Origin of the sequence: Streptomyces sp. SID13666, assembly GCF_010548325.1 — a bacterium.
Taxonomy (GTDB): Bacteria; Actinomycetota; Actinomycetes; order Streptomycetales; family Streptomycetaceae; genus Actinacidiphila; species Actinacidiphila fildesensis.
This window is the reverse complement of record NZ_JAAGLX010000036.1, coordinates 1-86,663: the sequence shown is the minus strand read 5'-3', so window position 1 is coordinate 86,663 and position 86,663 is coordinate 1. Positions and strand designations below refer to the sequence as shown.

Here is an 86,663-nt window from a genome sequence, read left to right as displayed (position 1 = left end):
GGGCTCACCTAGGCAACAGCCCTGCTCAGGCTGCCAGTTTGTAGAGGCTGAGGAACCCTTCCGTTTCCCGCCGTGACCATGTGACCTGCGACTTCTCGCCCGTTTGATGCAATTCCCGGGGGTTGATGTAGATCATGGTCGTGTTGATCCATTTATGGCCAAGCAGCTCTTGGATGGCCACAACATCCACGCCCTGCCGGTAGAGCTCCGAGGCAGCGAAGTGCCGCAGAGTGTGCGGCGTCAGGTTGCCCATCTGGGACGGGAGGTGCTGCGCGACCATCTTCTTCAGATGCAGGCGGAGCGTGTCGGTATCCACCGGCAAACTCGAGCCATCAGCGGCCCGCCGCTCCGAGGGGAACAGCCGGGATCCTGGCTCGTCCACGCGGTCGTCGTACTGCCAGCGGGGACCATCAACCCACCACTCGAGCAGCTGACGGCTCCCGTTGATCAGCGGGACCAGCCGCTCCTTCTTCTTGCCGCGCCTCCCCTTGCCCCGCAGAAGGATCTTTCCGAACTGGCCGAGCTCCCAGTGGATGTCGTTGACGTTCGCCAAGCACAGCTCCGAGACCCGGGGGCCTATCAGGCTCGCCAGCCGCATTGCGGTGTAACTCCGCAGGATAGGCAAGGGCTTGCGTGCCTGCGGCACCTCGTCGCGCCAGGCCGAGAACAGATGGTCGATCTCCCCGGGCGGCGGCGGAATCCGCAGCCGGGACAGGGCTGATCCGCGGGGCCGGTTGATCTCATCCAGCGGCGATTCGACGACGTGGCCGGTCGCGGCGTGGATGGCGGGCTTGTGCCGTAGTTCGAGGAACTCGAAGAAGGTGCTGAGCGAGTGAGCCTTGCGGACCTTCGTGCCATGCGCCAGGTCTCGTTGATGCTGGCCGAAGAACCGGTCCAGATCGCGAGGTTCCATCTCCCACAGCGGGCGGCCGAACCATGAGCGCACTTCGACGATCACGTCAACATCGCCGGCGACCGTCCCGTCGCCGGTGCCGGCCGAAGCGCGAGCGAGGACGAACTCCGACAGCAGGTCCTGCTCGAAGTCCGCGACTTCCTCCGGCGTCGTCAAGCGAAGCTCCGGGCGAAGATCTCGTACGACCGCCAGGGACACGAGACCTCCGGCTCGACTATTTGATCACTTAGTCGAACTAGACGATAACATCTCGGGAATCATGAGATCTCATCAGGCTGCGAACGCTGCTGGATGGGGTGGATAGACCTCCAGGTCAGGCACACGCTGCGGCAGGAGCACGCTCCGCTGGGCCTAGGGAACTCTCGGGAGGAGAGTCACACGGCCCCGTCGGGTACTCCGACGCCAGGAAACGAATGCCCAGCATCGCCTCCATCCCTGCCTCGATCCGACGCTGTAGGTCGACCTCCAGCGCCACCGTCGAACTTCGCAGCTCGACGTCCCGGCCATCGGCATCCAGCCGGAACAGCATCAGGTCGGTCACCCGCGCCCCCTCCCGTGATCAGTACAAGGGGAGCAATCGAAACGGGTACCGAGGTATTCCAGGGCGGGTAGCCACCTGCAACAGGGTGATGCGTCCGCCTGCGTAGCCATCCCCCACGGTGACGGGTCTCCGTCGTCGCCGGAGGTGCTGTCCCGCCCACCCGATGATCGAGGCGCCGAGGAGCAGCCGTCCGACACACCCGGCGGGAGAGGGACGGCGGCAGGCTCCGCCAGTGCGTCTGGGCGGAGCCCGAGGACGGAGTCGAATGCGCGAGTGTTGCCAGCCCCTGTGCGAGAGATGTGCCGGGCCACCACTGGTCCTGCAAACCGCCGGGTTGATGGAAACCCCTGAATCGGAGATCCCATCAGGGTGAAATCGACCGGCGTGGTGGTCACTTGGTGATCCCCAGAGGATCTACCACCCGCTGGCCGGACTGTCGCGGGAACAGCGCACCCGCCACCGGAACGGGCACCGTTGTGGACAAGAAGCAGGGTCACTGAATGTCTGCCTCCCACAGACCTCCTGCGGATGGTCATCCCGGGGTTCCGCAGCTGTGCGGGGCTCTAGTCCACGAAAAGGCTGACTGACCTGCTGCAATATACTTCCGCCGGCTGTGTCGGCGTGTGTCTAGTCCTGGAAACACGCGCAGGTCAGCGGCTTGCCTGCCGATCCCGACGGGCGAACAATGCCAGCCTCCTTGGCCAGACAAGAGCCGCGTTCTGGGTCATACAGACCATGATCCGAAACCATCGAGGCGCTCCTTCAGGCGGTGGGCATCAAGTAGCGTGGTGGCTGCAACTTCCCGCCGTTCCAGACCACTTGACCGGCGAAGCGCGCTGACCAGCAGGAACATCAGCGCCTAGGCACACGCCCGTTCGGCGTGCGATCACGCGTATCCCAAGGTCAGAGCCCCGATTCGTGGACTAGAGCGCCCACTCAACTGCGGAACCCCGGTCATCAGCTCCCAGCGCATCGCTCCGGAGAAAGCCGCTCCAGTCTCAACCTCGCCCCCCGCAGTGAGGGCCTTGTTCAGCTCACCGTACAAGTACCGCAGAGAATCGGGAACGCCTCCGAGACCGGTCGGAGCTTGTTGCCCACCAGCAACTGCCTGCCGCTCCCTGCTGTGCCGCCGAGCCGGAGGCGGGCTCGTAGACCCGGGCGCGGACTCGATCAGCAGCAAGCTCGACAGGCCACCGGAGAAGACGCGTGCTCATGCACAGCCACCCGGTCATGGCGGGAGAATTCGGCGGCGATATGGACCGCACGCGGGAACCCAGCCGATCGCCTCGGCAGCCGCGGAGCCAAACCTCTCCCTGACCAGCGCCTCGAACTCGTAACGCGCGGAGCAGAGCAGTTCACGTCAGCTCGCGTCCTGGCCGGAGCGCCCAGGTATCCACCTCGGTGTAGTAACGATCGAAGTACTGAAGCCACGCTGCTATGTTCTCGGTCCGCCGGCGCGCTAGACCCTCACTTGCACCCGATCTTTCCGCGATCGCCTTCTGCAGCTCTGTGCTGCTCAAGTTGTGGCCTGCCTGCAGCCTCTGGAGTTCAGGGATCTCACCCAGGCGCGAGCGGACGGCCGCATGAAAGTCGCTCTCGTCCAGCCCAGCTGGGATGTCGAGCAAAGCTAGATCCTCGATGATCCCCGCCTCGACGGCGGCTGCGAAAGAACCCCGGCCGTTATATAGCGCGTAGAGGTTCTCTGGTCGTCGGGTGTTGGGGTACCAGAGCGCTGCCGCCTTGCTTTCAACATCGGGCACCGATGAGGCCGCGCCCGTCTCCTCTAGCAGGTTTGCCTGCCGGCGCACGATGGCAGCAAGCTCCAGGCTAGCGCTCCTTGCGATCGACTCGACGTGGCCGAGCACCCGTTGGACCTCAGGGTGGGCCGTGGCTACCTTGATGAGCAGCTCTATGTTGGCGCCCGGAACCCGCCCGGTGGCCTTGCCAGTCAGGTTCGCCGAGCCGATGAGGCAGTAGTCGTCAGCTGCATAGATCTTTGCGTGCAGGGTCGGACAGAGCATCACGCGGACGCGCTTGTCCCTCTCGGCAACTTCCATGATCTCCGGGTCCGAGACCCCGGCGGCAACTTCCGCCGGGGTCCACCGGGTCACGCAGCGAATAGTCTCCACAGAGGCGGGAATTGCGTCGACGGCAGCTTCGAAAATCGGCTTCTTTATGAACGGCGCGATGAGGATCACGCTGTTTGATGCGTGCTTCAGGAGGGCCGAGATCTGCTGCCAGACGTGGTCGTGCTCTGTCACTCGTCGTTCTCGCCGTCGATGAAGTCGCGCGCATAGCGGCCCCAGTCCTGCCGAGCGTCGGCGATCTTCTCACGCTGCCGGTCGTTGGGGATCTCGTCCTCCATACGGGCCCAAGAGAACAACAGCAGTTTGAACGTGTCCGATGCCCGCTCGAGGCGGTGCCGGAGGTCGTCCACTGTGGCGTCCTCGGGGACCTCTTCGAGAACCGTCATCAGGTGGGTGTGCAACGGGTGCTTCTCATTGAAGATCACCTGCAGCATGCCAGCCATGAGATCGATGCTGAAGAAGGCGTGCGAATCCTGGTAGCTGGACAGCCAGCGCACGCGCCAGTCGTTCTCCAGGGACTCTGCCACAAGTGACTGCGCCGTGTCATCGTCGAGGTGGTGGCGTTGGGTGAGGGCATCGACCTGCTCCTGCCGCCGGTCCTCGGTGGAAGTGCCCGCAGCGAGATTGTCGGTCTTGCCGGTGTGTCCGTCCTCGCTCCGGCGCTTGACCGCGTCGGTGGCTTTGGAGGTGACGTCATTGTCGTGCCGCTTGCGGCTCTTCCGGTTGCCGACGGTCTGCTGTTTGAGCTTGCGCCGCATGGCGGGCAGCAGCTTGGTCTCGAAGTAGAGGGCAAGATCGATGAGGCCAGTCCGAGGGTCTCCGAGCTCAGCGAGGCGGTCCTTGAAAGCCTTAGGCGTCTCGTCTTCCTCCGCCTCGGCCCTCCAGTCGAAGTGGGCGAGCGAAGAGAAGATTGTTGCCGTTTGCTTGTTGTTCGTTACACCGAACACTGCGTCGAGGGCTGGGGGGAAATCAATCTCGACTCCCCACCAGCGCTCCACCGGGTCGTAGCCGATGGCCCATGAGGAGTCCAGGTCTAGCTCGCGGCCCTGACGAATCAGTGAAATGCCGATGTTGTGGCGGGCGTGCTTGCCCCAGGCTTGAGAACCGGCGTCTACGTTGGGGTTGGCGTCCTCCGGCCACGGATGGCCCTCCACGTCCGCACGGCGGGCCTCAGGCCGGGCAATCGAGGCGGTGACCTTGATCTTGTGCTCTGTGCCGTCGACGACGATGGGGAAGTACGCGACTCCGGGTTCGTCCTCCGAGCCCATGCTGAACGGTTCGAACATAGGCTCGCCCCTGAACGGCGGCGGCGTGCTCGCCGACCCCATGAGGTACAGCGGGTCGTTGGCGGCCGCATTGTAGGTGCCTGCGATCACCGCTCCGTCGCGGACCGGTGCCATCCGAATGTCGACCGTGCCGGCGTTGAGGTAGTGCCGATAGACGCGGCCGATGTTGTCGGCTGTGTTGCGCAGGGTGGCGGCGGCACCGTGCCAGTTGACCCGGTCGAGGTCGGTCCACAGCACGAGGGTGCCGGTGTTGCCGAGGCCATCGCTGAGGTCGCGCCAGTAGTCTGGCAACGGCGTATGGATCGGCTCCGGCACATCGTCACGGCCTACCTCGATCTCGGCGAGATCGAGGTAGGTGTACAAGGCGTTGCCCGGTCCGTTGGTCCAAGACCACACCTCGACCTTAGTGCACTGGGACATGCTGGAGTTGGGCAGACCCATCCCGAAGCGCCCTATGCGCTTCCGATCATCTCCGCGGCCATCGCCGAACTTCAGGGCCCTGCGCAGGGCATCCGCGTTCATACCGTCGCCATTGTCGAGAACGGCGATCTTTTCGACTCGATGGGTTGTCCGGGAGACACCTGGTACCGGGCACTCGCAGGCGAAGACCTCCACCAAGGTCGCGTGGGCGTCGATACTGTTGTCGATCAACTCGGCCAGGGCGTAAGCCGTGTTCTTGTAACCGCTGTCACGCATCGCTTTCACAGTCAGCGAAGGGCTGACGATTCGGTAATTGCTGCCGCCACTGGTCATGCGGTCTCCCATACGTCTTCCCAATTGATGAACGCGTCGGCGACATCCCCGAAGCCGGGGAGCTCAGGGTCGACGACGGTGACGATTTCGCAGGTTGCGGTTCCGCCGGCTCGCGGGCCGCGGATTACTCGGCCAACCATCTGGCTGTAGAGCACCAGCGATCTGGTCGGGCGCGCGATGACGGCGGCGCTGGCGGCTGGGGCATCGAAACCTGTGGTCAGGACGCCGTAGTTGCATAGCACCATCGGACGACGGCCAGCGCTTTTGAACCGATTGATAACTTGTGCACGGTGGCGGGGCGATGACTCGCCGGTGACGAATTCGGCATCGAGGTTGACCGCCGACAAGATCGCGGCGATCAGGCGGCAGTGTTCGACGGACGCCGCAAACACCAGAATCCTCCGGTGACGTTGCTCCAGAAGCTCCATGATCGTCTGGACGACCTTCAGATTCCACTGCTCGTCGCGAGCGAGCTCGGCCACGATGCTCGCTGGGATATCGAATGAGCTGGCCAGAATTCGCTGATCACGCGCAGACAGGTGCAAGCCCGCCTCCGAGGCCACCGTCCTCATCGTGGGCCGCGACAGATAGCCCTGTTCGATTAGGGCCGTCACCGGGTTGCTGTAGCCATCGATCTTCAACATCACCTTCTGGCGCGAGAAGAAGTCCGAGAGGCGCTCGTCCTCGGCAATGTCCGCCCATGTGCGCCCTGGGGTGGCAGTAAGGCCGAGGAGACTGGCGTCGGGGCGGATGGTCAGCGCGTCCACGACCTGCTGGAAGGTGGGCGCGATGATCTGGTGCGCCTCATCGAATACTGTCAGGGTGCTGCGCGCGGCGAGAGTCTCGAGGAAGCCCGGCTTGCTCTTCGCAGCCGAAACCGCTTTTTCCAGGCCGAGGATGACGATCCCGTCGGTCACTCCGTCGAGAACCGTGGGTGCGTCCGCCCACATGCGGACCACCGGCACGGGCCGGTCGCCCAGCTTCGACCAGGCTCGCTCGAACTCTGCAGCGGCCTGCTCCAGCAGTTCCTGCCCATGGGCGAGCCACACTACGAGGGTTGGTTTACGGTCCCGGAGGTGGTCACAGATGAGGCTCATCCCGGTGCGGGTCTTGCCCACCCCAGTGGGCAGATGGAGAACGACGCGGCGCGGGCCGTTGTAGAGGAGCTCGCGTACACGCGAGGCCGCGTCGCGCTGATGCGGAAACAGGGGGTACTCGGGCTCGCACTCTCGTCGGAAAGCTGGCGGCGTCACCGGTACGCGGTCGATGGTGAACCCGAGGAATTCCAGCAGCTCGCGGCGCTGATCGGCCGTCCACTTCAAGGCGCGCAGGTGGGCTAGTGGTTCCGCGCTCGGCGGGTCGAGGCCGAGCCGATGCGCGAGCTCCTTCTGCTTGGCTTTTGGAAGCAGGGCAAGCAGTTCCTTGCGTTCGGCGGTGTCAGCAGTAAGCCGCTCGGCGTCGATGGCCACAGCTGCGACGGCCCGAAGCCGTTCATCCGTGGTCGCACCGCCGTCGATCAAGTCCAGAAGAGCACACAGCTCCTTGCCGAGCTTCTCGCGGATATACGGCATCGGGGCGCTGTCCAGTACTGCCTGGAACGGGATGCCCGGAGACCATGTCGTCACGGGCACATTGCCCGGCCGGTAGTAGCCCCTGAGCGGCGTGGCAGCACTACTCGACGATCCATCAGCATGACTTTCCCCCAACGCAATTCAGCAGAAGGCCAAGCGAAGGGCATCCTTCGGCGACGGCTTGCGCTCACCCTAAACCCGCCTGCTGACAAGCGTGTTCCGATCTCGCATTTCCGCAGGCCAACGCCCTGCCGGTTGAGGTCCTGCGCTGGTTCCCTCTGACATCTGGATGCCAATGCCGTTGCCTTTGCTGCTGCCTCGCGGTTGACCTGGTGTGCTGATCTCCCGTCTGGAGCGGCTGGGGTTGGGAGCGCTGACCCAGTGGCGCCTGTCTGAGCTGGTGGACCGGGTGGTGGGTGAGACAGGGCGCTTGGTGAAGCGTCGGCGCTTGTTGTTCGCCGTTCAAGGTGTACTCGTGCTGGCGATGTGCTTGTTCCCGCAGGACGACTACTTGGAGGTCTTGCGTCTGGTGAAGACCGGTGATTCGGGGCCGCGGTCCTGGTCGGGAAGAACAAGTCCTCTCTTGCCTGGGCCCGTCAGCGGCTCGGGTGGCCTGTGATGCGGGAGTTGTTCCGGTCCGTCGCCCGGCCGCTGGGCACCGGCCGGCGGGCTGTTCCGGGGCCTGTGGGTTCTGGCCCTGCCGCCCAGTCCTGAGGTCGCAGGCGCCGGACGGCGTGCGGCAGGAGATCTGCGCGCACCTGATCGTGCACCGAGCCGCCCGGGATCTGCTGGACGAGGCTGCCCCGTCTGCATCGCAGCACCGTCGAGCGAACCTCGTTCAACCGAGCTCTGCACCCGTTCGCCGCACGGTCATCTCACCAAGCGGCTTTCCCCCCTCCGCCCCGCAGACATGACCGGCGCCTCGGGCTTGCCGAGATCGGCCGCAGCCTGCTGCCCGTCAGGGGTGCCGTGGCTGCCCCCGCAAGATCCGCTCATGAATCACTGGCTACGGCAGCAAAGCCCCTGGCGAACCCGCTAGCCACTACCGCCCGCCGATCGTCGTCACCCTGAACCACCGATGGCGTGATCACTAACGCAACGGCATACGGCATTGGTCTGGACGCCGATGGCGGGTGGGGTGGTTCGGCGAGGGCGTCGACAGTCTGCTTAATCGAATGTATATTCTATATATCATGGGTGTCTGTCACGAATGTTGGCACGCGGGCGGGGGAGCCGCGGCCTAGGTGACCAGACTGCTCCTGGGGGTTTCGGACGACCTGTGCTCACGGCTCGCCAGGAGTTCATGGAACTCCTTTACGATGCCTCGGGTGAGCGTTGCGTGGATGGCTCAAGCGCTCTCGCCACCGCCATCGCCGCAGGTCAAGGAGGCTATTGGCGGGCAGCCCTTAGAGGGCGATGCCCGCGGTCGACTGTAGTGCCTTGGATCACTGTTGGCGGGTCATTTGCGGCGAGTCGGTCCCAGTGGTCGCAAGCGTTCACTAGGATCTCGGTACACTCCTGGTGGATGTGGGAATCCTGCTGCGAGGAGTCGCCAGGAGAGGCATCGGGAGCGTAGTGCAGCCAAGGGGGGTAAGTATTATGGCCCAAGATCCGGAGGGCACGGATGTGGTCTACCTCGACTACAACGCCACTGCGCCGCTGCGACCTGAAGCCCTCGAAGCCAGTCTCGCCGCGCTGCGCAGCGTGGGTAACGCATCCAGCATGCACGGTCCGGGACGGGACGCAGCCGTCAGAGTCGATGGTGCCCGCCGTCGGCTCGCTGAGCTGCTCAGTTGCTCCCCTGGCGAGATCATTTTCACGTCCGGCGCCACGGAGGCAAACAACCTGGCCTTGGGCGCCGCCCGCGCCCGCGGCGGTGCCTTGGTAACCACCGCAGTCGAGCATCCTGCGGTGCTGGAAACCGCTCGTGCCCTCACCTCAGGACGCCCCGATGGCCTCGTCGTCTTGCCGGTCGACCAACACGGCGCCGTCGACCTTCACCTGCTTCGAGCGGTGCTGTGCGAACGCGAGGTGGCTCTCGTCTCGGTGATGATGGCAAACAATGAGACCGGGGTGCTGATCGACCTCGCGCCAATCGTCGAGGCGGCCCATGCCGTCGGAGCCCTGGTCCACACGGACGCTACACAGTATGTCGGTCGACTTCCTCTTGACCTGGGGGAGCTCGATGTGGATCTGCTGTCCTTGTCCGCCCATAAGTTTGGCGGCCCGCAAGGTGTCGGTGCCCTCTTTGTTCGCCGGGGTGCTGATGTGCCGTACCAGCCACTCCTCCTCGGCGGGGGGCACGAACGTGGTTGGCGTGCCGGCACGCTGAACGTGGCCGGCATCGCTGGACTTGGGGCAGCCGCAGAAGCCGCACGAATCCACTTGGAGCAGGAGGCCTTGCGCATCGCGGAGCTGAGGGATGCTTTGGAGGTGGCGCTGATCAAGAGCATGCCAGGCTGCTGGATCAACGGTGCACGATCTCCCCGGCTCCCCGGCGTCACCAGCGTCACCATTCCAGGCGTTCCTGCGGACGCGGTCCTCGCCGCCATGCCTCGCGTCGCGGCATCCGACGGCAGTGCCTGCTCATCCGGGGCACCGAGTCCGAGCCACGTGCTCCTCGCAATGGGACTCAGTCGATATGACGCTGACTCAACGCTGCGGTTCTCCCTCGGCTACGGGACGACCGCACCCGACGTCGAGCAGGGAGTTGCGGCTACTGATGCCGCCGTGCGGCAGGTCCGATCTGCCATGGCCGCCACGGATGGTCCCTGAGCCGCGTTATCCGTATGACGCCTTCCAACTTGACTAATCACCTGATTCCACGAAAGGCCCTGCGCATGTCAGACGGTCGCCTTGCCGAAGCCGTCGAGCTTTCCTTCGGCCGCCATGAAACTTTCGCCCCGCGCTTCGGCTGGCTGCACAAGGCATACATGCAGGTGAAGGAAGACAGTCGAATTTTCCATCGGGAGGACGCCCCCGTCCGCCTGGGGGTCGGCAAGAACATGGTCTATTCCATGCGGCATTGGTCGAAGGCGTTCAAACTCACCCAGGAACACCGTGACGACGACCAGGCCGAGCGCGCCCTCATTGCATCACCGACCTGGCGTGCCCGGTGGTTGCTGGACGAGGAGGGGGCCGACCCCTACCTCGAGGACACCGGCAGCCTGTGGCTGCTGCACTGGTGGTTGCTCTCATCCGAGCCTGGATCGAAGTGCTGGGTGCCGAGCTGGTACATCATGTTCAACCTTGCACCGCGCTCCAAGGTCACCGCCGCAGATATGAACAGCGTGATCACGCGACTGGTCCACGAGAACTTCGAGGAAAAGTACTGGCCGGCACCGGAGTCCATCATCCGCGACGTGGACTGCCTGATTAAAATGTATGCCCTCGACCAGGAATTCAATCCCCTTTCGCCAGGCAGCTTCGAGGACCTGCTGATGTCCCCCTTCCGTGAACTCGGCCTGCTGGAAGGTCAGGGCAAGGGCCGGGAGCGCACATGGCGATTCACCGGCGGGTCCCGCTCCAACCTGCCGGCAGCCGTCCTCGCCTATGCCTGCCTGGACTACGCTTCCCGATCCTCCGTAAACGCTGGCTCCATCTCAACGGCTCGGCTGGCCGAGGACCTCGGCTCCCCGGGCCGCGCCTTCCGAATGCGCGAGCCGGAACTGACCAAGGCCCTCAGCTCCTTGGTCGCAGACCACCCGGACCTGCAGGTCGTTGAGGCGCTGGGTCAACGCAGCCTGGTGTTCACCCGGGCACCGCAACAACTGGCATGGGAAATCCTCGACGCTCACTACGGCCACCTCCGCGACAGCGAGGGTTTTCCCACCCCCGAGAACTGGATCGCGAAGTATCCCGGACTCGACAGCAGCGCCCCCAAGCACACAGGCAAGAAGCTGCTCCAGCAGGCCGCGGCGTTTGAGATGATCGAGGAGAACGTCTAACCATGGCGACCAAGACCGCCCGAAGCAACGGTCAGGGCATCGATGACGCCCAGTTCCCAGTCGGCATCGCGCTGGTGGGATCCGAAATGCGGTCCACCAACCTCGAGCGCGACGTCCGTGAACCGCACCTGAACAATCCCTATATCGGAGTGCGAGCCCTCGACCTGCTCGAGCGTGTCACCAACGCGGCAGCAGACCTGCGCCGTACTCGCGCCTGGACATTCACCGGACCCTACGGATCAGGCAAGTCGACACTGTCGAACCTCTTCGACGCATTCCTCGGCCATGACAAGGCCCGCAGGGCGGAAGCCGAAGCCGCGGTCGCGGCCACCAGCCCCGGTCAGGCAGCCAGGCTGGCCCGTGTCCGCGACGAACTCGCACCGGAGGGATTCCTCGGTGCCGTTGCCACGGCTGACCGCGAACCCCTGGCTACGACCATCATCAGGGCCCTGCAGACCGCCGCGGAACGTAAGTGGAAGAAGCGGATTCCCAAGGCCGTTGCCCAAGCATTCGCTGCTTGCACGGACCCCACGATCCCGAGCACACAGAGCCTTATTGAGGCCGTCACGGTGCTTTGCAGCGTGCAGCCCGTCCTGCTGATCATCGACGAATTCGGCAAGAACCTCGAGTACATCGCTGCCGACGGGGCCGGAAGTGACGTCTTCCTGCTCCAGATGCTCGCAGAGAAGAGCGCCGGCCCCTCGGGCCTGCCGCTGTTTATGTTCACGCTGCAACACCTGGCCTTCACCGACTATGCCGCGCGCTCCAGCAGCATCCAGACCCAGGAATGGGCCAAGGTCCAGGGCCGCTTCGAAGACGTCACCTTCGCCCCGAACCTCGGCGACGCGGTTCACCTGATGCGTCGGCGCCTCGACCACGCCGGCGTCGCCGAAGCCGGCCAGCGGCTCATCGAGGTGCAGGCCAAGGCCGCAATGCACGCATGGACCGACCACGCGCTGAACGCCCTTGTGGACATCTCCACCGAGATGTTCGCCGACCTGTACCCGCTGCACCCCCTGACCGCCATCGCGGCACCTGAGCTCGCCTCCCAGATCGGGCAGAACGACCGCAGCCTGACCGGGTTCCTCGCCAGCGACGAACCCAACACGGTCCGGCGAACCCTCGACACCTCCTCAAAGCAGGCACCCGAGCACGCATCCACCATCCGTCTGCCGCAGCTGTACGACTACTTCTTCTCTTCAGGCCGCACCACGATCATCGCCTCGGCGAACGCCAGCCGATGGCTCGAGGTCGATCACCGGCTTAACGAAGCCCGCGGCCTGTCGGCCGAGGACCAGGCGGTGCTTAAGTCGATCGGCATCCTCAACCTCATCGACGCGGACGGCGTTCTGCGCGCCACGCCCGCAATGATCCAGTTCGCACTCAACGACCCCGCTGACGCCCCTGACCCCGAACGCTACGCCGCCCTGCAAGAGCAGCTCGACAGGCTGGTGGCCGACGGCTTTGTCGTCCACCGTGCCTACAGCAATGAGTACCGGGTCTGGCGTGGCACAGATTTTGACATTGACGCCGGGATCCGGGTCGCTGCCAAATTGATCACCCCTGCGGTCGTCGTCGAGTACTTCAGCGAGCACCTTGGATCGGTGCTCCCCGCTGCTGTTGTTGCCGGCGGTCACAGCCAGCGCACGGGCATGCTGCGCTATTTCTCCAGCGCGGTCAGTTACAAGAGCACGGCCCTGAAGGGGCCGACAGTCGTCCAAGACGCCGCAGATGGCCTTATCGTCTTCCACCTTGGGCCGCTGAGCGACCGCCCTATGATCGACTCCCCGCTTCCTGCCCTGATCGGCACGACCAAGAACCCAGAAGCGGTTCTGCAGGCGGGCATCGACCTTGTGGCGCTCGAGGAACTACTGGACGACGAAGCCCTGGACTATGTGGCCCGGCGTGAGGTCGAGGAGCGCGCCGCCTACATTTCCAAGAATATCGGCACCTTGTTGGACGAGGCGTTCAACCCCCTCAGTCCGCAGTCCACCTGGCACCTGTGGAGCAAGGGCACCGAGACCACCGGCGATCCCGGCGAGCCGATCGACGCCCGCAGCTACGCCAATCTGGCTTCGCAGGCATGTGACCGCGTCTTCCCTCATTCGCCGCGGATCCGCAACGAGATGGTCGGACGCCATCAGCTCACCAGCATTGGGTCGCGAGCGCGCCGCGAGGTGCTCACCGGCATGTTGCAACGCTCCGGCACCCATCTCCTCGGCTACGACCAGACGAAGTACACGCCCGAGCGGGCGATGTACCACGGCGTCGTGGAGTATCTAGGCCTCCATCGCGCAGCGGACGAGGCCCGTGCCGATGCCACCAGCGCGAGCATCCATACCCATGGAATCTCCCGCCCTGACCCCAAGACGCATCCCGATGTCATCAAAACCTGGGAAGCCCTCGAAGAGGCGCTATCCAACGCAACGCAGCCCACTCCCATCGTGGACATCTACGAGCGGCTGATGGCCCCCCCCTACGGCATTAAGGCTGGGGTCGTGCCCATCCTCGTGGTCACCGCCCTCATCCTGCATGCCCAGGACGTCGCGTTGTTCGAGGAGGGCAACTATTGCCAGCGCCTGACACCGGAGATCATCGAACGGCTCAACGTCCCCTACCCGGAACGTTTCACCGTCAAGGCTGCACCCGCAGGTCGCGGCCAGCGACGCCTGATCGTCGAAGGTCTCACCCGGTCGCTGCACGTTGACAGCCCCCGCTCCGGCACCGCCCGTAACCCGGCCCTGCTCGGAGTGACACGGGCTATCGTCGAACGTGTCATGGTCTTGGAGCCCTACGCACAAAGGACACGGAGCCTGAGCGCTGAAGCACTCGCCATTCGTGAGGTGCTCAGCCGCGCCACTGACCCGGACGACCTGGTCTTCGCGGCCCTGCCGACAGCGCTCGGTTTCGAGGCGATCCTGCCGAACAGCTCCAAGAATGAGACGCTTGCCAAGGACTACGTAACCCGTCTGACCGCGGCACTCGATGAACTCTCCAGCGCCGGAGCCGCGCTGCGTCAGCACATCGTTGCAACCATCGGCAACGCCTTCCGGCTGCCGCCCGAACTGCCCACCCTGCGGGCCGGGCTGAGAGAACGACTTCGCGGCTTCGCCGATTCTTCGCTCGAGCTCAACCTGCAAGGATTCGTTTCCCGCGTCCTAAACGAGAACCTGCCGGATGAAGACTGGCTCGACCCGATCATCATCCGGCTCGCCAACAAAGCCCTCGGGGACTGGACCGACCGAGACGTCGACTCGTTTCCTCGGCAAGTTCAGGAGCTGGCCCGAGCGCTCGACCGCGTCAGCCATCTCTATGAGGTCCGCTCGCTACCGCAGATCGACCGGCAGAAGACTGAGCCGCAGCAACTCGACACTCACCTTCTGACCCTCACCACACCCCAGGGGAATGAAGAACGCACCCTCATCCACGTGCCCAAGCAGTCTCGCCAGGCGGCGGACGACCTCGTTGTCAGTGTCATCAGGCAGGCTGAGGAAGCACTAGGGCCCGACGGCGCCCGCATTCTGCTGGCTGCGCTAGCTGAACGCATCGCCGCGCGGGACGCCACCACCGACCAGACCAAGGAGTCACTGTGACTGACACCAAGAGCGCCGGTGGGAAGACGCGCCACGTCCTCGGCATCTCCGGAGGCAAGGACTCCTCTGCCCTCGCCATCCACATGCGTGACCGCGTACCGGACATGGAGTACTTCTTCTGCGATACCGGTGCGGAGCTCCCAGAAACCTACGAGTACCTCAACCGCCTCGAAGCTGCCCTCGGCAAGCCGATCGAGCGCCTCAACGCGACCCGCGATTTCGACCACTGGCTTGAGGTCTACCAGGGCACGCTGCCCAGCCCCCAGATGCGCTGGTGCACCAAGAACTTGAAGATCAAGCCACTCGAGGAGTGGGTCGGCGACGACGAGGTCATCTCCTACGTGGCGATCCGTGCGGACGAAAACCGGCTCGGTTACGTCAGCACCAAGCCGAACATCACGGCCGTCTTTCCGTTCCGCGAAGACGGCATCGACCGTGACGGAGTGGGCCGGATTCTCGATGAGGCAGGTATCGGACTGCCTGATTATTATGAGTGGCGCACGCGCTCTGGCTGCTCCTTCTGCTTCTTTCAGCGCAAGCACGAATGGGTTGGCCTGCATGACCGGCACCCGGAGCTGTTCGAGCAGGCCATAGCGTACGAGGAGAAGGTCAACTACCGGAACACGGCCATGCAGGAGCGGCAGTACACCTGGTCCCAGGGCGAATCGCTGCGCGAGCTGATTGAGCGTCGGGACGAGATCGAAGCCAAGCATGAGGCAGCTCTGGCGCGCGCAGCCAAGCGTGTCAAGCCGAACCGGCCGCTCCTCGAAATTCTGTCCGACGCCCACGACGAAGACGACGACGAAGCCGGCTGTGCTGTGTGCCATCTCTGACAGGTGACAGCGAGTCGTCTCCGTTCGGAGGAACATTGATCCAACCCCGGGCGGTCTCTCAATCAGTTCGTCCACGGGAGTGCGCGGGAGGCCGGTCCGGGGCGGCGAGCGAACGGAGATATCTTTTAGGTGTCCCGCTCGCTCGGCCTGGGTCGCTTCTCACGCCGTCTACATCCGGAGGCTGACAAGTATGGTCGCATCCCGCGTTCCGTACCTGCTCGGCCACGCCGAGATCGCGGCGCTCTTCGACGTCAAGCGTCAAACTTCGCAGCTTTGGCGCAGTGACGGCACACTCGCAGAGCCTGATCTCCTGGCTTCCGGGAACCCGTACTGGCTGTTGTCCACTGTCATGGTGCTTGATGGACAGTCTGGGCGATCTGTGACGGCGCACCGTTTGCATGCCTACCGGGAGAGTCTCCCAGCAGGATATGAGCCGGAGGACAGAGACCATCTTCCGGTCATCCTTGGAATCAAGGAAGTCGCCCAAGTCATGCATGTCGATGGGCAGGCGGTATCGCGATGGCGAAATCGGAAGGCCATTGCCGAGCCTGATCTCCTGCTGTCCAGGTCGCCGCTTTGGCTGCTAGAGACTATCGTCAACGACGCCGCGCGACGCGGGCGAGATATTAGCCTCCAGGACGTAGAGCGGATCCGCAGTGGTGCACGTGCGCCGCAGAGACCGCGTGGCCGAAGGGCCAGCACTTCTCATCCCCCACCGAGGCCCATGGTCGAAGCATTGCCGGCGGCACGGACCTTCGAACCAGCCGAAGCTTCGGAGGCTGAGAAATTCATCTCTGATCTCCTGGCCCGTGGGTTGGCCGTTATAGTCCGCCCGAAAAGACCGCGCTAGGGCCTGTCTTCAGTCATGACCAGGCTGGGTTTCGGCTCTGGACTGGTTGTTGGTCCCGTGGGACGTCGGTGTGACACGTGCGTAACTTACCGATGAGGAGCGGAAGTTCGTTGAGAGCCCTTCCTGTCGATTGGCAGGTCCGGCCCGTATTCGGGCTGGCTGCGTGCGCAGTGGGCGTCTGTGCGGCGTCAGGTCATGCACCACCCGGAATCGCAGCCCGCGTCACCTTCTTCGACAGACGCCCGCTCGCCTTCACCGGCGGGTATCGCATCGGAAAGCGGACGCCCATACCGTGTGAGGAACGCCGGGTCCCGCCCAATTGCCGCACGGCGCATGTTGAGAGTCTTCTCTAGTTGGACGGATCGAACGAAGAGTTCCGGTTCGTTACGCCTCTGCTGCCTCCAGGCTTCGACGGTGCGAAACGGGCAGAAGAAACAGGCGCTCTTGGGCGGAACGGGCAGCCCAGCTGCCGCGATGATGTGCTCGCAGTCGCTCCTGCGTAGACCGAGGTCGAGCAGCGGGTACTCGATCTCCTCGTGTGGTTCGCTTCTGCGTCGGTTGGCACGGTGGATCTCGTCTACCGATATGCCAATGCCGACGGTTGCCGGATTCTTAGCGGTGGCGCCATGTTCGCGGAGCCACCGCCCGATTACCTTGATTTTGAAATCGCCAGTGCAGGATCGCCTGCCAGGGGCGCCGTTCGCCATACGCACGGGAATGGGGATAGAGCGGGTATCTGGTCGGTTAAGCCGCTGCCAAAGGGTCTCCGTGGCACCATCCCGCCGACGGCGGTGCAATTGCTGGATGTCGAGGCCCGCGCCTGCGGCGTAGGGCATCGCTACGTCGCGGATGTATGCCAAGGTCCCAGGGTGCTCGCTGTCATCCCCTACATTGGCAAAGAGGAAGGTCGAGTAGTCGATACGTCCCTGGGCGGCGAGGACGAGCAGGGCTGTCGACTGCACCCCTCCGCCAAAGGAGATCGCCCTTATTCCCGATCCCGCGGCGGTGACTCGATCGCCGTCATTCTGTCCGCCTGCACTTGCACGTAGCACGTCTACTCCTGAGGTGGCTGTGGGTACCCAGCATGAGAGACTCTATTGATCGACGAGCCCTTGAGTCAAGTGTCTCTCTCATGGTGGGCGGACTTCCCTTCCTCCGGTTGCGGCCCTGTTGGCCGCCCGCGCACCCGGCCTGACGCAGTCGCCGGCGACAAGGCCTACTCGTTCCGAGCCAACTGAGTCCGCCTGCGCAAGGGCAACATCAAGGCCGTCATCCCGGAGAAGGGCGATCAGGCGCCAACCGCAAGAAGACAAGAAGAAGGGCCGCCGGGGCAGGCGGCCCTTCTCGCACGACGCAAAGCTCTACAAATCGCAATCCCGTGGAACGCTGCACTAACGAGATCGAGGGGTGGCGCGGACTCGCCACCCCGCTACAACAAGACGCTCAAGAGCTACCTGGCAGGACTGCACCTACGCGGGGCAGGGATTTGGCTCCCCAGCCTCCACCCACCGCATGGTCACAACTCAAGAGGCGGCTTGGGGTGAGCCCTACAGGAGGCCGACGAGCGACAACGAGCTCACGATGGTGGGATCAGTCAGGGCGTGGCCGTGCTCAAGGCTCTTGAGTACGGCTCCGTCGCGGGAGACCTTGTCAACATGGAAGGTTGACCAGCTTCGGCACATCGGGCAGGGGCGACCGATCAGGAACGGGCGCAGCAGATGCAGCCGATGTTCTCGGTCGATCAGGTAGAGACTGTCGGTCTCCAAATCATTGCCGTCGTGATGCATCGTCTCAGTGGGGACCACAGGGTGATCGCCCATCAGGCTCCGGAAGTCCACGTCGGCCCGCTTCTGGAGCGTGTCCCAGCGCACATCAGTGACATGCGCCAATCGCAGGTCGGCGAGGAACCTAGTGCGGTCCAGGAGCAAGGACAGGTCAGCGAAGACGTCGTCGAGCACGTCTGGAAGGTCGACATCATCGGGTCGGCGCTGGTGAGCTTGATCATTACGGCGGTCTGAAACCCGCTTGCGGACAGCAGCGGCTTTCGGGTCGGCAAAAAGGGAGCCGAACTCGTGGAGAGGGTGCTCTGCAGGCAGGCCCTTCCGCTTGCGCGCGCTCACGATCTCTTCAAGAACTACTACCCATTCCCCGAATCCTGGTCCCCCGCGCCCGCCTGCCAGCTTCCCCTGGATGGCGCGCACTGAACTGAGCTCGATGCCCTCGGCACGCGCCATGGCAGCCACTAGCAGCGCGCTATAGCACAACAAGATCTCGGCCGTGTCCAGCACCGCCTGGTATGCCTCCCTCAGTTGGCCTGCGCTCATCCTTGCCTCCGTCTCGCGCCAGCGCAGCGCGATCGGGTACGGGAAGCGGGTGCGGACCGTGTAGCCGAACTCGTCCAGGCGGGCTGCCGCCTCCGCACGCAGGCGTAGGGTCTGGCCAGAGGCGATTAGCAGTTCACGAGCTTGGACGCCATTGCGAGTCTGAAGCACGGACTGGAGAAGTTCTGTTGCTTCGTCTCTCCATTCGCTCATGCGATCCCGAGTGACGGTGAGATCGTCCATGGCGACAGCCAGTGCTTCATCAAGCGGCGGCAACTTCAGCTGCTCCAGCTCGCTCCATCGAACGCGCAGTGCGCCTTTGAGGAACCCGCTTGCCACAAGCTGAAGTTCTGATGATCGCAGATACGCCAGAATCCATCGTAGATGTGTCGGCGTCAGCGGCCCCTGGGGACGCAATGCGAGCACACGGTCGCCTGCTACAGCGGGTAGATCGGCAGCCGTGACCGGTGCGACTCTCGAACCCCCGCTGACTGAAATTACGGCGCATAGCACCACATCGCCGACTTCGAGGAGGGGCTGCTCGGCCGGGACGATCGCCCGATCGTCCGCCGAGTCCGGTGGCGCGATCACGCCTTCGCGCAAAATGTCGCGCGGCGACAGGACGCGGACCCCTCCGGGTTGGTCAACGAGGGGTTCGCGCCTGAAACTGGTGAGGCCGGGCACACGAGTGAATATCGAGCCTAGGAGCGTGCCGACCACATCATCGCCGCTCAACGCAGCGGCATGCTCATTGACTTGCACGACGCGCCTCCCCCACTGATCGCAGTGCTCTGCCCGGACTAGCCTAGGGCAGCGGAGCCGCCCGAAGCACGATCTTTCTCATGGGCCTTGCCGTCAACTGCCCTGCCGCCTCTCTCATCCGGCTGACACGATCCCATCTGCCCTTGGATCCTGGACAGTCCGCGCAGCTGGGCGTGGAGAAGGCGATCCAGGACATTTAGAATGCCGAGGATCGCGACCACGCCAGCGGCGCGGCCAAGACGTTCGCCCACCCCTATGACGCGAAGCTCCGACAGGCCGTCAAGAAGATCGCCGACGACTAGGAGCAATTGCTGGCGTTCTACGACTTCGCTACCGAGCACTGGGTCCACCTGCGGACCACGGACCCGATCGAGTACCCGTTCGCCACCGTGCGCCTGTGCACGAAGGTGGCCTGAGGTGCCGGCCCCGCACCGCTGTCCTGGCGATGGTCTTCAAGTTCGTCGAGTCCGGCCAGGAGCGGTGGCAGACCGTCAACGCACCCCACCTAGTCGCCCGCGTCGGCACCCTGCGAATGCGGCCAACTCGTCGAGCGACCGAGCTCAACGCAGTCTCAGCCACCTCAACTGATTCAGAGAATTTGACAATCACTCACTAATCTCCGGTACACCGCGCAACCTCAGATCGGCGAAGCCATCCGACGGCGCCGGAATCGGCACTCGGCCCGGAAAGCGGTGGATGACCGCAAGGGCTTGTGCGGGATCCTGTTTGTCCTCGTAGGGAAACGCCATCTTAGCGATGGCCCTCCTCGAGAAAGGAGTTCCCGGGCGACGCCTCCATTACTCCGACCGTGACATCGGCCACCAACCCCTCGGCTCCAATCAGCCCTGCGCGCCAGCTTCCTGGCTTACTCTTGGGGTGCAGCAGAGACGGTGCGCCGCTGTATTGGGCAGGGGCCACACGGATGGAGCATGCCGACGAGCGCGGCAACTTGCGTCTAGTTACGCTGCAGGAATGAGATCCAGGCGCTCCAAGTGGGCAGACAAGATTGTTACTCTTCTAGCTACGATATCCCTAGCAGCCAACGCGAACAACTATCCCTCAGAGAAGTACTGGAAGAGCGGGTGGGCGTCATCGGGGTGGGTCGTTCCAGTGCTTCTTATTATTGCTGGTATATTTGGAGTTATACAGCCAATTTCAGCTTTCAGTTCGCGATCTACCGTTCAGGGACGCATTTACCTGCAACGGCAAGTACTGACAAAGCTGGGACGCCTAATCCAAATTGGAACGTCCGGGGTGCAACCTCCGCTCGACATCTCTGATATAGCTCTTCACATTTGGGAGAAAAAGAGGTCGCTTCGACATCCCATTGGAGGGAGACTGGAGCGTATTGCGAGCTACCGCCTTGGGGCAAGCGCGATACTGAGAGACTTCCGACCAACCAAGGGAGTGGGCGTCGTTGGGTTGTGCTGGAAGAATAACGCCCCGATCTCCATGGACGCTACGCAACTAAAGCAAGAGCCGCATTTTACGCAGCAGTCTCAACAAAATGCGGATCTAGTCATGGGGTTTAAAAGCTATCAGGAGTTTTGTAAATTCTCTCATAGAACTGCGCTATTTGCGAGCCCCATTCGCAACGCAAGATTCAAATTCATTGGATGCGTAAGCGCAGACGCAAGTCGAGGACATGTCGATCTGGATAATTCGGATCTACCCAGAAATCTTAACGAGATCGCGGATTCATTGAGCGACCAATGCTTCCGAGACCTCTAGGGAATCTAGTGGACCCAATCATTGAAGTCACGCGCGCATCGTACGAAGGCAGCGCGAGCGGGTACGCAGATTCGACCTGGGATTACGAAAGTTACCCAGGACTCTACGCGGAGGCCTTCGAATTCTCAGAATCCGTGCGCCTCAAGGGCCCTATCATGGACTTGGGCTGCGGCGCTGGACGAGACGCGACATTTTTCAATTCTCGCGGTCACAGGGTAATGGCTGCAGATATCAGTGAAGCGATGTTGCATGAAGCTCGCCGTAGGATCACATCAGTCGAAAGAAGTCAAATAGAATTCACGTGTCTGGACCTTAGGCAACTTCCCTTCAAGGGAGGCAGCTTTAACGGCGTATGGGCTAGCGGTAGCCTCCTACACATTTCGCGAGACGACATGCTGCCAACTCTGAGACAGATCGTCAGAGTTCTCAAGCGAGACGGAATTGCCACTCTGAGCATGAAGCGCGGCACCACAGAAGGTTGGGAACGGCTGGGCGCCGTGTCGGGATCGCGTTGGTTTACGTACGTTGAGCCAGAGGATTTTTCCGGCCTGATGCGTCAAGCTGGGTTCAAATCCGTAGTCTGCCAGTCCTCAGGTCGAGGTGCCTGGTTCCTCGCCACGGGAACATCTCCGAAGGAAGAAGACTGCGGACCTTAGACTGGATCAGCTGAGAATTTTCCCGTCCAATCATCGGGACTCGGGCCGGGGAGGACCTGACGGATACCCCCGCGAGGGTCAGCAACATCGCCATAGTGCCGCGGAACTAGATGGATATGCAAGTGATCGATGGTGCGCCCAGCCGCTCTACCTTCATTAATGCCAATCGTGTAACCGTCGGGACGGTGTGTTGAATTCAGTTCCACCTGGCTCTCAACTAGCAGAGCGTGTGCGTCTAGAACTTCTCGAGGAGTTAGGTCGAAGTAGGAGACGACATGACGCTTTGGTACAACTTCAACGTGCCCATCCACCGCAGGGTAATTGTCATACCTGACATAGCAGGTGTCATTCTCTCGCTGAATTGTATTCACAGAGGTATCGTCACGCATACAGAAGAGACAATTGGGCTCACGTGCTACCGTCCTTGGCGCTCGGTGTTCCGATCTCGAGGTCCAAGAGATCAAGTTGGCGAGTCGCACCGCCCAGACAAGGCTCTTTGCAGGTGTACCGTCGATGCGCGCCACGAGATTTACCCTTCATAGGGTGGGGTCATGCAAGCCTCTAGTGGAAGATGCAACTGGGCCCGGCCTTCCGAGCCGTATAGATACTCCCCACTCCGCACCCTAGCCACTCCCCAATGAGCGACTCTGTCGGGGATCTTGAGATTCCCAGGCGGGAGCGCATGGTCGCCGGGCAGGCTCGGCTTGGTTCCGTAGATGAGGTGAGCCGGTGTCTCTCCATCCCTGTTCTGGTGAGCAAGTTCCGTTCTCGACAGCGCGGGTGGCGCGGGCGAATAATCCCCGTGGTACGACCGCGATATGGGTGCGGGACCGGCTGGACGGCTTGTGGCACGACGAGGACTTCGACGCCTGGTATCCACGGGACGGGCCGCCTGGCCTGTCACCGGCCCAGCTCGCCACGGTGAGCGTGCTGCAGTTCCTGCTGAACCTCTCCGACCGGCAGGCGGCCGAGGCGGTGCGGTGCCGGATCGACTTCAAATATGCCCGGTGCGTGAACTGACCGAGCTGGAGCTGGCGTTGGAGCCGGTCCGCGCCGCCTTGGAGGAGTGCGCCCGCACCGCCCCGGAGATCCTCGAGGGCCTGGCGACCGAGGCCTGGGCACTGCGCTAGGACGGCAGGTCCGCCTGGTCAGCCAGCCCAGTCATCCAGCCGCCCGGCTCAAGCAGGCAGGCACCGACGCCACCGACCTCCTCGGACGTGTCCGCAGCCACCGCCCGGGCACAGCACCCGGACCCAACGGCAAGACCCGCAGTGGCAGCGGCTCTACGCCGCACGCTCCGGCATCGAGGGCACCATGAACGAGCTCGTCAACGACCACCAGATGCGCCGCTGCCGCTACCACGGCGTCGCCAAGGCCCATGTCCAGCATGCCCTGACCGCGATCGCCGTCAACATCGAACGCCTCAGCACCCAGGAACCGGCAGACTCTACCTACCGCCCCCGCTCACCGACGGCGTTCCAGCAGTACCTCGACGAGAACGAATTGCCCCGCCCCCGCTGGCGGCGCAAAGGACAATGATCACGAAATCTCAAGAGCCCCGACAGAGTCGCTCAATGCTGTCCTGGGGCACGGAAGGCGCACTCAGCTGCGAGGCGGGTCACGCTGAGCAACGGGGGGAGAGGGAAGAATCCGTGCTGGTGGTCGGTACGCGGAGTCGACGTCTGGCTTACGGTCCGAGGTCGTTGAACGTGTAATAGGACTACACGGGGCGAGTACGCCCCGGTGCTGTGGGTCCGCGCGGAACTGCGCGGCTTCGGCCACGCCGTCAACCGCAAGCGGATCGTCCGGTCGATGCGCAAGCACAACATTGCCAGCTGCGTTCGCGCAGGTCTGCGCCCAGTACGGCCTCCGCAGGAGCATGGCCGGGCCCGGCGCGAGCTATGACTGTCCATGCTCTGGCCGAAAGCTTGTGGCAGGGGCAGTTCGAACAGCAGAACCACAAGCGGGCTAAGCCCTCAGTGGCAGCAGGATCCACCCACGCTCCGGAGGTCACCTCACCAGACGCCACAGGCAAGGGCTTGGCCCGCTGGAAGATCGTGTTGAACGCCTCCGAGAGCCGCCTCTCGCAGCCTGCCGGCGACCTAAATCGCTGAGTTGCAACGTTAGTTGGACGGGCCCGCTTTGCCGGTAGTGGTGTTGTGGTCGCCGTGGGTTGCCGATATACATGTACAACGCATGATGGGATAGATGTGACTTAAGTGCACGGCGCGGTGCTTGAAGCGCCGGTGTGCACTGGACTGTTCGGGGGTGGGTGCATGAAGTTCGACATGGGGTCTACGACACTGTCGGGTCTCGGGAAGAGCACGGAGGGTTCCAGCACTGATCTGGGCACGCTGATCAAGCAGTTGATCGCGGCTGCGGATCCGCTGGAGGGGAAGTTCAACGGGGCCGGCAAGGCTGCGTTCGACTCCTTCAAGGTGCGCGCGGACGAGATCACGAATGCTCTGAACGGATCGCTGCAATCGATCCTGGGTGGTCAGGCGGGCATGGACCTGGCGTTCGGAACCGGTGATCAGGAGCAGGAGGACAACGCCCAGAAGGGCATGTCCGGAGCCAACTTCGACGCTGCCCGGTTCTCCGGCCGCTAGACCTGGCCGAAACAAGCGGACAGAAGAACGGGGAATTCGCCATGGGGAACCAGGACCGGAACAGCTATGACACCGGAGCCTCGACAGAGGTGCAGGGCGGCTTGCAAGGGATCATCGGCCAGTTGGAGCGCGTACTCCACGACCGGGATGCCGCAGTGAAGAGCGCGATGGCGGACTTCACCGCTGACGGGGTGTCGGACGAGTACCACGGCAAGGAAATCCGCTGGAACCGTGCCGCGAACGAGGTGCGCGACATCATCCGCCTCGTACGCAGCACGCTGGAGCAGAACGACGGCACGGCGCAGTCGACGCTGACCAAGGCCAAGTCGGCGGTTGACAACATCGGCTGACGCCAGAGGCCCGGCAGAACCGCTGGGCTTTTGTCGAGGCGTTGACGATCGCGCCGGTGCGGGGATCAAGAAGCGGGGGCTTTCGTGACAAGTTGGGACATCAGTACGTCCGGTGTGCAAGGCGTCCTGAACAAGGCGAAGACGGCGGCCGAGGGGTTGTCGAAGGCCGGCACGGAACTGGGGACGATCCTGCCGAGTGCCGCGAAAGCGGCGGGCACCATTTCGGGCCCCGTCTGCGGCGAAGCGCCGTCCGGGCCGGTCGCGGCAGCCCTGGGAGAGTTCCTGCAGGCACGGCAGCAGGACGTGGTCTACGTGGCGGTGCGGACCGCCAACTCGCTGAACGGGGCCGCTCTGGCGACCAATGCCTACAACCAGGGCAATCTCCAGATGGCGACGGACGCGCAGCATGCCGCGATCGCCGAGCCCACGCCCGAAATGCTCAACCCGGACAGGACGCAGGGCGGCCATTCGTGAGTGACGACGAGCTCATCAACCCGGCGGGCATACCCCGGTTCACCGGGAACCTGGAGACGCTGGAGACCGACTCGGCGGCCCTGATCACACAGGCCGGACACTTCCGGTCCTCCGGTGCGTCGGTCAACTCCGAGTTCCAGGGGCTCTCCGCCTTCTACAAGGCGCCCGAAGCGGATCAGCTGTTCGCCACGACGATTCCGGTCGCCACCAAGTCCGACGCCTTCGCCGACGACTTGGAGAAGGTCAGCGCCGCGCTGAGCGCTTACGGCGGCGAGGTCCGGCCGATCGTGGCGCGCCTGCAGAGCCTCAGGAACGAGGCCTGGTCCTTCGTGCAGAGCATCGAGGACGACGGCGACTGGCGCGAGGACAAGAAGAAGGTCCAGCACAACAACGACCTGTGGCACGACGTCAACGCCACCCTGGAAGCGTTCTGGGCGGCGGAACGATCCTGCTACGGCAAGATCACCGCTCTGGTAGGTGGTGCCCCGCTCATCCCCGACGACGGCACCCACAAGCAGAACATGTACGGCTACACGGCGGACGACCTCGACCACGCCGAGGAAACGCCCTGGGGATCGACCACCGACCGGGAATACACCGGATTGGCGTGGTTGGGGCATCAGGCCAAGAGTTACGTCTGGGACGGGTTCATCGTCGACGGCGTATGGGGCACCATCAAGGGCCTGGGCACACTCGTGGGCACGGACGGCTGGGACTCGGCGGGCAAGGCATGGACGGGGCTGGCGAAACTCGCCACCGGCCTGGCCATCGTCATCACCCCCTTCGTTGGCACTTTCTACATGGCGGTCCCCGAGGACAAGCTGCCCGGCTGGTTCCGTGACTCACGCACGGCGCTGACGGAGACCGGCAAGGCGCTGATCGCCTATGACGAGTGGGGCAAGAACCCGGCCCGCGCGGCGGGCGCCGTCACCTTCAACGTCATCACCGCGATCTTCACCGAGGGAGCGGGCAGCGCGACGAAATCGGGAGCCGTTGCCAAGACGCTGTCCGTGCTGGGCAAGACCGGCAGGGCGCTCGACCCGATGACCTATGTCATCGCGGGTGGGAAGTTCGCGGTGGTCAAGGTCGGAGACCTGTTGTCCGGCCTGAAGAACTTGCGGACCGGCGTCCTGTTCGATACTGCCGCCGCAGGCTACCGACTGCCTGACCTGGACGACGCCCTCACGCCCCCGCCCGCGGGCCTCCCCGAGAACACCGTCCGGCTTATCAACCACGAGGGCAAGACGGTCTACCTCGACGCCGACAAAGGCACACTCTTCAACGAGTCCGGCGAGGTCATGCAACGCGCGGAGGATGTCAAGGTCGAGCCTTCCGCCGCAGAACGGGCCGCGGAGCAGAACCCGCTGCCACACCGTGAACCCGCATTGGTAGGCGCGCATACCGGGGACACCTCCGTCGTAGCCGGTGCCGGCGCGATCGATGTGACAGCACGAGTCGGTGGCGACAGACTGCCCGGAGCGGCAGCGCGCCACCTGCCCGGCGGCGGCACGGGAAGCGCACCCCATGGTGGTGTAGGCGACAACCTGTCGGGCGGACGCAGCGATGACCTCCGCGGGAGCCCATCTGCGAGCCATGGCCATCCGGGCGGCGGCGCCACCGATTCACTGCCGGGCCGCCCGCACGGTCCTAGCACTGGTGGCCCGGGGGATCTAGGCCGTGCCGGCGACGAAGCGGTCGGCGACGCGGGCCATGTCGGCGATGATGCGACCCCGCCCGCGAGCCAGGCGGACGAGGGCGTCGGGACCGGTGACCACGGCAACGGTGAGCATCGGGAGCTGACTCCAGCAGAGCTTAAGCGGATCCAGGATGAGCACATACGAAAAGCCAACGACCCCGATCGGACGTGGTTCGAGAAGTACTACGACATCCGGGGCCACCGCTTGGACGCGACCGCAAAGGAGAGCGGCGCGACGCTTCCCATTCTGAAGAAGCTCCCCGACGGCAGTTGGATCGCCAAGTACGATATGCCGCACGGACCTTCCGAGATCAAATACGGGTCGAAGCCGCTCGGGCCGGACACGTTCCCTGGCGGGAAGAATATGCGGGACCTCGATACCGCAGCGGAGAACCGCAAATTGTCGGTGGATCTCACCAACGCGACCAAGGCATTCGATGAGCACCCGTCCGCGGCAACGGAGCGGGACCTCACGGCCGCGCAGGAGGCCTACACCAAGAAGCTCGGTGATCTGCCCAACAACAGCAAGTTCTCCGAGACGCTCGGCGAGCAGGCTGCCGCGTTGCATGTGATTCCACACCAGTTCCCGAAGGCCACGTTGATCAAGCTCCCCAAGGCGCCCAACGGTGCCAACATGTTCGACCTGGTATACAAGAACGGCGACAACGGGGAGCGCCTCATCGTCGAGGCAAAGGCGCCGTCGGGGGAACTCGACTGGCGCGATGGCCGCGCTGACCCCGTGGACCCGGCGAATCCGCACATCGGCGATGATGGCGGAGCCCAGGGCATGCGGGTCAAGCAGGGGACAAAGCCTTACATACGCACGATCCTGGCCGAGATGACGGCACGCGGAGGGCGGGATGCCGAGATCGCGGCGGAGCTCCGCACCGCGCTGAAGGACGGAAAGCTGAAGTTCGTTCTGGTGAAGGCAAAGAGCCCCAATGGTTCCGCCTATGGTGGTGCCACGCTGGAATATTTCAAGATCTAGTTAGAGGGTGACAAGTGGTCACGCGCATTCCCCGCCACGGCTTCCGCACGGACAATGTGGCCGAAGCCATGGCACCCATCATCAAGGGCACCCATCAAGTGCTGGCCGAGATCGAGACGTCGGAGGAGTACCGCTACGACGCGCTGAGCGACACCCTGATCACGGCGAAGTGGTACTGCGTGACGGATCCCGCTGCGCAGAAGTTCCAGACCTGGGAGGCGTGGGTCACGGCCATGCAGGTCGGTTCCGCGCTGTTCGCGTCGGGCACGGCGGCCGAGGGCCCTGTGCCGTGCCGTATCGGGATCGACGGCGAGGTGAAGAACTTGCCCGCGACCGGACCGCAGGACTACCTGCACGCGGGAAACTGGCTCACTGCCTTCTACTTGGCAGCGATCTGCCGTGAGAACGACCGTGTCGACCAGTTGGCCCGGGTACCCATCTCGTTCCTCCGCGCGTCCGGCGCGGAGTTCGACGAGTACATCTATGCGTGGGTGGAAACGCTGCAGAACGCCTGGTTCGGCCGGCGGGAAACCTGGGACACCCTGGTCACCGCGGTCAACGGCACCGACCCCGAGGCCACACACATCGCCGGCAAAGAGTTGATGCTGAAGATCCTGTATCCACCGCTCGAGATCTTCCATCGCTACCAGCGCCAGGAGGCCGAGCAGTTCAACGCGGCGCTAGCTGACGCTCTCACATGGCACAAGGAGTACTGGACCGCGAACGAGGCACGCTCCCTGAGCGGCGAAGGATTGGTCGCCCTCGGCCCGCTCGCGATCGCGTGTATGGCCCGCGACGCTGACATTCCCATCGAGGTCGAATCCGAGTACCTGCCCAAGCAGCTGCTGGAATTCGGCTGGGCCGGCGAGATCGACACCTGAGCCTCTCCCCGTCGCCTCCCCGAGGAGCAGGAGACACAGGCAGCCGCACGCTGGCTGCACGTGCGAGATATCACCATTTGGGTGACGGGAGAACGGATGGGCGTGAAAATGCCTCATCTCGGCAGCCCGGGACTTGACGATGAGGCATACGTGGATGAAGTTTCGGTCCGAGGTGCTCGCCTCAGCGAGCGAACCGCGCCTGGCTCGGCGAGTTTCCGACGTGACGTATGCACCGAGTGGGGCCAGGAGAGGTAACACGTAGCTGTGTCAGCGCAGGATTATGACAGTCAGTTGCTGGAGTCGGTGTCGGTGCGGCGGCGGCGGCTTCGGGATGCCTTGTTGTTCGGGGGACAGCGGCAGCGGCGGTCGGTTGATGAGCGGCTGGGGAAGGTGGCTGTTGGGATCGTGATGGTGGCGGTGCTCTGTGCGGGGTGTGTGGGGTGGTCTTTCGTCTCTCATCGCCTGCTGGGCAAGAGCCCCTATGGGTCCTCTGTACAGCCCTCTTCGCAGCCTTCAGCACCTGCTGTGACGTCCCCCGTAACTCCGTTGGCCCGATGATAGGTTCGAACGCGTGATATCTCCGGTGGCATTGAGCCGTACGGCGCTGAGCCGGGTCACTCTGGTCGGTGAACGGCGGCGGGTCGATCTCGTGCTGCCGTCCCAGGAGCCGATCGGGCTGCTGCTGAACGAGGTTCTGCGGCTGCTCGACGACAAGGCGGCCGATCGGCCCATGGTGCGTCATCTCGTGACGGCAGACGGCTCCGCACTGGCGCATGACAGCACGCTGGAGTCGGCCGGGGTGCCCGACGGGGCGGTGTTGCGGCTGGTGCGGGTGGAGGATGCACCGTCGGCGCCTGTAGTGCATGACGTCACCGACGAGGCCGCCGATGATCTGGACGTCCGTGCGTGGCGATGGGCTCCTCCGGCGCGCCGGGCCGTTGCCGGGGCGAGCACGGTGGTGTGGGCGCTGGCAGCCGGAATTCTGGCGCGGCAGGAACTGTCGCTCACTGCCGTCGGGAACACCCTGCTGGTCGTCGCCGCACTCGTGGCACTCGCCGGCGCTCTGCTCTGGCGAGCGGCCAAGCGCGGGCTCGCCACCACGCTGACCGCCACGGCCGGAGCACTGGGAACACTTGGCGCGTGGACCCTGGCCGATGCGCACGCCTGGTCGGGCGAGGTGCGGTTGAGCGGGGTGGCGGTGGCCGTCGTGATGGCGCTCGTACTCCTCGGCGCCTTCTCGCCCCTCGGGCGGAGCGGAATGGTCGGCGCGGGCGCCGTCGCCGGCTGGGCCGTCTGCTGGGAGCTGGCCGTGCATCTGCAGACGGACTCCGGCGGTGCGGTGGGGCAGGCCCGCGCCGGGGGACTGCTGGCGATTGTTTCGGTAGTGGCATTGGGGGTACTGCCGCGTCTCGCGTTGATGGCCTCGGGTCTGTCAGGTCTCGACGACCGCCGCTCCGCAGGGACTTCGGTGAGCCGGTATCAGGTGACGACCGCGCTGGCGGTCACCCACCGCGGGCTCGCTCTCGCCACCGGCGTAGTGGCGGTGTCCGGGACCGCGGCCGGGATTCTGGTGCTGCGGACTCCTACGGTGTGGACCGTGCCCCTCGCGGCGGTCGTCGCCGTGGTGCTGGCCCTGAGGGCGCGGGCGTACCCGCTGATCGTCGAAGTGGTGGCGCTGCTGGTGGCCGCCTCGGTGGTGGCCGCGCGGCTGGCCTGGGTGTGGCTGGATCGATCCGGCACGGTCGGACCGCTGGCCCTGACGGCGTCGCTGGCCCTGGTCCCGCTGGCGGTGTTGGCGGTCCAGCCGGCCGAGCACGTTCGGGTGCGGCTGCGGCGCTTCGGGGACGCTCTGGAGTCCGTCGGGGTGATCGCGTTGTTCCCGCTGGTGGTGGGGATGTTCGGTGTGTACGGGCATCTGCTCGGCACTTTCGCGTGAAGGTGCAGGCACGGGACATGTCTCAGGGTGACTGGCAGCGTGACGTGTTGCGGGAGTTGCGGCAGTCGTCACCCGAACCCCCGGCAAATCCGGTGGCACCGGCTACGACTTCGGCGGCGACGCCGCATGCGGAGCCACCTCCGACATCGAGTGGCAGCCGCGCCGCCCTCCCACCGAGCGCCCTCCCGCCGAGCGCTCCGCCGAACCCCACGCGGCCCGATCCCCTGGCGGTACGCCCGGTCCGGAGCCCGCGGCTGCCCATGGCCACGCCTGAGTCCGTTCCCACCGTCGATCCCCGGCTGGCCCTCGCCATGGGGCCCCCGCTCCACGGGGATTCGATAGCCCGGCGAACGGGACGTTCCCTGCGCAAGCTCACCGCGTCGGCCGCGCGGGAGGTGACCGAGGAATCACGGGTCGCCCAGGAGCTGCAACAGCCCGTGACCACGGGACGGGTGATCGCTGTGACCTCGATCCGGGGCGGGGCGGAAAGACGACGGTGGCCGCGCTGCTGGCCCGGACGTTCAACCACTACCGGCACGATCCGGTGCTCGCGCTGGAGGCCGACGCCGTGCTCGGCACCCTGCCGGTACGGCTTGGCGCGCAGTCGGTGCGGTGGTCCTGCGGGGAACTGGCGCATCTGCTCACGCCCTCGATGCAGCTGACCGACATCACCGGCTATCTGGTGCCGCTGACGGACGGCGGCTGGCTGCTCCCCGCGAGCCAGGGAGGAGTGGGAGCACCGCTGGATGTACGGACGTACCGTACGGTTTCGCTCGCGCTCCGGCGGTACTTCGCGGTGACGGTGGTGGACTGCGAGACCTTGCCGGGCGAGGTGGCACGCACCGCGATGGACACCGCCCACGCCCGCGTCGTGGTCGCCCCGATGACCGCGGAGGGCGTCAACGGAACTCGTGTCGTACTCGATTGGCTGGCCCGGCTACCGGATTCGGCGCTCGCCACCACCGTGGTCGCCCTGACCGCGAACTCGCCCGATCCCGTGCTTGACCCGAAGGCAGCAGCCGCGCATCTGCGGGAGACAGGAGTCACTGTGGTGTCGCTTCCCTATGACCGGCATCTGGCCGGTGGGGGACCGATCCGGACCGCTCTGCTCGGTGACGCCACCCGGCGAGCCGCCACCCTCATGGCGGCTGAGGCCATGGAACGGGCGGTACGAGCGCGATGACCGTTCAGCTGATCCACCGGCCGGCGCGCTCCACCCGGCCACTCGATCCCGTGACCCCCCGGACGATCGAGCCGCCGCCGAATCTGCCCGAGGGCAAGATGGGTACGGCCGCGACCGCGCTGCTGCCGATGGCCGGCGTGATGAGTTCGGTCGTGATGATGACCGTCATCCGCAACAGCCAGTTCGCGGGCCTGGGCGCCATCGTCCTGGTCGTCGCCCTGGTGGGTGCGGTCGCGCTCTTCATGTCGCAGCGGGGCAAGGCGCAGCGAACCCGTCGCACGCAGCGCGAGCGGTATCTGGAGTATCTGGAGGAGCTGCGCGACGAGCTCGGCACGGCGGAACGGGAACAGCGCCGGTCGGCCAGACTGCTCAGCCCGCCGCCGCTGGCGCTGTACGACCTGGTGAATGACCCGGCGCGGCTGTGGGAACGACGTCGTACGGATGCGGACTTCCTCCGGATTCGCCTGGGCACCGGTGAGGTGCTGGTGCAGGAGCTCGCCATCGGGGAGAGCTCCGCCGGAGGCGTCCTGACTCCGCCCGATCCGTTCATGCTCAATGAAGCCCGTGCCCTGGTCACACGGTTCGGGACGGCGGCGGACTTCCCGCTGACGCTGCCGCTGGACCGCGCAGGGAACGTCAGCGTCGTAGGGGACCGTGAAGGTGTTCTGCGGGTTGCGCGGGCCATGTTGATCGCCACCGCGGTCACCCATGCCCCCGACGATGTGGCCTTCGCGTTCGGGATACCCGGCGAGCGGCTGGCGGAGTGGGAGTGGGTCAAGTGGCTGCCCCACGTGTTGGACGCGCAGGAGCTCGACGGGCCGGTCGCCGCACGGCGGATCGCGCCGAGCCTGCCGCAGCTGGCCCGGCTGCTCGGCTCCGACCTTCGGCAGCGGGCATCCTTCGCGGCGGAAGTGCGCCGCGGCCTGTCCGACAGGAACGCGCTGCAGCTCGCCGACCGGCTGCTGGTGATCAGCGACGAGTACGGCGGGACCGCCGTCGAACTGCCCCGCCCGGACACGGCCGTTTCCCTGGCGGACATGGGTATTACGGTGCTGCACCTCTTGGAGCAGCAGGTGCACGAACCGGATCAGGTGTCCGTCCGCATCACCGTCGACGGTGATCAGCTCGTGATCGAAGATCTGCGCGCCTCGCAGGACACGGTCGCCTACGGAGCGTCGGACGCCGTGAGCGCCCCCGGGTGCGAAGGGATCGCACGGTTGCTGGCCCCGTTGCGGCTGTCGGCCGAATCGCTGGCGGAGGGGACTCCTGTCTCCGGTGCGGTGGACTTCGCCGGCCTGCTGGGCGTCACGGATCCGGCAGATCTCGATCTTGGGCGATTGTGGGCACCGCGCGGAGAGCGGGCCTTCCTGCGTGTACCGATCGGAGTGGACGACCGCCACCAGCCGGTGCTGCTCGACCTGAAGGAGTCCTCCGAGCTCGGTATGGGACCGCACGGGCTGTGTGTGGGTGCCACCGGATCCGGGAAGAGCGAACTGCTGCGTACGCTCGTACTCGCCCTGGTCGCCTCCCATCCGCCGGAGGATCTGGCGATGGTGCTGGTCGACTACAAGGGCGGTGCGACGTTCGCCCCGTTCGCGGAGCTGCCGCACGTCGCCGGGGTGATCACGAACCTGGAGAACCAGGCCGGGCTCGTCGAGCGGGTACACACCAGCCTCGCGGGCGAGGTCAAGCGCCGTCAGCAGGTCCTCAAGGAAGCCGGGAACGTCGCAGACATCGGCCACTACGCCGCGCTGCGCGCCAAGCGTCCGGACCTGGAGCCGCTCCCTCATCTGTTCGTCGTCATCGATGAATTCGGTGAACTCCTCACAGCGAAGCCCGACTTCATCGACCTCTTTCTCTCGATCGGCCGTATCGGCCGCTCCATTGGCGTGCACTTGCTGCTGTCCAGCCAGCGCATCGAAGCCGGCAAGCTCAAGGGGCTGGAGACCTATCTGTCCTACCGGCTGGGTCTGCGCACCTTCTCCGCCGACGAATCGCGCACCGTACTGGACACCACGGACGCCTTCCACCTGCCGCCCCTGCCGGGCTTCGGCTTCCTGAAGGTCGACACCTCGACGTACGAGCGTTTCAAGGCCGGATTCGTCTCCGGTGCCTTCCGCGGGGCGGCTCCGGACCAGTCGGCCGACGAAACGCCGATGGTCTGGCCCTACCCCGCCTTCAATGCGCTTTCCACGGCAGCGGATACCGGCACGGAAGCGGTGGACGGCGCCGACGCCGGGCCCACGATGCGGGAGCGGGAGACCGGACCGACCGTCATGTCGGTGATCGTCGACCAACTCCGCGGCGCCGCACCGCCCGTACGCCGGGTCTGGCTGCCCCCGCTGCCCGACCTGCTCACCCTCGACGGCGCGGCGGGACCGGTCCAGGTCTCCGAACGCGGACTGCAGCTCGCTCGGCGCCCCGGCCCGATGCGGGTCCCGCTCGGCCTGCTCGACGACCCCGCCCGGCAGTGGCAGGGGCCATGGACCCTCGACCTCACGGTCGCCGGTGGGCACACGGCAGTCATCGGCGGACCCCAGTCCGGCAAGACAACGCTGCTGCGCACCCTCGCGCTGTCCCTGGCCATGACCCACACCCCCTACGAGGTCGCCCTCTACGGACTGGACCTGGCCGGCGGGGGACTGGGCGCGCTGGCGGGACTGCCGCATGTCGGCGGTATCGCGGGGCGGGCCGATCATGAGCGTGCCGTGCGGACCGTCGCCGAGGTCCGCGCCACGCTCGCCGCCCGCGAGGAGCTCTTCCGTGAACACGGCATTGACTCCATCGACCAGCTCCGGAGTCTGCGCGGCCGAGGCCGGCTGCCGGAGCTCGGATCGACCGACATTGTGCTGATCGTCGATGGGTTCGGCGCCTTGCGTGACGAGTTCGCCGCCCTCGACGACGCTGTCGCCGATCTGCTGAAACGAGGCGGCGGCTACGGCATCCATGTGGTCGCGGGCATGCTGCGCTGGAACGACGTGCGGATCGCCACCCAGTCGATGTTCGGCACCCAGCTCGAACTGCGGCTCAACGACCCGAGCGATTCCTCCATCGATCGCAAGCTCTCCGAGACCCTCGGTACCGACACTCCGGGGCGGGTCCTCACCCAGGGCAAGCTCTTCGCACAGGCTGCGCTGCCCCGCATCGACGCTGTTCCCGGCACCGATCTGGGAGCGGCGCTGGAGGACGCGGTCCGGAGCATCCGTGCCAACTGGCACGGTGAAACCGCCCCGCCCGTACGGGTGCTGCCGGCCCGCCTGCCCGCCGCGGAACTTCCGCCCCTGGCCGCCGAGCCGACGAGAGTTCCCATCGGCGTAGGCCAGGACGGTCTCGCACCTGTACTGCTGGATCTGTTCGCGCACGACCAGCACCTGCTGGTCCTGGGGGACACCGAGTGCGGCAAGACCAACCTGCTGAAGCTCTTCGCCCAGCAGCTCATCGCCCGGTACGGAGACGACGAGCTGGTCTTCGCGGTCTTCGATCCACGCCGCGGGCTGCGGGGCGTCATCCCCGAGCCCTACCGCGGCGGCTACGCCCACAACGCGAGGGTCAGCTCCGGCCTCGCCGCCGGAATCGCGACCGAACTGGAGAAACGCCTCCCCGACGAGAGCGTCGACCACGACGAGCTGCCGGACGGCGCCACGTTCACCGGCCCGCGCATCGTCATCCTCGTCGACGACTACGACATCCTGACCACCGCGGGCCAGCAGCCGCTCGCCCCGTTCCTGCCGTACGTGTCCTCCGCACAGGACATCGGGCTGCATTTCGTCGTCGCCCGCCGCGTCGCCGGGTCCTCGCGGGCACTGTACGAACCGTTCCTGACCACCCTGCGCGAAACCGGGACGGCGGCCCTCGTCATGACCGGGGACCGTACCGAAGGGCAGCTCTTCCCCGGCCTGTACGCCTCCCAGCAACCACCCGGACGCGGCACGCTGGTCCGCCGGGGCCGACCCCACCAGCTAATCCAGACGGCCATCGCGGGCAGCGTCCTCGCGCACACACCGGCCGCCGAGTCCGTACCCGCCCAGAGCACCGACTCCGCGCACACGGCACACCCACCGACCGCGGGCGCGGCGGAGATCCCGGGGAGCAGCGCATGACCAAGGACGTCATTGCCCTCACCCCGGAGATGCCCGACGTGGGGACCCTTCTGGCCGGCCTGTACGCGGGAGGACCGGAACTGCGGGTGGACTCCGCCAACGATGGCGCCGTCATCCAGTTGCGAGCGCTGGACGGGCGCCCCCTGGTATCTGTGGAGGCCCCTCTCCTCGTCCAGGTACCAGGCGAAGCTGAGCGGCTCCTCGGCCGGGAGACGTCACTCCCGCGGGCTCCGTTCTGGTGGACGGAGGCACGCGCCTCCACCGCTGTTCCCGAGGCTGAACGGCTCGCCGGCGCGGTCGCGGGCAGGCTCGCGGTTCTGCTCGGCGGCGTGACGTGGCCGGCGGCGGCCGGCACCGTCGGGGTCGTCGGCCTCGCCGATCCATCGGCAGCCGACATCGACGTGCATCCGGCGCCCACCGACGCGCAACCCGCCGTGGACGTTCTCACCGACACGACGGCGGTGATCCTGGCCGACCGGCCGGTGGTCGCTCTGACCGCCTGGCTCTCCGACATCCTGCGGACGACCGCGGAGAGCGGTCACGCACTGCAGATCGTCACCCCTCCGCACGTACGTCTCAGCCTGCCGCTGCGCGCAGCCCTCACCGGTGTTCCCAACCGCTGGGTGGTCCAGGATCCCGACTGCGGCTACTACGACGGGCTCTCCGGCGCTGTACTGCACTGGATGAACGGCACCTTCACCCCGGCACACGCCGACACCGGCGAGACCCCGGTGGCCAAAGCCTTCACCGCCGCCACCACCGGTCCTGTGGAAACACGCCAGCTGGTCGTGGCCTTCCGCACCTTGTACCGGCCTCACGAGGGGCTGGTACTCGGCCGGTCCCTGGAGACTGCCTGGCAGATGCTCACCGGCAGGCCTCCCGCCGGCTGGGGTACCGCCGAGCCGATCAACCTTCCCTGGTCGAAGCGCCAGTTGACGGACCTGGCCCGCGACCGCGCGCCCGAGCCGACCCAGCTGCTCGCAGTCGGCCACCCCGACCGCCCCGCCCTCGCGAGTCAGCGCGTCACCCGCATCGTGAACGGCATCCGGGAAGACATCACGCTCACCCTCGGCTATGGCCCGGACGAAGCTCCGCCGCTCGACGCGATAGAGCCCCTTGCGGCGACCCTCGTCGCCGAGCACGGACTCGGCTCGATGCTCACCTCCCTCGGCCGCGCCCGGACCGACCTCGCCGTCCCCCCGCACTTCGAGGCCCCGCCGATCCCGCTCTCCTTCACCCTCGGCGCCACCGACGTACGCGACATCGGCCTCACGCACGCCCGCCGCCCTCCCCTCGACCTGCACCCCGTCCAACTGGGACCCACCGCTGCCCCCGCGCTCCACTACCCGCTCGGCGACGGCACCGACGCCCAGACCTGGGACACGCTCCAGCAGCTCACACAGCACCTCGGAAAGGCGTAGGGCGTGGAGGAGCCTTGTCCGTACCGTGCTCCGCAGCCGTACGCTCAGCCGATCAGGAGATCGATGATCGGCATTGGTCCAGTCCGACTGCAGCGCGTGAGTGCCGATTCTGTTGGTTGGCCATCGGCTGCGCGATCTTCCCGTAGGTGGTTGTCGAAAAGCTACAAGGTCAAGGCACACCGCACTGTGGCTCTGCTCGCGCCCTTCGGTGGACGGCCGGTGGACGGATGCCTTTGGACAGTGCATCACCGCGCAGCACAGAAAAGACAGCTATACGTGCTCTGACCAGGAAGAACGGCATTCGCCAACACGAGCCGGAACGACGCGGCACGATCACTCTGGCTCTTGTAAAGCGAAGGTCGTCGGTTCGAATCCGACAGGGGGCTCCCCGCACCACCCGCCCGAGTCGCACCAGCGGCCCGAGCGAGTACCACATCGTGACCACCACAGACGGCCCCGGACACCGCGTCCGGGGCCGTCTGCGTGAGCGACGCGTGAGCGATGCGTGCGCGGCCCGGCCGGAGGCGGCGTCGATGGCGGCGGCCGCGACGGATCTGCGGAGCGCGACGCACAAGCTGCCCAGGCGCTGAGCGCCTACCGCCACGCGTCCGGCGCCGGTAGCCCGTACCACTTCAAGGCCACCGTCACCTGGAAGATCGGCTGGACGGGCACCGGCAACCCCAAGCCGGTCGATCTCCCCGACGGGACCTTCGGTACCACCACGGACCTGACCGTCCGCGAGATCCAGGCCGTCGTCCGCTGACCTGAGTCGGTGACCGCTTGGCGGGGTCAGGCGCGGGGGATGGGGCTGAACCCCCGTTGTTGAACGCCCTCGTGGCCCTTCTCGCGTTCACCCGGGCCGCCCGTGAGCCGGTCAGCGGGTGAGGAGGGTGGCCAGTCGGGTGGCGAAGGCCGGGGCGTGGGGGAGGTAGCCGGCGTGGTTGCCTGGGAAGTCGGTGATGGGGATGCCGAGGCGGGTGGCCAGGACGGTGTTGGGGCGGTAGGGGAGGAAGCCGCGGGAGTCGCGGCCGCCGGCCAGGGCCAGTTGGGGGGCCACGGTGGCCAGGGCGGTCAGGTCCGGGAGGTGGTTCGTGACCGGCAGGAGCTCGTGGGCCAGGAAGCGGTCGGTGTTGGCGGCCATCCGGGTGACGAGGTCGCGGATCTGTGGGGGGAGCTCCGTGTGGGGCAGGGGACCTTCGGTGTCCAGGCCCATGCGGGCGCCGAAGACCTCCATCGCGGGGCCGACGCCGTCGCGGAGGTAGATGGCGTGGACGTTCCTGAGGAAGGCGATGTGCTCGTCGGCGTCGGGGAGCACGCCGAACAACGGGGGTTCGTGGGGGACGGCGATGCGGACGCGGTCCGGGTGCCGGGTCAGCAGGTCGAGGGCGACGATGGCGCCCGAGCTGCTGCCGAACACGTGGGCGGGCTCGTCGGTGAGGGCGGCGAGGAGGAGGCGGGCGTCCTCGCTGTCGGTCGCGACGCTCATGTCCTGCGGCGGGCCTTCCACCGGGCTGCGGGAGTTGCCGCGCCGGTCGTAGGTGACGACGGTGTAGCGGTCGGCCAGGGCGCCGGCGACGCCCTCGAAGACACCGGCGTCGCCGGAGCCGCCGTGGATCATGAGCAGGACGGGACCGGAGCCGCGGATCTCGTAGTGGAGGGTGGCTCCGGGCACTTTGAGCGTGTCGGTCCTGGGCGCGTTCGTCGACGGCGCGTTCATCGGTCCTCCTGGGGCGTTCCGGGGTCCTGGCCGGCGCTGCCCGGATCCGTCAGGTCTTGGTGGCCCTGGCGGATCCGGGCAACGACTCCACTGTGGACCGCGTCACCGACAGGGCGCTGATACGCGGCCGACGCGGGCGTCCTGGACGGCGAAGGTCCTGTCCAGGCCGGTGAGGTGCAGGAGTTTGCGGAGGTGCGGGCGGACGCCGGTGAGGTGCAGCCGGCCGTGCCGTGCGCTGATGAGGTTGTGGGCGTGGACGAGCACGGAGAGCCCACGGCAGTCCATGAACGTGACGCCGGTGACGTCGATGACGAGGTCGGGAGGGTGGCCCCCGTGCTCCCGGCGGGCGAGTCCGTCCAGCCGTCGGCTGATGTACGGCGTGGCCATGAGGTCGATCTCGCCGTGGAGTTCGACGACCGGCACGGTGCCGCGGGTGCTGACACGGACGGTGAAGGCGGGGCTCGGGTGGTCTGGTGGGACGAGGGGCACGGGGGCTTCCTTCCGGAGAGGTTCCACGGAGGTTCCACGGGAGGCGTACGGGCTCGGCCGGACCGGCCCTACGCGGCGTGCAGCGCCAGGGTCGGCGACAGGCGGGCCGCGCGGACCGCCGGATAGAGGCCGGCGACGGTGCCGATGATCAGCGTGGCGCCGAAGCCGCCGCTGACGGCCCACGGCGGTACCACCCACGGGAGGCCGCCGGTGGTGGCGTAGACGAAGGTGGCGAGGGAGCCGAGGGCGATGCCCGCCAGGCCGCCGAGTCCGGAGAGCATGAGGGACTCGGTGACGAACTGGATGCGGATCTGGCCCCTGGTCGCGCCCAGGGAGCGGCGCAGCCCGATCTCGTAGCGGCGTTCCAGCACCGAGATGATCATGGTGTTGGCGACGCCGACACCGCCGACCAGCAGGGCGACCCCGCCGAGACCGAGCAGCAGATTGGTGAACGCGCCGTCCGTGGCGGCCTTCGCCTGCAGCGCGGCCGAGGGATCCGTGACCTTCACGACCTGCGGGTTCTGCGGGTTGGCCGTGCGCGGGACCAGGTCGCGTACGGCGGCGACCGCGGCATCGGTGGAGCGTTCGTAGACGGACGTGGGATGGCCGTCGAAGCCCAGCAGCCGTTCCGCCGCGTCCCACCCGACGAGGGCGGAGCGCTCGATCTCGGGGGCGAGCGGCAGCGGGTCGAGGATGCCGGTGACGGTGAAGTACCGGCCGCCGATGAACACCTGCTGCCCGGGGGCGGTGATGCCGAGGCGGTCGGCGGCGACGCTGCCGAGCACGACGGACGGGTACCTGCCGGTGGCCTTGTTGAGCCAGCTGCCGCTGCGCACCGAGCCGCGCAGGGTCTTCAGCAGCTCCTCGGTGGTCGCCTTGACGGCGATGCCGCCGGTGTCGCCCTCGGGGATCTTCTCGGAACGGCGTACCGACTGCTTGATGTCGCCGGTGGCGCCCACCTGCTCGACGCCCGGGATCCGGCCGACCATGCCCGGGGCCTCCTTCGGCAGCCGGGCGTCCTGGCCGGTGAACAGCGCGTCGCCCGGGGTCACCACGAGCATGTTGGTGCCCAACCGGTCCAGTTCCCGCATGAGTTGGGCCTTGCTGGAGGACGAGATGCCGACCACCGCGATCATCGTCGCGATGCCGAGCGCGATGCCCAGCGCGGACAGGACGACGCGCAGGGGGCGGCCGCGCAGCCCGGCGGATCCGACGTGGAACACATCGCGGGCGCTGAGCCGGGCGGGGGAGAGTGCGGTGCGCCTCATACGGCGACCGCTCCGGCGTCGGTCCCGGCGTCGGTCCCGGTGCCGGGTGCGGTGCCGGGCACAGTGCCGGGTGCGGAGTCAGCTGCCGCGTCCGTCCTGGCATCAGCACCCGTCCCGCCACTCGTGCGGGCCTGTCTGGTGTCCGCCACCACCCGGCCGTCGCGGATCCGCACCTGGCGGGGCAGCCGGTCGGCGATCTCGCTGTCGTGGGTGATCACGGCGATGGTCGCGCCTTCCTTGTTGAGATCGTGCAGCAGCTCCATGACCGCCTCGCCCGAGGCGGAGTCCAGGGCGCCGGTGGGCTCGTCGGCGAGCAGCAGGTCGGGTTCGCCGACGACGGCGCGCGCGATGGCGACGCGCTGCTTCTGCCCGCCGGACAGCTGGTGCGGCTTGTGGTCCATCCGGTCCGCGAGGCCGACGCGCTCCAGCGCGGCGGCGGCCCGGCGGCGGCGTTCGGCGCGCGGCAGCCCCGAGTAGAGGAGCCCCTCGGCCACGTTGTCCTGGGCGCTGATGCCGGGCACGAGATGGAACGCCTGGAAGACGAAACCGACGTGCTGGGCGCGCAGCGCGGAGAGCCTGCGGTCGGACAGCGCGGCGACGTCGTGGCCCGCGATGGCGACCGAGCCGGAGGACGGCCGGTCCAGGGTGCCGACGATGTGCAGCAGGGTGGACTTGCCGGAGCCGGACGGGCCGACGATGGCGAGCAGTTCGCCGTCGTCGATCGTCAGGTCCACGCCACGCAGCGCCGCGACGCCGCCCGGGTACTCCTTCCCGACGCCGACGAGTTCGACGACGGTGTTCGGGGCGCTACCGGTGGAACTCACAGCGACGGCACCCCGACCTTCATGCCCTCGCGCAGCCCGCCGCCGCTGATCTCGACCCGCCCCTGCCCGAACATGCCGAGCTCGACCGCGACGTCGCGCGCCTTGCCGTTCTCCACGACCTGGACGCCGAAGCCGCCGCTGGGCAGCGCCAGCAGGGCGTTGACGGGTACGGACAGCACGCCCTTGTGGGTCTGGCCGGTCAGGTTCACCGTCACCGGGGACTTGTCGAGGCCGCCGACCTTGGACGGGTCGTCGAAGGTGACCGTGACGGAGATCCTGGGTGTCTTGTCCTGCGGGTCCTCGCCCTCCTCGACGGTCTTGCCGATGGAGGAGACCTTGCCCTGCGCGGTCCCGCCGCCCGGCAGATCGACGGTGACCTTGGTGCCGGTCCGCGCCAGCTGACCGTCGGCGACCTCCAGCTTGAACTCGACGATCCGCTCGGAACTGGTCGTGGTCAGCACCGGCTTGCCGGGGCCGGCCTGGTCGCCGACGGTGGAGTCCGCCGACTTGATCCGTACCGGGCCGGCGGAGAAGGCGATCTGGTCGGGGCCGGTCGTGCCGGTCCTCGGCAGGTCGTGGTCCTTCTGCCAGCGCTTCACGGCATCGGCGGTGCCGGCGGTGAACGTGCCGTCGGCGGCCAGGCCGGAGCCGAAGCCGAGGGCGCGCAGATTCTCCTTCAACTGCCGGACGTCGTCGCCCTTGTCGCCTGTCTTCAGCGTCCGGTACATGGGGGTCGTGCCGTACATCAGCCGTACGGGCTTGCCGTCGACCTCGTACAGCCTGCCGTCGCGCGCGACGGAGGAGCCGGCGCCGGCGACCCAGGTGATGGTGCCCATGGCGCCCGCGTTGATCTTGCGCTCCTTGGAGTACCCGAGCGTGCCCTGCTTCTGGGTGCTGTCGCTGAGATCGCCGCGCTCGATCGGGGCGGTCGCCGGCGGGAGGCCGGAATTCTGCTGGGTCACCCCCTTGTCGGGGGCGGCCAGCGCGGTGACGGCCACGCCGCCCCCGGCGACGACCACGACCACCGCCACGGCGGCCAGAACGATTCTCTTGCGCTTCATCGACGTATTCCCGTCCGTCCCCTGCGTGCTCGGCCGCGTGCTCTGCGTTTCGTGCCTTGCCTGCGTTCGGCGTGTTCCGTGCGTTCCGTGCGTGCTCTTGCGCATGCCGTCGGTCACGCCGGTCGTCAGTCGACGGAGCAGAGCTTGTTGGCCTTGTCGAACTTCTCCTTCTCCGCGCCCTGCGGCATCGGCATGGCCTTCTGCATCCCGCCACTGCCGCCATAGTTCGGATCGGGCATGTCGACGCCGTTCTTACGCATGCACTGCGCGAACTTGAGAGCCTTGTCCTTGTCCGCCTGGGATATTTCTCCCGACGGATTCGCGCTGAACTGCTTGCAGGCGTCCATCGCCTTCTTCATCGACGCCTCACTGCCGTTCCTGCCGATCGTCATGCCCCGCGGGTCCTCGCCCGGCTTGGGTTCCTGCACGTCCATGCCGTTGTCCCGAAGGCACTTGCGGAACTTGAGCGCCTTGTCGGCGGCGGTGTCGGCCGAGCTCTTCCCGGGCGATCCCTTCGCGTCGGAGTCCGTATCGGAGCCCGAACAGGCGGAGGCGAAGAGGGCGAGAGAGGCCAGTGCCGCGGCGCCGGCGGAAACGCGGTTGCGATTTCTCATGGGATTCTCACTTTGCGGCTGTTCCGGATAGTGACGGGAGGAGATTGACAGCCGCAGAGCTCTCGTTTCTCTAAGCGAGGTCCTTTACAACGCCGAAAGGTCCCCATCGGGTAAACAGGGGCACATGCGTGTTTTGCTGGTGGAGGACGAGGAATTCCTGGCCGAAATGGTGGCCGACGGGCTGCGCCGTGACGCCATCGCGGTGGACGTGGCGTCGGACGGCGCCGAAGGGCTGCGCAAGCTCCGGTTCGGCGCCTACGACGTGCTCGTCCTGGACCGCGATCTGCCCGGGGTCCACGGCGACGAGGTCTGCCGCCGGGTCGTGGAGCAGCGGCTGCTCACCCGGGTGCTGATGCTCACCGCCGCCGGCACCGTCCGCGACCGGGTGGCGGGGCTCGGCCTGGGCGCCGACGACTACCTCACCAAGCCGTTCGCCTACGACGAGTTGCTCGCCCGGGTCCTGGCACTGGGCCGCCGGGTGCACCCCGCGCTGCCCCCGGTGATCGAACGCGCCGGCCTCGTCATGGACGGCGCGCGCCGCCAGGCGAGCCGCGACGGCCGGTATCTGAGCCTGTCCCGGAAGGAGTTCGCGGTGTTGGAGGTACTGATGCGCGCGGACGGCGCGGTCGTCAGCGGCGAGGACCTGATCGAGCAGGTGTGGGAGGAGGACACCAGCTACCGCACGAACGCGGTCCGGGTGACGCTCAGCAAGCTGCGCACCAAGCTCGGCGAGCCGCAGGTGGTGGAGACGGTGCCGGGCGTCGGCTACCGGATCGCCGACGTTCCGGGGGACCGGTCGCCGAACGCAGCCGCCGGGGACCAGGCCCTGAACTCAACCGCCGGGGAGCGGACCCCGAACTCAACCGCCGGGGAGCGGACCCCGAACTCCGCCTCCCGGGTCCAGGCCCCGAACTCCGCCTCCCGGGACCGGTCATGAGCCGGTTCCGTCTGCGGCTCTGGCGGCTGAGCAGTGAACGGGCCCGGCTGACGAGTCTGTACGGCGGGCTGCTGGTGCTGGCCGGCGGCGTGCTGATAGCCCTCGTGTACTCGCTGGTGCGCAGCGGTCTCTACTCCACCATCAGCCTCGCCGTCACCACCGCCGTCCCCATCGGCGGCGGCCCCCGCTCCCCGTACGCCCTGCCGACCCGGCAGTTCGCCGAGGCCCAGCCGGCGCTTCCCCTGCAGGGGCAGACGTTCGACGCCGCCAAGGCGCACGCGGCGACGAAGATGATCACGACGGCGGCGGAGAGCGCGGCCCTCAGCAAACTGCTGACGGTCTCGCTCATCTCGCTCGCCGTCTTCGCCGTGCTGTCGGTGGCGCTGGCCTGGTGGATGGCGGGACGGGTGCTGCGTCCGGTGGGCGTCATCACGTCCACCGCCCGCCGGCTGTCCGGTGAGAACCTGCACGAGCGCATCAAGCTGAAGGCGCCGCCCGGAGAGCTGAAGCAGCTCGCCGACACGTTCGACACCATGCTCGACCGGATAGAGCAGCTGGTCTCCGCCCAGCAGCGGTTCGTCGCCAACGCCGCCCATGAGCTGCGGACGCCGCTGGCCGTGCAGCGTGCCGCGGCCGAGATCGGGCTGGCGGACCCGGACCTGGATCCGGAACGGCTCGCGCGCCTGCGCGGCAAACTCATCGACGTCGCCGATGACAGCGAGAAGCTGATCGACGGACTGCTGCTGCTCTCGGCCAGCGACCAGGGGCTGGAGCGCGTCGGGCCGATCGCGCTCGACGCGACCGCGGCGAGCGTGGCGACGGCGCTCGCGGACCAGGCGGGCGAGCACGGGGTCACCGTCGGGACCGAACTGCGGCCGCTGACCGTGCAGGGCGAGGCCGTGCTGCTCGGGCATCTGGTGCACAACCTGGTGAGCAACGCGATCCGCTACAACCACCCGGGCGGGCAGGTGTGGGTCAGGGTCGGCGCGGACGGCCTGGAGGTCGTCAACACCGGCCCTGAGGTGCCGGTCGCCGAGGTGCCGGAGCTCTTCGAGCCCTTCCGGCGGATGCAGGCCCGCCGCCACGGGCCGGGGGAGGGGGCGGGACTCGGGCTGTCCATCGTCGCCTCGATCGCCCGTGCGCACGGGGCCGTGGCCACCGCCGCCGCGAATCCGGGCGGCGGCCTGACGGTCCGCGTGGCCGGCTTCCAGCCGGCCGGCTCCAGGAAGCCGGTTTCTCAGCGGTCCTAGAGGTCCTGGCCCTAGCGGTCCTGGCCCTAGCGGTCCTAGAGGTTCTGGCCCTGGCGGTCCTGGCGGCTTTAGAGGTCGAACTCCTTGGGGTCGATGCCCACCGCGAAGCACGCCTCGCGGACGACACCCTGCTCGGTCTTGTCGAAGTCACCGTCGGCGCCGCCGATGACGATGCCGATCTGGATGACGGCGCGGGCCTCGGTCGGCTTCTTCTGGACCTTGCCGATCTCCTGCAGGATCCCGACCTTGCCGAAGTCGAAGTCGGCGGTCAGCTTGCCGAGGTAGGCGTCGAACCGGCGCTGCAGGTCATCGGCCGGGAAGTTCTGCAATACGTCGTTGCCCGCGATCAGCGACGCCACGCGCTGGCGCTCGGACGGGTCGATCTGACCGTCGGCGGCGGCGACCAGAGCGCACATCGCCATGCTCGCGTCGCGGAACGCCCCGCTCTTGAGGTCGTTCTTCTTGGCGGTGAGCTGGGTCTGCATGGTCTGCGCGGACTCCTTGAAGCGATTCCACAGGGCCATGGTGGTGTTCTCCTCGACGCATTGGCTTTCGATCTCGCCCAGGGAACTCCCCGGAGGCCCCATGGAGTTCCCTGGCGCCCCCGGGCCGGGCACCGCCCGGGGGCGCGCGGGACGGCACGCGACCGGCGGCCAAGGATGCGGCGGCTACGGGACCAGCACGACCTTGCCCATCGTGGCGCGGGTCTCCAGCGCCCGGTGCGCGGCGGCGGCCTCCGCCAGCGGGAAGCGCTGCACCGCAGGTACGAGACGGCTGGCGGCGGCCTCCGCGAGGGCCGCCTCCTCCAGGGCGCGCAGGCCCTCGGGGCCGCCGATCGCCTTCATCATCGGCGGGCCGATCACGGTCTGCGAGGTGATCCCACGAGTGGCCAGTTCCTCCTCGCCGAGCTCCAGCGGTCCGCCGGCGGACCAGCCGTAGACGAGGTGCCGGCCGCCCTTGCCGAGCAGGTCGACGGCGGCGCGGCCGAGCGGACCGCTGACGGCGTCGAAGACGACGGTCGCGGACCGGCCGCCGAGGGCGGTGCGCACCTGGTCGGTCCAGCCGGGGGTGTTGTAGTCGACGGCCACGTCCGCGCCCAGGCCGCGGATCCGTTCGACCTTGGCCGGGCCGCCCGCCGCTCCGACGACGGTCGCGCCGAGGTTCTTGGCCTGCTGGACGAGCAGGGTGCCGATGCCGCCGGCCGCGGCGGTGACGATCACCACGTCCTGGTCGGTCAGGTCCGCGAACCGCAGGATGCCGAGGGTGGTGCGGCCGGTGCCGATCATGGCGATGCCCTCGGCGAAGTCCAGGTTCTCCGGCAGCTCGTGCAGTTTGCCGGTGTCGGTGACCGCGGTGTCGGCGTAGCCGCCGGGGACCATGCCGAGGTGGGCGGCGACGCGCCGGCCGAGCCAGCGCGCGTCGGTGCCCTCGCCGAGCGCGTCGACGGTGCCGGCCACCTCGCGGCCGGGGATCGTCGGCAGCTCGGGCAGCGGGTATGGGCTCTTCGGGTCGCCCTGGCGGAAGACGGTGTCGATCACGTGGACCCCGGCCGCGCCGACGGCGATCCGCACCTGCCCGGGACCCGGAACCGGGGTCTCGGTCTGCTCGTACGTCAGGTTCTCGGCGGGGCCGAAGGCGTGCAGACGGGCGGCGCGCATGGCGTTTCTCCGGATCTTCGGGCGGTGCGGGCGCCTGGTGGCGCCCGCACCGCTCATCCTTCGACGTGAACCTAGGTTCACGTCAAGGCCGGAGGTCCGGAGGAAGCCGGGAGGTCCGAAGGTGTCCGGGAGACCCGGGGCCTGCGCTACCGCGTTACGACGACCGGGCCAGGAGCTTCTGCTTGGCCTGGGCGTACTCCTCCTCGGTGAGGTCGCCGCGGCTCTTCAGCTCGGACAGCTTGTGGAGCTGGTCCACGCTGTCGTCCTGCGTGCCCGCCGCTTCGCGCACGTACTGCTTGAAGGCCGTCTGCTGGGCCTCCACCTGCTTGACGTCGCGCTGGCTCATGCCCTTGCCGCGCACGATGACATAGGCCAGCACGCCGACGAAGGGCAGCAGGATGACCAGGATCATCCAGCCCGCCTTGGCCCAGCCGCCGAGCTCGCGGTCGCGGAACAGGTCCCCGATGATCCGGAACAGCAGGAAGAACCAGAGCACCCAGAAGAACAGCAGAAGCATCGTCCAGAAGAGGTCGAGCATCGGGTAGTTTTCCATGACTCAAGGAGAAGCCCTGGTCAGAACCGGCGCATCCGGGGTTGACCCGAATGGGTCACACGCGCGGGAAGCGGGCCCGCAGGTCCCAGATCGCCGGGTTGTCGCCGAGGCCGTCGTGCATGTCGGTCAGGTCCGCGATCAGGTCGTGCAGGAAGTCGCGTGCCTCGCGGCGGAACGTCGTGTGGTGCAGGGAGAGCGGCGGCTCGTCCTCGGCCCAGTCGGCGACGACGTCCACGTAGCCGAAGCGCCGCGCGAAGCGGAGCCGGTCCGTGGACTCGGTGAAGTCGAACTCGGCGTACTGCGAGCGCGAGGCGCGGCTGCCGCGCGGGTCCTGGTCCAGCCGCTCGACGATGTCGCACATCGCCCACGCGAAGTCGAGCACCGGGACCCATCCCCAGGCTGTGGACAGTTCGCGCTCGCCCTTCGCGAGGTACACATCGCCGCAGAACAGGTCGTGACGCAGGGAGTGGACGGTCGCGGTGCGGTAGTCCGTCTGCGGGGGGTCGGGAAAGCGGCGGGAGAGGGCGTAGCCGAGGTCGATCACACTGTCGATCGTCGCACGCGGTACGACTGCGGAATGACGCGGCGGAACGACGCGTGGGCGCGACCCGGTCCGCGTCGGTGCAACAGCCGCCGGCCGGTCCGCGTCGGTGCAACAGCCGCCGGCCGGTCCGGGTCGGCGCAGCAGCCGCCGGCCGGCCGCGTGGTCAGCGCAGCAGCCGCTGCTCCTTGGCCACGGACACCGCTCCGGCCCGGGTGTCGACGCCGAGCTTGTCGTAGATCCGGCCCAGGTGCGTCTTGACGGTCGCCTCGCTGATGAACAGGGCGCGGGCGATGTCGCGGTTGCCGAGGCCCTGCGCGAGCTGGGCGAGGATGTCCAGCTCGCGTTCGGTGAGGTTCGGGCGCGGGGCGCGCATCCGGGCCATGACGCGGCTGGCGACCGGCGGCGAGAGGGTGGTGCGGCCCTGGGCCGCCGCGTGGATCGCGGCGAACAGCTCCTCGGGCCGCTCCGCCTTGAGCAGATAGCCGGTCGCGCCGGCCTCGATGGCGCGGGTGATGTCGGCGTCGGTGTCGTACGTGGTCAGCACCAGGACGTGCGGGGCCGCGTCGGGCGCCTCGACGGCCGAGGTGATCCGCCGGGTGGCCTCGACGCCGTCGATCCCGTTCCCCAGCTGGAGATCCATCAGGACGACCTGCGGACGCAGCCGGGCGGCCATGACGACCGCCTCCTCGCCCGTCCCGGCCTCGCCGATCACGTCGATGTCGCCCGCGCTGGCGAGCAGCGCGAGGAGCCCGGCGCGTACGACGGCGTGGTCGTCGCAGACCAGCAGCCGCACGGGGGCGGGCGTGGGCGTGGGTTCCGGTACGGCGGCGGAGGCGGTCACTGGTGCTCCAGAGGGATCGTGGCGGTGACGACGGTGCCTTCGCCCGCGCCGCTCTCGACGGTCAGGGTGCCGCCGAACTGGCGGAGCCGGGCGCGCATCGCCGGCAGGCCGTGGCCGCGGCCCGCCCCTTCGGCGGCGCCGGAGCCGGGGGCCGCACGGTCGGCCGGGTCGAAGCCGCGGCCGTCGTCCGCGATGTCCAGGACGGCCTGGTCGCCGAGGTACGACAGGGTGATCACGGCGGCCGAGGCGCCGGCGTGCTCGCGCACATTGGCCAGCGCGCCCTGCGCGATCCGCATCAGCGCGGCCTGCGCGGCGGCCGGCAGCCCGCCCGATGCCGTGCCGCTCGGGGTGGTTCCGATCGGCGTTCCGCCAGGGCTTCCGTCCAGGTGGAAGCGGACCGGCAGGCCGCTCTCCGCCGACTCGCGTTCGGCCAGCGCCCGCAGCGCGTCGTGCAGGGTGCCGCCGTCGGCGAGGTCGGCGGGCGCGAGGTCGTGCACGAAGGCGCGCGCCTCGGCGAGGTTGCGCGCGACGATCGAGGTCGCGGTGGTGACGTGCGTCCTGGCGGTGCCGGGATCGCTGTCCCAGGTGCGGGCCGCGGCCTGCAGCAGCATCTGCTGGCTGGACAGGCCCTGCGCCAGGCTGTCGTGGATCTCCATGGCCAGCCGCTGCCGCTCGGCCAGCGCGCCCGCGCGCCGCTCGGTCGCCGCGAGCTCGCGCTGGGTCCTGACGAGGTCATCGATGAGTGCGTGCTGACGGGCGGCCTGCCGCTGCATGTGCAGGAAGACGGCGGTGGCGAGGCCCGCGACGGCGGGCGGCAGCAGGAGGAGGTTGGGGTCGAAGCCGTCGGCCAGCCGGAGCTGGGAGATGACGACCAGGACGGTGAGGGCCGCCACGAGGATGATCGCGGCACGTGCCGGCAGGGTCCGCAGCCCGCTGTAGAAGAGCGGGATCGCGCACCAGGCGAAGCTCGGCGCGAGCAGCACGATCACCACCCAGGCGACGACGACGGCCGCCAGCCACAGACGGTGGGCCGAGGGCCCAGCCCTTCCGGCGGCCGGACCGAGCGCGTACAGGACGGCGAGCGCGACGCTCAGGCCGATCACCCACGGCACCCTGGCGGCGCCCGGATGGTGCACCACGAAGCGGGTCAGCGAGGCACCCAGCAGCAGGACGAACGCGGTGTGCATGACGAGGGTGAGCCAGCCCGCATCGGGGTCGGCGGTCTCCGCCGCCGGTCGCGGGGTGGTGCTCACGTGGATCTCCTCGTCGTCGGCCGCTCCTGCCCCCGTATCCCTTTATCGCCCGGCCCCGCCGGCCCCGCATCATCCGATCGGTTGACGGCCCCGTCATCCATCGTGCCCGCGGGGAGGGGCCGGCTCGCCGACCCTGATCGGCCCGGTCCGGGCCGAGGATCGAAGGGCAGGCCCGGTGCGGGCCGCACCGATTCTCTGAGGAGTGACCGTGAAGATTTCCGCTCGTGTTCTGGCCGGGTCCCTCGCTGCCGCCGCTCTCGGCGCCGGCGTCTTCGGCAGTGTGTCGGCGTCCGCCGCCCCGGCGCCCGCCGCGAAGACCGCCGACGTCCGGCCGTCGCAGACCGTCCGGACGGCGCATCTGACGATCGACGCCGCCGCCAAGGGCGCCCAGGCCGCGCTCGACGCCGCCGAGAAGGCCGGCCAGCACGTCACCGTCGCGGTCGTCGACCGCAACGGGAACACCGTCGTCACCCTGCGCGGCGACGGCGCGGGCCCGCAGTCCTACGAGTCCGCCGAGCGCAAGGCGTACACCGCGGTCTCCTGGAACGCCCCCACCTCGGAGCTGGCCGAGCGGCTGGCCCAGGCCCCGAACCTCAAGGACATCCCCGGCACCCTCTTCCTGGCCGGCGCCGCCCCCGTCACCGACGGCGGTGCGCCCATAGCGGCCATCGGTGTCGCCGGCGCCCCCAGCGGCGACCTGGACGAGCAGTTCGCGCGCGTCGGTGTGGCGGCTCTCGGGAAGTGACCGCCGCACGAACGCCGACGGCCTCCGGATCAGGGTGCGATCCGGAGGCCGTCGGGAGGTGGAGCCGGTGTCAGAGGTTGACGCCGAAGTCCGTGGCGATACCCACGAGGCCGGAGGCGTAGCCCTGGCCCACCGCGCGGAACTTCCACTCCGCGCCGTTGCGGTACAGCTCGCCGAAGACCATCGCGGTCTCGGTGGCCGAGTCCTCGCTCAGGTCGTAGCGGGCGATCTCCGCCTCGCCGGCCTGGTTGACGATGCGGATGTAGGCGTTGCGGACCTGGCCGAAGTTCTGGCTCCGGGTCTCGGCGTCGTAGATCGAGACCGGGAAGACGATCTTGTCGATGTCGGCCGGGAGCGCCGCCAGGTTGACCTTGATCTGCTCGTCGTCGCCCTCGCCCTCACCGGTCTTGTTGTCGCCGGTGTGCACGATGGACTGGTCGGGCGTCGCCTTGTTGTTGAAGAAGACGAAGTGGCCGTCCGAGTAGACCTTGCCGGTGGTGTTCACAGCGATGGCGCTCGCGTCGAGGTCGAAGTCGGTACCGGTGGTGGTACGGACGTCCCAGCCGAGACCGACCGTGACCGCCGTCAGGCCAGGCGCCTCTTTGGTCAGCGAGACGTTGCCGCCCTTGGACAGGCTTACAGCCATTGGGAGTCCCCTCCATGGAGATGGGTTGTTGCCGACGAAGCTACCGTCACCCGTCACAACGCCGTCAGAGGACTGTCTGGTTCCCTTCGAAGGATTCACGATTGGCCACAGCGGCCGAAACCACCGTGGAAAACCCTGTGACGGGAGCCGTCGGAACACGGGATCATAGGACGCATGTCCGGTCCCCTTGTCATTCGCGGCTCCGTCTCCGTCCCGGAGGCCGAGCTCCTGTGGCGTTTCTCCAGGTCGTCGGGGCCGGGCGGGCAGCATGTGAACACCAGTGACAGCCAGGTCGAGCTGCGCTTCGACCTCGCCGGTACGGAATCCCTGCCGCCGGTCTGGAAGGACCGGGCGCTGGAGCGCCTCGCGGGCAAGCTCGTCTCCGGCGTTCTGACGGTCAAGGCCTCCGAGCACCGCTCGCAGTGGCGCAACCGGGAGACGGCGCTCGCCCGGCTGGCGTCGGTGCTGGCGACGGCCACCGCCCCGCCGCCGAAGCCGCGCCGTCCGACGAAGATCCCGCGCGGGATCAACGAGCGCCGGCTGCGGCACAAGAAGCAGCGCGGCGAGACCAAGCGCGGCCGCGATCAGCGTTCCTGGGACTGACGCCGGGACTTTCGCAACACGCCCTAGCCGAGCTGCCGGTAGCGGCCCTTGAAGTAGACGAGCGGTGAGCCGTCGGCGCTCGGCGTCTGCGCGGCGAGCACCCGTCCGATGACGAGGGTGTGGTCCCCGGCCGTGACCCGTTGTTCCGTCTCGCACTCCAGCACCGAGAGCGCCCCGCCGAGTATCGGCGCCCCGGATCGGGCGCCGCGGTAGTAGGCGACGTCCTCGAAGAGCAGCCGGTCGCTGATCCGCCCGCGCATCGCGAAGCGCCCCGCGATGTGCCGCTGGCTCTCGCTGAGCACGGACGCCGCCCACAGCGGCTGCCGCTCCAGCAGATCGTCCATTCGCGAGTCCGCCCGAACGCTCACCAGTACCATCGGCGGTTCGAGCGAGACGGACAGGAACGCGGTGGCCGTCATGCCGACGTCCTCGCCCCTGGGCCCGTCCTCCGGGTCATGAGCGGTGACGAGAACGACGCCGGCCGCGAGGCGGGCCATCGCGGCGCGGAAGTCGTCGGGGTGGGCCATGATCCCAGGATGGGGGACAGCGGTTGTCTGCAGCACACCAAGGACGGTACGTCCCCGTTCTGGCCCCGCGCATCGGGCTTCAGGACCAGGACCGGTCCGGGCCCGGCTTAGGCCGGTACTAGCCGGGTCCTAGGCCCAAAGCCATACGCTCCGTGGTCAAGCCCGGACAAACTCCTGTGACTTGAGTCACAAGGGGCAGGAATTGTTGACCCTGTGTACCGGCCGAACTGCTCGCTGTGATTCAGTTGCCGTGGCAATCGGACGACAAGAAATCCCAGGAGTTGCTGTCGAGGGCTCGGAGAGAGGCATGGACACCGAGTCGGAGCCGTATGTCCGTCTCGCGACCCTGCGTCAGCTGCACCAGGTCGTAGCAGACCTCAATACGGCACGAAGTCTCGCCGACACCCTGCAGGCCGTGGCCGACGGGGTGGTCAACGGGCTGGGCTATGAACTCTGCGCCGTGAACCTGGTGCGCCCGGACGGCGACCTGGTCGTCGCCGCCTTCGCCGGAAGTGCCGCCGCCGAGTCACTGCTCGCCGGCCGCGTCGGATCCCGCGCCTCGTGGGAGCGCCGGCTGAACATGGGTGAGCGCTGGGGGATGTTGCGGTTCATACCGCACACCGAGGGCTGGGTCCTGGTCGACGACGACGTCCCGCAGTGGCACACCGACGGCCCGCCGCCCCGCTTCCCGGACGAGTGGCACCCCAACGACCGGCTCTACGCCCCGATGTACGCCTCCGCGAACATCGGCGGGGAGCTGATCGGCGTCATCTCCGTCGACAAGCCCACCAACGGCCGGCACCCGGGACCGTGGGGGTGCGAGGCGCTCCAGATGTACGCCTTCCAGGCCGCCATCGCCATCAGCAACGCCCGGCTGCGGGCCAACATGCAGCGGGCGCTGGTCCGGCTGGAGCGCGACCAGCAGGCGCTGCGCGCCAGCGAGGAGAGCTTCCGGCAGGCGTTCGAGTACGCGCCCAGCGGTATGGCCATCGCCGAGATGGGCGGCGACCAGCACGGCAAGCTGCTGCGTGCCAACGACGCGCTGTGCCGGCTGCTGGGCCGGCCCGCCTCCGTGATGCGCCGTTACTCGTTCTCCGACCTCGTCCACCCCGAGGACGTCGGCCTGCTGCTGCGGACCTCCGCCGAGGGCGGCCGGGCCGAGCTGCGTCTGGCCCGCCGCGACGGCACCTATGTGTGGGTCTCGCTGCGCAACTCCGTCGTCGCGGACACGGCGGACGGCCCGCGCTTCCTGCTGACCCACGTCGAGGACATCGAGGAGCGCAAGGGCCGCGAGATGCAGCTCGCCCACCGCGCCAGCCACGACTCACTGACCGGGCTGCCGAACAGCGCTGAGCTGCGCGCCCGGCTCTCCAGCCGGCTCTGTCAACGGCCGGACGACGCGGTGTCCGACGCCGCACCCGACGAGTTCGCGTTCAGCTACGGCTTCGGCCCTGACGAGATGGCCAGCCCCATGGGGGCGGTCAGCGGCTACGACCTGCACACCCACACCATCGCGCCGGACGAGAGCGTGGACTCGGGCAGCAAGGGGCTGGCCGTGCTCTTCTGCGACCTGGACGGCTTCAAGTCGATCAACGACCGGTTCGGTCACCACACGGGCGACGCCGTTCTGATCGAGGTCGCCCGCCGGCTGGCGAGCGTGGTCCGTGACGGCGACACCGTGGCCCGGCTCGGCGGCGACGAGTTCGTGGTCCTCGCCGACGGCCTGGGCCCGGCCGACGCGCAGGACCTCTCGGTGCGGCTGCGCAACGCGATCATCCCGCCCATCCGGGTCGACGGCCGGGCGGTACGCGTCGGTGCCAGCTTCGGCATCGGCTGGGCCGGCTGCGGTATGACCGCCGATGAGATCCTGCACTCCGCGGACCAGCGCATGTACATCGAGAAGCGCTCCCGCTCGCGCAACCACCGCCGCGCGGGCTGACCGCCGGGGCCGCGCGGGCTGACCGCCGGGTCGGGGCGAGGCCGGTCCGCAGGTCCGCAGGGGTGGGATCCGACGGCCCCCCTGTGATCGGGTCGTGACCCCCTGAGTCCACTGAGGGGCGATATCGGGGCGGAACGGGACCAATGCGGGACCACAACGGGACCAATGCCGGGTTCAAGGGGGTTCCCTCCACCTTGCGGAGTACCCGAGATCGATCTGGCGGTTGACCCCGGACCGCCATTCCCCTGCATACGCTGGGTAATGTGCAGCGCCTCTACTCCTTCCTCCGCAGACACCCGACATGGGTCGACAGCTTCTGGGCTCTCGTCCTGCTCGGGTTCAGCGCGCTGTGGGTGATGGAGAACAGCCAGGCATCGCAGTTCTCCCGGCTGGCCGCGATCCCGATCGCGTTCGGGCTGAGCGCCGTCGTCGCGCTGCGCCGCCGGTCGCCGGAGAACACGCTGCTGCTGGTCATCGCCCTCGGGATCGCCCAGCTCCTGCTGGACGTCCGGGTCAATCCCGGCGACTTCGCGATGCTGGTCGCCGTCTACACCGCCGCTGCCAACGGCGCCCGCTGGTCCTCGCGGCTCGCCCTCGTCGGCGGTCTGAGCGCCTCGCCGATCTCGACCCTGCGCTGGCCGGAGGACAACCCGTACTCCAGCACCTGGGTCGGCATCGCCCAGGTGATCTTCGTGTCCGTCCCCTTCGCGCTCGCCTGGGTCATCGGCGACAGCCTGCGCACCCGCCGCGCCTACTACCTCCAGCTGGAGGAGCGCGCCGCCCGGCTCCAGCGGGAGCGCGAGGCGCAGTCCAAGGCCGCGGTCGCCGCCGAGCGGGCCCGTATCGCCCGTGAGTTGCACGACGTGGTGGCGCACAACGTGTCGGTGATGGTGGTGCAGGCGGACGGCGCCGCCTATGTGCTGGACGCGTCGCCCGAGCAGGCCAAGCAGGCGCTGTCGACGATCTCCAGCACCGGCCGCCAGGCGCTCGCCGAGATGCGCCGGCTGCTCGGTCTGCTGCGGGCGGGCGACGACAGCGGCGGCGAGTACGTGCCGCAGCCCGGTGTCGACCAGCTCGCCGAGCTCGTCGAGCAGGTGCGCGGCGCCGGCCTGCCGGTCCGCTTCGAGGTGACCGGCGAGGCCCGTCCGCTCTCCAGCGGCGTGGAGCTGACCGCGTACCGCATCGTCCAGGAGGCACTGACCAACACCCGCAAGCACGGCGGCATCGACGCGACCGCCACCGTCCAGCTCGTCTTCGCGGACGCCGAACTGGACCTGCTCATCGAGGACGACGGGCGGGGCTCCCAGCACGAGCTGTACGAGGACGGCGGTCAGGACGGCCTCGGGCAGGGCCTGATCGGGATGCGCGAGCGCATCGCCATGATCGGCGGCACGCTGGAGGCCGGGCCACGGCCCGGCGGCGGCTTCCGGATCAGCGCCGTGCTGCCCCTCAAGACGGGACGCTGACGCCCCCGGCGCCCCCCGCCGTCCCGCCCCGCCCGGTCATCCCCGCCGACCCCCAGAAGCCGATTTCCAGCAGAAGAGGACCAGAACACGATGGCGATCCGCGTAATGCTCGTCGACGACCAGGTGCTGTTGCGCACCGGTTTCCGCATGGTGCTGCAGGCCCAGCCCGACATGGAGGTCGTCGCGGAGGCGGGCGACGGCGCGGAGGCGATCGAGGTGCTGCGCTCCACCAAGGTGGACGTGGTGCTGATGGACGTCCGCATGCCGCGCCTCGACGGCGTCGAGGCGACCCGCCAGATCTGCGGCGGCCCGGACCGCAAGCCGGACGACGGCGGCCCGCGGGTGCTCATCCTCACCACCTTCGACCTGGACGAGTACGCCTTCTCGGCGCTCAAGGCGGGCGCCAGCGGCTTCATGCTCAAGGACGTCCCGCCGGACGAGCTGCTGGGCGCGATCCGTTCCGTGCACAGCGGGGACGCGGTCGTCGCCCCGAGCACCACCCGCCGCCTGCTGGACCGCTTCACGCCGATGCTGCCCAGCTCCGGCGCCCCGGACAACACGGCGGTGAACCGGCTGACCGAGCGCGAGCGCGAGGTGCTGCTGCTCGTCGCCCAGGGGCTGTCGAACGGTGAGATCGCGCGGAAGCTGGTGCTGTCCGAGGCGACGGTGAAGACCCACGTCGGCCGGATCCTCACCAAGCTCGACCTGCGCGACCGCGTCCAGGCGGTGGTACTGGCCTACGAGACGGGCCTGGTACGCGCCGGCACCGGCGGCCACTAGGCTCCGGCTCCAGGCTTCAGAGTTCGCTTTTCATCGAACAGTTGGCGAGGGGTGGCTGTCATGCGTGCAATCGAATTCGGAGAGTTCGGCGGACCCGAGGTCCTGCGGGTGACCGAGGTTCCGGTGCCGGAGCCAGGACCCGGTGAGGTGACCGTCGACGTGGCCTACGTCGGGGTGAACTTCGCCGACACCAAGGCCCGTGCCGACGGGTACCGGGTGCCGGCGCTGCCGTTCCGTCCCGGTCTCGAGGTGTCCGGCCGGATCCGTGCCGTCGGCGCCGGCGTCGAAGGTCTGGCCGTCGGGCAGCAGGTCGCCGCCCTGACGCCGCACAGCGGCTACGCGGAGGTCGTCACGGCCCCCGCCGTCACCGTCTTCGCGCTGCCCGGTGGCGTGTCCCTGCGGGTCGGTGCCTCCCTGCCGACCGTTCTGCCGACCGTTCAGGGCCTGGTGCACGAGGTCGGCCGGCTGCGCGCCGGAGAGACCGTACTGGTCCAGGGCGCGGCCGGCGGGGTCGGCACGGTCGCCGGGCAGGTGGCCCGGCTCGGTGGGGCGGGTGCCGTCTACGGGGTCGTGTCGCGGCCGGAGAAGGTCGCGGAAGCGCTCAAGTACGGCTACGACGAGGTGTTCGTCGGCGACGACTTCGCCGTGGAGGTCCGGCGGGCCACCGGCGGCCGCGGCGTCGATCTCGCGCTCGACCCGGTCGGCGGCGACACACTCCGCCGCAGCCTGGACTCCCTCGCGCTGTTCGGCCGGCTCGTCTCCTTCGGCAACGCCGGCGGCGGCGCCCCCTGGCAGCTCGGCCAGCCCGAGCTGTACCCGCGCGGCCTGTCGGTGGCCGGTTTCTCGATCCTCACCATCGCCGAGAACGAGCCGGAGCGGCTGCGCGCGATCGCCGACAGGTCGTTCCAGCTCGTCGCCGGCGGCAAGGTCGAGCTGCCGGTCACCGCCGAATTCCCGCTGGAGGAGGCCGCCGAGGCACACCGCCTCATGGACACCCGCACCACCACCGGCAAGCTGCTGCTGCGGGTCGCGGGCGAGTGACGCGGGAGGTGCGGCGCGTTCGCTCCCGGGCCCGGTTCAGTCCTGCTGCAGGCGCTCCACGAACGCCCGTACCGCCTCCGCGACGTCGTCCACCGTCCACTCCAGCGCCGACGCGGCCACCGTCACCTCGGTCACCGCCATCCCCGGCACCTCGCTGTCGAACCACTTGCCGAACACGACGGACTTCGTCTCCAGGGCCTGGCGCAGCCCGGCCGCGTCCAGGACCGAGGCCGGGTACGGCAGCCACACCTGGAACTGGTGGGTGAAGGGCACCGGGGGGTTGATCCGGAAGAAGGGCACCGCGCCCTCGAGGCCGTCCCGGAGCCCCTCCACGACGTTCTTCGCGTGCGCCACGTACGAGGGCAGGCGCGGCAGTTCGGTGTCCAGTCCTGCCAGCGCGGCGAGCACCGTCGGGAACTGCTGGAAGGGCAGCCCGCCGTACCGGTGGCGCCAGGCCTTCGCCTCCGCGATCAGGTCCGCCGGGCCGGCGAGCACCGCGCCCGCGATGCCGTCGAGCGACTTGTAGAACGACACGTAGACGCTGTCCGCGAGGTCCGCGATCTCCGCCAGGGAGTGTCCGAAGTGCGGCGGGCACTCCCACAGGCGGGCGCCGTCGAAGTGCACCACGGCGTCCCGGTCGCGCGCGGCGGCCACCGTCGCGGTCAGCTCCTCCCAGGTGGGCAGCTGGAAGCCGGCGTCGCGCAGCGGCAGCTCCAGCATCAGCGTGCCGAACGGTTCGTCGAGGTTCCGGATCTCCTCCGCGGTCGGCATCCTGGGCGCGGTCGTCGGATGGACGGTGCGCAGCCCGCTCACCACCGAGAGGGCGTCGCGCTCATGCACCTCGGGATGGGCCAGCGGGTGCAGGGCGACCGCCGGGTTGCCCGTCCGGCCCGCCCAGCACCGCAGGGCCACCTGCTGCGCCATCGTGCCGGTCGGGAAGAACGCCGCGGCCTCCATGCCCAGCAGCTCCGCCACCCGCTGCTCCAGCGTGGCGACGACGCCGTCGCCGTACATGTCCAGCGGCAGGTCCAGGTCGTACGCGGCCGCGCTCTCGGCCACCAGACGCTCCAGCCGTTCGCGCATCAGCGGCCGCTTGCCGCCGGACAGCACCCGGTCGCACGCCCGTACAGCCGCCAGTCGCGCTGCCTTCTCGTCGTCGATCGCATTGCCCATGGCACCGATCCTGCCCCACGGGCCCCCCTTCTGCCGAGGGGGATTTCCCGGCTGCCCGGTGTCCGTCCGGTGGACCCCCGGGGAGGCCGGGAAGCATTCGCGTAGCATTGACGAGAACGTCCGGTACCGCTCAGGACTGGAACGGAAGGCCAGCGCAGCGTGAACGCATCGCATACCCCGGGCCCCATGCCCTCCGAAGCGGAGGCGCGCCCCGCCCGCCTCACCGTCGGCGTCGTCGGCGCGGGCCGGGTCGGACCGGCGCTCGCCGCCGCCCTCAAGCTCGCGGGTCACCGGCCGGTGGCCGCGTCAGGGGTCTCCGACCTCTCACGGCGCCGCGCGGCGACCCTGCTGCCCGACGTGCCGCTGGTCGAGCCCAAAGAGGTGCTCGCCCGCGCGGACCTCGTCCTGCTGACGGTCCCCGACGACGCGCTGCCCGGCCTGGTCGCCGGCCTCGCCGAGACCGGCGCCGTACGCCCCGGCCAGCTGATCGTGCACACCTCGGGCCGGTACGGCACGGGCGTCCTCGAACCGGCGCTGCGGGCCGGCGCCCTGCCGCTCGCGCTGCACCCCGCGATGACCTTCACCGGCACCGCGGTGGACGTGCAGCGGCTGGCCGGCTGCTCCTTCGGCGTCACCGCCCCCGAGCAGCTGCGGATGGCCGCCGAGGCACTCGTCATCGAGATGGGCGGCGAGCCCGAGTGGATCGACGAGGCGGCCCGCCCGCTCTACCACGCGGGTCTGGCGATCGGTGCGAACCACCTGGTCACCCTGGTCGCCCAGTCCATGGAGCTGCTGCGCGCGGCGGGCGTGGAGGAGCCGGGCCGGATGCTCGGCCCGCTGCTCGGCGCCGCACTCGACAACGCCCTGCGGGCCGGTGACGGCGCCCTCACCGGCCCGGTCGCGCGCGGCGACGCGGGCACGGTCACCGCCCACCTGGCGGAGCTGCGCAAGCACTCCCCGCAGGCCGTCGCCTCCTATCTGGCGATGGCGCGGGCCACCGCGGACCGCGCGATCGCCAACGGAATGCTCAAGCCGGAATTCGCCGAGGCACTGCTCGAAGTCCTCGCGGACGGGGGACCCCGATGACCACGCACCTGCTGGAGACGGCCGCGGAACTGCGGGCGGCCGCCCGGGACGGCCGCACGCGCGCCGTGGTGATGACGATGGGCGCGCTGCACGAGGGGCACGCGACGCTCGTCCGCACCGCGCGGGAGCACGTGGGGGCGGACGGCGAGGTCGTCGTCACCGTCTTCGTCAATCCGCTGCAGTTCGGCCCCGGCGAGGACCTGGACCGCTATCCGCGCACCCTGGACGCCGATGTGAAGATCGCGGCCGAGGCCGGTGCGGACATCGTCCTCGCGCCCGCGGCCGACGAGGTCTACCCGGGCGGGGCACCGCAGGTGCGGATCACGGCCGGCCCGATGGGCGAGCGCTACGAGGGCGCCTCCCGCCCCGGCCACTTCGACGGCATGCTCACCGTCGTCGCGAAGCTGCTCCACCTCACCGCCCCGGCCGTCGCGTTCTTCGGGCAGAAGGACGCCCAGCAGCTCGCGCTCATCCACCGGATGGCGACGGACCTCAACTTCCCGGCCGAGATCGTCGGCGTCCCCACGGTCCGCGAGAGCGACGGGCTGGCGCTGTCCAGCCGCAACCGCTACCTCTCGGACGCCGATCGCCCGGCGGCCCTCGCCCTGTCGCGCGCGCTGTTCGCCGGCCGGGACGCGGTCCAGGCGGGCCCCGATGCCGTACGAGCGGCGGCGCGCACCGTACTGGAGCAGACGGGGGACGGCGGCCCGGCCGTCGACTACCTGGCCCTCGTCGACCCCGTGGACTTCACCGAGGCGCCGCCCGGCCACACCGGACCGGCGATCCTCGCCGTCGCCGCGAAGGTCGGCACGACCCGTCTGATCGACAACATCCCCCTGGAATTCGGAGCCGCCCGATGAACGGAACCGGCATACGGTTGCACGCCCCCGCCCCCGGCTGGGCGATCGCCGCCGACGTGATCGTCGTCGGGTCCGGCGTCGCCGGCCTGACGACCGCGCTGCGCTGCGCCGCCGCCGGGGCGAAGGTCGTCGTCGTGACGAAGGCGCAGATGGACAACGGCTCCACGCGCTGGGCCCAGGGCGGCATCGCGGCCGCGCTCGGTGAGGGCGACACCCCGGAGCAGCACCTGGACGACACCCTGGTCGCGGGCGCCGGGCTGTGCGACGAGCCGGCCGTGCGGGCGCTGGTCACCGAGGGTCCGGACGCGGTGCGCCGGCTCATCTCCACCGGCGCGCAGTTCGACACGTCCGACGAGACCGGCGAGATCCTGCTGACCCGTGAGGGCGGCCACCACCGCCGCCGGATCGCGCACGCCGGCGGCGACGCGACGGGCGCGGAGATCTCCCGCGCCCTCGTGGAGGCGGTCCGCGACGCCGGGATCGAGACCGTGGAGAACGCGCTCGTCCTGGACCTGCTCACCGACGAGGCGGGCCGCACCGCGGGCGTCACTCTGCACGTCATGGGCGAGGGCCAGCGCGACGGCGTCGGCGCGGTGCACGCCAAGGCCGTGGTGCTCGCGACCGGCGGCATGGGCCAGGTGTTCTCCGCGACGACCAACCCGGCGGTCTCGACCGGCGACGGAGTGGCGCTCGCGCTGCGGGCCGGCGCCGAGGTCAGCGACCTGGAGTTCGTGCAGTTCCACCCGACCGTGCTGTGGCTGGGCCCGGACGCCGAGGGCCAGCAGCCGCTGGTGTCCGAGGCGGTCCGCGGCGAGGGCGCGTACCTGGTCGACGCCGAGGGCATCCGGTTCATGACGGGTCAGCACGAGCTGGCCGAGCTGGCGCCGCGCGACATCGTCGCCAAGGGCATCACGCGGCGGATGCAGGAGACCGGCGCCGAGCACATGTTCCTGGACGCCCGGCACTTCGGCGCGAAGATGTGGGCCGAGCGCTTCCCGACGATCCTCGCCGCCTGCCGTTCGCACGGCATCGACCCGGTCACCGAGCCGATCCCGGTGGCTCCTGCGGCCCACTACGCGAGCGGCGGCGTCCGGACGGACCTGCTGGGCCGGACGACCGTGCCGGGCCTGTACGCGTGCGGTGAGGTCGCCTGCACGGGGGTGCACGGCGCCAACCGGCTCGCCTCCAACTCGCTGCTGGAGGGACTGGTCTTCTCCGAGCGCATCGCGGCCGACATCATCGCCGATCCGACCGCGCCGGGCGCCCCCGTCGTCCCCGCGCCGGCCCGCACCCCGCTGCTCGCCTCCGAGGCCCGCTACGAGATCCAGCGGATCATGACGGCGGGCGCGGGCGTGCTGCGAAGCGCCGCCAGCCTGGCGGGCGCGGCCACCGCGCTGGAGCGCCTCCACACCGCCTCGGTCGAGGACCTGGAGCGCGACGGCAAGACCGCGGAGCCGTGCGTCGAGACGTGGGAGGCGTCCAACCTGAGCCTGGTGGCCCGGGTCCTGGTCGCGGCCGCCCGCCGCCGGGAGGAGACTCGTGGCTGCCACTGGCGCGAGGACCGGCCGGACCGGGACGATGACCGGTGGCGCCGGCACCTCGTCGTCCGCCTGACGCCGAACGGGACGCTCGCCGTCCACACCACCGACACGGCGGACTTCCCGCCGGTGCGCAATGAAGAGGCACCGCTCGACAGCCTGCCGGTGACCGCAGAAACCCCGCGGGGGACGACCCTCGCAGCCCTCAAGGAGCCCTCGTGAGTACCCCGGACCGTCCTCAGCCCGTCCTTCTTCCGCTGCCGCAGTTCGGCCTGCCCGTCGGCCTGCCCGACGAGGGCTCGGGCGGCTGCGGTGACGCGTGCGGCTGCGGCGGCGAGGAGGAGCTGTACGAGCACGACCCGCTGCAGTGCGGTCTGGACGCCGATCTGGCGCAGCTGCTGGTCGACGCGGGCCTGGACCCCGTCCAGGTCGAGGACATCGCGCACATCGCGATCGAGGAGGACCTCGACCAGGGCGTCGACGTCACCACCGTCGCGACCGTCCCCGAGGACGCCTTCGCCACCGGTGACTTCACCGCCCGCGAGGCCGGCACCGTCGCGGGACTGCGGATCGCCGAGGCGGTCCTGTCGGTCGTCTGCACCGACGAGTTCGAGGTCGAGCGGCACGTCGAGGACGGCGACCGCGTCGAGCCCGGCCAGGTGCTGCTGACGGTCCGCACCCGCACCCGTGACCTGCTGACGGGCGAGCGCAGCGCGCTCAACCTGCTGTGCCGGCTGTCCGGTATCGCGACCGCGACCCGCGCTTGGACGGACGTGCTGGAAGGCACCAAGGCGGAGGTCCGCGACACCCGCAAGACGACGCCGGGGCTGCGCGCCCTGGAGAAGTACGCGGTGCGCTGCGGCGGCGGCGTCAACCACCGGATGTCGCTGTCGGACGCGGCGCTGGTCAAGGACAACCACGTGATCGCGGCCGGCGGCGTCGCGCAGGCGTTCAAGCTGGTCCGCGACGAGTTCCCCGACCTGGCCATCGAGGTCGAGGTCGACACCATGGACCAGGTGCGCGAGGTCCTCGCGGCGGGCGCCGACCTGATCCTGCTCGACAACTTCACCCCCGAGCAGACCGCCGAGGCCGTCACGTACGTCGCCGGCCGCGCCGTCCTGGAGTCCTCGGGCCGGCTCTCCCTCGACACCGCCCGCGCCTACGCGGAGACCGGCGTCGACTACCTGGCGGTGGGCGCGCTGACGCACTCCTCGCCGATCCTGGACATCGGCCTCGACCTTCGCCCGGGAGTCTGAGACCCGCATGCTCCTCACCATCGACGTCGGCAACACGCACACCGTCCTGGGCCTCTTCGACGCGGAGGAGATCGTCGAGCACTGGCGGATCTCCACCGACTCGCGCCGTACCGCCGACGAGTGGGCGGTCCTGCTGCAGGGCCTGATGGGCATGCACCCGCTGCTCGGCATGGAGCTGGGTGACGGCATCGACGGCATCGCGATCTGCTCGACGGTGCCGGCGGTCCTGCACGAGCTGCGGGAGGTCACCCGGCGTTACTACGGGGACGTCCCGTCGGTCCTCGTCGAGCCGGGCATCAAGACGGGTGTGCCGATCCTGGTGGACCACCCGAAGGAGGTCGGCTCCGACCGGATCGTCAACTCCCTCGCGGCCATGCACCTGTACAACGGCCCGTGCATCGTCGTGGACTTCGGTACGGCGACGACCTTCGACGCGGTCTCCGTGCGTGGTGAGTACATGGGCGGCGCCATCGCCCCGGGCATCGAGATCTCGGTGGACGCCCTCGGGGTGCGCGGCGCGCAGCTGCGCAAGATCGAGCTGGCGCGCCCGCGCAGCGTCATCGGCAAGAACACCATCGAGGCGATGCAGTCCGGCATCCTGTACGGCTTCGCCGGCCAGGTCGACGGTGTCGCGGAGCGGATGGCCCGGGAACTCGCCGACGACCCGGACGACGTCACGGTGATCGCCACCGGCGGTCTCGCGCCGCTCGTCCTCGGCGAGGCGTCGATCATCGATGTGCACGAGCCGTGGCTGACGCTGATCGGGCTGCGCCTGGTCTACGAGCGGAACGTCTCGACGAGTTAGTCCCCCGGTTGGTCGGTGTCCCCAGATCCAGCCATGTCGTTACGGGAATTTTGTCCGTTTAGCACTTAAAGTCGTCTCATGCCCACGCCACACGGGTCCCGGGGCGGCATGGCGTTCAGCGCGGACGAACTGCGTGTGTTCCGGCGCGCCCTCGCAGCGGCCCTCCGACCCGCCACCACGACATCCGTCCCCGACGACCTCCAGGAGTACCTCCGGCTCGCCGAGGCCCTGGACGAAGCGGTCAGCGAGGGCGGGCGGCTCCGGACGTTCCTCCTCGCCGAGCTGGCCCGCTACTGCGAGGCCCTCCCGGGCAGCGCCGCCGGCTATCTCGCACGGCTGCGGGACGCCCTCGACACCGGCTACCTGCCGGGCCCCGACGACCTCGCGGCGCTGCGGCGGCTGCGCAGTCACCCCTGTGGCACGGTCGAGCACCGCCGCCGCACCGTGTTGCTGCGGCGCTGCGAGGACCTGGCCGAAAACGATCTACGAGCCCGCCTGGAGGCCCATATGCCCACGTCGCGCCGACGCTCCACGATCGCCGACCGCGGACGGCTGCTCTCGCTGCCCGGCGGCCGCACGGAATCGCCCGTGCCGGCTCGCCTGTTCGGCTCCGCGGCCGACCGGCCGGACACGTCGGGCAAGCCCGGGGAGAAGCCCGCGCGGCCCTCCCAGGTGCCCGCTCCGGCCCCGGCGCCGTCCAGGGGCCCCGCGGCCCCCGACCCGGGCCGCCGGGTCCCCACGCCGGCCGAGGTGTTCCCGCCGGGACACCACCGCGCCACGCCCCCGGACGAGGAAGCCCGCTCGGCCTGACTACGCTGGACGGCATGGACTACGTATCCGCGCTCGTGCCGCCGTTCGTGATGGCGGTCTTCTTCATCGGCCTCGTCGTGACGATCATCAAGAACCAGGGCGGGGCCAACAAGGCCAAGGAGGACGCGGCGGTCGACGCCGCGTTCGCCAAGGCCGAGGCGGTCCAGCAGGCCGGAACCGACGAGGTTCGCTAAATAAGCGGCATTTCCGGCAAATGTCACTAGTATTCGAGAGTGCCCCGTCCATTGGGAGACCTCGAAGACGCAGTGATGACCAGGGTGTGGCAGTGGAATCGCCCGGTCACCGTTCGCGAAGTGCTCGAAGACCTGCAGCAGGACCGTTCCATCGCGTACACGACGGTCATGACCGTAATGGACAACCTGCACCAGAAGGGCTGGCTGCGCCGCGAGGCGGAAGGCCGCGCCTATCTCTATGAGGCGGTATCCACAAGAGCTGCTTACTCGGCCGCACTGATGAACGAAGCATGGGCGGCGAGCGACAACCCGGCCGCCGCCCTCGTGCACTTCTTCGGCATGATGTCGCCGGAACAGCGGGAAGCTCTCAGGGACGCAATGCGCGTAGTCCAGTCCGTGGACCCCTCTGCCCCTCCCGAGCCCGACGAACGATAGCGTCCGGCCATGCCCCTCGTATCAAATGACGTCACCATCCGCCGGGCCAGGACCAGTGATGTGCCGGCTGTCCGCAGCCTGCTGGACTCATATGTCCGTGACCGCATCCTGCTGGACAAGCCCACGGTGACTCTTTATGAGGACATCCAGGAGTTCTGGGTCGCCGAACGCGACGAGGACGCCGCCGTCGTGGCCTGCGGCGCACTTCATGTGATGTGGGAGGACCTGGCAGAGGTCCGCACGCTGGCGGTTCATCCGGGACAGCGTGGGAAGGGCGTCGGACATCAAGTCCTGGCCAAGCTCTTGCAGACCGCGCGCTGGCTCGGAGTCCGCAGGATTTTCTGTCTCACCTTCGAAGTCGACTTCTTCGCGAAGCACGGCTTCGTCGAGATCGGCGAGACGCCGGTGGACGGTGATGTCTTCGGCGAGCTGCTGCGTTCCAATGACGAGGGAGTGGCCGAGTTCCTCGACCTCGAGCGAGTGAAACCGAACACCTTGGGCAACAGCCGCATGCTGCTGCAACTCTGAGGGTCCCGGTATGTCCGGTACGCGCACGGGCATCTTGCTCAGCTTCGCGCAAGGGGTTTGTGTTTTTCCGTAAAAGGCGCTTTGCTTTTACCGTTAATCCGTTTTCGATGAAAGGGAAGCCGGTGGCACAGAAGGTTCAGGTCCTTCTTGTTGACGACCTCGACGGCGGCGAGGCGGATGAGACCGTCACGTTCGCACTCGATGGAGTGACGTACGAGATCGACCTCACCACTGCCAATGCGGACAAGCTGCGCGGGCTGCTCACCCCGTACCTGGACAGCGGTCGCAGGACCGGTGGACGGGTCGGCCGTGGCCGCGGTCCCAAGGTTGTGCGCGGCGGTTCGGCGAGCCAGGACACCGCGAAGATTCGTGCGTGGGCCAAGGACAAGGGCTATGAGGTCAATGACCGCGGCCGTGTTCCCGCGTCCATTCGCGAGGCGTACGAGAAGGAACACGGCTGATTCTCCAGCAGCCGGACCCGGTGGCAGGCCGTCGCGAGAGCGGAGACCAGCGCCACCAGGCCGATGGGTCCCCCCACACCATCGGTACCGGAGCGGCCCGTGAAGCACATCGCGGGCAACGTAGGTTCCACCTCGCAGCCCGGTTGGGGAGGCCGCAGCCAGACCGGCGCCGTCCGGTCGTAGGCGGCCTCCCGGCGTCCCCATTCGGGATGAGCCGGCGCCCGCATCAGATCGCCCGCACCCAGGGCGGTCAGATCGAGCGGGATTCCGCCCCATTCCAGCCATTCCAGCAGCCCGGGCAGTTCCTCCGCCGTACCCGCCGCCACCAGCAGCAGGACCCGCCGTCCGTCCAGCGCGACGGGCCCCAGTTCACCGGGCCGCGGGAAGCGTGTCAGTGCGGCGAAGCCCACCTTGGCGGGAACCTCCAGCGCGTCGAAGCGCGCACCGGTGACCAGGTGCGGAGGCGTCGTACCGGCGATCGGCCAACCCAGCTCGTGCTCGTACCAGCCCATGCAGTATGCAACTCCCGCGGAGCACAAGGGTTACGAGCGGTGGCGCTCCGGATACGCTCCGTGCCCGCCGAAGGTGCCAGGTGTGCGGCCGATGAGCGCAAGGTTGTTCGCCCGTAGCGCACCCGTTGGCCTCGCGCGGCATGGAATGTCGGTGCCGGCGGGTAAGAAAGTCCTAGTGGGACGGGACGACGGCCGCCGCGGATGGGCGCGCGTTCGCCATCGGCGTACTCGATAAAGGTCTATTCACCTGGCCTGCGGGAACATCGTCTCGCACCATCAGGTTGGAGCTGTTGTCGGCTGCGTGGGACTAAAGGGCCCAGGTGGGTGTCTACGGTTGAAGTGAGCTGCCCCGCTGTCGGGACTAGCATGCGGAAGGACAGGGAGGGGACCGCCCCCTAACTGCCCGACCGCTCTGAGGAGCGATTAACGATGTTCGAGAGGTTCACCGACCGCGCGCGGCGGGTTGTCGTCCTGGCTCAGGAAGAAGCCCGGATGCTCAACCACAACTACATCGGCACCGAGCACATCCTCCTGGGCCTGATCCACGAGGGTGAGGGTGTCGCCGCTAAGGCCCTGGAGAGCCTCGGGATTTCGCTCGAGGCGGTCCGCCAGCAGGTGGAGGAGATCATCGGTCAGGGCCAGCAGGCCCCGTCCGGGCACATCCCCTTCACCCCCCGTGCCAAGAAGGTCCTGGAGCTGTCGCTCCGCGAGGCCCTTCAGCTCGGACACAACTACATCGGGACCGAGCACATCCTGCTCGGCCTCATCCGCGAGGGCGAGGGCGTCGCCGCCCAGGTCCTCGTGAAGCTCGGCGCCGACCTGAACCGGGTCCGGCAGCAGGTCATCCAGCTGCTGTCCGGCTACTCCGGCGGCGGCAAGGAGTCGGCGGGCGCCGGCGGCCCGGCCGAGGGCACGCCCTCGACCTCGCTGGTCCTGGACCAGTTCGGCCGCAACCTGACGCAGGCCGCTCGGGAAACCAAGCTCGACCCGGTCATCGGGCGCGAGAAGGAGATCGAGCGGGTCATGCAGGTGCTGTCCCGCCGCACCAAGAACAACCCCGTCCTCATCGGCGAGCCCGGCGTCGGCAAGACCGCCGTCGTCGAGGGCCTCGCCCAGGCGATCGTCAAGGGTGAAGTTCCCGAGACGCTCAAGGACAAGCAGCTCTACACCCTGGACCTCGGCGCCCTCGTCGCCGGTTCCCGGTACCGCGGTGACTTCGAGGAGCGCCTGAAGAAGGTCCTCAAGGAGATCCGCACCCGCGGCGACATCATCCTGTTCATCGACGAGCTCCACACCCTGGTGGGTGCTGGTGCCGCCGAGGGCGCGATCGACGCCGCGAGCATCCTCAAGCCCATGCTGGCGCGAGGTGAGCTGCAGACCATCGGTGCCACGACGCTCGACGAGTACCGCAAGCACCTGGAGAAGGACGCGGCCCTTGAGCGCCGCTTCCAGCCCATCCAGGTCGCCGAGCCGTCGCTGCCCCACACCATCGAGATCCTCAAGGGTCTGCGCGACCGGTACGAGGCACACCACCGTGTGTCGATCACCGACGCCGCCCTGGTCGCCGCCGCCACCCTGGCCGACCGCTACATCTCGGACCGCTTCCTCCCGGACAAGGCGATCGACCTGATCGACGAAGCCGGCTCCCGGATGCGCATTCGCCGGATGACCGCACCGCCGGACCTCCGCGAATTCGACGAGAAGATCGCCGATGTGCGCCGTGAGAAGGAGTCCGCGATCGATTCGCAGGACTTCGAGAAGGCCGCCTCGCTCCGCGACAAGGAGAAGCAGCTCCTCGCCGCCAAGGGCAAGCGCGAGAAGGAGTGGAAGGCCGGCGACATGGACGTCGTCGCCGAGGTGGACGAGGAGCTGATCGCGGAGGTCCTGGCCACGGCCACCGGCATCCCGGTCTTCAAGCTCACCGAGGAGGAGTCCTCGCGCCTGCTGCGCATGGAGGACGAGCTCCACAAGCGCGTCATCGGCCAGAAGGACGCCATCAAGGCGCTCTCCCAGGCGATCCGGCGTACCCGTGCCGGCCTCAAGGACCCGAAGCGTCCCGGTGGCTCGTTCATCTTCGCCGGCCCGTCCGGTGTCGGTAAGACCGAGCTGTCCAAGACGCTCGCCGAGTTCCTCTTCGGCGACGAGGACGCGCTCATCCAGCTCGACATGTCGGAGTTCAGCGAGAAGCACACCGTCTCGCGGCTCTTCGGCTCGCCTCCCGGCTACGTCGGCTACGAAGAGGGCGGCCAGCTCACCGAGAAGGTGCGCCGCAAGCCGTTCTCCGTCGTGCTCTTCGACGAGGTCGAGAAGGCCCACCCCGACATCTTCAACTCCCTGTTGCAGATCCTGGAGGACGGTCGGCTGACCGACTCCCAGGGCCGGGTCGTGGACTTCAAGAACACGGTCATCATCATGACGACCAACCTCGGCACCCGGGACATCTCCAAGGGCTTCAACCTCGGCTTCGCGGCCACGGGTGACGCCAAGACCGGGTACGAGCGGATGAAGGCGAAGGTCGGCGAGGAGCTCAAGCAGCACTTCCGTCCCGAGTTCCTCAACCGTGTCGACGACATCGTGGTCTTCCACCAGCTGACGGAGGAAGACATCATGCAGATCGTCGACCTCATGGTCGCCAAGGTGGACGAGCGCCTCAAGGACCGCGACATGGGCCTGGAGCTCAGCGTCGAGGCCAAGAAGCTGCTCGGCAAGAAGGGCTACGACCCCGTCCTGGGCGCCCGGCCGCTGCGCCGGACGATCCAGCGGGAGATCGAGGACATCCTCTCCGAGAAGATCCTCTTCGGTGAGCTGCGCCCCGGTCACATCGTGGTCGTCGACACCGAGGGCGAGGGTGAGGAGAAGAAGTTCACCTTCCGCGGCGAGGAGAAGGTCACGGTCGCGGACACCCCGCCGATCGAGGCCGCGGGTTCCGGCGGAGCCGCGCCGAACCTGTCCAAGGACGCGTAACGCCTGCTGCTCGGCATTGCACGGCGCCGGCCCCGAAACCTTCTGGTTTCGGGGCCGGCGCCGTTTGCGCGGTCGGCGGGTGCGGATCAGTCACGACGGTGCGGGGTGATGTGCAGCCGGTCCTGCGGGAACAATTCGGCGCCGATGACCCGGGCCGCGTTCTCCACGGTGAGACGGATTCCTTCGACGCCCCGGAGTGCGGTGAGGTCGAGCGTGGTGGTGGCCGGCGCGGTGGCGTAAAGGAACCGCAGATCCACCAGGCCGGGCAGAAGCCGCACCAGAGAGGCCAGATCGACGACGGGTGACGGATCGACGAGCTGGAGCGTCGCGACAGCCGGCATGGTTACCAGAGCCTCGGTGATGTGGTGCCGGACATCCCGGAGCACCAGTTTCCTGAGATCGGGCAGGCCGGCGAGAGCCGATAGACAGGACACCTCGTCGGGACAGTCGATCGACACCCACCCCAAACTGCGCCATTTCTCGATTCCGCGCAGGCTTCGGACGTCTGCGTTCCGAATCAGCCAAAGACGAGTCAGCTGTTCCAGTGCCGGCGCGTCGCGGAAATCGGCCCACTCAACGTGTGTGGCGAGGCCCAGAGAACGCAAGGACTCCAGACTCTCCAGCACCCGGAGATCCAGAGGCCGCGTGAAGTTCCAGAGGTCGAGGTACTCGAGGGAAGTGTTGCCCCTCAGATCCTCGAGGTCGGTGATGCCCGGACAGTTGGCGATACCCAACAGCTCCAGTTCAGGAGCGGCCGAAACCCGGCCGAGGTTGTCCAGAAGCGGATTGTCCTTGATGTTGAGACGTTGCAGATGGACCGTTCTGGACGGCGGCAATAGCTCTTCAGGAGGCAGCGCTCCCACACACCAGAGGAGCCTGGCGTGGGCCAGCGAAGGCAGGGCCCGGAGTTTGGCCGCGCTGTCGATGGTTACCCATGAGTTGAGAAGCGAGTACTTGAGTACCTGCTCCGCATAGGCGTCGACGGGGAAGTGGTCCCACGCCTCGACAATGCTGAATTGCACCTGCGACCGCTCGTCCTGGGTGAACCTGCTGATGAAGGCCATGGCCGCATCCGTGCCGAGTTTCCCGGCGGTGCGGACCACCGCCGCCGCCTCCTGCACCGAGAGGCCGGCGGGTCCTGGCAGCAGTTCCAGGACGACGGGGCCGACCGCGGCCAGCGCGTCGGCGCCCTCGTCCGAGCGCGGCGGGATGAGGGCCGCCGCCCGCTCCTCCACGGCGGTCCTGACGACCGCGTCCAGTTCCACCGCCTGCTCCAGGCAGGCCATCGCCAGCAGATGGAGCCGTGAGCGGTGGCTTTTGGTGCGGTCGCCCCGGGCGACGAGCTGGTTGAGGAGCCGGGCGCGCTCGTCCGGGCGGGCGTGGGCCACCGCCATCCGCAGGACGTCCTCCCACTGGTCGTCGTGGGCGTTGCGGACGAGGAACGCGAAGTCGCGCTCCTCCACGGCCGCCTTCGCGCCCAGATAGTCCTGGAAGGTGCGGTGGATGAAGTCGACGGTGCCTTCCGCGGGCTCGCGCAGCAGTCCGCTGCGGAGCAGCAGGTGCTGGAAGACCTGCGACGCGTCCCCCATCGCGGCCACCGCGGGCATCGCGGGGAGCGCTGCCGCGATGAGCTCCTCCGCGTCGGTCTGGTCCATCTCGACCTGGCCGTTGCGGATCATCCAGTAGGCCAGCTTCTGGAGGAGCTGGATCTGGGGTTCCTCGGTGAGCCGTACGTCGATGTCGCGTTCCAGGTCGCGGCGGCCCAGCAGCATGGACATCGCGGCGTCGTACAGCTGCTTGCGGCTGTGCGGCAGATAGCCGCGGCGGTCGCGGTGCAGGGCGCAGATCAGTCCGCACATCAGGGGGTTGGTGGCGAGGCGGGCGAGGTCCTGCTGGGTGCGGACGGCGTCGAGCAGGGAGCGCTGGTAGCCGTCGGTCCTGGCGGTCTCCTCGGCGTCGGCGTCCGTCGCGCGGGCGGCGTCGTGCCAGCGGGTGATGAACGCGCCGACGTCGTCACGGCCCATGGGGGAGAGCGCCAGCTCGGCGAAGGCCTCGCCCGCGAGCCACGCGTCCGAGACCGCGGAAGGGCGCGAGGTGACGAGCCACAGGTTGCCGGGGAAGGCGATCAGCAGATCACGCAGCCAGTCGCGGACGCGGTCGCGTTCCCGCTCACCGATCTCGTCCAGCCCGTCGACGAGCAGCAGACCCCGGCCCGCCTGGAGGATCCGCTCGGTCCAGCCGTCCGGCGCGGTCAATGGGACGTTCGCGGAGCGGAGGAATTCGGCGGGGAGCGGCAGCTCGCCATGGCGGATGAGGGTGCGCAGCGGCAGGACGAACGGGACGCGGTCCCGCAGATGGTGATCCCCGGCGTCCTGGTCCTGCCCGGCGGCGGACACCGCCAGCCACTGCACCAGCGTGGTCTTCCCGGATCCGGCGAGACCGCGCAGCAGGACGCGCTCACGCCCGGCGAAGGTCTGCTCCGCGCGCACCGACCCCCCGCCGCCCGGCAGCGGGCTCCCCGGTGCGCCGCGGTCGGGTTCGGTCACCTCCAGGCTGAGGTAGGCCGCGTCGAGCGGCCAGACGGCCCGGGAGCGGTCGCTGAGGTCGATCCCGAAGATGGTGAGGGTGGAGTGCCGCTTGGCGATGTACGCCGCGTAGCGGGACGTGAACGCCGCGTCCGGGTCGACCGGCCGGGTGATGAACGTGTAGGCGCAGCCGGCGGCATCGAGCGCGCCCATGAAACCCCGGTGTCGCACGAGCTCGGCGACGGGGACGGTGATGAGCCGGCTGTGCGGCCAGCCGCGTGGGTCGCCGCAGACCACGGCCATCAGCAGGGCGCCGCAGAAGACGGCCGCGCCGGACATCCCGGCCCACGCCGACCCGCCGTCCTGTCGTGCGGAGGGCGGGGCGTGGTCGCTGTCCAGGACGTACTGGCGCTTGAGCATCCCGGAGCCGGGTTTGAGGGTGCCGGTCACCTGCTCGCTGTCGAGGGACTTCCCTTCCGGGCCGCCGCGCTGGACGTACGGGAAACCGATCGCCTGGCAGTCACGGATCGGGGAGAGGGAGTCCACCTCGCCCAGCTGGACGAGGCCGGTGGGCGGCACCAGGTCGACGGGGGCCTCGATGAGGGCGACGTCGATCTCGCGCTCGATCTCGTGCGGCTGCCACACGACGCGGCACCGCACGTCGCCCGGGCCGCCGGGTACGGCGATCCGGATGTCCAGGCCGTCACCGATGACGTGGGCGGCGGTCAGCACCAGCCGGGGGCTCAGCAGATAGCCGCTGCCCTGCCGGCCGCCAGAGAAGACCGCCGCGATCCGGTTCCGCTGGGGGCCGTCGGCCCCTGGCCCGGCGGCCATGGCGGTCAGCTGCCGGCGTCGGTGAAGTGGCTGCTGTCGCCCTCGTCGTCCATGTGGATGTCGAGATGGCCGCCGGTGGCGGCGTTCTTCGGCTTGAGGGTGAAGGAGACCGTGTGGGTGCGGCCCCGGGAGCGGGTGCCCTCCACCCCGGCGTCCACGACCCAGGCCTTGACGCCGGCCTTGCCGGTCACGTCGCGGCGGATCTCCACGGTGAACTCCATGTGGATGTCGCCGACCTCGAAGCGGACCGCTTTCCCGCTGCCGCGCGCGGCAGCGGTGGCCAGGCCCTCACGGACCGCCTCGACCGCATCCGCCAGTTCGATGTCGTTCAGGTACTCGTCCGCCGCCATCGTGTGCGCCCCCGCCCTGTCGATGGGGCAACGGTAGGGCAGCCGGGGCGGGCGCCGCCATGCTTTCCGGGGAATTGAGTGGCGGGGGTCACAGGACTTTCGGCCCGGGTGAATGGCGGAACGTCCCGCGGGAAAGCGATTTGATCTTATTGCGTGGTGACATGGCACACGCGCCATTCCGAGCTTACTAGGCGGAATAGTCGATGCTTCAAGGGCTCGGAAGGCGGTTCCGCACCGGCCACCGGAACCGCGGGAAAAACACCGTCGGTCCCATGTTCTGGCTGGTCGAGCTGGGTGCGCCGGACTCACTCAGTAGCCGGGGTGAGCCCGGCAAGAGGCGTTTCGTCCTTGCTTTCGCTACGGCCGCAGTTAGTAGCAGCGCGCCTTGTGCGGGCACAGCGAAGCGCGTTACCACTGAATGGCAGGAGCGGCCCACAGTCGCTCCTGCTTCATACCCCCCATTCAGTGAGGTAATCCTGCATGCTTAAGAACTCGACGAAGAACCACGCCCCGAAGTCCGTCATGCGTGGTCGTGCGGCCGTGGTGGCGGGCGGCGTGTGCGTGGCACTCGCGCTGGGCTCTACGGCGGCCATGGCCGCCGACTCGCAGGACGCGGGTCTCTTCGGGACCGCGTCGGCGAACAGCATCGCGGACGTCATGAAGACGCAGGCCGACGTACAGAAGAAGGCCGCCGCGGCGAGCGCGAAGGCCGCTGCCGCGAAGGCCGACGCCAAGAAGCGGGCGGCCGTGAAGTCCGCCGCGGACCGCAGCGCGCGCCAGAACGCCTGGGTGAAGCCCGTGACCAGCTACACGATCGGCGCGTCCTTCGCGCAGGCCGGCTCGCACTGGTCGCACAAGCACTCCGGCCAGGACTTCGTGGTGCCGACCGGCACCCAGGTCAGGGCTGTGCACGGCGGCACCGTCGTCGAGGCCGGCTGGGGCGGCGCCTACGGCAACAACATCGTGATCAAGCACGGGAACGGCACGTACACGCAGTACGGCCACCTGTCGAAGCTCGAGGTGTCGGTCGGCCAGACCGTGAGCACCAGCCAGGAGATCGGCAAGTCCGGCAGCACCGGGAACTCGACCGGCCCGCACCTGCACTTCGAGGCCCGCACCACGCCGGTCTACGGCTCGGGCATGGAGCCGCTGTCGTTCCTGCACCAGCACGGCGTCAACATGTGACGCATGCCGTCAGGTGACCCACAGCGTCATCAGCGGTGATCAGTCCAGGTTCCGGTGAGCCTGGGCGATGAGATCGAGGGCGACCTCGAGGATGGCTTCGCGCTTCTCCTCGGGGTCGCCCTCGATGTTCTGCACGGCGAACATCCCGGCGTGCATCGCGAAGAGCGCGGTGATGCAGCGGACCTGGCTCGCCATCGAGAACTCGGGCTCCTTCAGCAGACCGTTGAGCGCGAGCATCTTGCTCTTGAACTGCTCGCCGATGCTGAGCTCGCGGACCGTGGCCTGGTTCTCCTGGATGAAGCGGAAGAGCGCGCTGGCGCCCCACAGGGCGGCGCTGTAGCGGCGCAGCATCTCCTGCTTGTTCTCCAGGGTGCGCGGCTGCGCCTCGGCCCAGGTGATCAGCTCGTCGACCGGCCGGCCGATGTCCTCGACGATGCTGGTGAGGATGTCTTCCTTGGTCTTGAAGTGGTAGTAGAGCGCGGCCTTGGTCACCTCGAGGTGCTCGGCGATCTCGCGCAGCGAGGTCTTCTCGTACCCCTGCTCGGCGAAGAGTTCGAGCGCGACGTCCTGGATGCGGTGGCGGGTGTCACCGCGACGTGCCTGCGAAGTGCCCATGGCTACCGCTCTCCTGCGTCGACCGCCCGAATGGCCGGTATGGCTTTGGTCAAACGTAATCTACTTACTTGACGACCGGCTAGCTGCGGCTTACCTTCGGTATCGTAGCGAACTAGCCGGGCGGCAAGTAAGTACCGAAAGCACAAGCGGGCCGCCCCATCCAGGGGAGGCACCGGTCATGTCCCAGACCGCAGAAACGCCACCCGAAGCGGCTCCTCAGCGCAGTGTGCGTGTGGTTCTGCTCGGGCTCATGATCGCGATGTTGCTCGCGATGCTCGACAACATGATCATCGGTACCGCGATGCCGACGATCGTAGGGGAGCTCGGCGGCCTCAACCACCTCTCCTGGGTGGTCACCGCGTACACGCTCGCGACCGCCGCCTCGACGCCCATCTGGGGAAAGCTCGGCGACATGTACGGTCGCAAGGGCATCTTCATGACGTCGATCGTGCTGTTCCTGGCCGGTTCCGCACTCTCCGGCCTCTCCCAGTCGATGGACCAGCTGATCGCCTTCCGCGCGATCCAGGGCCTCGGCGCCGGCGGTCTGATCGTCGGTGTGATGGCGATCATCGGTGACCTGATACCGCCTCGGGAACGTGGCAAGTACCAGGGCATGATGGCCGGCGTCATGGCGCTCGCGATGATCGGCGGACCGCTCGTCGGCGGCACCATCACCGACAACTGGGGCTGGCGCTGGAGCTTCTACATCAACCTGCCGCTCGGCGTGGTGGCGCTCGCGATGATCTACATCGTGCTGCACCTGCCGAAGAAGCGCGTCCAGGCCCGTATCGACTACCTCGGCGCCGGACTGCTCACCGTCGGCATCACCGCGCTGGTGCTCCTCACGACCTGGGGCGGCACCCAGTACGGCTGGGCCTCGGCGCAGATCATCGGGCTCCTCGTCCTCGGCGTGGTCGCTATCGCGGCCTTCATCTGGGCCGAGACCCGCGCCAAAGAGCCCGTCATGCCACTGCACATCTTCCGCAACCGCAACTTCTCGCTGATCTCCCTGATCGGCTTCCTGGTCGGTTTCGTGATGTTCGGCGCGATGACGTTCCTGCCGCTCTACCAGCAGACCGTCCAGGGTGCCTCGGCCACCAACTCGGGCCTGCTGCTCCTGCCGATGCTGCTGGCGATGATGGTGGTCTCGCTGATCGCGGGCCGGGTCACCACCCAGAGCGGCCGGTACAAGATCTTCCCGATCATCGGCGGCGCCCTGATCACCGTCGGGCTGTACCTGCTGTCCACCATGGACACCGGGACCACCCGCTTCATGTCCGGCGTCTACATGGCCGTGCTCGGCGCGGGCATGGGCTTCCTGATGCAGATCACCATGCTCGTCGCGCAGAACAGCGTCGAGATGAAGGACATCGGCGTCGGCAGCTCGTCCGCCACGCTCTTCCGCACCATCGGCGGCTCGTTCGGTGTCTCGCTCTTCGGGGCGCTCTTCACCCACCACGTGCAGAACACGATGACGGAGCTCGGCGGCACCGCGGGCAGCAAGGCGATCGGGGCGGGCGCCCAGCTCGACCCCGCGCGCATCGCCCACCTGCCGGCGGAGGTGCGGGACGCCTACCTGCACGCCGTCTCCAACGGCACGCACACCGTCTTCCTGTGGGGCGCGGTGATCAGCATCGTCGGCTTCGTGGCGGCCTGGTTCGTCAAGGAGATCCCGCTGCGCGGTGCTCCGCAGGCCCCCGGCGACGGCGACAAGACCGACAAGGACGAGGCCTCCGAGGCCCTGCACCCGGTCGAGGCGATCTGACCCCCTCGTAGCGCCCGTACGACGACGGCCCCCGGCATCTCCTGCCGGGGGCCGTCGTCGTTGTACGGGCATGGCTACCGAGGCAGCAGCAGCTGCGCGACCGCGCCGCCGCCGTCGGAGGCGGGAGCGTTGCGGAAGGTGAGCCGGGCGCGCAGTACGCGGGCCTGGCCGGTGGCGATGGTGAGGCCGAGGCCGTGGTCGCCGCCGGCCCGGTCGGAGCTGCCGGTGCGGAAGCGGCTGGGCCCCTCGCGCAGCAGATCGTCGGGGAAGCCGGGACCGTGGTCGCGGATCCGCAGGAACGGCCCGTTGATGCTCACCTCGGTCTGCGGCTTGCCGTGCCGGGCGGCGTTGGCCAGCAGATTGCCGAGGATGCGCTCCAGCCGGCGCGGATCGGTGTGCACGACCGCGTCCTCGATCACCGTCACCACGGCATCGGGATCGAGCGCCAGCACCCGCCTGCGGACGAAGTCGCCCAGGGCGACCTCCTGCAGATCGGCCTGCTCCGCGGCGCCGTCCAGCCGCGCCACCTCCAGCACGTCCTCGACCAGGGTGCGCAGCGCCTGCGCCCGGTTCCGCACCAGCTCGGCGGGACGGCCCGGCGGCAGCAGCTCGGCCGCGGTCACCAGCCCGGTCACCGGCGTGCGCAGCTCGTGGGCGATGTCGGCGGTGACCCGGCGCTCGGCCTCCAGCCGGTCCTGCAGGGCGTCGGCCATCGCGTCGACGGCCGCCGCCAGCTCGTCGGTCTCGTCCCGGACCCGGCCGCCGATCGCGTCGCGCACCCGTACCTCGGGGTTGCCGTCGGCCACCTTGCGGGCCGCGACGGCGGCCTTGCGCAGCCGCCGGGACATCTGGCCGCCGATCAGCACACCGAGCGCGGTGCCGCCCACCACCACCGCGAGCGAGCCGACGACCAAGGCCTGGTCGAGGTCGACGAGGACCGAGTAGCGGTCCTTGAAAGTGGTGCGCAGCGACAGGATGCGGCCGTCGTTGGTCGGTGTCTCGGCCCACACGATCGGCGCGCCGCCACTGTCCTGGACGTACGTCGCCCGTTCGCCCCTGGCCGCGAACTCCTTGAGCGGCTTGGGCAGGGCCGGGTCGTCGAGCTGGGCGGAGAAGACCTTCTTGCCGGTGACCTCGTAGATCCGCAGCGCGGACTGCACCCGCTCGTCCTGTACGTCACGGGAGTTGTCGATCATGCTGACGCGGGCGGCGTTGTGCACCACGAGGCTCAGCGCCACGGCGACGAGCACCGATACGCAGGCGATGGCGGCACTGAGCTTCCAGCGCAGACTGGAGCGGGGGAACAACGGCATGGTCTGTCAGGCCCTGAGCTTGTAACCGAAGCCGCGCACCGTCTCGATCCGGTCCTGGCCGATCTTGACGCGCAGCCGCTGGACGTGGACGTCCACGACCCGGGTGTCGCCACCCCACTCATAGTCCCAGACCCGCTCCAGCAGCCGGTCGCGGGAGAGCACGGCGCCGGGCGCCGCGGAGAACTCCAGCAGCAGCCGCATCTCGGTGGGGGTCAGGGCGAGCCGCTCACCGCCGCGGGTCACCTCGAGGCCCTCGGGGTCGATCTCGATGTCGCCGAAGGACAGCAGGGCAGCCTCCGCCGGTTCGTCACCGGAGGAGGCGTGGCCGAAACGGCGCAGGACCGCCCGGATCCGGGCGACCAGCACCGCCCCGTCGAAGGGCTTCGTCACATAGTCGTCGGCGCCGGCCTCCAGGCCGAGCACGATGTCGATGGAGTCGGCGCGCGCGGACAGCATGATCACCGGCACGGTCGACTCGTCCCGGATCCGCCGGCACAGGCTGACGCCGTCCAGGCCCGGCACCATCACATCGAGCAGCGCGAGATCGGGCTGCTCGGCGCGGAACGCCTCCAGCCCGGCCAGTCCGTCGGCGACCGCCGTCACCTTGAAGCCGTCACGCTCCAGCGCGAGCGTGGTCGCCTCGCGGATGACGTCGTCGTCCTCGACGAACAGGACGTGTGTTTCAGCCATTCGACTTCTTTTCCGGCTTGGGGGTGGGGAGCGCGTCCCCGTAGTCGGTGTACGTACGCTCCACCTGGACGAACCTGGTGTCCTTCCAGACGTACGTCAGGGCCTCCTGCCCGGTGGGGCAGCAGACCTGGTCGTCGCCTTTGTACACCTGACGGATGATCTCCAGCTTGCCGTTTTCCGCGCTGCCGTAGACCGGCGGCTGCTCATCGGCGAAGACGTTCCGATACTGCCCGCCGACCATCCGGTACACATAACTCGCGATCCCCATGCCGTCGCCGCAGGTGGCGACGTTCACGATCAGATCGGGTCCTTCTCCGCTGGTCAGATCGCCGGACGAGGTGTCCACCGGGTACTCGTCACCGGCGCAGGGCGCGAGATCCTCGCGCACCTCCTGGCTGACGTTCTGCGTGTCCTTCTTCACCAGCTTCGCCAGCGCCGCCGGGTCACCGGCGATGGCCGGCGCCGGGCTGGGCTCCGCCTTCAGCGTCTGGAGCGGTGCGGGGCCCTCACGGCGTGCCCCGGTGCCGGTCCTGCAGCCTGCAAGCGCGGTCAGCAGGCACAGAGCCACTGCCACCGCGGTCAGCGCTGCTAGGCGGCGCACACGCCCTCCATCCGTGAGTAGCCGTAGCGGCCGTGCTCCAGCTCATGGCGCAACCGGGCCAGTGCCCGGTGCAGGGTGCTCTTCACCGTACCCGTCGACATCCCCAGCGCGCGGGCGGTCTCCTCCGTGGACAGCTGGCCGTAGTGGCGCAGCATCACGACCTGGCGCTGCTTGGGCGCGAGGACCTGCAGCGCGTCGCGGAGCATCTCGCGGTCGGCGCGCTGGTCGGCGCCGTCGTCGACGCTGGCGTCCGGCAGCTCCTGGGTGGGGATCTCGTCGAGCTTGCGGTTCCGCCACCACTCGGTCCGGGTGTTGATCATGACGCGGCGCATGTAGGCGTCCGCGAGCGTCTTGTCGGCGATGCCGTCCCAGCGGGGGTAGGTGCGCACCAGCGCGGTCTGGACGAGGTCCTGGGCGTCGATCGGGTCGGGGACGAGCCGCCGTGCGCTCCGCAGCAGTGCGTCCTGCCGGGTCCTCACGTACTCCTCGAACTCCAGAACCGTGCCGTTCGCCGCCATGGGTCGCCCTCCGTCCCGTGCTGTCCCGCCCTGTCGACTGTTGCGCTGGGGTGCCAACCGTTCCGACGAGGACGACGCTACGGAGGGGATGTTGGGCTTTTGCCACCGTGGGCGCACAGAGGACTCACAGGAAGCCGTCGGTTATGTAACAGCCTCAGGACCAACGTCCCGAAGGGGTTTAAACCGGCAGTCGGTAGACCCCGTCGGCGAGCGGCTCGACGAGACCGTCCGCCACCAGGCCGTCCAGCGCGCGGGCCCGCTGCACCGGCTCGTCCCACACCGCGTCCAGCGCGGACTGCGGCACGGGATCGACCGCGTCCCGCAGCACGGCCAGCAGTTTTCCGCGCACCTGGCGGTCGGTGCCCGCGTACGTCTGGCCGCGGCGCGGCGGGCCGGTGTGCTTGGGGGAGCCGGCCAGCCGCCAGGCGCAGCTCGCCGCGATCGGGCAGCGTACGCACTCGGGCCCGCGCGCGGTGCACACCAGCGCGCCCAGCTCCATCGTCGCCGCCGCCCAGCGGGCGGCCGTCCCCTTGTCGTCGGGCAGCAGCGCCAGCGCGGTACGGCGCTCCGCGGCGGTCGTCGCGGTCGGCGGGTACTGGACGCCGGTGACGGCGCGGGCGAAGACCCGGCGGACATTGGTGTCCAGGACGGAGTGCCGCTGCCCGTACGCGAACGAGCCGATGGCGGCCGCGGTGTACTCGCCGACACCGGGCAGCGCCAGCAACTTGGCGTGGTCGCGCGGGACTTCACCGCCGTGGCTCAGCGCTATCGCGGTCGCCGCCGCGTGCAGCCGCAGCGCGCGGCGCGGATAGCCGAGCCGTCCCCAGGCGCGGACGGCCTCACCCGCGGGCTCCGTGGCGAGGTCGGCGGGCCGCGGCCAGCGCGCCAGCCACTGCTCGTACACCGGCAGCACGCGGCTGACCGGGGTCTGCTGCAGCATGAACTCGCTGACCATCACGCCCCACGCACCGGCCTCCGGGCGGCGCCACGGAAGGTCCCGGGCATGCTCGTCGAACCAGTCGATGACGGGTGCGTGCAGATCGTGGTGGGCGGTGGCGCGGGTGTCTGTGCTCATAGCGTCGTCGATCCTCGCACATGCCACTGACAGTGACCGCTCGCGCGGGAAAACGTGATGATCGGGAAAGACCGCGCCCGGTGCGGCGGGTGTTGCGTCGGTGCGCGGCCGATCTCCCCTAGAGTTCGCGTGTGGGCTCTGTGCGCAATCCGATCGGACCTCTTCCGTCGTCCATCTACTGGCGACGGCGGGCTGTTGTGCTCTGCCTGGTCGCACTGCTCGCCGTGCTGGCCGTCTGGGCGGTCAACTCCGGCGGCTCCAGCGGCGGCACCGGCGCGAAGGGACCCGGCGGTCACACCCCGGCGACCTCCATCACGCCCGGCCCCACCCCCAGCGGACCGCACCTCCCCGGCCGCCCGGGCGGCCGGGACACCAGCGGTGGCAGCGGCAGCGGCGGTTCCTCCGACGGCACTTCGTCCGGCGGCTCCTCCGGCTCGCCCTCCGGCGGCACCGACTCCGGTGTCTCCGGCGGCGGTTCGAACGGCGCCTCGTCCGGCGGAGCGGCCTCCGGCGGCTCCAGCGGCCAGCTCCCGGCCGGCTCGACCCTCGCCGACTGCGCCGTCTCCGACGTCCAGTTGACGCTGCGCAGCACGCAGAACTCCTACGCGCCCGGCCAGAAGCCGAAGTTCGAGCTGACCGCGGCCAACTCCGCCGCGACGGCCTGCAAACTCGACTTCGGATCGACGGCGGCCATCGTCACCATCACCAACACCACCGGCAACAAGCACGTCTGGTCCACCGACGACTGCCCGGCCGGCCGCGGCGCCTACCTTCTGCAGGTTCCGGCGCACAGCTCGACGACTTACACGATCGAGTGGAACCGCCAGACCAGCTCCCCCGACTGCGCCACCCCCAAGGGCCAGCAGGCAGCCGTCGGCACGACCTACCTCGTCGAGGCAAGGCTCCAGGGCTTCACGCCGAAGCAGGCGTCATTCGTCCTGAAGGCCGACTAGGCGTGTTGCGAAAGTAGCGCCGTTCGCCCGGTGGGCCAGGCGGGACTTTCGCAACACGTCCTCGCTCGGCCGAGAAGCCGAAGGGGGCCGGGTCCGCAGGGGCAGGGTCCGAAATGCTGCCGAGCTGTTTGTGGGCCGCCCGGCACGTAAATACTCGATTTCGGACCCTGCCCCGGAGGGCCCGGCCCCCGACCCGCAAACCGGGACGGAGTCCTAGACGTACCGCTCCAGGATCGACGACTCCGCCAGCCTGGACAGGCCCTCCCGCACCGAACGCGCCCGCGCCTCGCCGACCCCGTCCACCGTCTGCAGGTCGTCGACGCTCGCAGCGAGCAGCTTCTGCAGGCCGCCGAAGTGCTCGACCAGCCGCTCGATGACCGTGTTCGGCAGCCGCGGCACCTTCGCCAGCAGCCGGTAGCCGCGCGGCGAGACCGCGGAGTCCAGCGTCTCGGGGGAGCCGGTGTAGCCCAGGGCACGGGCCACGGTGGTCAGTTCGAGGAGCTCGGCGTGCGGCAGCGCGTCCAGTTCGACGAGCGCCTCCGGCACGGTCCTGTTCCGCTTCGCGGTCGGCTCCGGCACGTAGTCCCGGACGACCAGCTCGCGCTCCGGCTCGACGCCCGCGATCAGCTCGTCCAGCTGCAGGGAGAGCAGCCGGCCGTCGGTGCCCAGCTCGACCACGTACTCGGCGATCTCGGTGGCGATCCGGCGGACCATCTCCAGCCGCTGCGAGACCGCGCTGACGTCCCGGACGGTGACCAGGTCCTCGATCTCCAGCGCGGAGAGCGTGCCCGCCACCTCGTCCAGGCGCAGCTTGTAGCGCTCCAGAGTGGCCAGCGCCTGGTTCGCCCGCGACAGGATCGCGGCGGAGTCCTCCAGGACCCGGCGCTGCCCGTCGACGTACAGCGCGATCAGCCGCATCGACTGGCTGACCGAGACGACCGGGAAGTTGACCTGCTTGCTCACCCGGTCCGCGGTGCGGTGCCGGGTGCCGGTCTCCTCGGTCGGGATGTTGGAGTCGGGGACCAGCTGCACACCGGCCCGCAGAATCTTCGTGAGGTCCTTGTCGAGGATCAGCGCGCCGTCGAGCTTGCACAGTTCGCGGAGCCGGGTCGCGGTGAATTCGACGTCGAGGACGAAGCCGCCGGTACAGAGCGACTCGACGGTCTTGTCCATGCCGAGGACGAGCAGACCGCCCGTATTGCCCCGCAGAATGCGTTCGAGTCCGTCACGCAGGCCGGTGCCGGGAGCGACCGCGCTGAGCGAGGCGCGCATCAGGGCATCAGCAGCGGAACTCCCGCCGGACTTGCCGGGAGCTGCTGCCCGGTCGTTGGCTGCCACTGCAATCCTCCGGTCGCTACGGATGCCCAAAGGGCGAGACCAGGGCAAAGTTTACTGACGTTCGCTCCGCAATGGGCCAGCGACCGCTGTTCGGACCGTCTCTAGGCCCGTGAGCCACGCTTCGGGAGCACCCGCAGGGCGTCTCCTATGTCGGCCACCTCGATCACTTTCATGCCCCGCGGGATTTTCCCGGGATCCGGCGGTACCAGGGCATGGGTGAAGCCCAGCCGGGCGGCCTCGGACAGCCTGCGCTGCACCCCCGTGACCCGTCTGACCTCGCCCGCGAGGCCGACCTCGCCGATCGCGACCAGGTTCTTGGGCAGCGGTGTGTCGATCGCCGCGCTGGCCAGCGCGAGCGCCACGGCCAGGTCCGCGGCGGGCTCGGTGAGCTTCACTCCGCCCACCGTCGCCGTGTAGATGTCGCGCTTTCCGATCGCCTGAATCCGGCCGCGCTGTTCCAGCACGGCGAGCATCATCGAGACCCGGGACGTCTCCAGACCCGAGGTCGTGCGGCGCGGGGACGGGATCTGGGTGTCGACGGTGAGCCCCTGGACCTCGACCACCAGCGGGCGCTTGCCCTCCAGCGTGACCGTCAGGCACGTACCGGGAACCGGTTCGTCGCGGCGGGTCAGGAAGAGCCCGGAGGGATCGGCCAGTCCCGTGATGCCCTCGTCGTGCAGTTCGAAGCAGCCGACCTCGTCCGTCGCGCCGTACCGGTTCTTGACGCCGCGGATCAGCCGCAGCCGGGCGTGTCGGTCGCCCTCGAAGCTCAGCACCACGTCCACCAGGTGCTCCAGCAGACGGGGGCCCGCGATGGCACCGTCCTTGGTGACATGGCCGACCAGGAGCGTCGACATACCGCGCTCCTTGGAGGCGCGGATCAGCGCGCCCGCGACCTCGCGGACCTGCGCCATGCCGCCGGGCGCGCCGTCGATCTCCGGGGACGCCACCGTCTGCACCGAGTCCAGGATCAGCAGCGACGGTTTGATGTCGTCCAGATGGCCCAGGACCGCCGACAGGTCCGTCTCGGCCGCCAGGTACAGATGGTCGGAGAGTGCGCCGATCCGGTCGGCGCGCAGCCGGACCTGGGACGCCGACTCCTCGGCGGTGATGTAGAGCGTCGGGCCCTGGGCGGTCGCCGCCTTCGCCGCCACGTCCAGCAGCAGCGTCGACTTGCCGACGCCCGGCTCACCCGCGACCAGCACGACCGCGCCGGGCACCAGCCCGCCGCCGAGCACCCGGTCCAGCTCGGGCACACCCGTCGAGCGGGCCGTCGCCTGGCTGACGTCCACCTGGCCGATCGGCTTGGCGGCCGTCGTCACCCGGCCGGCCGCGGTGGTCCTGACGGCGGGCGCGCCGCCGAACTCCTCGACGGTGCCCCAGGCCTGGCACTCCCCGCAGCGGCCGAGCCACTTCACGGTGGTCCAGCCGCACTCGGTGCAGCGGTAGGACGGGCGGTCCTTCGTAGCGGTCTTGCGGGGAGGCATGGGGTTCACCGTAGTGGCAGGGTCCGACAACGCGTTCCCGGTGGACCGCGACAGCGCACGTACTCGCATTCCCCCCGGCACTCGTACGAGTTAACGGGGTGTCCCCTTTTGAGCGGCATCACCACCCATACGGGTTAACGCTCACGAGGACGCCTGAGACTTGTGCTCCCGCCGCCCTACCGTCGCCAGGTGATGAGCAGGCAGGAGACCCACCCCCAGGACGCCGCTACGGGCCCTCGCACCGGTACGCACCGCAAGCACCGGGCGACGGCGCCCCGGACGCGCCCCGAACCGCGTTCGGAACAGCGCAAGGACCGGCGCCCGCACGGCACGTTGCCGATGCAGCCCCCGGCCCACTACGAGCCCTATCTGGACGGGCTGTTCACCTACTGCCTCTCCGTCCTCTGCGAGCACGACGCCGCCGCGGCGGCGCTCGGCGAGGTGCTGGCCCTCGCCGAGCGGCAGCGCGGCCGGCTCCGTGAGGCCGGGCTGCGCCGCCCCTGGCTCTACGCCCTCGCCCGCTGGTCCTGCCGCCGCCGCCTCGCGGCCGGCCG

72 protein-coding genes, 1 tRNA gene and 6 pseudogenes are annotated in these 86,663 nt (G+C 68.5%); 46 read left to right on the top strand and 33 right to left on the bottom strand.

Features of this window, described 5'->3' with window-relative positions:
* Positions 1-25: 25 nt before the first annotated feature.
* From G3I60_RS33040 to G3I60_RS33025, 4 genes are all read right to left on the bottom strand, one after another.
* A complete protein-coding gene (locus G3I60_RS33040) occupies positions 26-1,069 on the bottom strand; it encodes a site-specific integrase (protein ID WP_239070551.1) in 1,044 nt (347 codons plus the stop codon).
* Between the two features lie 1,740 nt (positions 1,070-2,809).
* Entirely contained in the window at positions 2,810-3,715 is a 906-nt protein-coding gene (locus tag G3I60_RS33035; RefSeq protein WP_164296105.1) for a phospholipase D family protein, read from the bottom strand.
* A complete protein-coding gene (locus G3I60_RS33030; protein ID WP_164296106.1) occupies positions 3,712-5,580 on the bottom strand; it encodes an ATP-binding protein in 1,869 nt (622 codons plus the stop codon). Before G3I60_RS33030 ends, G3I60_RS33035 begins: the two co-directional genes overlap by 4 nt.
* Positions 5,577-7,205, bottom strand: a complete 1,629-nt coding sequence (locus G3I60_RS33025) for a DEAD/DEAH box helicase family protein (RefSeq protein WP_343241468.1) — start codon at positions 7,203-7,205, stop codon at positions 5,577-5,579. Before G3I60_RS33025 ends, G3I60_RS33030 begins: the two co-directional genes overlap by 4 nt.
* A gap of 280 nt (positions 7,206-7,485) precedes the next feature.
* Between G3I60_RS33025 and G3I60_RS33020 the strand changes: the two genes are divergently transcribed.
* From G3I60_RS33020 to G3I60_RS33000, 5 genes are all read left to right on the top strand, one after another.
* Complete coding sequence (locus G3I60_RS33020; protein ID WP_343241469.1) at positions 7,486-7,770, top strand: transposase domain-containing protein; 285 nt, start codon at positions 7,486-7,488, stop codon at positions 7,768-7,770.
* Between the two features lie 980 nt (positions 7,771-8,750).
* The gene (locus G3I60_RS33015) at positions 8,751-9,926 is read left to right on the top strand and encodes a cysteine desulfurase family protein (RefSeq protein ID WP_164296108.1); all 1,176 of its coding nucleotides are present in this window, start codon (positions 8,751-8,753) and stop codon (positions 9,924-9,926) included.
* 14 nt (positions 9,927-9,940) lie between these two features.
* Complete coding sequence (locus G3I60_RS33010; protein WP_239070550.1) at positions 9,941-11,098, top strand: DUF4007 family protein; 1,158 nt, start codon at positions 9,941-9,943, stop codon at positions 11,096-11,098.
* 2 nt (positions 11,099-11,100) lie between these two features.
* Positions 11,101-14,691: an ATP-binding protein gene (locus G3I60_RS33005; RefSeq protein ID WP_164296110.1), complete on the top strand. Its 3,591-nt coding sequence runs from the start codon at positions 11,101-11,103 to the stop codon at positions 14,689-14,691.
* Positions 14,688-15,524 (top strand): phosphoadenosine phosphosulfate reductase family protein, encoded by an 837-nt coding sequence (locus G3I60_RS33000; protein WP_164296112.1) that lies wholly within the window; start codon positions 14,688-14,690, stop codon positions 15,522-15,524. Before G3I60_RS33005 ends, G3I60_RS33000 begins: the two co-directional genes overlap by 4 nt.
* Positions 15,525-16,562: 1,038 nt before the next feature.
* Here G3I60_RS33000 and G3I60_RS32995 read toward each other — a convergent pair.
* A complete protein-coding gene (locus tag G3I60_RS32995; protein ID WP_343241986.1) occupies positions 16,563-17,426 on the bottom strand; it encodes a phosphoadenosine phosphosulfate reductase in 864 nt (287 codons plus the stop codon).
* A gap of 114 nt (positions 17,427-17,540) precedes the next feature.
* Here G3I60_RS32995 and G3I60_RS45895 point away from each other — a divergent pair.
* Positions 17,541-17,918, top strand: a pseudogene (locus G3I60_RS45895) (hypothetical protein); the annotation flags it as partial.
* 3 nt (positions 17,919-17,921) lie between these two features.
* Here the strand turns inward: G3I60_RS45895 and G3I60_RS32990 are convergent.
* The gene (locus tag G3I60_RS32990; RefSeq protein WP_343241471.1) at positions 17,922-19,457 is read right to left on the bottom strand and encodes a restriction endonuclease; all 1,536 of its coding nucleotides are present in this window, start codon (positions 19,455-19,457) and stop codon (positions 17,922-17,924) included.
* Positions 19,458-19,711: 254 nt separating this feature from the next.
* Between G3I60_RS32990 and G3I60_RS45890 the strand changes: the two are divergent.
* Positions 19,712-19,852: pseudogene (locus tag G3I60_RS45890) on the top strand (IS256 family transposase); the annotation flags it as partial.
* Positions 19,853-21,169: 1,317 nt separating this feature from the next.
* Positions 21,170-21,844 carry a class I SAM-dependent methyltransferase gene (locus G3I60_RS47125; protein WP_369334870.1) on the top strand — a complete coding sequence of 225 codons (675 nt, stop codon included), beginning with the start codon at positions 21,170-21,172 and terminating at the stop codon, positions 21,842-21,844.
* Here the strand turns inward: G3I60_RS47125 and G3I60_RS47120 are convergent.
* Positions 21,841-22,323, bottom strand: a complete 483-nt coding sequence (locus G3I60_RS47120) for an HIT family protein (protein ID WP_369334871.1) — start codon at positions 22,321-22,323, stop codon at positions 21,841-21,843. The genes G3I60_RS47125 and G3I60_RS47120 overlap by 4 nt on opposite strands.
* Before the next feature lie 421 nt (positions 22,324-22,744).
* Between G3I60_RS47120 and G3I60_RS45885 the strand changes: the two are divergent.
* The 15 genes and pseudogenes from G3I60_RS45885 to G3I60_RS32910 form a co-directional block, all read left to right on the top strand.
* Positions 22,745-22,846 (top strand): annotated as a pseudogene (locus tag G3I60_RS45885) (transposase); the annotation flags it as partial.
* Positions 22,847-22,851: 5 nt separating this feature from the next.
* On the top strand, positions 22,852-22,974 hold the full coding sequence (locus G3I60_RS46585; protein ID WP_275405974.1) for a hypothetical protein: 123 nt from the start codon (positions 22,852-22,854) through the stop codon (positions 22,972-22,974).
* Positions 22,975-23,098: 124 nt separating this feature from the next.
* Positions 23,099-23,383 (top strand): annotated as a pseudogene (locus G3I60_RS32970) (transposase); the annotation flags it as partial.
* Positions 23,384-24,120: 737 nt separating this feature from the next.
* Positions 24,121-24,453 (top strand): hypothetical protein, encoded by a 333-nt coding sequence (locus G3I60_RS32965; RefSeq protein ID WP_164296119.1) that lies wholly within the window; start codon positions 24,121-24,123, stop codon positions 24,451-24,453.
* A gap of 41 nt (positions 24,454-24,494) precedes the next feature.
* A complete protein-coding gene (locus tag G3I60_RS32960) occupies positions 24,495-24,803 on the top strand; it encodes a pore-forming ESAT-6 family protein (RefSeq protein ID WP_164296121.1) in 309 nt (102 codons plus the stop codon).
* Positions 24,804-24,887: 84 nt separating this feature from the next.
* Complete coding sequence (locus G3I60_RS32955) at positions 24,888-25,277, top strand: DUF6507 family protein (protein WP_164296123.1); 390 nt, start codon at positions 24,888-24,890, stop codon at positions 25,275-25,277.
* Complete coding sequence (locus tag G3I60_RS32950) at positions 25,274-27,961, top strand: hypothetical protein (protein WP_164296125.1); 2,688 nt, start codon at positions 25,274-25,276, stop codon at positions 27,959-27,961. The genes G3I60_RS32955 and G3I60_RS32950 overlap by 4 nt, the downstream gene beginning before the upstream one ends.
* Before the next feature lie 14 nt (positions 27,962-27,975).
* Positions 27,976-28,842: an immunity 49 family protein gene (locus G3I60_RS32945; RefSeq protein WP_343241472.1), complete on the top strand. Its 867-nt coding sequence runs from the start codon at positions 27,976-27,978 to the stop codon at positions 28,840-28,842.
* Between the two features lie 264 nt (positions 28,843-29,106).
* Positions 29,107-29,400, top strand: a complete 294-nt coding sequence (locus tag G3I60_RS45880) for a hypothetical protein (RefSeq protein WP_164296127.1) — start codon at positions 29,107-29,109, stop codon at positions 29,398-29,400.
* A gap of 13 nt (positions 29,401-29,413) precedes the next feature.
* The gene (gene eccD, locus G3I60_RS32935; protein WP_164296129.1) at positions 29,414-30,778 is read left to right on the top strand and encodes a type VII secretion integral membrane protein EccD; all 1,365 of its coding nucleotides are present in this window, start codon (positions 29,414-29,416) and stop codon (positions 30,776-30,778) included.
* A gap of 496 nt (positions 30,779-31,274) precedes the next feature.
* Positions 31,275-31,961: a type VII secretion protein gene (locus tag G3I60_RS46930; RefSeq protein WP_343241985.1), complete on the top strand. Its 687-nt coding sequence runs from the start codon at positions 31,275-31,277 to the stop codon at positions 31,959-31,961.
* Entirely contained in the window at positions 31,958-36,061 is a 4,104-nt protein-coding gene (gene eccCb / locus G3I60_RS32925) for a type VII secretion protein EccCb (protein WP_164296132.1), read from the top strand. Before G3I60_RS46930 ends, eccCb begins: the two co-directional genes overlap by 4 nt.
* Complete coding sequence (locus G3I60_RS32920; protein WP_164296134.1) at positions 36,058-37,482, top strand: DUF6177 family protein; 1,425 nt, start codon at positions 36,058-36,060, stop codon at positions 37,480-37,482. Before eccCb ends, G3I60_RS32920 begins: the two co-directional genes overlap by 4 nt.
* A gap of 313 nt (positions 37,483-37,795) precedes the next feature.
* Positions 37,796-37,868 (top strand) — tRNA-Thr (locus tag G3I60_RS32915).
* Positions 37,869-37,987: 119 nt separating this feature from the next.
* Positions 37,988-38,245 (top strand): hypothetical protein, encoded by a 258-nt coding sequence (locus G3I60_RS32910; RefSeq protein ID WP_164296136.1) that lies wholly within the window; start codon positions 37,988-37,990, stop codon positions 38,243-38,245.
* Between the two features lie 111 nt (positions 38,246-38,356).
* Here G3I60_RS32910 and G3I60_RS32905 read toward each other — a convergent pair whose 3' ends face one another.
* From G3I60_RS32905 to G3I60_RS32880, 6 genes are all read right to left on the bottom strand, one after another.
* Complete coding sequence (locus G3I60_RS32905; RefSeq protein ID WP_164296138.1) at positions 38,357-39,199, bottom strand: alpha/beta fold hydrolase; 843 nt, start codon at positions 39,197-39,199, stop codon at positions 38,357-38,359.
* Between the two features lie 102 nt (positions 39,200-39,301).
* Complete coding sequence (locus tag G3I60_RS32900) at positions 39,302-39,688, bottom strand: STAS domain-containing protein (RefSeq protein WP_164296140.1); 387 nt, start codon at positions 39,686-39,688, stop codon at positions 39,302-39,304.
* A 68-nt stretch (positions 39,689-39,756) separates the two neighbouring features.
* On the bottom strand, positions 39,757-40,956 hold the full coding sequence (locus G3I60_RS32895; protein ID WP_164296141.1) for an ABC transporter permease: 1,200 nt from the start codon (positions 40,954-40,956) through the stop codon (positions 39,757-39,759).
* Positions 40,953-41,780, bottom strand: a complete 828-nt coding sequence (locus G3I60_RS32890; protein ID WP_164296143.1) for an ABC transporter ATP-binding protein — start codon at positions 41,778-41,780, stop codon at positions 40,953-40,955. The genes G3I60_RS32895 and G3I60_RS32890 overlap by 4 nt, the downstream gene beginning before the upstream one ends.
* On the bottom strand, positions 41,777-42,841 hold the full coding sequence (locus G3I60_RS32885) for a peptidoglycan-binding protein (protein WP_164296145.1): 1,065 nt from the start codon (positions 42,839-42,841) through the stop codon (positions 41,777-41,779). Before G3I60_RS32885 ends, G3I60_RS32890 begins: the two co-directional genes overlap by 4 nt.
* Before the next feature lie 125 nt (positions 42,842-42,966).
* Positions 42,967-43,455 (bottom strand): hypothetical protein, encoded by a 489-nt coding sequence (locus G3I60_RS32880; RefSeq protein WP_164296146.1) that lies wholly within the window; start codon positions 43,453-43,455, stop codon positions 42,967-42,969.
* Positions 43,456-43,579: 124 nt separating this feature from the next.
* Between G3I60_RS32880 and G3I60_RS32875 the strand changes: the two are divergent.
* Both G3I60_RS32875 and G3I60_RS32870 read left to right on the top strand, forming a co-directional pair.
* Positions 43,580-44,230, top strand: a pseudogene (locus tag G3I60_RS32875) (response regulator transcription factor); the annotation flags it as partial.
* Positions 44,231-44,388: 158 nt separating this feature from the next.
* A complete protein-coding gene (locus tag G3I60_RS32870; protein WP_239070548.1) occupies positions 44,389-45,642 on the top strand; it encodes a cell wall metabolism sensor histidine kinase WalK in 1,254 nt (417 codons plus the stop codon).
* Between the two features lie 68 nt (positions 45,643-45,710).
* On the opposite strand, the gene G3I60_RS32865 is transcribed toward G3I60_RS32870, so the two are convergent.
* From G3I60_RS32865 to G3I60_RS32840, 6 genes are all read right to left on the bottom strand, one after another.
* Positions 45,711-46,166, bottom strand: coding sequence for a tellurite resistance TerB family protein (locus G3I60_RS32865; RefSeq protein ID WP_138354099.1), 456 nt, complete (start codon positions 46,164-46,166; stop codon positions 45,711-45,713).
* A 144-nt stretch (positions 46,167-46,310) separates the two neighbouring features.
* Complete coding sequence (locus tag G3I60_RS32860) at positions 46,311-47,300, bottom strand: zinc-binding dehydrogenase (protein ID WP_164608093.1); 990 nt, start codon at positions 47,298-47,300, stop codon at positions 46,311-46,313.
* Between the two features lie 154 nt (positions 47,301-47,454).
* Positions 47,455-47,853, bottom strand: a complete 399-nt coding sequence (locus G3I60_RS32855; protein ID WP_138354101.1) for an SHOCT domain-containing protein — start codon at positions 47,851-47,853, stop codon at positions 47,455-47,457.
* Between the two features lie 55 nt (positions 47,854-47,908).
* Positions 47,909-48,397, bottom strand: coding sequence for a hypothetical protein (locus tag G3I60_RS32850; protein WP_138354102.1), 489 nt, complete (start codon positions 48,395-48,397; stop codon positions 47,909-47,911).
* 163 nt (positions 48,398-48,560) lie between these two features.
* On the bottom strand, positions 48,561-49,238 hold the full coding sequence (locus G3I60_RS32845) for a response regulator transcription factor (RefSeq protein ID WP_164296151.1): 678 nt from the start codon (positions 49,236-49,238) through the stop codon (positions 48,561-48,563).
* Positions 49,235-50,425, bottom strand: a complete 1,191-nt coding sequence (locus G3I60_RS32840) for a sensor histidine kinase (protein WP_164296193.1) — start codon at positions 50,423-50,425, stop codon at positions 49,235-49,237. The genes G3I60_RS32845 and G3I60_RS32840 overlap by 4 nt, the downstream gene beginning before the upstream one ends.
* 274 nt (positions 50,426-50,699) lie before the next feature.
* Between G3I60_RS32840 and G3I60_RS32835 the strand changes: the two genes are divergently transcribed.
* Complete coding sequence (locus G3I60_RS32835; RefSeq protein WP_138354104.1) at positions 50,700-51,236, top strand: heme-binding protein; 537 nt, start codon at positions 50,700-50,702, stop codon at positions 51,234-51,236.
* Between the two features lie 70 nt (positions 51,237-51,306).
* On the opposite strand, the gene G3I60_RS32830 is transcribed toward G3I60_RS32835, so the two are convergent.
* A complete protein-coding gene (locus tag G3I60_RS32830) occupies positions 51,307-51,882 on the bottom strand; it encodes a TerD family protein (RefSeq protein ID WP_138354105.1) in 576 nt (191 codons plus the stop codon).
* A 174-nt stretch (positions 51,883-52,056) separates the two neighbouring features.
* On the opposite strand from G3I60_RS32830, the gene arfB reads away from it, so the two are divergent.
* Complete coding sequence (arfB, locus tag G3I60_RS32825) at positions 52,057-52,485, top strand: alternative ribosome rescue aminoacyl-tRNA hydrolase ArfB (protein ID WP_138354106.1); 429 nt, start codon at positions 52,057-52,059, stop codon at positions 52,483-52,485.
* A gap of 23 nt (positions 52,486-52,508) precedes the next feature.
* On the opposite strand, the gene G3I60_RS32820 is transcribed toward arfB, so the two are convergent.
* Positions 52,509-53,012, bottom strand: a complete 504-nt coding sequence (locus tag G3I60_RS32820; protein ID WP_138354107.1) for a flavin reductase family protein — start codon at positions 53,010-53,012, stop codon at positions 52,509-52,511.
* 307 nt (positions 53,013-53,319) lie between these two features.
* On the opposite strand from G3I60_RS32820, the gene cdgB reads away from it, so the two are divergent.
* The 4 genes from cdgB to G3I60_RS32800 all read left to right on the top strand — a co-directional run bounded on the left by cdgB (position 53,320) and on the right by G3I60_RS32800 (position 58,238).
* Positions 53,320-54,951: a diguanylate cyclase CdgB gene (cdgB, locus tag G3I60_RS32815; protein ID WP_138354108.1), complete on the top strand. Its 1,632-nt coding sequence runs from the start codon at positions 53,320-53,322 to the stop codon at positions 54,949-54,951.
* Between the two features lie 263 nt (positions 54,952-55,214).
* On the top strand, positions 55,215-56,417 hold the full coding sequence (locus G3I60_RS32810) for a sensor histidine kinase (protein ID WP_138354109.1): 1,203 nt from the start codon (positions 55,215-55,217) through the stop codon (positions 56,415-56,417).
* Positions 56,418-56,507: 90 nt separating this feature from the next.
* Positions 56,508-57,197 carry a response regulator transcription factor gene (locus tag G3I60_RS32805; protein WP_138354110.1) on the top strand — a complete coding sequence of 230 codons (690 nt, stop codon included), beginning with the start codon at positions 56,508-56,510 and terminating at the stop codon, positions 57,195-57,197.
* A gap of 60 nt (positions 57,198-57,257) precedes the next feature.
* Positions 57,258-58,238 (top strand): zinc-binding dehydrogenase, encoded by a 981-nt coding sequence (locus G3I60_RS32800; RefSeq protein WP_164296153.1) that lies wholly within the window; start codon positions 57,258-57,260, stop codon positions 58,236-58,238.
* A 36-nt stretch (positions 58,239-58,274) separates the two neighbouring features.
* Here the strand turns inward: G3I60_RS32800 and G3I60_RS32795 are convergent, their stop codons facing one another.
* Positions 58,275-59,411 carry a low specificity L-threonine aldolase gene (locus G3I60_RS32795; protein WP_164296154.1) on the bottom strand — a complete coding sequence of 379 codons (1,137 nt, stop codon included), beginning with the start codon at positions 59,409-59,411 and terminating at the stop codon, positions 58,275-58,277.
* 186 nt (positions 59,412-59,597) lie between these two features.
* On the opposite strand from G3I60_RS32795, the gene G3I60_RS32790 reads away from it, so the two are divergent.
* The 10 genes from G3I60_RS32790 (at position 59,598) to G3I60_RS32745 (ending at position 67,384) form a co-directional block, all read left to right on the top strand.
* On the top strand, positions 59,598-60,497 hold the full coding sequence (locus G3I60_RS32790; protein ID WP_164296156.1) for a Rossmann-like and DUF2520 domain-containing protein: 900 nt from the start codon (positions 59,598-59,600) through the stop codon (positions 60,495-60,497).
* Complete coding sequence (gene panC, locus G3I60_RS32785) at positions 60,494-61,357, top strand: pantoate--beta-alanine ligase (protein WP_164296157.1); 864 nt, start codon at positions 60,494-60,496, stop codon at positions 61,355-61,357. The genes G3I60_RS32790 and panC overlap by 4 nt, the downstream gene beginning before the upstream one ends.
* Positions 61,354-63,117: an L-aspartate oxidase gene (locus G3I60_RS32780; RefSeq protein ID WP_164296159.1), complete on the top strand. Its 1,764-nt coding sequence runs from the start codon at positions 61,354-61,356 to the stop codon at positions 63,115-63,117. Before panC ends, G3I60_RS32780 begins: the two co-directional genes overlap by 4 nt.
* A complete protein-coding gene (gene nadC / locus G3I60_RS32775) occupies positions 63,114-64,151 on the top strand; it encodes a carboxylating nicotinate-nucleotide diphosphorylase (RefSeq protein ID WP_164296160.1) in 1,038 nt (345 codons plus the stop codon). The genes G3I60_RS32780 and nadC overlap by 4 nt, the downstream gene beginning before the upstream one ends.
* A 7-nt stretch (positions 64,152-64,158) precedes the next feature.
* Positions 64,159-64,956 (top strand): type III pantothenate kinase, encoded by a 798-nt coding sequence (locus G3I60_RS32770; RefSeq protein ID WP_138354117.1) that lies wholly within the window; start codon positions 64,159-64,161, stop codon positions 64,954-64,956.
* Positions 64,957-65,034: 78 nt separating this feature from the next.
* Positions 65,035-65,766 (top strand): hypothetical protein, encoded by a 732-nt coding sequence (locus G3I60_RS32765; RefSeq protein WP_239070545.1) that lies wholly within the window; start codon positions 65,035-65,037, stop codon positions 65,764-65,766.
* A 14-nt stretch (positions 65,767-65,780) separates the two neighbouring features.
* A complete protein-coding gene (locus G3I60_RS32760; protein ID WP_138354118.1) occupies positions 65,781-65,960 on the top strand; it encodes a hypothetical protein in 180 nt (59 codons plus the stop codon).
* A 39-nt stretch (positions 65,961-65,999) separates the two neighbouring features.
* Positions 66,000-66,395 carry a BlaI/MecI/CopY family transcriptional regulator gene (locus G3I60_RS32755; protein ID WP_138354119.1) on the top strand — a complete coding sequence of 132 codons (396 nt, stop codon included), beginning with the start codon at positions 66,000-66,002 and terminating at the stop codon, positions 66,393-66,395.
* A gap of 9 nt (positions 66,396-66,404) precedes the next feature.
* The gene (locus G3I60_RS32750; RefSeq protein ID WP_138354120.1) at positions 66,405-66,923 is read left to right on the top strand and encodes an amino-acid N-acetyltransferase; all 519 of its coding nucleotides are present in this window, start codon (positions 66,405-66,407) and stop codon (positions 66,921-66,923) included.
* A 122-nt stretch (positions 66,924-67,045) separates the two neighbouring features.
* A complete protein-coding gene (locus tag G3I60_RS32745) occupies positions 67,046-67,384 on the top strand; it encodes an Lsr2 family protein (RefSeq protein WP_138354121.1) in 339 nt (112 codons plus the stop codon).
* On the opposite strand, the gene G3I60_RS32740 is transcribed toward G3I60_RS32745, so the two are convergent.
* On the bottom strand, positions 67,315-67,896 hold the full coding sequence (locus G3I60_RS32740; RefSeq protein WP_187144969.1) for an SCO3374 family protein: 582 nt from the start codon (positions 67,894-67,896) through the stop codon (positions 67,315-67,317). The two genes, G3I60_RS32745 and G3I60_RS32740, sit on opposite strands and share 70 nt — an antisense overlap.
* Before the next feature lie 429 nt (positions 67,897-68,325).
* On the opposite strand from G3I60_RS32740, the gene G3I60_RS32735 reads away from it, so the two are divergent.
* Positions 68,326-70,860, top strand: a complete 2,535-nt coding sequence (locus G3I60_RS32735; protein ID WP_138354122.1) for an ATP-dependent Clp protease ATP-binding subunit — start codon at positions 68,326-68,328, stop codon at positions 70,858-70,860.
* An 86-nt stretch (positions 70,861-70,946) separates the two neighbouring features.
* Here the strand turns inward: G3I60_RS32735 and G3I60_RS32730 are convergent, their stop codons facing one another.
* Both G3I60_RS32730 and G3I60_RS32725 read right to left on the bottom strand, forming a co-directional pair.
* The gene (locus G3I60_RS32730) at positions 70,947-74,219 is read right to left on the bottom strand and encodes an NACHT domain-containing protein (RefSeq protein WP_164296163.1); all 3,273 of its coding nucleotides are present in this window, start codon (positions 74,217-74,219) and stop codon (positions 70,947-70,949) included.
* Between the two features lie 5 nt (positions 74,220-74,224).
* A complete protein-coding gene (locus G3I60_RS32725; protein WP_138354123.1) occupies positions 74,225-74,569 on the bottom strand; it encodes a trypco2 family protein in 345 nt (114 codons plus the stop codon).
* A gap of 480 nt (positions 74,570-75,049) precedes the next feature.
* Here G3I60_RS32725 and G3I60_RS32720 point away from each other — a divergent pair, with 480 nt between their 5' ends.
* Complete coding sequence (locus tag G3I60_RS32720; protein ID WP_138354124.1) at positions 75,050-75,754, top strand: M23 family metallopeptidase; 705 nt, start codon at positions 75,050-75,052, stop codon at positions 75,752-75,754.
* Positions 75,755-75,793: 39 nt separating this feature from the next.
* On the opposite strand, the gene G3I60_RS32715 is transcribed toward G3I60_RS32720, so the two are convergent.
* Positions 75,794-76,369, bottom strand: a complete 576-nt coding sequence (locus G3I60_RS32715) for a TetR/AcrR family transcriptional regulator (RefSeq protein ID WP_138354125.1) — start codon at positions 76,367-76,369, stop codon at positions 75,794-75,796.
* A gap of 178 nt (positions 76,370-76,547) precedes the next feature.
* Between G3I60_RS32715 and G3I60_RS32710 the strand changes: the two genes are divergently transcribed.
* Positions 76,548-78,134: an MDR family MFS transporter gene (locus G3I60_RS32710; RefSeq protein ID WP_203674468.1), complete on the top strand. Its 1,587-nt coding sequence runs from the start codon at positions 76,548-76,550 to the stop codon at positions 78,132-78,134.
* Between the two features lie 74 nt (positions 78,135-78,208).
* Here the strand turns inward: G3I60_RS32710 and G3I60_RS32705 are convergent, their stop codons facing one another.
* The 5 genes from G3I60_RS32705 to G3I60_RS32685 all read right to left on the bottom strand — a co-directional run bounded on the left by G3I60_RS32705 (position 78,209) and on the right by G3I60_RS32685 (position 82,331).
* A complete protein-coding gene (locus tag G3I60_RS32705; RefSeq protein WP_138354126.1) occupies positions 78,209-79,447 on the bottom strand; it encodes a HAMP domain-containing sensor histidine kinase in 1,239 nt (412 codons plus the stop codon).
* Between the two features lie 6 nt (positions 79,448-79,453).
* Positions 79,454-80,137 (bottom strand): two-component system response regulator CseB, encoded by a 684-nt coding sequence (gene cseB, locus G3I60_RS32700; RefSeq protein WP_138354127.1) that lies wholly within the window; start codon positions 80,135-80,137, stop codon positions 79,454-79,456.
* Positions 80,130-80,738 carry a hypothetical protein gene (locus G3I60_RS32695; RefSeq protein WP_343241483.1) on the bottom strand — a complete coding sequence of 203 codons (609 nt, stop codon included), beginning with the start codon at positions 80,736-80,738 and terminating at the stop codon, positions 80,130-80,132. The genes cseB and G3I60_RS32695 overlap by 8 nt, the downstream gene beginning before the upstream one ends.
* Positions 80,726-81,256 (bottom strand): SigE family RNA polymerase sigma factor, encoded by a 531-nt coding sequence (locus tag G3I60_RS32690; RefSeq protein WP_138354128.1) that lies wholly within the window; start codon positions 81,254-81,256, stop codon positions 80,726-80,728. Before G3I60_RS32690 ends, G3I60_RS32695 begins: the two co-directional genes overlap by 13 nt.
* Positions 81,257-81,434: 178 nt before the next feature.
* The gene (locus G3I60_RS32685) at positions 81,435-82,331 is read right to left on the bottom strand and encodes an A/G-specific adenine glycosylase (RefSeq protein ID WP_164296165.1); all 897 of its coding nucleotides are present in this window, start codon (positions 82,329-82,331) and stop codon (positions 81,435-81,437) included.
* A gap of 131 nt (positions 82,332-82,462) precedes the next feature.
* Here G3I60_RS32685 and G3I60_RS32680 point away from each other — a divergent pair, with 131 nt between their 5' ends.
* Positions 82,463-83,284 carry a hypothetical protein gene (locus G3I60_RS32680; protein WP_138354130.1) on the top strand — a complete coding sequence of 274 codons (822 nt, stop codon included), beginning with the start codon at positions 82,463-82,465 and terminating at the stop codon, positions 83,282-83,284.
* A gap of 213 nt (positions 83,285-83,497) precedes the next feature.
* Here the strand turns inward: G3I60_RS32680 and disA are convergent, their stop codons facing one another.
* Complete coding sequence (gene disA / locus G3I60_RS32675) at positions 83,498-84,622, bottom strand: DNA integrity scanning diadenylate cyclase DisA (protein ID WP_138354131.1); 1,125 nt, start codon at positions 84,620-84,622, stop codon at positions 83,498-83,500.
* Positions 84,623-84,723: 101 nt separating this feature from the next.
* A complete protein-coding gene (gene radA, locus G3I60_RS32670) occupies positions 84,724-86,109 on the bottom strand; it encodes a DNA repair protein RadA (protein WP_164296167.1) in 1,386 nt (461 codons plus the stop codon).
* Positions 86,110-86,301: 192 nt separating this feature from the next.
* Between radA and G3I60_RS45875 the strand changes: the two are divergent.
* Positions 86,302-86,663, top strand: a pseudogene (locus G3I60_RS45875) (hypothetical protein); the annotation flags it as partial.

What these genes read in the sequence shown, in the direction of transcription:
- G3I60_RS33030 (WP_164296106.1), bottom strand. Translation starts at nt 5,580, where the DNA reads ATGACCAGTGGCGGCAGCAATTACCGAATCGTCAGCCCTTCGCTGACT.
- G3I60_RS33015 (WP_164296108.1), top strand. Translation starts at nt 8,751, where the DNA reads ATGGCCCAAGATCCGGAGGGCACGGATGTGGTCTACCTCGACTACAAC.
- G3I60_RS33010 (WP_239070550.1), top strand. Translation starts at nt 9,941, where the DNA reads ATGACGCCTTCCAACTTGACTAATCACCTGATTCCACGAAAGGCCCTG.
- G3I60_RS33005 (WP_164296110.1), top strand. Translation starts at nt 11,101, where the DNA reads ATGGCGACCAAGACCGCCCGAAGCAACGGTCAGGGCATCGATGACGCC.
- G3I60_RS47125 (WP_369334870.1), top strand. Translation starts at nt 21,170, where the DNA reads ATGCTTCCGAGACCTCTAGGGAATCTAGTGGACCCAATCATTGAAGTC.
- G3I60_RS32965 (WP_164296119.1), top strand. Translation starts at nt 24,121, where the DNA reads ATGAAGTTCGACATGGGGTCTACGACACTGTCGGGTCTCGGGAAGAGC.
- G3I60_RS32960 (WP_164296121.1), top strand. Translation starts at nt 24,495, where the DNA reads ATGGGGAACCAGGACCGGAACAGCTATGACACCGGAGCCTCGACAGAG.
- eccCb (WP_164296132.1), top strand. Translation starts at nt 31,958, where the DNA reads ATGACCGTTCAGCTGATCCACCGGCCGGCGCGCTCCACCCGGCCACTC.
- G3I60_RS32920 (WP_164296134.1), top strand. Translation starts at nt 36,058, where the DNA reads ATGACCAAGGACGTCATTGCCCTCACCCCGGAGATGCCCGACGTGGGG.
- G3I60_RS32905 (WP_164296138.1), bottom strand. Translation starts at nt 39,199, where the DNA reads ATGAACGCGCCGTCGACGAACGCGCCCAGGACCGACACGCTCAAAGTG.
- G3I60_RS32895 (WP_164296141.1), bottom strand. Translation starts at nt 40,956, where the DNA reads ATGAGGCGCACCGCACTCTCCCCCGCCCGGCTCAGCGCCCGCGATGTG.
- G3I60_RS32885 (WP_164296145.1), bottom strand. Translation starts at nt 42,841, where the DNA reads ATGAAGCGCAAGAGAATCGTTCTGGCCGCCGTGGCGGTGGTCGTGGTC.
- G3I60_RS32880 (WP_164296146.1), bottom strand. Translation starts at nt 43,455, where the DNA reads ATGAGAAATCGCAACCGCGTTTCCGCCGGCGCCGCGGCACTGGCCTCT.
- G3I60_RS32870 (WP_239070548.1), top strand. Translation starts at nt 44,389, where the DNA reads ATGAGCCGGTTCCGTCTGCGGCTCTGGCGGCTGAGCAGTGAACGGGCC.
- G3I60_RS32865 (WP_138354099.1), bottom strand. Translation starts at nt 46,166, where the DNA reads ATGGCCCTGTGGAATCGCTTCAAGGAGTCCGCGCAGACCATGCAGACC.
- G3I60_RS32860 (WP_164608093.1), bottom strand. Translation starts at nt 47,300, where the DNA reads ATGCGCGCCGCCCGTCTGCACGCCTTCGGCCCCGCCGAGAACCTGACG.
- G3I60_RS32855 (WP_138354101.1), bottom strand. Translation starts at nt 47,853, where the DNA reads ATGGAAAACTACCCGATGCTCGACCTCTTCTGGACGATGCTTCTGCTG.
- G3I60_RS32840 (WP_164296193.1), bottom strand. Translation starts at nt 50,425, where the DNA reads ATGCACACCGCGTTCGTCCTGCTGCTGGGTGCCTCGCTGACCCGCTTC.
- G3I60_RS32830 (WP_138354105.1), bottom strand. Translation starts at nt 51,882, where the DNA reads ATGGCTGTAAGCCTGTCCAAGGGCGGCAACGTCTCGCTGACCAAAGAG.
- arfB (WP_138354106.1), top strand. Translation starts at nt 52,057, where the DNA reads ATGTCCGGTCCCCTTGTCATTCGCGGCTCCGTCTCCGTCCCGGAGGCC.
- G3I60_RS32820 (WP_138354107.1), bottom strand. Translation starts at nt 53,012, where the DNA reads ATGGCCCACCCCGACGACTTCCGCGCCGCGATGGCCCGCCTCGCGGCC.
- cdgB (WP_138354108.1), top strand. Translation starts at nt 53,320, where the DNA reads ATGGACACCGAGTCGGAGCCGTATGTCCGTCTCGCGACCCTGCGTCAG.
- G3I60_RS32805 (WP_138354110.1), top strand. Translation starts at nt 56,508, where the DNA reads ATGGCGATCCGCGTAATGCTCGTCGACGACCAGGTGCTGTTGCGCACC.
- G3I60_RS32800 (WP_164296153.1), top strand. Translation starts at nt 57,258, where the DNA reads ATGCGTGCAATCGAATTCGGAGAGTTCGGCGGACCCGAGGTCCTGCGG.
- G3I60_RS32795 (WP_164296154.1), bottom strand. Translation starts at nt 59,411, where the DNA reads ATGGGCAATGCGATCGACGACGAGAAGGCAGCGCGACTGGCGGCTGTA.
- G3I60_RS32790 (WP_164296156.1), top strand. Translation starts at nt 59,598, where the DNA reads ATGCCCTCCGAAGCGGAGGCGCGCCCCGCCCGCCTCACCGTCGGCGTC.
- panC (WP_164296157.1), top strand. Translation starts at nt 60,494, where the DNA reads ATGACCACGCACCTGCTGGAGACGGCCGCGGAACTGCGGGCGGCCGCC.
- G3I60_RS32780 (WP_164296159.1), top strand. Translation starts at nt 61,354, where the DNA reads ATGAACGGAACCGGCATACGGTTGCACGCCCCCGCCCCCGGCTGGGCG.
- G3I60_RS32770 (WP_138354117.1), top strand. Translation starts at nt 64,159, where the DNA reads ATGCTCCTCACCATCGACGTCGGCAACACGCACACCGTCCTGGGCCTC.
- G3I60_RS32765 (WP_239070545.1), top strand. Translation starts at nt 65,035, where the DNA reads ATGCCCACGCCACACGGGTCCCGGGGCGGCATGGCGTTCAGCGCGGAC.
- G3I60_RS32760 (WP_138354118.1), top strand. Translation starts at nt 65,781, where the DNA reads ATGGACTACGTATCCGCGCTCGTGCCGCCGTTCGTGATGGCGGTCTTC.
- G3I60_RS32750 (WP_138354120.1), top strand. Translation starts at nt 66,405, where the DNA reads ATGCCCCTCGTATCAAATGACGTCACCATCCGCCGGGCCAGGACCAGT.
- G3I60_RS32740 (WP_187144969.1), bottom strand. Translation starts at nt 67,896, where the DNA reads ATGGGCTGGTACGAGCACGAGCTGGGTTGGCCGATCGCCGGTACGACG.
- G3I60_RS32735 (WP_138354122.1), top strand. Translation starts at nt 68,326, where the DNA reads ATGTTCGAGAGGTTCACCGACCGCGCGCGGCGGGTTGTCGTCCTGGCT.
- G3I60_RS32730 (WP_164296163.1), bottom strand. Translation starts at nt 74,219, where the DNA reads ATGGCCGCCGGGCCAGGGGCCGACGGCCCCCAGCGGAACCGGATCGCG.
- G3I60_RS32725 (WP_138354123.1), bottom strand. Translation starts at nt 74,569, where the DNA reads ATGGCGGCGGACGAGTACCTGAACGACATCGAACTGGCGGATGCGGTC.
- G3I60_RS32720 (WP_138354124.1), top strand. Translation starts at nt 75,050, where the DNA reads ATGCTTAAGAACTCGACGAAGAACCACGCCCCGAAGTCCGTCATGCGT.
- G3I60_RS32715 (WP_138354125.1), bottom strand. Translation starts at nt 76,369, where the DNA reads ATGGGCACTTCGCAGGCACGTCGCGGTGACACCCGCCACCGCATCCAG.
- G3I60_RS32710 (WP_203674468.1), top strand. Translation starts at nt 76,548, where the DNA reads ATGTCCCAGACCGCAGAAACGCCACCCGAAGCGGCTCCTCAGCGCAGT.
- G3I60_RS32705 (WP_138354126.1), bottom strand. Translation starts at nt 79,447, where the DNA reads ATGCCGTTGTTCCCCCGCTCCAGTCTGCGCTGGAAGCTCAGTGCCGCC.
- cseB (WP_138354127.1), bottom strand. Translation starts at nt 80,137, where the DNA reads ATGGCTGAAACACACGTCCTGTTCGTCGAGGACGACGACGTCATCCGC.
- G3I60_RS32690 (WP_138354128.1), bottom strand. Translation starts at nt 81,256, where the DNA reads ATGGCGGCGAACGGCACGGTTCTGGAGTTCGAGGAGTACGTGAGGACC.
- G3I60_RS32685 (WP_164296165.1), bottom strand. Translation starts at nt 82,331, where the DNA reads ATGAGCACAGACACCCGCGCCACCGCCCACCACGATCTGCACGCACCC.
- radA (WP_164296167.1), bottom strand. Translation starts at nt 86,109, where the DNA reads ATGCCTCCCCGCAAGACCGCTACGAAGGACCGCCCGTCCTACCGCTGC.